97 protein-coding genes, 5 tRNA genes and 1 pseudogene (1 of these 103 running past the window's edge) are annotated in these 115,343 nt (G+C 61.4%); 28 read left to right on the top strand and 75 right to left on the bottom strand.

The window, feature by feature from the left end; genetic code table 11:
* The 8 genes from ACHMXK_RS21530 to ACHMXK_RS21495 form a co-directional block, all read right to left on the bottom strand.
* Positions 1–4,608 carry the 5' portion of an SdrD B-like domain-containing protein gene (locus ACHMXK_RS21530; protein WP_397442729.1) on the bottom strand. It extends 1,449 nt beyond the left edge of the window, so 4,608 of the gene's 6,057 nt are visible here — the first part of the coding sequence; its start codon is at positions 4,606–4,608; its stop codon lies beyond the left edge, outside the window.
* A 113-nt stretch (positions 4,609–4,721) separates the two neighbouring features.
* A complete protein-coding gene (locus tag ACHMXK_RS21525; protein WP_397442728.1) occupies positions 4,722–7,373 on the bottom strand; it encodes a beta strand repeat-containing protein in 2,652 nt (883 codons plus the stop codon).
* Positions 7,374–7,480: 107 nt separating this feature from the next.
* Complete coding sequence (locus ACHMXK_RS21520) at positions 7,481–7,987, bottom strand: hypothetical protein (RefSeq protein ID WP_397442727.1); 507 nt, start codon at positions 7,985–7,987, stop codon at positions 7,481–7,483.
* 821 nt (positions 7,988–8,808) lie between these two features.
* A complete protein-coding gene (gene gudD, locus ACHMXK_RS21515; protein ID WP_397442726.1) occupies positions 8,809–10,143 on the bottom strand; it encodes a glucarate dehydratase in 1,335 nt (444 codons plus the stop codon).
* A 10-nt stretch (positions 10,144–10,153) separates the two neighbouring features.
* Positions 10,154–11,116 (bottom strand): Bug family tripartite tricarboxylate transporter substrate binding protein, encoded by a 963-nt coding sequence (locus tag ACHMXK_RS21510; protein WP_397442725.1) that lies wholly within the window; start codon positions 11,114–11,116, stop codon positions 10,154–10,156.
* A 207-nt stretch (positions 11,117–11,323) separates the two neighbouring features.
* Positions 11,324–12,358 (bottom strand): LacI family DNA-binding transcriptional regulator, encoded by a 1,035-nt coding sequence (locus tag ACHMXK_RS21505; protein ID WP_397442724.1) that lies wholly within the window; start codon positions 12,356–12,358, stop codon positions 11,324–11,326.
* Positions 12,359–12,523: 165 nt separating this feature from the next.
* Positions 12,524–12,880, bottom strand: coding sequence for a VOC family protein (locus tag ACHMXK_RS21500; protein WP_397442721.1), 357 nt, complete (start codon positions 12,878–12,880; stop codon positions 12,524–12,526).
* A gap of 40 nt (positions 12,881–12,920) precedes the next feature.
* Positions 12,921–14,357, bottom strand: coding sequence for a PLP-dependent aminotransferase family protein (locus ACHMXK_RS21495; RefSeq protein ID WP_397442720.1), 1,437 nt, complete (start codon positions 14,355–14,357; stop codon positions 12,921–12,923).
* Positions 14,358–14,466: 109 nt separating this feature from the next.
* Here ACHMXK_RS21495 and ACHMXK_RS21490 point away from each other — a divergent pair, with 109 nt between their 5' ends.
* The 9 genes and pseudogenes from ACHMXK_RS21490 to ACHMXK_RS21450 all read left to right on the top strand — a co-directional run bounded on the left by ACHMXK_RS21490 (position 14,467) and on the right by ACHMXK_RS21450 (position 21,524).
* Entirely contained in the window at positions 14,467–15,078 is a 612-nt protein-coding gene (locus tag ACHMXK_RS21490) for a LysE family translocator (RefSeq protein WP_397442719.1), read from the top strand.
* A complete protein-coding gene (locus tag ACHMXK_RS21485; RefSeq protein ID WP_397442718.1) occupies positions 15,075–16,007 on the top strand; it encodes a DMT family transporter in 933 nt (310 codons plus the stop codon). Before ACHMXK_RS21490 ends, ACHMXK_RS21485 begins: the two co-directional genes overlap by 4 nt.
* Entirely contained in the window at positions 16,004–16,333 is a 330-nt protein-coding gene (locus tag ACHMXK_RS21480) for a DHCW motif cupin fold protein (protein ID WP_397442717.1), read from the top strand. Before ACHMXK_RS21485 ends, ACHMXK_RS21480 begins: the two co-directional genes overlap by 4 nt.
* A gap of 33 nt (positions 16,334–16,366) precedes the next feature.
* A pseudogene (locus ACHMXK_RS21475) lies at positions 16,367–17,591 on the top strand (PLP-dependent aminotransferase family protein).
* Complete coding sequence (locus tag ACHMXK_RS21470) at positions 17,592–18,212, top strand: glutathione S-transferase family protein (protein ID WP_397442716.1); 621 nt, start codon at positions 17,592–17,594, stop codon at positions 18,210–18,212.
* A gap of 38 nt (positions 18,213–18,250) precedes the next feature.
* Positions 18,251–19,186, top strand: coding sequence for a PhzF family phenazine biosynthesis protein (locus ACHMXK_RS21465; RefSeq protein WP_397442715.1), 936 nt, complete (start codon positions 18,251–18,253; stop codon positions 19,184–19,186).
* Positions 19,183–19,896, top strand: a complete 714-nt coding sequence (locus tag ACHMXK_RS21460; protein WP_397442714.1) for a VOC family protein — start codon at positions 19,183–19,185, stop codon at positions 19,894–19,896. Before ACHMXK_RS21465 ends, ACHMXK_RS21460 begins: the two co-directional genes overlap by 4 nt.
* On the top strand, positions 19,897–20,535 hold the full coding sequence (locus tag ACHMXK_RS21455) for a LysE family translocator (protein ID WP_397442713.1): 639 nt from the start codon (positions 19,897–19,899) through the stop codon (positions 20,533–20,535).
* On the top strand, positions 20,532–21,524 hold the full coding sequence (locus ACHMXK_RS21450) for a threonine dehydratase (protein ID WP_397442712.1): 993 nt from the start codon (positions 20,532–20,534) through the stop codon (positions 21,522–21,524). Before ACHMXK_RS21455 ends, ACHMXK_RS21450 begins: the two co-directional genes overlap by 4 nt.
* Here the strand turns inward: ACHMXK_RS21450 and ACHMXK_RS21445 are convergent.
* Complete coding sequence (locus ACHMXK_RS21445; RefSeq protein ID WP_397442710.1) at positions 21,521–22,450, bottom strand: LysR substrate-binding domain-containing protein; 930 nt, start codon at positions 22,448–22,450, stop codon at positions 21,521–21,523. The genes ACHMXK_RS21450 and ACHMXK_RS21445 overlap by 4 nt on opposite strands.
* A gap of 213 nt (positions 22,451–22,663) precedes the next feature.
* Here ACHMXK_RS21445 and ACHMXK_RS21440 point away from each other — a divergent pair, with 213 nt between their 5' ends.
* Together ACHMXK_RS21440 and ACHMXK_RS21435 are read left to right on the top strand one after the other, a co-directional pair.
* Positions 22,664–23,062 (top strand): Rid family detoxifying hydrolase, encoded by a 399-nt coding sequence (locus ACHMXK_RS21440; protein WP_397442709.1) that lies wholly within the window; start codon positions 22,664–22,666, stop codon positions 23,060–23,062.
* Between the two features lie 3 nt (positions 23,063–23,065).
* Entirely contained in the window at positions 23,066–24,133 is a 1,068-nt protein-coding gene (locus ACHMXK_RS21435; RefSeq protein ID WP_397442708.1) for a PLP-dependent cysteine synthase family protein, read from the top strand.
* A 47-nt stretch (positions 24,134–24,180) separates the two neighbouring features.
* Here ACHMXK_RS21435 and ACHMXK_RS21430 read toward each other — a convergent pair whose 3' ends face one another.
* The 3 genes from ACHMXK_RS21430 to ACHMXK_RS21420 are packed head-to-tail and all read right to left on the bottom strand — an operon-like array spanning position 24,181 to position 27,105.
* Positions 24,181–25,059, bottom strand: a complete 879-nt coding sequence (locus tag ACHMXK_RS21430; protein WP_397442707.1) for an NAD(P)-dependent oxidoreductase — start codon at positions 25,057–25,059, stop codon at positions 24,181–24,183.
* Between the two features lie 4 nt (positions 25,060–25,063).
* Positions 25,064–26,047, bottom strand: a complete 984-nt coding sequence (locus tag ACHMXK_RS21425; RefSeq protein WP_397442706.1) for a Bug family tripartite tricarboxylate transporter substrate binding protein — start codon at positions 26,045–26,047, stop codon at positions 25,064–25,066.
* Between the two features lie 47 nt (positions 26,048–26,094).
* Positions 26,095–27,105 (bottom strand): uroporphyrinogen decarboxylase family protein, encoded by a 1,011-nt coding sequence (locus ACHMXK_RS21420; protein WP_397442705.1) that lies wholly within the window; start codon positions 27,103–27,105, stop codon positions 26,095–26,097.
* 236 nt (positions 27,106–27,341) lie between these two features.
* Between ACHMXK_RS21420 and ACHMXK_RS21415 the strand changes: the two genes are divergently transcribed.
* On the top strand, positions 27,342–28,022 hold the full coding sequence (locus tag ACHMXK_RS21415; RefSeq protein WP_397442703.1) for a histidine phosphatase family protein: 681 nt from the start codon (positions 27,342–27,344) through the stop codon (positions 28,020–28,022).
* 3 nt (positions 28,023–28,025) lie between these two features.
* On the opposite strand, the gene cutA is transcribed toward ACHMXK_RS21415, so the two are convergent.
* From cutA to ACHMXK_RS21395, 4 genes are all read right to left on the bottom strand, one after another.
* The gene (gene cutA, locus ACHMXK_RS21410) at positions 28,026–28,370 is read right to left on the bottom strand and encodes a divalent-cation tolerance protein CutA (RefSeq protein ID WP_397442702.1); all 345 of its coding nucleotides are present in this window, start codon (positions 28,368–28,370) and stop codon (positions 28,026–28,028) included.
* A 23-nt stretch (positions 28,371–28,393) separates the two neighbouring features.
* Positions 28,394–29,737: a PQQ-dependent sugar dehydrogenase gene (locus ACHMXK_RS21405; RefSeq protein ID WP_397442701.1), complete on the bottom strand. Its 1,344-nt coding sequence runs from the start codon at positions 29,735–29,737 to the stop codon at positions 28,394–28,396.
* A 95-nt stretch (positions 29,738–29,832) separates the two neighbouring features.
* Positions 29,833–30,645 (bottom strand): creatininase family protein, encoded by an 813-nt coding sequence (locus tag ACHMXK_RS21400; protein WP_397442700.1) that lies wholly within the window; start codon positions 30,643–30,645, stop codon positions 29,833–29,835.
* Positions 30,646–31,147: 502 nt separating this feature from the next.
* On the bottom strand, positions 31,148–32,785 hold the full coding sequence (locus tag ACHMXK_RS21395) for a B12-binding domain-containing radical SAM protein (RefSeq protein WP_397442699.1): 1,638 nt from the start codon (positions 32,783–32,785) through the stop codon (positions 31,148–31,150).
* Positions 32,786–32,802: 17 nt separating this feature from the next.
* On the opposite strand from ACHMXK_RS21395, the gene ACHMXK_RS21390 reads away from it, so the two are divergent.
* From ACHMXK_RS21390 to ACHMXK_RS21365, 6 genes are all read left to right on the top strand, one after another.
* A complete protein-coding gene (locus ACHMXK_RS21390; RefSeq protein WP_397442697.1) occupies positions 32,803–33,567 on the top strand; it encodes an alanyl-tRNA editing protein in 765 nt (254 codons plus the stop codon).
* Positions 33,564–33,896, top strand: a complete 333-nt coding sequence (locus ACHMXK_RS21385; RefSeq protein WP_397442696.1) for a DUF167 domain-containing protein — start codon at positions 33,564–33,566, stop codon at positions 33,894–33,896. The genes ACHMXK_RS21390 and ACHMXK_RS21385 overlap by 4 nt, the downstream gene beginning before the upstream one ends.
* Before the next feature lie 89 nt (positions 33,897–33,985).
* Entirely contained in the window at positions 33,986–36,136 is a 2,151-nt protein-coding gene (locus tag ACHMXK_RS21380; RefSeq protein ID WP_397442695.1) for a protein-disulfide reductase DsbD family protein, read from the top strand.
* A gap of 24 nt (positions 36,137–36,160) precedes the next feature.
* Positions 36,161–36,802, top strand: a complete 642-nt coding sequence (locus ACHMXK_RS21375) for a thioredoxin family protein (RefSeq protein WP_397442694.1) — start codon at positions 36,161–36,163, stop codon at positions 36,800–36,802.
* Positions 36,799–37,257 (top strand): CoA-binding protein, encoded by a 459-nt coding sequence (locus tag ACHMXK_RS21370; RefSeq protein ID WP_397442693.1) that lies wholly within the window; start codon positions 36,799–36,801, stop codon positions 37,255–37,257. Before ACHMXK_RS21375 ends, ACHMXK_RS21370 begins: the two co-directional genes overlap by 4 nt.
* 38 nt (positions 37,258–37,295) lie before the next feature.
* Positions 37,296–38,042, top strand: a complete 747-nt coding sequence (locus ACHMXK_RS21365) for a hypothetical protein (protein ID WP_397442692.1) — start codon at positions 37,296–37,298, stop codon at positions 38,040–38,042.
* Positions 38,043–38,050: 8 nt separating this feature from the next.
* Here the strand turns inward: ACHMXK_RS21365 and ACHMXK_RS21360 are convergent, their stop codons facing one another.
* On the bottom strand, positions 38,051–38,416 hold the full coding sequence (locus ACHMXK_RS21360) for an aminoacyl-tRNA synthetase (protein WP_397442691.1): 366 nt from the start codon (positions 38,414–38,416) through the stop codon (positions 38,051–38,053).
* 115 nt (positions 38,417–38,531) lie between these two features.
* On the opposite strand from ACHMXK_RS21360, the gene hemE reads away from it, so the two are divergent.
* Together hemE and priA are read left to right on the top strand one after the other, a co-directional pair.
* Positions 38,532–39,632, top strand: coding sequence for a uroporphyrinogen decarboxylase (gene hemE, locus ACHMXK_RS21355; RefSeq protein WP_397442690.1), 1,101 nt, complete (start codon positions 38,532–38,534; stop codon positions 39,630–39,632).
* Positions 39,633–39,997: 365 nt separating this feature from the next.
* Complete coding sequence (gene priA / locus ACHMXK_RS21350; protein WP_397442689.1) at positions 39,998–42,154, top strand: primosomal protein N'; 2,157 nt, start codon at positions 39,998–40,000, stop codon at positions 42,152–42,154.
* 198 nt (positions 42,155–42,352) lie between these two features.
* Here priA and ACHMXK_RS21345 read toward each other — a convergent pair whose 3' ends face one another.
* Together ACHMXK_RS21345 and ACHMXK_RS21340 are read right to left on the bottom strand one after the other, a co-directional pair.
* Complete coding sequence (locus ACHMXK_RS21345) at positions 42,353–43,345, bottom strand: hypothetical protein (protein WP_397442688.1); 993 nt, start codon at positions 43,343–43,345, stop codon at positions 42,353–42,355.
* A 331-nt stretch (positions 43,346–43,676) separates the two neighbouring features.
* The gene (locus tag ACHMXK_RS21340) at positions 43,677–44,639 is read right to left on the bottom strand and encodes an AEC family transporter (protein ID WP_397442687.1); all 963 of its coding nucleotides are present in this window, start codon (positions 44,637–44,639) and stop codon (positions 43,677–43,679) included.
* Between the two features lie 128 nt (positions 44,640–44,767).
* Between ACHMXK_RS21340 and ACHMXK_RS21335 the strand changes: the two genes are divergently transcribed.
* The 3 genes from ACHMXK_RS21335 to ACHMXK_RS21325 are packed head-to-tail and all read left to right on the top strand — an operon-like array spanning position 44,768 to position 48,641.
* Positions 44,768–46,909 carry a UvrD-helicase domain-containing protein gene (locus ACHMXK_RS21335; protein WP_397442686.1) on the top strand — a complete coding sequence of 714 codons (2,142 nt, stop codon included), beginning with the start codon at positions 44,768–44,770 and terminating at the stop codon, positions 46,907–46,909.
* A 2-nt stretch (positions 46,910–46,911) separates the two neighbouring features.
* A complete protein-coding gene (locus ACHMXK_RS21330) occupies positions 46,912–47,445 on the top strand; it encodes a hypothetical protein (RefSeq protein WP_397442685.1) in 534 nt (177 codons plus the stop codon).
* Positions 47,446–47,462: 17 nt separating this feature from the next.
* The gene (locus tag ACHMXK_RS21325; protein WP_397442684.1) at positions 47,463–48,641 is read left to right on the top strand and encodes a phospholipase A; all 1,179 of its coding nucleotides are present in this window, start codon (positions 47,463–47,465) and stop codon (positions 48,639–48,641) included.
* Positions 48,642–48,768: 127 nt separating this feature from the next.
* On the opposite strand, the gene ACHMXK_RS21320 is transcribed toward ACHMXK_RS21325, so the two are convergent.
* From ACHMXK_RS21320 to tssB, 22 genes are all read right to left on the bottom strand, one after another.
* A complete protein-coding gene (locus tag ACHMXK_RS21320) occupies positions 48,769–50,667 on the bottom strand; it encodes a hypothetical protein (protein ID WP_397442683.1) in 1,899 nt (632 codons plus the stop codon).
* Positions 50,668–50,745: 78 nt separating this feature from the next.
* Positions 50,746–51,882, bottom strand: a complete 1,137-nt coding sequence (tssA, locus tag ACHMXK_RS21315) for a type VI secretion system protein TssA (protein WP_397442681.1) — start codon at positions 51,880–51,882, stop codon at positions 50,746–50,748.
* An 11-nt stretch (positions 51,883–51,893) separates the two neighbouring features.
* Positions 51,894–55,961: a type VI secretion system protein gene (locus tag ACHMXK_RS21310; protein WP_397442680.1), complete on the bottom strand. Its 4,068-nt coding sequence runs from the start codon at positions 55,959–55,961 to the stop codon at positions 51,894–51,896.
* Between the two features lie 34 nt (positions 55,962–55,995).
* Positions 55,996–56,754, bottom strand: a complete 759-nt coding sequence (locus ACHMXK_RS21305; protein ID WP_397442679.1) for a DotU family type IV/VI secretion system protein — start codon at positions 56,752–56,754, stop codon at positions 55,996–55,998.
* Positions 56,755–56,779: 25 nt separating this feature from the next.
* Complete coding sequence (gene tssK / locus ACHMXK_RS21300; protein WP_397442678.1) at positions 56,780–58,108, bottom strand: type VI secretion system baseplate subunit TssK; 1,329 nt, start codon at positions 58,106–58,108, stop codon at positions 56,780–56,782.
* Between the two features lie 83 nt (positions 58,109–58,191).
* A complete protein-coding gene (locus ACHMXK_RS21295; protein WP_397442677.1) occupies positions 58,192–58,680 on the bottom strand; it encodes a hypothetical protein in 489 nt (162 codons plus the stop codon).
* Positions 58,681–58,687: 7 nt separating this feature from the next.
* A complete protein-coding gene (locus tag ACHMXK_RS21290; RefSeq protein WP_397442676.1) occupies positions 58,688–60,169 on the bottom strand; it encodes a dicarboxylate/amino acid:cation symporter in 1,482 nt (493 codons plus the stop codon).
* Positions 60,157–60,873 carry an aspartate/glutamate racemase family protein gene (locus ACHMXK_RS21285; RefSeq protein WP_397442675.1) on the bottom strand — a complete coding sequence of 239 codons (717 nt, stop codon included), beginning with the start codon at positions 60,871–60,873 and terminating at the stop codon, positions 60,157–60,159. Before ACHMXK_RS21285 ends, ACHMXK_RS21290 begins: the two co-directional genes overlap by 13 nt.
* A gap of 10 nt (positions 60,874–60,883) precedes the next feature.
* Positions 60,884–62,161 (bottom strand): dicarboxylate/amino acid:cation symporter, encoded by a 1,278-nt coding sequence (locus tag ACHMXK_RS21280; RefSeq protein ID WP_397442674.1) that lies wholly within the window; start codon positions 62,159–62,161, stop codon positions 60,884–60,886.
* Positions 62,162–62,182: 21 nt separating this feature from the next.
* Entirely contained in the window at positions 62,183–63,130 is a 948-nt protein-coding gene (locus tag ACHMXK_RS21275) for an ABC transporter substrate-binding protein (protein ID WP_397442673.1), read from the bottom strand.
* A 14-nt stretch (positions 63,131–63,144) separates the two neighbouring features.
* Positions 63,145–63,372: a hypothetical protein gene (locus tag ACHMXK_RS21270; RefSeq protein ID WP_397442672.1), complete on the bottom strand. Its 228-nt coding sequence runs from the start codon at positions 63,370–63,372 to the stop codon at positions 63,145–63,147.
* A gap of 19 nt (positions 63,373–63,391) precedes the next feature.
* Positions 63,392–63,778, bottom strand: a complete 387-nt coding sequence (locus tag ACHMXK_RS21265; RefSeq protein WP_397442671.1) for a DUF4280 domain-containing protein — start codon at positions 63,776–63,778, stop codon at positions 63,392–63,394.
* A 2-nt stretch (positions 63,779–63,780) separates the two neighbouring features.
* Positions 63,781–64,077, bottom strand: a complete 297-nt coding sequence (locus ACHMXK_RS21260) for a toxin-antitoxin system YwqK family antitoxin (RefSeq protein ID WP_397442670.1) — start codon at positions 64,075–64,077, stop codon at positions 63,781–63,783.
* Between the two features lie 55 nt (positions 64,078–64,132).
* A complete protein-coding gene (locus ACHMXK_RS21255; protein ID WP_397442669.1) occupies positions 64,133–64,528 on the bottom strand; it encodes a toxin-antitoxin system YwqK family antitoxin in 396 nt (131 codons plus the stop codon).
* A 1-nt stretch (position 64,529) separates the two neighbouring features.
* The gene (locus tag ACHMXK_RS21250) at positions 64,530–66,521 is read right to left on the bottom strand and encodes a type VI secretion system Vgr family protein (protein ID WP_397442668.1); all 1,992 of its coding nucleotides are present in this window, start codon (positions 66,519–66,521) and stop codon (positions 64,530–64,532) included.
* Between the two features lie 6 nt (positions 66,522–66,527).
* Positions 66,528–69,266, bottom strand: coding sequence for a type VI secretion system ATPase TssH (tssH, locus tag ACHMXK_RS21245; RefSeq protein ID WP_397442667.1), 2,739 nt, complete (start codon positions 69,264–69,266; stop codon positions 66,528–66,530).
* Between the two features lie 17 nt (positions 69,267–69,283).
* Complete coding sequence (gene tssG / locus ACHMXK_RS21240) at positions 69,284–70,339, bottom strand: type VI secretion system baseplate subunit TssG (protein ID WP_397442666.1); 1,056 nt, start codon at positions 70,337–70,339, stop codon at positions 69,284–69,286.
* Positions 70,294–72,057, bottom strand: coding sequence for a type VI secretion system baseplate subunit TssF (gene tssF / locus ACHMXK_RS21235; RefSeq protein WP_397442665.1), 1,764 nt, complete (start codon positions 72,055–72,057; stop codon positions 70,294–70,296). The genes tssG and tssF overlap by 46 nt, the downstream gene beginning before the upstream one ends.
* A 2-nt stretch (positions 72,058–72,059) precedes the next feature.
* A complete protein-coding gene (gene tssE, locus ACHMXK_RS21230) occupies positions 72,060–72,521 on the bottom strand; it encodes a type VI secretion system baseplate subunit TssE (RefSeq protein WP_397442664.1) in 462 nt (153 codons plus the stop codon).
* Positions 72,522–72,575: 54 nt separating this feature from the next.
* Positions 72,576–73,064, bottom strand: coding sequence for an Hcp family type VI secretion system effector (locus tag ACHMXK_RS21225; RefSeq protein WP_397442663.1), 489 nt, complete (start codon positions 73,062–73,064; stop codon positions 72,576–72,578).
* A gap of 88 nt (positions 73,065–73,152) precedes the next feature.
* Positions 73,153–74,652, bottom strand: coding sequence for a type VI secretion system contractile sheath large subunit (gene tssC / locus ACHMXK_RS21220; RefSeq protein WP_397442662.1), 1,500 nt, complete (start codon positions 74,650–74,652; stop codon positions 73,153–73,155).
* Between the two features lie 57 nt (positions 74,653–74,709).
* Positions 74,710–75,249, bottom strand: a complete 540-nt coding sequence (gene tssB, locus ACHMXK_RS21215) for a type VI secretion system contractile sheath small subunit (protein WP_397442661.1) — start codon at positions 75,247–75,249, stop codon at positions 74,710–74,712.
* 451 nt (positions 75,250–75,700) lie between these two features.
* Here tssB and ACHMXK_RS21210 point away from each other — a divergent pair, with 451 nt between their 5' ends.
* The gene (locus ACHMXK_RS21210) at positions 75,701–75,988 is read left to right on the top strand and encodes a hypothetical protein (protein ID WP_397442660.1); all 288 of its coding nucleotides are present in this window, start codon (positions 75,701–75,703) and stop codon (positions 75,986–75,988) included.
* A gap of 94 nt (positions 75,989–76,082) precedes the next feature.
* Complete coding sequence (locus ACHMXK_RS21205) at positions 76,083–77,786, top strand: tetratricopeptide repeat protein (protein ID WP_397442659.1); 1,704 nt, start codon at positions 76,083–76,085, stop codon at positions 77,784–77,786.
* Positions 77,787–77,883: 97 nt separating this feature from the next.
* Here ACHMXK_RS21205 and ACHMXK_RS21200 read toward each other — a convergent pair whose 3' ends face one another.
* The 3 genes from ACHMXK_RS21200 to ACHMXK_RS21190 are packed head-to-tail and all read right to left on the bottom strand — an operon-like array spanning position 77,884 to position 81,046.
* The gene (locus tag ACHMXK_RS21200; protein WP_397442658.1) at positions 77,884–78,606 is read right to left on the bottom strand and encodes an aspartate/glutamate racemase family protein; all 723 of its coding nucleotides are present in this window, start codon (positions 78,604–78,606) and stop codon (positions 77,884–77,886) included.
* A complete protein-coding gene (locus tag ACHMXK_RS21195) occupies positions 78,599–80,059 on the bottom strand; it encodes an amidohydrolase family protein (protein ID WP_397442657.1) in 1,461 nt (486 codons plus the stop codon). Before ACHMXK_RS21195 ends, ACHMXK_RS21200 begins: the two co-directional genes overlap by 8 nt.
* The gene (locus tag ACHMXK_RS21190; protein WP_397442656.1) at positions 80,060–81,046 is read right to left on the bottom strand and encodes a Bug family tripartite tricarboxylate transporter substrate binding protein; all 987 of its coding nucleotides are present in this window, start codon (positions 81,044–81,046) and stop codon (positions 80,060–80,062) included.
* A gap of 119 nt (positions 81,047–81,165) precedes the next feature.
* On the opposite strand from ACHMXK_RS21190, the gene ACHMXK_RS21185 reads away from it, so the two are divergent.
* Together ACHMXK_RS21185 and ACHMXK_RS21180 are read left to right on the top strand one after the other, a co-directional pair.
* A complete protein-coding gene (locus tag ACHMXK_RS21185) occupies positions 81,166–82,134 on the top strand; it encodes a LysR family transcriptional regulator (RefSeq protein ID WP_397442655.1) in 969 nt (322 codons plus the stop codon).
* 195 nt (positions 82,135–82,329) lie between these two features.
* Entirely contained in the window at positions 82,330–83,265 is a 936-nt protein-coding gene (locus ACHMXK_RS21180; RefSeq protein WP_397442654.1) for an N-carbamoyl-D-amino-acid hydrolase, read from the top strand.
* 762 nt (positions 83,266–84,027) lie between these two features.
* Here the strand turns inward: ACHMXK_RS21180 and ACHMXK_RS21175 are convergent.
* From ACHMXK_RS21175 to trpE, 30 genes are all read right to left on the bottom strand, one after another.
* Positions 84,028–85,095, bottom strand: a complete 1,068-nt coding sequence (locus tag ACHMXK_RS21175; protein ID WP_397442653.1) for a hypothetical protein — start codon at positions 85,093–85,095, stop codon at positions 84,028–84,030.
* Positions 85,096–85,208: 113 nt separating this feature from the next.
* A tRNA-Phe gene (locus ACHMXK_RS21170) sits at positions 85,209–85,284 on the bottom strand.
* A gap of 21 nt (positions 85,285–85,305) precedes the next feature.
* A complete protein-coding gene (locus tag ACHMXK_RS21165; RefSeq protein ID WP_397442652.1) occupies positions 85,306–85,983 on the bottom strand; it encodes a response regulator in 678 nt (225 codons plus the stop codon).
* 70 nt (positions 85,984–86,053) lie between these two features.
* Positions 86,054–88,378, bottom strand: coding sequence for an ATP-binding protein (locus ACHMXK_RS21160; RefSeq protein WP_397442651.1), 2,325 nt, complete (start codon positions 88,376–88,378; stop codon positions 86,054–86,056).
* Positions 88,375–88,971 carry a DUF4390 domain-containing protein gene (locus ACHMXK_RS21155; RefSeq protein WP_397442744.1) on the bottom strand — a complete coding sequence of 199 codons (597 nt, stop codon included), beginning with the start codon at positions 88,969–88,971 and terminating at the stop codon, positions 88,375–88,377. Before ACHMXK_RS21155 ends, ACHMXK_RS21160 begins: the two co-directional genes overlap by 4 nt.
* Positions 88,972–89,014: 43 nt before the next feature.
* Positions 89,015–90,346, bottom strand: a complete 1,332-nt coding sequence (gene rsmB, locus ACHMXK_RS21150) for a 16S rRNA (cytosine(967)-C(5))-methyltransferase RsmB (protein ID WP_397442743.1) — start codon at positions 90,344–90,346, stop codon at positions 89,015–89,017.
* Positions 90,347–90,548: 202 nt separating this feature from the next.
* Positions 90,549–91,823, bottom strand: a complete 1,275-nt coding sequence (locus ACHMXK_RS21145) for an FCSD flavin-binding domain-containing protein (protein WP_397442650.1) — start codon at positions 91,821–91,823, stop codon at positions 90,549–90,551.
* Between the two features lie 14 nt (positions 91,824–91,837).
* Positions 91,838–92,170 carry a c-type cytochrome gene (locus ACHMXK_RS21140; RefSeq protein ID WP_397442649.1) on the bottom strand — a complete coding sequence of 111 codons (333 nt, stop codon included), beginning with the start codon at positions 92,168–92,170 and terminating at the stop codon, positions 91,838–91,840.
* 147 nt (positions 92,171–92,317) lie between these two features.
* Positions 92,318–93,319, bottom strand: coding sequence for a M48 family metalloprotease (locus ACHMXK_RS21135; protein ID WP_397442648.1), 1,002 nt, complete (start codon positions 93,317–93,319; stop codon positions 92,318–92,320).
* Positions 93,320–93,344: 25 nt separating this feature from the next.
* On the bottom strand, positions 93,345–93,938 hold the full coding sequence (locus ACHMXK_RS21130; protein ID WP_397442647.1) for a LemA family protein: 594 nt from the start codon (positions 93,936–93,938) through the stop codon (positions 93,345–93,347).
* A 204-nt stretch (positions 93,939–94,142) separates the two neighbouring features.
* The gene (gene rpoC, locus ACHMXK_RS21125; protein ID WP_397442646.1) at positions 94,143–98,354 is read right to left on the bottom strand and encodes a DNA-directed RNA polymerase subunit beta'; all 4,212 of its coding nucleotides are present in this window, start codon (positions 98,352–98,354) and stop codon (positions 94,143–94,145) included.
* A gap of 26 nt (positions 98,355–98,380) precedes the next feature.
* Positions 98,381–102,493 (bottom strand): DNA-directed RNA polymerase subunit beta, encoded by a 4,113-nt coding sequence (gene rpoB, locus ACHMXK_RS21120; RefSeq protein WP_397442645.1) that lies wholly within the window; start codon positions 102,491–102,493, stop codon positions 98,381–98,383.
* A gap of 178 nt (positions 102,494–102,671) precedes the next feature.
* Positions 102,672–102,824, bottom strand: a complete 153-nt coding sequence (locus tag ACHMXK_RS21115; protein WP_397442644.1) for a hypothetical protein — start codon at positions 102,822–102,824, stop codon at positions 102,672–102,674.
* Between the two features lie 5 nt (positions 102,825–102,829).
* Positions 102,830–103,204: a 50S ribosomal protein L7/L12 gene (gene rplL / locus ACHMXK_RS21110; protein WP_397442643.1), complete on the bottom strand. Its 375-nt coding sequence runs from the start codon at positions 103,202–103,204 to the stop codon at positions 102,830–102,832.
* Between the two features lie 29 nt (positions 103,205–103,233).
* Complete coding sequence (gene rplJ, locus ACHMXK_RS21105) at positions 103,234–103,767, bottom strand: 50S ribosomal protein L10 (protein WP_397442642.1); 534 nt, start codon at positions 103,765–103,767, stop codon at positions 103,234–103,236.
* Between the two features lie 258 nt (positions 103,768–104,025).
* On the bottom strand, positions 104,026–104,721 hold the full coding sequence (rplA, locus tag ACHMXK_RS21100; protein WP_397442640.1) for a 50S ribosomal protein L1: 696 nt from the start codon (positions 104,719–104,721) through the stop codon (positions 104,026–104,028).
* Positions 104,718–105,152, bottom strand: coding sequence for a 50S ribosomal protein L11 (gene rplK / locus ACHMXK_RS21095; protein ID WP_007871338.1), 435 nt, complete (start codon positions 105,150–105,152; stop codon positions 104,718–104,720). Before rplK ends, rplA begins: the two co-directional genes overlap by 4 nt.
* 132 nt (positions 105,153–105,284) lie before the next feature.
* On the bottom strand, positions 105,285–105,812 hold the full coding sequence (nusG, locus tag ACHMXK_RS21090) for a transcription termination/antitermination protein NusG (protein WP_397442742.1): 528 nt from the start codon (positions 105,810–105,812) through the stop codon (positions 105,285–105,287).
* Between the two features lie 68 nt (positions 105,813–105,880).
* Complete coding sequence (gene secE, locus ACHMXK_RS21085) at positions 105,881–106,264, bottom strand: preprotein translocase subunit SecE (RefSeq protein WP_397442639.1); 384 nt, start codon at positions 106,262–106,264, stop codon at positions 105,881–105,883.
* A 135-nt stretch (positions 106,265–106,399) separates the two neighbouring features.
* Positions 106,400–106,475, bottom strand: a tRNA-Trp gene (locus tag ACHMXK_RS21080).
* 19 nt (positions 106,476–106,494) lie between these two features.
* Positions 106,495–107,685: an elongation factor Tu gene (tuf, locus tag ACHMXK_RS21075; RefSeq protein ID WP_397437112.1), complete on the bottom strand. Its 1,191-nt coding sequence runs from the start codon at positions 107,683–107,685 to the stop codon at positions 106,495–106,497.
* A gap of 104 nt (positions 107,686–107,789) precedes the next feature.
* Positions 107,790–107,864, bottom strand: a tRNA-Thr gene (locus ACHMXK_RS21070).
* Positions 107,865–107,903: 39 nt separating this feature from the next.
* Positions 107,904–107,977, bottom strand: a tRNA-Gly gene (locus tag ACHMXK_RS21065).
* Positions 107,978–108,057: 80 nt separating this feature from the next.
* Positions 108,058–108,143 (bottom strand) — tRNA-Tyr (locus tag ACHMXK_RS21060).
* Between the two features lie 62 nt (positions 108,144–108,205).
* Positions 108,206–108,937 (bottom strand): uracil-DNA glycosylase, encoded by a 732-nt coding sequence (locus ACHMXK_RS21055; protein WP_397442741.1) that lies wholly within the window; start codon positions 108,935–108,937, stop codon positions 108,206–108,208.
* Between the two features lie 69 nt (positions 108,938–109,006).
* Positions 109,007–109,801 carry an indole-3-glycerol phosphate synthase TrpC gene (gene trpC, locus ACHMXK_RS21050; protein WP_397442638.1) on the bottom strand — a complete coding sequence of 265 codons (795 nt, stop codon included), beginning with the start codon at positions 109,799–109,801 and terminating at the stop codon, positions 109,007–109,009.
* A 6-nt stretch (positions 109,802–109,807) separates the two neighbouring features.
* Positions 109,808–110,851, bottom strand: a complete 1,044-nt coding sequence (gene trpD, locus ACHMXK_RS21045; protein WP_397442637.1) for an anthranilate phosphoribosyltransferase — start codon at positions 110,849–110,851, stop codon at positions 109,808–109,810.
* A gap of 21 nt (positions 110,852–110,872) precedes the next feature.
* Positions 110,873–111,529 carry a LysE family translocator gene (locus tag ACHMXK_RS21040; protein ID WP_397442636.1) on the bottom strand — a complete coding sequence of 219 codons (657 nt, stop codon included), beginning with the start codon at positions 111,527–111,529 and terminating at the stop codon, positions 110,873–110,875.
* Positions 111,529–112,110, bottom strand: coding sequence for an aminodeoxychorismate/anthranilate synthase component II (locus tag ACHMXK_RS21035; protein WP_397442635.1), 582 nt, complete (start codon positions 112,108–112,110; stop codon positions 111,529–111,531). Before ACHMXK_RS21035 ends, ACHMXK_RS21040 begins: the two co-directional genes overlap by 1 nt.
* A 3-nt stretch (positions 112,111–112,113) precedes the next feature.
* Positions 112,114–113,613, bottom strand: a complete 1,500-nt coding sequence (gene trpE, locus ACHMXK_RS21030) for an anthranilate synthase component I (RefSeq protein WP_397442634.1) — start codon at positions 113,611–113,613, stop codon at positions 112,114–112,116.
* A 362-nt stretch (positions 113,614–113,975) separates the two neighbouring features.
* Here trpE and ACHMXK_RS21025 point away from each other — a divergent pair, with 362 nt between their 5' ends.
* Complete coding sequence (locus tag ACHMXK_RS21025) at positions 113,976–114,563, top strand: chalcone isomerase family protein (RefSeq protein ID WP_397442633.1); 588 nt, start codon at positions 113,976–113,978, stop codon at positions 114,561–114,563.
* 7 nt (positions 114,564–114,570) lie between these two features.
* Here ACHMXK_RS21025 and gph read toward each other — a convergent pair whose 3' ends face one another.
* Positions 114,571–115,302, bottom strand: coding sequence for a phosphoglycolate phosphatase (gene gph, locus ACHMXK_RS21020; RefSeq protein ID WP_397442632.1), 732 nt, complete (start codon positions 115,300–115,302; stop codon positions 114,571–114,573).
* Positions 115,303–115,343: the final 41 nt, after the last annotated feature.

The following is a 115,343-nucleotide window of genomic DNA, read 5'->3' as shown; positions in this document are numbered from 1 at the left end:
CGACAGGCCGGCCGACTGCATGCTGTTGGGATTGACAAAGCCAGCGTTGGTATGAACACCCCAGACCCGGGCCTGCAGCGCCTTGTCTTCGTGGCGCAGTTCGGCGCGCTGGCCAGCGCCACTGCCCTGCAGGTCGGTGCTGCTGCGGGCCAGCTCGCCGGTCAACACGGTCTTCTCACCCAGGCGTGCCAGCACATTGACACCATTCAGGCTTTGCTGGTTGATAGGGTCGGTGTCGCGCATGGTGCTGGCGCCCAGCGTGATGCCTGGGGCGACCTGCACACGAACATCCGCACCGGCCACCTCATGCTTGGGGCCGCCCATATCCACGGAGTAGCTCACGCGCAAAAAGACGGGGTTGAGGTCGGCATCCACACTGGGCACCGGTGACTTGAGCAACAGTTGGCCGCTGTAAGCCTCGATCTCGTAATCGGTAAACGGTGTGAGCGGCGTGTCTTTCACAATGACCGAGGCCTGGTTGCGGCCACGGGTGATGACGTTGACCTGCTGGCTGTTGACAACGCCGTTCATGTTCAGCCGGAAGGGCCCTGAGGTCCCGTTGGCACGGAACTCCTGCACGACTTGTGTGGCGGACGTGCGGCTGGCAAAAGCTTCCGCGGTCAGCCCACCCTCCTGGTAGCGACCCTTCACGCCGTTGAGCGCGCGGGCATACTGGCTCAGCTGGCGTGCGGGGTTGTCGCTCTGGGTCGAGTAGTCGCCCAGCAAGGCGTAGCTGGTGCCGTTTTGCAGCATGACGTAGAGCCGGCCGGTCGACTGCGCGTCAAAGCCGCGTGCCGACGAATCGCCATACACCGGGTAGAACTGGTTGGGCTGGATGTCGCGAAAGAGCGCCGTGTCGGACGGTTTGTCGGAGTCGTAGGCCAGGGTCAGCAGCGAGGATCCGAGGACCTTGCCCTTCAGGAACAAAGCGGTTCGTGCACCCACATCACCTTTGCCGTTGGAAAAACTGCGCGAGGTGCTCTGGATCTGGCGCTCAAACACATCGCCGTTTTGCGACGGCTGCAGCGCAGAAGGATTGAGGCTGCGCAGGTTGATGACGCCTTCCACAATACCGGCGGCAATCATGGGCCGCAGGTTGGGCATGAACTCGATGCTGGCGGCGGACTTGATGGTGCCGCTGATGACGTTGAGCTCGGCCTTGCCGGGCTGAGCCGGCGGCAGCAGCAGAAAGCGCCCCTCCCCGCCTTCGACAAAAACCTGCGTTCCGGGCTGACGCGCATCCAGATCCGGGGTTTGCCACTGGCCCAGGCTGGCCTGCAGGCTGACCTGGGTGCGCGCAGTCACCGGCAGGCCTTGCGCATCGCGCAGGGAAATGGTGATGGGTACAGCGGTCGTACCGTCTGCGACCAGTTGCGGTGGCGCAGCGATGTCGATTTTTGCCAGCGCGCCAGGCACTCGCAGCGTGACTTGCGCTGTGCCACGGGCAATGCCAAAACTGTCGATCGCGCGCACGGAGAGCGTGTTGCGGCCGGCCTGGAGATCCACACCGATGTACTCCCAGGCCACAACCTTGTTTTTCTCCAGGCTGCTCTTCTTGCCCACCTGTGTTGCCGGCACGACCTTGCCATTCACCGTGAGTTCAAAGCTCGCGCCCAGCGGACCCTTGACGCGGACCCGGGTCTGGGCAGAAGGCAACCACTGCTCATCCACCAGGCCCACAAAGCCGGTTTCGGCCGTCAGGTCCGGCAGCAGGTCTTCAAGCGGCTGGGCCGCTTGCGCCGCTTCGCTATCAGCTGGTGGGACGGCTTGCGCCGGGGCAGGCGCGGGTTCGACGCCAACCGGCGTGTAAATCGGCTTGGGCAGCCCCCGGGCATTCGGGGCATAAGGCCCGCCGGTGTCACCGACTGCGCCCAGCGTGCCAGCGGGGTTGGCCGCCATGGCCCCTGGCAGCGGTGCAACGACATTGGAGCCGGCATTGTTTTGCAGTGCGCCGGGCAGTCCGAAGCCGCCGCTGGCGGGCAAGGTACGGCCGTCCACCGCGACCGCGCCGCGGTTGGCCTGCAACAAGGTGCCAGCGGCCTGCACAATTTCCGAGGGATTGCTAAGGGCCTTGCGACGCGCGGCGATCTGCTCGCGAATGCCTGGCGTGCATTCGGCGATGGCAAAGTCGGCCTTGTGCAACTCGCCGTTGGTCAGGTCGACAAAACGGCTGCCGCCGTCAAAGGCGTTGCGGTTATTCAACACCGCCAGCGTGGCGCCTGCGGGCAGGGTGATGTTGTCAATCTTGGCAACGTGGGTGCGCGGCTCCAGGCCGTAGAAGCTGTACTTACCTTCTTCGTCGGTCACCGCATAAGTACCGTCTTCCAGGTAAATACGCACGCCCGGAATACCCGGCTCGCCAGCGTCCTGCACACCATCGCGGCTGCAGTCGGCAAACACCTTGCCGATCACATAAGCCTTGTTGGAAAACACACCACCAACCACTTGCACACGAACGCTGGAACGGTTGGATCGCACGGCGCCGCTGGCGGCCTGGGCCGTGTTGATGCCATTGCCGCTCTGGCTACCCACACCGATGCGCACGCGGTAGGTCAAAGTGGGTTGCGCGCTGCCGGCAAGGGTGCCCACCGCGAACTGCAGGCTGGGACCCGCACCGCCAGCCGGGTCTGCCAGCGGCGCGCCGTTGAAACGTGCGCTGCCGCGCACATAGGCAAATCCGGCCGGCAAACTGTCGCTGACCACTGTGGCCGGCAGCGGCACCGCGGTGACGTTATTGAACTTGATCGCGTAGTCGACAAAATCACCGATCTCGGCAGTCTTCTTGTTGGCGGTTTTTTCGATGAACAGGCCACCCGTGCTACCCGGATCCATTGGGACATCGAAATGCACAGGCACACCGGCCACCAGAAAGTTGCCGCCGTATGAGCCCGGCGTATCGATCAGGCGCCCGGCCGGCTGCAGTGCCGCTGGCAGGGCCGATGGGAAGGTGTAACCCGCTGGCGGGGTAATCACCAGACGGTAGGTGCTGCTCAACACCAGCGGGAACTCATAACGGCCGCTGGCCGCCGTCACGATGACGCTGGGGGCCGGCGTCACGCCGTCCGCCTGGAGCACCACCGCCGGACCGCCGGGGCTGCCGCCATTGCCCGCACCGGTGACATCGATCAATTGCACGGTCGCACCGGCAATCGGCTGATTGGTGCTGGAGTTATAGACCGTGCCGGAAGGATCCACCAGCAGCATGGTGGTGGCAGAGACCGCCACGCCGCCGCAGCTGGTGATGGTGGCGGTCACGGTGTCGTTACGCAGCACTTCAAGAATACCGTCGCCCGCAGCCACGAGACGCACGGTCGCATCCGCCGTGGGAAGATGGGGCTGGATGCGAAAGACACCGGTGTTGGGTCCGGTCTCCACGGCGGTGAAGATTTCCGTATCCCCTGTCAGTTGGCTGACAACGGTGACCGACACCGTGCCGACCACGGCAGGATCGGCATTGCAAACGGCAGCATCCACCTGCACGAACAGCGGACTGCCGGGCGTGCTTTGGATGGCCTTGGTGGCATAACTGTTGCTGGTGTAAAAAAGAATGCTGGCGGCACGCGCCGGCAGTGGCAACACCACGGTGTTGCTGGCGGTGGTCAGCGGTGCGCCCGCATCGTTCCAGCCCGCATAAGAAGTCCCGCTCACGTTGCCGGCGGCATTCGAATTCACGTTGACGGTGAACTGGCCCTGGAACAGGCCGCCTTGCGGCAAATTGGCGATGCTCCAGGCCACGGCATCCACCACCGCGCCAGCCGGCACCACCGAAACGTAACTGTTGGCGGCGCTGCCCAGCAGATGGAACAGCGTCTGCGCGCCAGGGTTGGTGGCGGGCTGGGCGGACACAAAGGTGGTGTTCACAGGCACCGGGATGCGCAGGATGAAACGTGTCGCAGGCACGCCGTCGACCGTCAGACTGGTGGGGCTGGCCGCCATGTTGCCGTTGTTGATGGCCTTGGCCGTGAGGACCAGGTCGATACCCGGCGTCGCCGTCGGGGATGCCGCCGCCAGTGTCACCTGAACCGCCGCGCCGTTGGTGAGGTTGATCGTGTCGGTGTTGCTGGCCGTGGCGCCCTGCGTTTGGCTGACCGCTCTCAAGGCAATTTGCGCGACCTGGCCCGGCGTCGCACCGGCGGGAATCTGGCCGGTGACCAGCAGCCCCGCGTTGGCGCCGACGGCAAGCGACACCACGCCGCCGGCCGGAATCACGGACTCCCCGGCATCTACCTGGCCGTTGCCATTCGCATCCAGTACCACCTGCAGGTTGAAAGGAATGAAAGCGCTGCCGCCGGCCACATTGGCCGTGATCAGGTAGTTGGTCACCGCATTGCCGGTGTTGGCCAGGTTGTGATTGATGGTGAATGAAGAACCCGTGCCAATCAGCAGGTTCTGGCTGGCAGTCAGTGTGAGCGCCTCCAGGGGCAAAACCTTGGTGCTCACGACATTGGAGTTCAAGCGCACCGACAAGCCCGTCGCCGCGTCCACAAAGGTCGCCGACGCGCTGGCGCTGATCATCGTCCCCGCTGCGGGCGCGGCTGCCTGTGCTGCGGCCCAGAAGAGCAGCAACAGGCAGGAGATCAGCAGCTTGTTCAGCAGGCGGAAAAGCATGTGGGCGAATGGATGATTTGGTTTGCGGCAGGGCGAGGCTTTCCAAAGGGCACGCAGGTGCTCTTTGGAAAGCGGGGAAGCTTTCGCTTCCCGCGCCAGAGGTCAGGACGGAATTAGTTGTCGACCTTCACACCGAAAGTCACGACAGCCGACTGACCGGGGGTCAGGGTGCCGATGGTTGCCGTGACTGTGCCGGCAGCACCCACGGCCGGTCCGGTCACCGTACCCACCGTGCTGGCCGCCGCACTGCTCAGCGTCGTGTAGCTAGGCGTCGAATCAGAGATGACGACAGCCGTCGCGTTGGCCGAGCCCACATTGGTCACGGTGACCTGGTACAACACACACCGACCCGGCAGAGCACTCAGGTTGCCCTGCGCATAGGCTCCGGCGGGTGTGCCCGTGCAGGGGAAGGCATCCAATGCCTGCATCTTCGTCAGGGTCAGATTACCGGCGATCACCGTGGTGCTGTCAGTGGCGATTGCCACGGCAGGGACCGTCGTGCTGTAGCCGCCGGCGACGTTGCTCGTCGTCACCGTGATGGTCGTGGTATCCACCGCACCGGGCGTGGCGCCGCTCGGGGCAATCACCTTGTTGAACACGGTGATGGCTGCGCCGGGCGCCAGGCCGGTAGTCAGACCGGCCACAGCATTCAGGTTGCCGCTGATCAGCGGATCGGTCGCGTCGAGCACGCCGTTGTTGTTGGCGTCGTAGTACAGCGTGGAGGTCCAGCCGGCCTGGGCGTTGGTCGCGCTCAGCGCCATCGTGCTCAACGTGCCATTGCCTTCGAGCACGTTGCCGGTGTTGGTCAAGGTGTGGCTGTACACGTAGGAGCCGCCTGGGTAGGTCTGACCTGCGCCGTTGGGCGTGAGGGTGATCGAGCGCACCGCAACCACAGACACGGCATCATGCACCGTATCGGAAACTCCCGACGTCGGCGACAAGGTACGGAAGTACAAATCGGTGACCCCGGCCGAAGATCCCACCGGCACGCTGACCACCGCGCAAACAAAGACAGCGCCGTTGGCGGCCACGGTACCCGTGTTGGTGATGGTCGCCCCCATCGTCGAGCAGTTATTGGAACCACCGTCAGCACGGAAGTTCACGGTCCAACCGGCCGGCAGGGTCACGCTGGCGAAGGTGTTGACCGTGCTTGCGCCCAGGTTGTAGCTGTCCGGCGAAGGGCCGGTGTTGTTGGCCACGAGGGTGAAGACCGTCGAAGCACCCGGGTTGACCGCATTGGATTTCACAATGGCGGCTTCACCATTCGGGAAAATGCCCACGCCCGGAACACCAACACCAGTCACCGCATCATTGGTGAGATCGACCTTTGCGCCGGCGATGGCGGTCAATGTGTCGTTGGCGCTGGCTGACTTGGTCGGGTCGAACACCGACGTGGCAGTCTTGGCGACGATGAATGGCGCGGCGGTGTTCGTCGCGCTTGGCGGCAAGGTGGCTTTCAGGATCACGTTGTAGCTGGCGCCGGCGGCCAGAGGCCCCGTGTCAACCGTGCCGTCGGCGTTGGTATCCACCAGCGGCGTAGTTCCGTCGCTCTTGTACAACTGGAAGGTGGTGCCTGCGGGAAAATTGCCCGAGCTCAGCGTCATGTTGAAGGTGTCGCTGCCGTTACCGGTGTTGGTCACGGTGTTGGTAAAGCTGACCTGCGAACCAGGCGCGGCCGGGCCGGCCACTGTGTCGCCCGTGAGCGTCACCAAAGCCATCTGCTGCACCGTGAAAGGAACCGTGTTGGACGAACCTGTCACCGTAGCGGCGCCATTGTTGTATGACGTTGTGGCGGTGTTGTTCAGCGTGCCGGGCGCGGTGCCCGCGGCCACGGTCACACCGAAGCTGACGGTGCCCGACTGGCCGGCCGTCACCTGGTTGAGCGTCACAAGCAGGGTCTTGGTGGCCAGGGTATAGCCCGAGGTCAGCGTGTTGGGTGCTGTACCGCTGGAACCGCCGCCGTCGCTCAACGCCGTGGCGCCGGTGGCGCTCCAGCGTGCGGAGCCCGCGGTGTAGGTCAGGCCTGCGGGAAGAACGTCGGTGATGGCCACGGCGGTTGCCGTGCTGTTGCCGGTGTTGGTATAGGTCAAGGTGTAGGTGATGGCCGTGCCCGCAGGACCACTGGAAACGCTGGCTGATTTGCTCAGCGTCACGACCGCGTTGGAGGTCACCGTGGTGGTATCGGTGTTGCTTGCGCTCGCGCCGCCGGGGAACACACTCGTCGCCGTGACCGTCATGACTTCAGCCGAACCCGTCGTTGCCGCGGCGGGCACCGTGCCCTGCACGATGAACTTGAACACCGCGCCGGCGGCCAGTGGACCGCTGGACGTGAGGGCAGGACCCGTCGGCTGACCGCTGCCGTTGTCGGCAAAGATCTGCATATTGGTCATGGTGAAGCCGCCACTGGTGTGTACAACGCCCAGATTGAAGCTGTCGCTGCCGTTACCCGTGTTGGTCAGGGTGTGCGGATAAGACACCACGCTGCCGGGCGTCGCATTTTGTGCGCCATTGGCAACCAGCGTCAGGCTCGCGATCTGCTGCACCGTGGTCTGGACCACATTGGAGGTCACCGTGCGCGTGATACCCGAAGCATCCGAATACGTGGCCGAGGCCTGGTTGCTGATGGACGTGCCGGCCGGAGGCGGCGCCGCATGGGCGGCCATGCCTGCCATGAGCAACGCGAAGGCAACAAACAGTCCCACCATCCAGTGGGTAAAAAAGTGCGGCAGCCTTAACGGCGGCTGACTTGGGGGGTTGGCATACATGAGGCTTTTCTCCTGACTTCAAGACAACGATGGATCAACAAACAAGAAACGCGAAAATCGCAGGCCTGTGAAGGCCGGCGAAACTGCTCGGGGAACCGGGGCCGTGATCACGGCTTGGCGGCGGCGGTAGGCGCCGGGGGTGAATCGATGCGTACCCGCAGGCTCACCACCGTGGTGCCGCCGGCTGGCAAGGAGCCGATTTCCCAACGCAGCGCGCGGTAGTCGGCAAAAGGAACCACTTCCCGGCGTTCGCTGCCATTGGCCAACTTGACCGTGCGGGTCAGCGGCATGGGTGCAAAGGTGGTGCCGTCGGTCGAGGCTTGGGCAGTCGCAGGGCTGGCACTGCCGGCGATAAAGGTAGTACCCACAGGCACCGGCATGGTGGCCAGCAGCTTGCTGGCGGCGGCGCTGCCGGTGTTGCGGTAGGTGGTGCTGTATTGCAGAACATCGCCTGACTTGCCCTCGGAAGCCGGCTTCAAGACCGGCTTGCCGTCGACCATGTCCACCTGCTGGGCGACCATCTGGGAGGTCACGGTGGGGGTGGTTTGCGCCTGCGCGGCATGGCCAAACACCAGGCTCACCGCAAAAATACAAAAATTCAAAATCTGTTTCATGGCTGGTCCAATGGTTAAAAATCCGGGCTGGATTGCTTACAACTTCGTCGCCATCAAGCCCTTTTGATGACAAAACTGCTGCTATTTGTAAGTTTGTGTTATTTGACCAAAAAGACTTGGCAACGTGGCGCGGGAGGACGCCACAAGGCCTCAAAAAACGCCGTCTTCCGTGAAATAGCTCTCAAATGTTGAATAAGCAGCTACTTGAGATGACGCTTGATGACGCCAAAATTTGCTCATCCGCAACGAATTGGCGGACTTGGTGCAACAAGATTGAATGTATCTATTTGTAACCAAAATGAAACCCCGGGCCAAGGCATTCAAGCGCGTAACCGGCCAACACGGCGCACGCCTGACCGAACTCGGAGCCGTTTCAGGTTTGAAAGCTGCTTACCCAGCAGGCACAAGGCCGAGCCGCCGGACAGCGCCTGGGCAGCGACGTCTCCCGCCGAAAAATCAGCGGAACGGGACTGGGGGGTGTTTTTATGCCCGCGGCGCAGGGCTGGCGACGGACTGAGGCCTGGAAGACCCGGCGACCAGGCGTTCAGGTCGCGTCACCCGGCCTTCTTGCAAAGAAAGGGGCGCACCGGGTTGGGGTTGGGACTGGGCCCGGAGGCAGACGCCCATTGCCAGTCAAGCTGTCATGCCGGGCATGGCTGCGCCGGTCTTGATCTCGACACACCACATGTCTTGCGGAAACAAGCCCAAAGGCGACCGAACACGGCCGCCACGGCAAGGGATCTGCGGGTGGACACGCGTCAAGCTGTCACCCGTGGACAAGCAGGGCCCAGGGCGCGTTACACCCCTGGCCCGCCTGCCTGTCAGCGGTCGAAGGCCGGCCTTTTCGGATCAAACTTCCAGCCCGGAATCAGGCTTTGCATGGCCACCGCATCGTCGCGCGAACCCAGGCCGTGTTGTTTGTAGAGCTGGTGCGCTTTTTCGACCTCGACCATGTCCAGCTCGACACCGAGTCCGGGCTTTTTCGGCACCTGCACCAGGCCGCCTTCGATCTTCAGAGGCTCTTTGGTCAGGCGCTGGCCGTCCTGCCAGATCCAGTGGGTGTCGATGGCGGTCACGCGGCCAGGCGCGGCTGCACCGACCTGGGTGAACATGGCCAGCGACACGTCGAAGTGGTTGTTGGAATGCGAGCCCCAGGTCAGGCCCCAGTCGCGGCAGGTCTGCGCCACACGCACCGAGCCGGCCATGGTCCAGAAATGCGGATCGGCTAATGGAATATCCACCGACTGCAGCGACAACGCGTGGCTCAGCTGGCGCCAGTCGGTGGCAATCATGTTGGTGGCGGTGGGCAGACCGGTGGCACGGCGGAACTCGGCCATCACCTCGCGGCCCGAGAAACCTTCTTCGGCGCCGCACGGGTCTTCGGCATAAGCCACCACACCGCGCATGTCGCGCATCAGGCGGATCGCATCCTTGAGCAGCCAGCCGCCGTTCGGGTCCAGCGTGACGCGGGCCTCGGGAAACCGTTCATGCAGCGCGCGCATGGCGTCGACTTCTTCCTCGCCGCGCAAGACGCCGCCCTTGAGTTTGAAGTCGTTAAAGCCGTAACGTTCGTGCGCGGCTTCGGCCAGGCGCACGATGGCCTCGGGTGTCATGGCTTTTTCGTGGCGCAGGCGCGACCAGGCGTCCTTGGCTTCCGGCTCGCTCGCATAAGGCAAGTTTGTTTTGGATTTGTCGCCAACAAAAAACAAATAGCCCAACATCTCCACCGCATCGCGCTGCTGGCCTTCACCCAGCAAGGCCGCGACCGGCACTTCCAGGTGCTGGCCCAGCAAATCCAGAAAGGCCGACTCGATGGCCGTCACGGCATGGATGGTGGTGCGCAAATCAAAAGTCTGCAGGCCGCGGCCGCCGGCATCGCGGTCGGCAAACTGGCGCTGCACCTGTTGCAAGACCTGCTGGTGCGCGCCTATGGGCTGGCCGACCACGAGGTCGCGGGCATCTTCCAGGGTCTGGCGGATTTTTTCGCCGCCCGGCACCTCACCCACGCCGGTGCGCCCGGCGTTGTCGGTGAGGATCAAGAGGTTGCGCGTGAAAAACGGGCCGTGTGCACCGCTGAGGTTTAACAACATGCCGTCGCGGCCGGCGACGGGGATCACACGCAAGGCGGTGATACGGGGAGTGGTGTTCATGGGCATGTCGGCTCGCTCAATCAATGGTGATTTTTCCAGTCTCGATCACCTTCTTCCAGCGCGCAAATTCGTGCTGCTGGAAGGTGGCGAACTGCTCCGGCGTGTTGGCGACCACTTCAAAACCAACCGAGACAAACTGCTGCTTGATCTGCGGGTCATTCAGTGCGGCGACGATGGCAGCGTGGGCCTTGGCGCGCACGTCGGCCGGCAGGCCTTTGGGCGCCACCACGGCTTGCCAGGAATACACCACCAGGTCTTTCATGCCGGCCTCGCCCAGCGTGGGCACGTCCGGCAGCAGCGCCGAGCGTTTGCCGGAGGTGATGGCCAGCGCCGTCAGCTTGCCGGACTTGATGTGTTGCAACACGGCATTGATGTTCTGGAACGAGGCATCGACCTGGCCGCCCAGCAAGTCGGTGATCGCCGGCGCGCCGCCCTTGTAGGGCACATGGGTGCCGCTGGTGCCGGTCTGCTGCCAGAACAGCTCGGCCGTGAGGTGGTCGCTGGAGCCATTGCCCGACGAGGCAAACGACATCTTGCCGGGATTGATCTTTTGGTAGGCCACCAGGGCGCCCACGGTTTTGTAAGGCGACTTGGCCGGCACGACCAGCACATTGGGCGCTTGCACGGCCACGGTGATGGTGTCGAAATCTTTCAGCGTGTCGTAAGGCATGTTGCGGATCAGGTGCGGTGCAATCACCAGCGGGCCCAGCGAGGTCACCAGGAAGTTGTAGCCATCGGGTGCCGAACGTTTGACCTGCGTCGCGCCAATCGTGCCGGTGGCACCGGCCTTGTTTTCCACCACAAAAGGCTGGCCCAGCTTTTCGGTCAGCTTGGGGGCGATGGCGCGGGCCACGGTGTCGGTGGAGCCGCCGGGCGGGAAAGGCACAACCAGGGTCACGGATTTGGCCGGCCAGGCCTGGGCGTGCACGGCGGCACTGAAGGCCAGGCCAATCGCGAGTGCGGTCAACAGTTTTTTCATGGGGAAGTCTCCTGGGGTGATAAATGGCGCTTGTGGGGCGCCGGATTTTCAAAACTGGGGAGCAGCGGCCGGACGCGAAGCCCAACTGCGGCAAGCGCACCGGCTGATTCCTGACGCGGAAAAGCCAAGGTAGTGCGACCACATACAGGCAAATGGTAGCGCTACCTTTTTAAAAGTCAAGACGGGAAACTCCGGAATCTGAGGTCTTCAGGTGCTGTCGCGGCTGACGATGGAAAAGCCCACATCCACCACCCGCGTCGCCACCTGTCGGCCTTCGGCTCTGTCCACGATAAATTGCGCGGCCTGCCGGCCAATCGCCATGCCGTCGATACGCACGGTGGTCAGGGCCGGCTGCAGGTCGGCGGCAAACTCGAGGTCGCCAAAACCCACCACAGCCAGTTGTTGGGGCACCTTGACCCCACGCAACTGCGCTTCGGTCATGACACCCAAGGCCAGCAGGTCGGAGCTGCAAAACACCGCGTCCAGGCCCGGCGAAGTTTGCAACAACTCCGCTAGCGCACTGCGCCCGTGCTTCAACGTCGTAGGCGCCGGCACAATCACCACGGCCACCTCGCCCAGACCGGCGGCATGCGCCGCGGCCTGGAAAGCCTGCTGACGCCGCTTGGCACGTTCGTCGTCACCGGCGATCACGGCCAGGCGGCGCCGGCCCCGGGCGTACAAAAAATCCACCACCGCGCGGCCCACGTCCACATGCGAAAACCCCACCAGCATGTCTATGGGGGTGGGTGTCAGGTCCCAGGTTTCGACCACCGGGATGCCGGCGGCCAGCAGGCGTTTGCGCCCCTCGGGTGAATGCATGATGCCGGTCAGCACAATGCCGTCCGGCCGGCGGCTGATGATGGCGTCCAGCAAGGCGTCTTCGCGCGAATCGGCATAACCGCTCTGGCCCAACATCAACTGGTAACCCTGAGCCGCCAGGGCCTCGTTGAGCGAACGCACGGTTTCCATGAACACCGGCCCCGAGATGGTGGGCACCAGCGCGGCCACCAGGCGGCTGCGCGCCGAGGCCAGACCGCCGGCCATGCGATTCGGCACATAACCCGTGCGGGCGACCGCATCGTTGACTTTGTCGAGCAAGGCCTTGGAGACCTGGCCGGGCGTGTTCAGCGCGCGCGAAGCCGTGATGGGCGCGACCCCCGCCAGCCTGGCCACGTCATGCAGGGTGACCGCGCCGCTGCCCCGGCGGCTGCGCCGCGCCGGCGTGTTGTCTTCGTCGTTCATCGCCGGATTCTAGGTGTGTGGCGCCCCGTATTGGTATGGCCGAGGCACAGGCCAGATCGGATGTTCACGCGAGTTACTCCTGATTTAATAGCTGCTTGCGCCCATCCCCAAAGGGCTAGCGACCAAAAAGACCAAAGTTTTGGAGCAACCAGCCAGCGCAGGCGTTCAATCTGCCGACCAGACCGCCAGCTCATAACCGTCCGGGTCCCTGAAGTGAAAACGCCGCCCACCGGGAAAGGCAAAGACCGGCAGGACAATGTCAGCCCCGGCCAACTCCAGCCGCTGCTGGGTTGCGACCAGATCGTCGGCATACAGAATGACCAGCGGGCCGCCCGCTGGCCTGACGGCTGCCGTCGTGGTGAAGCCCCCGGCCAGACGGCCGTCGCTGAACTCGCTGTAGGCCGGGCCGTAATCGGTGAAGGTCCAGCCAAACACCTGGCCGTAAAACGTTTTGGAACGGGCGATGTCCGCGACGTTGAATTCGATGTTGTCGATCCGGTGGTTCCGGCTTGTGTCCGTCATGGCAAAACCTTGTATGCGGTGATGGTGTCGTTGCAGATTTTCACTTCATGCCATCCCGAAGGCGGGCAAAGACTTTCCAGAAGGCCGCGTCCTGCGTGGTCGCAAAGTTGATACGCATCAGGGTGCTGGGCTGGCGCGCCGCGTGAAACAGCGCGCCGGGCGCGAGCAGATACCCTTCGTCCAGCATGCGCTGCGCCAGCGCATCGGTGTCCACGCCGGTCTCGACCCAGCCGAACAGCCCTGCCGGTTCGGCCGCAAAACTGCAGCCATGCGCCAGCGCCAGCTTGACGCTGCGGGCGCGGGCAATGTCCAGCCGGGTACGTATGCGTTCGGCATGGCGGCGCAACTGGCCCTGGTCTATGCACCAGGCCAGGGCTTTTTCCAGCAGGGCCGGGGTGGTCAGGGTGGCCAGCAACTTGGTGTCCAGCAGGCGTTCAACCAGCTCGGGCGGCGCCGCCAGGTAACCGACACGCCAGCCCGGCGCCAGGATCTTGGCAAAGCCGCTGACGTACACGGTGCGCTGCAGGCCGTCGAGCGCACACAGACGCGTCGCATGTTCGGGCGCCAGGTGGCTGTAGGTGTCGTCTTCAACGATGTGGAAGTTGTGTGTATTCGCGAGCTGCAAGACGCGATGCGCGCTGCCGGGCGTGAGGCAATACCCGGTCGGGTTGTGGAACACGCTGACGCTGACAAACAGCTTGGGCGCATGCACCTCGCAATAACGCGCCATCACGGCCAGGTCCGGCCCGTCGGCCCGGCGCGGTACCGGCAGGATACGCATGCCCATGGCCGCCAGCCGCGCAAACTCTATGGCCCAGCCGGGCTCCTCGACCATCACGTAGTCACCGGCACGCAGCAGGGTGCGGCTGACAATATCCAAGGCATGGGTCGCGCCCACGGTGGTGATGATTTGTTCGGGCGCGGCCGGGATGTTGAGGCTGGCGAGTTTTTTTGACAAGGCCTGGCGCAGGCCGCTGTCGCCGGCCGGCTCGCCGTAGTTCAGCGAAAATTCCTGCAACGCACGGGCGCTGGTGACGCGGCGCACGGCCGCGGGCATGAAGCTGGTCTCCAGCCAGTCCATGGGGAACACGCCCATGCCGGGCTGCGCCTTGTCGCTGCTGCCGTGAAACATGCCGCGTATCAGCGCGGTGGCATTGACCGGGTTGTGCTGCGGCTGGAAACCCGTGGACGGCTTCGCCGTCGCTACCAAATTCATAGCTGATTGCGCCCGTGTATCGGTGGCCACAGCCACTTCCCGCACATAAAATCCGCGGTTTTTGCGGGCTTCCACCAGCCCCTGGGCCAGCAGCCTGTCGTAAGCGGCCACCACGGTGGAGGCGCTCACGCCCTGCTGCTGCGCACATTGCCGCACCGAAGGCAGGCGTGAACCCGAGGCCAGCAGGCGGTTGCGGATACGTTCGGCAAAACGCCCGGCGAGTTGTTCGGTCAGGGACTGGGAGGCAGCTTTCAACAACATGGCGAGGCCTTCGGTACGGGCTGTGTTGCCAAGACAAACAGTACAGTTTGAAATTTTGTCTGCATAACTGTATTGGTAGTGTGCTGGTTTCAACTATAGAGTCAATGCCATGAATTGGCAAGAGTTCACCGCTTTACTGGTGCTGGCCACGGCGATGAGTTTTTCGCCCGGCCCCAACACCGCCCTCTCGACCGCCCTGGCGGCGAATCACGGCCTGCGTCGCGCCCTGCCTTTTGTCTGTGCCGTCCCGGTCGGCTGGGGCGTGTTGCTCAGCCTGTGTGCGGCGGGCCTGGGCGCCCTGCTGCTGGCCGTGCCGCTGCTGAGCTGGGCCATCAAGCTGGTGGGCGTGGCCTATTTGCTGTGGCTGGCCTCCAAAATTGTCCGTTCGCACCAACTCAGCCAGGCCGATGCGGCGCGCCTGAACGTGGGCTTCTGGCAAGGCGCGGCGCTGCAGTTTGTCAACATCAAGGCCTGGATGCTGGCACTGGCGATTGTCAGCGGCTGGATTGCCGGGCGCGAGGAAGCGGCCTTGCGTTTTGCCGTGGTGTTGCCCGTCATGCTGGCTTATGCCTTTGTCAGCAACCTCACGTATGCGTTGGCCGGCTCGCTGCTGCGGGAGTGGTTGTCCGGTCCGCTGGGCAGTGGCCGGCGCCTGGTGTGGTTCAACCGCGGCATGGCATGCGTGCTGGTGCTCACGGCGATCTGGATGCTTTTTATATGAGCCCCGCCCCATACACCGCGCAAATCAACAAGGGCCTGTGGCTGGGCCTGTTGGGCATAGCTATTTTTTCGCTCACCCTGCCGATGACGCGCCTGGCCGTCGGCACCGCCGAGGCGCCGCAAATGTCTGGCCTCTTCATCGCCATGGGGCGGGCCGTGGTGGCGGCCGCGCTGTCGGCCGTGTTCTTGCTGAGCACCCGTGCGCCCCTGCCCCGGCGCCAGGACTGGTGGCCGCTGGCCATCACGGCGGGCGGTGTGGTGTTCGGCTTTCCGCTGCTGACCTCCATCGCCATGCGTTATGTCGAAGCCGTGCATGCCAGCGTGATTCTCGGCGTGTTACCACTGGCCACCGCCGCCGTGGGCGCGCTGTTGCACCGCCAGCGCCCGTCGGCCGGCTTCTGGGGCTGCGCTGTTCTGGGCAGTGTGCTGGTGGTGGTCTTTGCCATGCTGCGCTCTGGCAATGGCGCGGGTGGTTTGTCGATTCATTGGGCCGATCTGCTGCTGCTTGCGGCCTGCCTGTGTGCGGCCGTCGGGTACGGCTATGGCGCGCGGCTGTCGCAGCACATGCGGGCCGAACATGTGATTTGCTGGGCGCTGCTGCTGTCACTGCCGCTCAGCCTGCCGCTGACGGTTTTCAGCTGGCCGCAGGTGCCGCTCAAGGCCAGCGCCTGGTGGGGCTTCTCCTATGTGGCGGTGTTTTCGATGTGGCTAGGCTTTTTTGCCTGGTACCGCGGCCTGGCCCTGGGCGGCACGGTGCGTGTCAGCCAGGTGCAACTGGTGCAACCGTTTTTGTCCATGCTGTTTGCCCTGCCCTTGCTCGGCGAGCGCCTGGATGCCGTGACCCTGGGTTTTGCCCTGGCCGTGATCGCCACCGTGTTTATGGGCAAGAAAATGCCTGTCTACACCGCCACTTTGCAGAAAGCCACATGAACATCAGCCACATCCCCTTCGGCACCACCGACTGGTCCACGATGGAGCGCACCGAACATTCGGCGCTCGCCGGCCAGGCCTTCTGGCGCACACAGCAGTTTGGCGACATCCGGGTTCGCATGGTCGAATACAGCACGGGTTATGTCTCCGACCACTGGTGCAGCAAGGGGCACATCCTCCTGTGTCTGGAAGGCGAATTACACACCGAGCTGGAAGACGGCCGCAGCTTCACACTGACACCCGGCATGAGTTACCAGGTCGCCGACCAGGCCGAAGCCCATCGCTCAACCGCGCCCAAAGGTGCGAAACTGTTCATTGTGGATTGACAGACATACAGACAAACGACGAGAAAGAAAAACATGGAAAAAGCCAACACGCCCTGGACCCTGGCCGCGCGCGCAGAAAAAATGAACCCTTCGGTGATCCGCGAGATCCTGAAGGTCACCGAAAAACCCGGCATCATCAGTTTTGCTGGCGGCCTGCCCTCGCCCAAAACCTTTCCGGTCAGCGCTTTTCGCGAGGCCTGTGACAAGGTGTTGCGCGAAGACGGCCATGCCGCGTTGCAATACGCAGCCAGCGAAGGTTATGCGCCGCTGCGCGAGATGGTGGCGGCCATGCTGCCGTGGGAGGTCGATCCGGCCCAGGTGCTGATCACCACCGGTTCGCAACAAGGCCTGGATCTGATCGCCAAAATCCTGATCGACGCGGGCAGCCGGGTGCTGGTGGAAACACCGACCTACCTGGGCGCGCTGCAGGCCTTCACGCCCATGGAGCCCGACATCGTGAGTGTGGCCAGCAACGAACAAGGTGTGGACCTGACCGATCTGGCCAAAAAAGCCGCCGGCGCGCGTTTCTTTTATGTGCTGCCCAACTTCCAGAACCCCACCGGCCGCACCATGAGCGAGCAGCACCGCGCCGCGCTGAGCGAGCAAGCCGCCCGCCTGGGCCTGCCCCTGGTTGAAGACAACCCCTACGGCGACCTGTGGTTTGACGAAGCGCCGCCACTGCCGCTGACGGCGCGCAACCCGGAAGGCTGCGTCTACCTGGGCTCGTTTTCCAAGGTGCTCGCGCCGGGTCTGCGACTGGGCTTCATGGTCGCGCCCAAGTCGCTTTACCCCAAGCTGCTGCAGGCCAAACAGGCGGCCGACCTGCACAGCCCGGGCTTTAACCAGCGCATGGTGGCCGATGTGATGAAGGGCGGCTTCCTGGACCGCCATGTGCCGACCATACGCGCACTCTACAAGTCACAACGCGACACCATGCTGGCCGCCATGCAACGCGAAATGCCAGAAGGCGTGAGCTGGAACACCCCCCGCCGGCGGCATGTTTTTATGGGCCCGTTTGCCGGCCGGCATGAGCGCGGTGGACCTGCTGCCCAAAGCCGTCGACAAAAACGTGGCTTTTGTGCCCGGCGCCGCCTTTTACGCCGAGCAGGCCGACGAACGCACCTTGCGCCTGTCCTTTGTCACGGCCAGCAGCGAACAGATCAACCTGGGCATCGCGGCCCTGGCCGCGGCGATCCGCGAAAACCGCCCCGTACAGGCCGGCGCAGCACGCGCCGCAGAAAGTGTGGGGGCCAAATAAATGCTCAAGATCTGGGGGCGCATGAGCTCCATCAATGTCAAGAAAGTGGTGTGGACGGCGCAGGAACTGGGGCTGGACTTTCAGCGCACCGAGGCCGGCGGCCTGTTTGGCGTCGTCAAGACGCCCGACTACATGCGGCTCAACCCGAACTCGCTGGTGCCCGTGATTGAAGACGAGGGTTATGTGTTGTGGGAGTCGAATGTCATCGTGCGTTACCTGTGCGCCAAACATTCGTTCGGCCAGATGTACCCCACCGAGTTGCGTGAACGTTTTGACGCCGAGCGCTGGATGGACTGGCAACAAACCAGCTTGAACCCGGCCAGCCGCCCCAGCTTCTGGCAACTGATACGCACCCCGGCCGAACAACGCAATCCCGCGTTGATCGCCGAGTCGAATGCGGCGGTCGAGTCACTGATGAGCACATTGGAGAGCCATCTGGCGCAGCGCGCTTTCATGGCCGGCGAGCATTTCACCATGGCCGACATTCCCATCGCCTGCGAGGTGCACCGCTGGTTCGGCCTGCCGCAGCCGCGCCAGAGCCGGCCGGCCATCGAGCGCTGGTACGCCAACATCTGCGCACGGCAAGCCAGCAAAGGTGTGCTGGACCTGGCGCTAAGCTGATCTTTTTAACAAGCGCATTAACCAGCGAATCGCACGCCATGCCAACCCGCCCCTTCAAACAAGTCGACGTGTTCACCGACCAGCCCTATTTCGGCAACCCGCTGGCCGTGGTGCTGGACGGCAGCGGCCTGGACGACGCGGCCATGCAGCGTTTTGCGCAGTGGACCAACCTGTCGGAAACCACCTTTGTGTTACCGCCTACCGCCCCGTCGGCCGACTACCAGGTGCGTATCTTCACGCCGGGTGGTGAGTTGCCTTTTGCCGGCCACCCGACCCTGGGCAGTTGCCACGCCTGGCTGCAGGCCGGCGGCCAGCCCAAGAGCAAGGATCACATCGTGCAGCAATGCCAGGTCGGCCTGGTGGCGATACGGCGCGAAGGCAAACGCCTGGCGTTTGCCGCGCCGCCGCTCAAACGATCCGCGCCCAGCCCGGTGGTCCTGGCGCAGGTCGCCGCCGCCCTGGGGCTGAAGGCGCAACACATCGTGGCGGCCCAGTTGCTGGACAACGGCCCGGTCTGGCTGGGTTTGCTGCTGGATGGTGCCGACACCGTGCTGCAACTCGAGCCGGATCACCTGGCGCTCAAAAAACTTGGCCTAAAAGTGGGCGTAGCCGGTACCCACACTGCGCAAGAAGCTCCTGTTTTGATAGCGCGCGCGAATCGCGAAGCGCGGGCCTTTGGCAGCCGTGCACCCGCGGCGCCAGCGGACACAGCAACGGCCGACTTTGAGGTGCGGGCTTTTGCCGCACCCATAGGTATCCAGGAAGACCCGGTCACCGGCAGCCTGAACGCCAGCCTGGCGCAATGGCTGATGGCCGAAGGCCATGCGCCCGAACGTTATGTGGCGGCGCAAGGCACCTGCCTGGGCCGCGCCGGCCGCGTCTCCCTGACGCGCGAAACCTCGGCCGACGGCAGCACCCAGCTCTGGGTGGGCGGCGAATCGGTCACCTGCATAGACGGCAACGTCGAGTTATGAACACGGCCCAGGTCGATCACCTGGTGGTCGTGGCGCACAGCCTGGCCCAAGGGCTGCAATGGTGCGAAGCCACCCTGGGCATCACGCCGGGGCCGGGCGGCGAACACCCGTTGATGGGCACACACAACCGCCTGTTCAGCGTGGCCGGCCAGTCGCACAAACGCACCTATTTTGAAATCATTGCGCTCCAGCCCGGCATCATCCCGACGCGTGCGCCCGGCACCCAGCGCTGGTTCGACATGGATGACAAGCTGCTGCAAGCCGCCGTGGCCAAGAACGGGCCGCAACTGGTGCATTTTGTCGCCAGCGTCACCGGCGTAGTGACGGCCGTGAAGGCCCTCGCGGCACTCGGCCTGGATCGGGGCCAAGTGGTCGAGGCTTCACGCCAGACGGCGCAGGCGCTGCTGAAATGGCGCATCACCGTGCGTGACGACGGCCAGCGGCTTTTTTATGGCGGCCTGCCGACCTTGATTCAATGGGGCGACCCCAGCGAAGACCCGGCGCAGGCCGCCCATCCGCTGGACGCGATGCCGCCTTCAGGTGTCACGCTGGAAGCACTGCAGGTCAACCACCCGCGCCCCGAAAAACTGCTGGCCGGCTACGCCGCCATCGGGCTGACGAATGTGGCCGTCACCTCAGGTGCGCCCAACCTGATTGCGACGCTGCAGACGCCGCGCGGCCGCGTGATACTTGAATCCAAAGGAATCTAGATGCTCACCGCGCCCGAACTCGCCTGGTTTGCACTGGTGGCACTGGCCCTGGTGCTCACACCCGGGCCCAACATGATTTATTGCATCTCGCGCACCTTGTGCCAGGGCCGCGGCGCGGGCCTGATCTCGCTGGGTGGTGTGGCCGTGGGTTTTCTTGTGCATCTGCTGGCCGCTTCTTTTGGCCTGACGGCGCTGCTGCTGGCCGTGCCCATGGCCTTCACCGCGATCAAGGTGCTGGGCGCGGCCTACCTCTTGTGGATGGCCTGGCAGGCCGTGCGGCCCGGTGGGCTCTCGCCGTTTGAAACCCGCAACTTGCCACACGACCCGTTGCGCACCTTGTTCCTGATGGGTTTCATGACCAACCTGCTCAACCCCAAGGTGGCGATGTTTTATTTATCCTTTTTCCCGCAGTTTCTGCACCCCGAGCGCGGCAACCTGCTGCTGCAAAGCCTGACCTTGGGCGCGGTGCAGATCAGCGTGAGCCTGGCCATCAACACCTTGATCATCTTTTTTGCCGCTGGCCTGGCGCTGTTCCTGAACCGCAACATCGCCTGGATGCGGGTGCAACGTTATGTCATGGGCACCGTGTTAGGCCTGCTGGCGCTCCGCCTGCTGACCGAGAAGCGGGTGGCCGCATGAGCGCCGTTTTGCGCAGCGAAGCCGATCGCGGCTTGCCCGGGCTGCAGGACATCGAAGCCGCAGCGCGTGTGGTTTACCGCGAGTTCCAGGCCACGCCGCAATACCACTGGGGCTTGTCCAGCCAGCGCCTGGGCACAGACTGCTGGATCAAACATGAGAACCACACGCCGGTCGGCGCCTTCAAGATACGCGGCGGACTGACTTATTTCGACGCGCTGAAACACGCCGGGGACTTGCCGCAAGAGGTCATCAGCGCCACCCGCGGCAACCACGGCCAGAGCATAGGCTGGGCCGCACGTGCCCACGGTGTGGCCTGCACCATCGTCGTTCCGCAGGGCAATTCGCTGGAGAAAAATGCGGCCATGCGGGCTCTCGGCGTGACCCTGATCGAACACGGTCAGGACTTCCAGGAAAGCCGCGAGTTCGCCATACGCCTGGCCGCCGAACGCGGCGCCCACGTGGTGCCGAGTTTTCATGCCGACCTGCTCAGCGGTGTCGCCACCTACTGGTGGGAATTCATGCGGGCGGTGCCGCAGCTCGACGTGGTTTATGTGCCCATAGGCCAGGGCTCGGGCGCTTGCGCAGCGATTGCCGCCAAATTCGCGTTAGGCCGCAGCTTGCGCATCGTCGGTGTGGTGAGTGCCCACGCCACCACCTATGCCGATTCGCTGGCCGCAGGCCGCGTGGTCGAAGCGCCGGTAACCACGCAACTGGCCGATGGCATGGCCTGCCGCATCGCCGATGCTTCGGCCCTGGACATCCTGCTGCCACACATCGACCACATCGTGCAAGTCAGCGACGACGAAGTCGCCCAGGCCATGCGTGACCTGTATGCCGACACCCACAACGTGGCCGAAGGTGCGGGCGCGGCCAGCTTTGCCGCGGCCATGCGGGAACGCGCCCAGCTCAAGGGTCAGGTCGTGGGCACCACCCTGTGCGGCGGCAATGTGGATGCGCCCGTTTTTTCCAGGGTGTTAGGCGCGACCTAGGCCCGCCAGCCTGGCGCTTCATCGCGGGCTTCGGATTCGCTGCCGTCTTTACACAACAAACGCCAGAGATCTCTTGCATAAGCCGATAGCCGCGTCTCGTCCCGGCGGACACACACCCGCAGCAGCCGCGTCGCCCACGGTTCCTGCAAGGACAGGACCTGCAGCCCCTCAGCCTTCAGGTTGTTGATCACCGAGCGGGGGACGATGCCTATGCCCGCGCCGGATTTCACCAGGGACGCGACCGCCGGGAACCCGGCCACCTGAATGCGTACATCCATGGGCTGCCCCAGCGTGATCGCTTTCGACATGATGAAGGTGTGAATGGCGCTGCCGCTGCCCATGGAGACAAAGGGATGGTCCAGGCATTCACGCAATGAGACCGCGCCCTGGCTGCCGATGTTCAAGGAGACCGGTGCCAGCACCACCAGTTCGTCCTCGCGGTATGGCCGGAACAGCAGCTCCGGGTGATCATCGTCCCAGGTCACGACACCCAGATCCGCGCGGCCTTCGACCACGGCAGTCACGATGTCATGGCTCAGCCGCTCTTCGAGAGAAACACGTACGCTGGGATGGGAGCGAAGAAACAGCTCAAGATCGTCAGGCAAAAAAGACGCGATGGCACTGCTGTTGGCAAATAAGGTGACGTGCGCCCGCACCCCGTCGGCATAAGGCACGAGGTCTGCGTGCATCTGCTCCAGTTCGGCAAAACAACGGCGGCAATGCTCCAGCATCACCTGCCCGGCCCGCGTCAGCGAGACCCCCCGCGCATTGCGCGTGAAGAGTTGTGTCCCCAGGCTCTCCTCCAGGTGTTTGATACGCAAGCTGGCCGACGATGGCGCCAAAAAACAGGCGGCCGCACCGCGCGAGACATTACCGGCATCGGCGATCGCCACCAACAACTTGAGGTCAATCAGGTCGTAGCGCATGCGTTCGTGCTCCACAAAGAGAGGCTTTGATAAAACTCGTTTGCCGGCTCTCCCGGGCTATGGAAAACTCTAGGCATCGCGATTCGCTGAAGGCATCATCGGTACAAGACCATGAGGTTTTTCGCCAAAGCTGAGCAGTGACTCGCGCCCTCGCCCCCTTGGCACAGTACGGGGAGTTCGACTTAACACGGTTTCAAATCACTCAAAGGCAACATGTCTCTCCATCCGATCATCACGCAGGAAGCGCCAGCCGCCATCGGCAGCTATTCGCAGGCCATTCAGGCCGGCAACACGGTTTATCTCTCGGGCCAGATTCCACTGGATCCAAAAACGATGGCGCTGGCCCAGGGCATTGAGGCGCAGATCGCCTGCGTCTTCAATAATTTGAGTGCTGTTGCACACGCTGCCGGGGCGTCACTGGCCCACATCGCCAAGCTGACAGTCTACCTGACCGACCTCGCGCACGCGCCCGCGCTCAACACCTACATGGCCTCACATTTCAGCCATCCCTACCCGGCGCGGGCGGTGGTTGGCGTGGCCACCTTGCCGCGCCAGGCACTGATCGAAATCGATGCCATCGCGCTCGTCCCCTCAACATCCCAAGGAACCTAAACAATGTCACGCACCTGGGTACGCCATGCCATCGAACGGCTGAATCGAGACTTCCAGCGCTCGTCCGATACACATCTGATCCTGGTGGAAACACCTGCCTTGCCAGACATCCGGATTTACCTGAAAGACGAATCCACACACCCGACCGGCAGCCTCAAGCACCGTCTGGCCAGATCCCTCTTTCTGTATGGCCTTTGCAACGGCTGGATCACCGAGGGGACCACCATCATCGAGGCATCGTCCGGCAGTACCGCGGTTTCCGAGGCTTATTTTGCGCGGATGCTGGGCCTTCCTTTTATCGCCGTCATGCCGCGCAGCACCTCACCGGCAAAAGTGGCACAAATTGAATTTTTCGGCGGCTCTTGCCAATTCACGGACACGGCCGCGGGCATGTATGTGGAGGCCGAGCGGCTGGCGCAAGAACGCAAGGGGCACTTCATGGATCAGTTCACCTACGCCGAGCGGGCAACCGACTGGCGAGGCAACAACAACATTGCCGAGACGATTTTCCAGCAGATGAAAGGCGAGCCCTACGCGGTGCCACGCTGGCTGGTTGTGGGCGCGGGCACGGGCGGCACCTCAGCCACGATAGGCCGCTACATTCGTTACGAAGGCTACGCCACCGAGCTGTGTGTGGTGGACCCGGAACATTCCGTCTTTTGCGACTACCACAGGGACCGCGATGCCGACACGGTGAGCGAGCGCGGCTCCGACGTCGAAGGCATAGGCAGGCCACGCGTCGAACCATCCTTCATTCCAGACGTGGTCGACCTCATGCTGCGCGTTCCCAACGCGGCCTCCTACGCCGCCATGCGCTTCCTGGAGCGACTGGTGGGACGCAAATACGGTGGCTCGACGGGCACCAACTTCTACGGTGCCCTGCAACTGGCCTGTGAAATGCACATGCGGGGCGAGGCTGGTGCCATCGTCACGCTGGCCTGTGATGCCGGCGACCGCTATCTGGATACTTATTACAGCGATGCCTGGCTAGCGGCCAACGACTACAACATCCAGCCCTACACCCAACGCGTGGAGGATGCCTACCGCACGGGAATCTGGCCCGCGGCATAAGACTGCCACCGGTCTGGCTCAAGCCAGGCCGGTGGCCAAGCCTTACCTCAGGCGCTCAGGAACTGAACGCCCCGCTCGGGACCAAAACGTATACACGCCTCGTCCACCAGACTCAGGAGCAAGCTCAGAAACGCCGTGCTTGGCGCGCCGGCAGGTGATTCGTCACGAGCCAGCAAGAGGTCCTTGCGCAGCAGGCCCAGGGTAAAGGTCTCCGGCCCCTCCAAGGACAACATCCGCCCCAGGTAGGCATGGAACAATGCGCCCGAGGCGGTGCCCGTTCCCAAGGCCTCTTGAAGAATGTCAGCGCTGCATCCCGCGGCGCGCGCCATAGCCGCACCGTTCGCCAGGCCAAGCAGCGCGCCCGCCATCATCGTCTGGTTGATGAGTTTCATGCGATAACCCGCGCCGGCCTCACCACAATACACAAGCCGCTGGCTTAGCGTGGCCAGGACAGGCCGGCAGCGGGCCAGCACCTCGCTGGAGCCGCCAACGAACAACGTGAGCGTGCCTTGCTGCGCTCCGGCAACACCACCGGTCACAGGCGCATCCAGCACATCCACCGCCGACTGGCTGGCCCATTGTGCGAGCTGGATCGCCATCGACGGGCTTGCCGTGCTCATGTCGACAAAGGCGGTGCCTGGGCGGGCGGCAGGCATCATCTGTTCGTACAAGGCCAGCACGTCGTCGGGGCCCGTCAACATGCTCACGACCAGGCCACAGCGCCTGGCCAGCGCGACTGGCGATTCCGCCCAGCCAGCACCGGCAGCCAGCAGCGACGCGGCCGCTTCCGGCCGACGTGCCCAGACAGAAACCCGATGGCCCGCCGCCAGCAGGCGGTGGGCCATCGGGCTACCCATGCGCCCCAGTCCGATCCAGCCGATCTCTTGTTGCGCCAGGCTTCGCTTCGTTAGGTAGGGGTCTGTCATCACGTCAATCACTCTGGATTTTGGCCTCGCTGACGATGCGACCCCACTTGGTGGTTTCGGCGCTCAGATGGTCGGCCAGCAACTGCCGTGAACCGCCCATGGGCACGGCACCGAGATCAGCAAGTCGTTTCTTGAACTCGGGCATCGCCAGCACGGCGTTGACCTCGGTGTTGAGGCGATCAAGGATGGCTGGCGGGGTGTTCTTGGGCGCCAGCAACGCGAACCAGGTCGACGACAACAGTTTGGGGTAGCCCAATTCGGCCAAGGTCGGCACATCCGGCAACGCGGGCGAGCGGGATGCCGACATCACGGCGAGCGCCCGGACATTCCCGCCTTTGACCTGGCCCACAATGCCGGGCACCAGCTGAAACATCATCTGGATGTCATTCGCAATGAGGTTGGTGGTCGCCAGGCCAGGCGCGTTGTAAGGCACATGCACCAGCCTGGATCCGGTCTCACGCATGAACAGTTCGCCAGCCAGGTGCATCGAGCTGCCGTTGCCGGTGGAGCCGAAGTTCAACTGACCCGGTCGCGTTTTGGCATAGGCGATCAGCGCGGCCACATCCTTCACGGGCAAGGCGTTGTTGACGACGATGATGTTGGGCACGTCAGCGACCAGGGCGATCGGTTCGAAGTCGCGACGCGGGTCGAAAGGCAGATGGCGGTAGAGGCTGGGGTTGACCGCCAGCGTTCCGGCCCAGGAGAACAGCAGCCGGTAGCCGTCGGGTGTGGCACCTGCGGCAGCCACCGCACCAATGTTGCCATTCGCACCACCCCGGTTGTCAATCACCACCGGCATCTTCAGGCGGGTCGTCAACTGTTCCGCCAGCAGGCGTGCAATGGTGTCGCCCGTCCCGCCGCCGCCGGGCGCCGGAACAATGATCTGCATGGTCTTCCCGGCGGCAGGCCACGATTCGGCAAGCGCTGGCGAGAACAAGCCCACCGCCGCAGCGGCTCCTAACACGGTGTTCAAAAAAAGTCGGCGCATGGAGATTCCTTGAGAGTTAAGAAAGTTAGATGCAAGGCGAAAATGGATCAAGCGTAACTGAGTTGCCGGTGCGGCAGGCGCACGGCATTGACGACCGCCTGGATGCTCCGGTCCTGGATGGCGACCGGCAGGACGCAGCCGGGTCCAATCATGAGCCTGCGCCCTTCGTTGTGGGAGAGCGCCTCATGAATTTCACGCTCGATGTCTTCCGGCCAGCCGTGGAGCAGTGTCCCGTGTTCGTTCAGACCTCCGACCAGCAGCCGCGAAAATTTTGCACCCGCCTCGCTGAGCGAAGGTTTGGTCAGCCGGTCATGCCAGTTGAACATCTCGACCGGGTAGTCCACCAGCAGGTCGAACATGATGTCGTCGCCGTGGGCGTGCAGCATGTTGAGGCGCGATCGGCCGCGCAGCGCATTCAACACTTCGAGGTCGTATTTTTTTCCGAAACACGCGTACTCCTGCGCATTCAGGATGCGATTGGAGGCGAGCTGCGTCGCAAAAAAAACGCCATCCGCGCCGGCCTCCAGGGCGTTAAGCGCGAACTCAATCGTCACGTCGGTGATCACCCGCAGGGCCTGATGCAATGCGTCCGGCGAGCAGCGAAGATCGGCCAGCATCCTGTCGGTGGACAACTTGCGTGCGGTGGTCAAGGGGCTGAATACCGTTTGCAACAGCGGCGCAGCACCGCGCAGCGCCTTGGCGGTCGCCGCCAGCGCCCGGTTCTGCTGCCCGTAAGACCCCGCAAGCACGTCCAGGGGACGGATGCGTGCCCAATCCTCGGTCCTAAGCACAGCCGGCCTGATCACTTCACGCGCCCCGTTGGCGGCACCCCGGTAACCGGTCGTCGCCCCCCAGTCTTCCACGCCATAGGTGCCGGACGGCATGAACTTCACCAGATCGAAGTCCCATTTTTTCTGCCAGTCCACCGTGTGCGCCACCAACTTCTCCAGGCAAAGATCGTCGTCGGGAAAGTGCCGCCACAGGGCAACGGGCGCATGGTCGGTGGTTTCGCCGGCGATCGCGGCTTCAATTCTCTGCCAGTGGTTCAGGGCTTTCATAACGGTTCTCTTGCCAAATGGTTGATGTGAAAGCAGTCTCCCACCAGCCCGAACAAGAGACAAACGAGTTCTTCCGAAGGCTGCTTTTGCACTACGCAAAGACACATCACACCCCGCCGATCGAAGGCATGCGAGCTACGCAGAAATTCCGGACAGATGTCGCCAAAGTGCTAGTGCAGACATAAAACGTCCCCGGGGTGACTGGATGCCTGCCGGCTTGTCGCCACAATTTGGGCATGGGAACCCTTTACCTCGTGCGCCATGGCCAGGCCTCGTTTGGCGCCGACGACTACGACGTGCTCAGTGAGCTGGGTTACCGGCAAAGCGTGCGCCTGGGGGAATATTTCAAATACAAGGGCCTGGTTTTTGACGCGGTTTTCACCGGCACCTTGCAGCGCCAGATCAACACCCTGGCCGGAATACGTGAAGGCATGGGTGAGGCCATGGACGCTGGCTTGCAGGCCCAAGCCAGGGCTGGCTTGAACGAATATGACAGCCACGCCGTGATAGGCGCCATCCATCCGCACAAGCTGGAAAAGCCAACCTCCCCCGAGATGTACCGCAGCCACTTCCGCCTGTTGCGCGACGGTCTGGCGCAATGGATGTCGGGTGTGGTCAGCCCCCATGGCATGCCCAGCTACACCGAGTTTGTGGCGGGCATCAGCGCGGTGCTGGACGATATCAAAACGAATCACACCGGCAATGTCTTGCTGGTCTCCAGCGGCGGGCCGATCTCGACCGCCGTGGGCCATGTGCTGGGCACCTCGCCGGAAGCCACGATTGAGTTGAACCTGCGCATACGCAACAGCTCGGTGACCGAATTTGCCTTCACACCCAAGCGGCACATGCTGGTGACCTACAACACCTTGCCCCATCTGGACGCGCCGGAACATACGAGCTGGATCACGTATTCCTGAGCCCTAAACCGCATCGCCCCGCGTCCCCGCGCGCAACCACTGCAAGTAGTCCGCCGAGCCGGCCGTGACCGGCAACTGCAGCAGCTCGGGTATGTCGTAAGGGTGGTGGGCCCGGATAAAGGTTTCCAGCGCCGGGTACAAGGCCGCACGTGTTTTGATCAGCAGCAGGTATTCCGCCTCGCGCCGGCTTTCCCCTTGCCAGACATAAAAACTCCTGATCGGCAAGACCTGCACACAGGCGGCCAACTGCGCCTCGACCAGTTCTTGCGCCAGCGCTTCGGCAGCGGCTTCATTGTCCAGGCTGGTCATCACCACGCAGCAGGGATCAGGCGCTTCCATAGTTTCCATAAGGTGACCGCCAACGCCCCGGGTTACCGCGCGCTGGCGCTGACCCGCCAGATCACGTTGCCCACATCATCGGCCACCAGCAAGGCCCCGCGTTTATCCATGGCCACACCGACGGGCCGGCCATAGGCCTTGCCATCCGGGCTGAGAAAACCCGTCAGCACATCCACCGGCTGACCCGAGGGTTTGTTGCCCGCGAAGGGCACAAACACCACCTTGTAGCCGCTGAACGGTTTGCGATTCCAGGAGCCGTGTTCGCCGACAAACACACCGCTGGCCAGTGACGCAGGCAAGGCCTGGCCTTCCGAAAAAACCATGCCCAGCGGCGCCACATGCGAACCCAGCGCGTAGTCGGGCGGCACCGCCTTGGCCACCAGCTCCGGCCGCTGCGGCTGCACGCGGGCATCGACGTTTTGCCCGTAGTAGCTGTAGGGCCAGCCGTAAAAAGCGCCGTCCTTCACCGAGGTCAGGTAGTCGGGCACGAGGTCGCTGCCGATTTCGTCGCGCTCGTTGACCACCGTCCAGAGCGTACCATCGGCGCTCCAGCCCAGGCCATTGGGGTTGCGCAGGCCAGAGGCGAACACGCGGCGTGTCCCGGCTTTGGGATCGACCTCGAGAATGGCCGCGCGATCCACCTCGGCGTCCATGCCGTTTTCACCCACATTGCTGTTGGAGCCCACCGTGACATAAAGCTTGCTGCCGTCACGGCTGGCCATCACGTTTTTGGTCCAGTGGTGGTTGATGCCTGACGGCAAATCCACCACCTTGACCGGCGTGGCGCTGATGGCGGTCTGACCATCTTCGTAAGGCACTTTGACCAGGGCGTCGGCATTGGCAATAAACAGCTCCTTGCCGACCAAGGCCATGCCAAAAGGTGAATTCAAACCCTGCAAAAACACCGTGCGGGTTTCGGCCTGGCCATCACCATCCACATCGCGGAGCAAGGTGATGCGGTTGGCGCTGGGCACACCGGCCCCGGCCCGTTTCATCACCACGCCCATCACCCAGCCCCGAAAACTGAACCCTGTTTCCGGCTTGGGCGGCTTGTTGCTCTCGGCCACCAGCACGTCGCCGTTGGGCAAGACATAAACCCAGCGCGGGTGATCCAGGCCGGCGGCCAATGCCGTGACGCGCAGGCCCGCCATAGGCTGCGGCATCACGCCCTGGGGCCAGCCGGTGGCCGGGGCAATGTGAACCGTCGGAAACAGGGTTTTGTTCGGCGGGGGCAGCGTCGGGTTGGCACCCACATCGGCCGAGGGCGGCAACTTGGAGGTGTCGCCACAAGCGCTCAGCCCCGCCGCCAGCAGCCCAGCCAGGATGGCTGCGCCCAAAAGAGAGGGACTGGAGCGACGGGTGCTGGAAATGCGCATGATGAGCCCTTTGTCACGACGTGCCGACAAGGCCGCCTTCCGCATCACTGTGACACAGGCCGGGGCCATCTGGTGTCAGCCAAGAGCTTGTCAGTTCAGGCCAGCGGGTCCAGCCGGCCGATTTCCTGCAACAGGGTCGCCAGTGCCAAGCCGCTGGCCTGCAGCACGGCCAGTCCTTTGTCGGCCGTGGCCGCCGCCGCATTGCCGGCCGCACCCTCGGGGTTGAGGTCTTGCGCCGCCCAGGCCAGTTTGGCGCTGCTGCCATTGCCGAGAATCGCGTAGTGCTGCGCGCGGTCCTGGCTGCTCGAATGAAAATCCTGCGCCAGCGTCATATCCACTTTTTCCGGGTGCAGTACCAGCATCATCGAGGTTTCAACATCGCCGCCATGCACCCCAAAACGCTCTTCACCGGCGCCAAACAACTGTTTCACGGGTGCCGGCAAGGGCAGGCTGAAGGTGTTGACCATCAACACCGTCATGCCAAAACGCGCACGTAATTCGCGGCCCACAATGTCCAGCGTGGAGACATTGCCACCATGCGCATTGAGCAGCACCAGTTTTTTAATGCCGGTGCGCGCCACACATTCACCGATATCCACCCAGCTTTGAATCAAGGTGGCCGCGCCTAGTGTCAGGGTGCCGGCAAAAGCTACATGTTCAATGCTGCGACCCACGGTTTGTGTCGGCAAAAACAGCACCGGCGCGCCATCCAGATGCGGCAGGCAATACGCAATCACCCCGTTGACTAAATCGGTGTCCACACTGAGCGGCAGATGCGGGCCATGCTGCTCGATCGCAGCGACCGGCAACACGGCGATGGTGGCCGAGGCATTGAGGCGGGCAAAGTCCGGGCTTTTGAGGTCGGCCCAGAAGTGCGGGAAAGCGAAGGGTTGAGGCGCGGGGTTCATGGGTGTATTTTGGGGCCATTCTGTGGCGTCGGGTTGCAGACGTGGTTTGCTGATTCTTTAAGGCATCACGCTGCGTCGGTGGCTTGCTTAAGACAGTAGGTCGGACTCCCCACTCCCACCCCTAACCCCTCCCTCGCCCCGCTGGGCGATGGAGGGGGACTTCATTTGGTCTTGTGTGCTGCAAGCGCGTGCATGAATGACGGTCTCTTTGTCTCCCCGCATTCGTTCCCGATCCTGCTCCTCACCCCCCTTCTGTATGCGCCGAGGAGCGCAGGACCAGTCGGATCAGGGCGAGCGATTGTCTGAGCCGCAGGCGAGTTCGAGCTCGACCCCGATTGGACCGAGCACCGCAGGTTGCCCGTAGCGAAGCGCAGGGACGCAGACAGTGGGGTCGCCTTTTCTTTGCTTACTTTCTTTTGGCGAAGCAAAAGAAAGTGAGTTGCCGCCGGGCAACCCCGGCCAGCAGGCAAACCACAAACAACCGAATCAAAGACAACCCGAACTAAGCCGCTGCCGCCGCCTTCTGAATCTCCCCCCGCAAACTCTGCTGCTGACTCAGATGCCGCCCTTGCCGCTCCGCCCGGTGTTTCTCCACACCCAGCGATGGTGTTTTTTGCAAGCCCGCCAGCACAGCAGCCAAACACGCAGGCCGCCCACGCGCGCCACTGGCCTGGTAATCCGCCAGCAAAGCCGCACACACGTCCGGCGCCGCCAGCGCACGTATTTGTGTCAGGTGCTCAAACAACAAATCCACCAATTTTTCATACGCAAACTCATGCGTCTTGCCGGTCGTCTGCCAGAGCCAGTCGCTGAAATTCAAACAATGTTGAAAGGCCGACCCCGGTTCCAGCAACAGCTTCAGGCCCAAGGCAAAACGTCCCGAGTTGGCGACCATTTCCCAATAACGTGCAAAACGTTTGACACGTTGCATGGTCAAAAAATCCACCGTGGAATTTTGCAAAATCGTGTACGGCGTTTGCGGGTCGTAAAGCATTGCAAAATCCGCCGTGTGCCGGGTGATGGGTGTGCCGCGCAAACGTTTCAACACACCAAACTGGATTTCATGCGGCGCCAGTTCATACAGACGGTCAAACCCTTCGGCAAAACTGGCCAACGTTTCGCCGGGCAGGCCAAAAATCAGGTCGGCATGTACATGGGCCTGGCTTTGCCCGACCAGCCAGCGCAGGTTGTCGGCGGTTTTGCTGTTGTCCTGTTTGCGCGAGATGCGTTGCTGCACCTCGGGGTTAAAGCTCTGGATGCCCACCTCAAACTGCAACGCACCCGCCGGAAACTGCGCGATCAACTCTTTCAGGCGGTCCGGCAGGCTGTCGGGCACCACTTCAAAATGCACAAACACATCGGGCGTCTCCTGCAGGCGGTCCAGGAAGAACTGCAGGATACGCACCGAGTTGTCGATTTTCAGATTGAAGGTGCGGTCCACAAACTTGAAGTTGCGCGCACCGCGGCGGTACAGCGCCTCCATCTCCGCCATGAACACATCCAGATCAAAAGCCCAGGCGGTCTTGTCGAGTGAACTCAGGCAGAACTCGCATTTGAAAGGGCAGCCGCGCGAGGCCTCCACATACAGCAGGCGCTGGGCCAGATCGTCGGCCGTGTAGTCCTGGTAAGGCAGGGCCAGTTCACTCAGCGCGGGCTGTTCGCCGGTGATCACTTTCATCAAGGGTCGGGGGCCGTCGAGCAAAGCCCGGCACAACTTGGGGAAACTCACGTCGCCCCAGCCGGTGACCACATGGTCAGCCAGGCGGCAAATTTCCTGCTGCTCGACCTCGTGGCTGACCTCGGGGCCGCCCAGCACAATCCTGATGTCAGGCCGCAGCGTTTTCAGCAGGCGCACCACCTGTGTGGTCTCGACCACGTTCCAGATATAAATGCCCAGGCCAATCACCTCGGGTTCCAGCGCCAGCAAGTCTTCCACGATGCGCGTTGCCGGCTGGCCGATGACAAATTCGCGCAACTGCGTTTGCGCCCGCAGGCCGGCCCCGCCATGTACATCAAGGTTGGCCAGCAGGCAACGCAGGCCCAAAGACGCATGGATGTATTTGGCGTTCAGCGTGGCCAGCACCACACGCGACTGGGGGCTGGACTGAAGGGAAGTCGACAAGGACGCAAGGCGGTTCATGCCGGTATTATCAAACCATGACCCAAACCCTGTTCAGAGACGACGCCTACCTGACCGAATGCAGCGCCACCGTGACCGCGGTGACCGAACAGGGCCTGGTGCTGGACCGCACGGTGTTTTACCCGCTGGGCGGCGGCCAGGCTGGCGACACCGGTGTGTTGCTGCTGGCCGATGGCCGGGAGATCCCCATCACCGATACCCGCAAAGGCAAGGACGATACCGGCCAGTTCACGGACGCCATTTGCCATCTGCCGACCTTGCAAGACCCGGCCGCCTCGGTGCTGGAGGTCTTGCAACGCGCTGGCGTGAAGCCGGGCGACGTCGTCACGGCCCGCATTGACTGGGCGCGCCGGCACCGGCTGATGCGTTTTCACACCGCCACCCATTTGTTATGCCACCTGGTGCCGCAACTGGTCAACGGCTGCTCGGTCACACCCGATTACGCGCGGCTGGACTTCAATATGACGGAGCCACTGGACAAAGAGATGCTGACGGCAGCCCTCGCCCGCCTGGTCGCGGCGGCGCACCCCGTCAGCGTGGGCAGCATCAGCGACGCCGAGCTGGATGCGAATCCGGCGCTGGTCAAAAGCATGAGTGTGCAACCGCCGCGCGGCAGCGGCCAGGTGCGCACCATACGCATTGGTACAACAGACATGATCGACTTCCAGCCCTGCGGCGGTACCCATGTGGCCAACACGGCGGAAATTGGCGCCATCCTGGTCACCAAGATAGAGAAAAAGAGCGCGACCACGCGCCGCGTGGTGCTGGCTTTTGGCCCATGAGCCGGCCGCGCAACATCACCGGCGACTCTTTTTTTACCTGGGACGGTGACACCCTGGTCGTCAACATCCTGGGCAAACCCAGTGCCGGACGGGATGCGATTGGCAAACCCAAGGGCACACAACTCAAGGTCAGCGTGACCGCCGCCCCCGCGGCCGGCAAGGCGACCGACCACATGGTGCGCTTCCTGGCGCCGCTGTTTGGCGTGGCGGTGGCCGACATCACGGTGGTGTTTGGCCAGGAAAATATCAACAAGCAGTTGCGCATCAAGGCGCCGAAAAAACTGCCGCCTGTATTTACCCCCCAGCCCCAGCCACCGCACGGCGACTAGGTTTTTAGTGCTGCCGCACAATGCGGCATACGCTCCCCTACGCTGGCGCCGCAGGAACTAACCCCGGGGTCGCCGCTCACACCATGATCATGTTTTTTCAACGCTTCGCCTCCGCTCTTGTTTTTATAGCTACTTGCGCCCTGTCCACGGGGGCTACAGCCCAAAATAGCTTCTTAAGTAAAACCACCGTCAGCGCGGTGGTGGTGACCGACCAGGTGAAAGCCGAGTTGCTGGCCTGGGCGCCGGATGGCGTGGAGGCCGGCAAACCGGTCTGGCTCGGGCTGCAACTGACACACAGCCCCGAGTGGCACACCTACTGGAAAAACTCCGGCGACTCCGGCCTGCCGACCCTGCTGGAATGGACACTGCCGGATGGCGTGACCGCTGGCGAGATTGCCTGGCCCACCCCGAAAAAAATCCCCGTCGGCACGCTGGCCAACTACGGTTACGAAAACACCGTGCTGCTGCCGGTGCCGCTGACGGTGGCCCCCGACTTCAAGGCCAGCCAGCTCGACATCCGGCTGAAGGCCGCCTGGCTGGTCTGCAAAAAAGAATGTATCCCGCAGGAAGGCGAGTTTTCCCTGCAAATCCCGGTCAAAAGCTCCACCGGCATGAGCAGCAGTATTTTTGCCGCGGCTTTTGCCGCCAGCCCCAAAACACTGGCGGGCACGGGCAGCCGGATTGAGCTGGGCGCCCAGGCCATCCAGGTGTCGCTGAGCGGTTTGCCCGCGGCGCTGCAGGGCAAAACCCTGGCGTTTTTCCCTGAAACCGGCGGCGTGATCGAACCGGCCGCGCCCTGGCAACAAGCCTGGCAAGGGGCGGTCTGGACCGCGCAAGTGCCGTTCTCCAGCCAGCGCAGCGAAAGCCCGGCCCTGATGCCGGTGGTGGTGGCTTTCCAGGACGCTGCTTACCGGATTGAAGCACCGGTCAAAGGCGAGTGGCCGGCCCTGGCCGCCGTCGCCACCATGTCGCCAGCGTTGGAAGCCGCACTCAAGGCGAATGCCGCATTGGGCGGCGCCCCCGGCAGCAGCAACACGCCGCCCCTGAGCCTGACCTTGGCCCTCTTAGGCGCCTTGCTGGGCGGCCTGATCCTGAACCTGATGCCTTGTGTGTTTCCGGTGCTGGCGATCAAGGTCGTGGGTTTTGTGCAGATGAAAGACCAGGCCACCCGGGTCAGCACCGGCCTGGCTTACACCGCCGGCGTGGTGCTGTCGTTCCTGGCGCTGGGCGCCCTGCTGCTGGGCCTGCGCGCCGCGGGTGAACAACTGGGCTGGGGCTTTCAATTGCAAAGCCCGGCCGTGGTGGCCGCGCTGGCCGTGTTGTTCACCGTGATGGGTTTGAACCTGGCCGGTTTGTTTGAATTCGGCGCCCTGCTGCCCAGCCGCGTGGCCAACATCCAGGCCAAAAATCCCACCATCAACGCCTTTCTTTCGGGCGTGCTGGCCACCGCGATTGCCTCGCCCTGCACCGCGCCTTTCATGGGGGCCTCGCTGGGTTATGCCCTGGGTCTGCCGGCCTGGCAGGCGCTGGCCGTGTTTGGCGCCATCGGTGTTGGCATGGCCCTGCCTTACCTGGCGGCCAGCGCCGTGCCGGCGGTGGCGCGCCTGCTGCCGCGTCCCGGCCCGTGGATGCTGACCTTCAAACAACTGATGGCATTTCCGATGTTTGCCACCGTGGCCTGGCTGGTCTGGGTGTTGGGCCAGCAAAGCGGCATCGATGGCGCCGGCGCCCTGCTGGGTTTGCTGGTGCTGCTGGCGCTGGTCTTGTGGTCGCTCACGCTCAAGGGCCGGACCCGGACCCTGGTCGCTACATTTTCGATAGCTGCTTGCGCAATAGGAGTGTGGGCTGGCGGCCAAAACATCATCAAGCCTTTGGAAACAACTTCGGTTGCCGCCGCCTCGGACCGCTGGCAGGCCTGGGCGCCTGGCCGGGTCGACCAGCTCACGGCCCAGGGCCAAAGTGTGTTTGTCGATTTCACCGCCGCCTGGTGCGTGACCTGCCAGTACAACAAAAAAACCACCCTGGCCCACAGCGCGGTGCTGGCCGATATCGATGCCAAAAAGGTGGCGCTGCTGCGCGCCGACTGGACACGCCGCGACCCGGCGGTGACAGCGGCGCTGAGCCAGCTGGGCCGCAGCGGCGTGCCGGTGTATGTGATTTACAAAGCCGGCCGTGCGCCTGTGGTCTTGTCGGAAATTTTGTCTGTTGAGGATGTTCGGGCCGAGTTGGCCAAGCTGTAATCCCCCTGCCCAGGAGTTCACGCCATGTTGAAGCGCTCCATCCATCGCCGCCTGTTCTCCAGCGCCCTGGTGCTCGCCCCCTGGGCGCTGTCGCTGACACTGCCGGCCCATGCCGCCAGTGCTACTGTCGGGCAGGCCGCACCGGATTTTTCAGCGACGGACACCTCGGGCCAGCCCCACAAGCTCAGTGACTTCAAAGGCAAGCTGGTGGTGCTGGAGTGGACCAACCCGGGCTGCCCCTTTGTGCGCAAACATTACAGCGGCAACCTGCAAGGCCTGCAAAAAGAGTTCACCGCCAAAGGCGTGGTCTGGCTGGCCATCAACTCGACCGAAAACGAAAGCAGCGACTACCTCGCGCCCGCCAAACTCGCCGGCTGGATGGCAGACAAACAGGCCGCGCCCACGGCCACCCTGATGGACGTGTCGGGCGACATCGGCCAGTTGTATGGTGCCAAGACCACGCCGCACATGTACATCATCAGCCCGCAAGGCCAGCTGATTTACGCCGGCGGCATTGACAACATTCCCTCGGCCCGCGTGGCCGACATCCAGAACGCGACCAACTATGTGCGCCAGGGCCTGAACGAAGCGTTGGGCGGCAAGGCCCTCAGCGTGGCCACCAGCCGGGCGTATGGCTGCTCGGTGAAATACAAGGACAAAGCATGAACAGCCCACTGCCCCCCGCCCAGCGTCTGCCGCACATCCTGACGCATTGCCGCACGATTGCGGTGGTGGGCCTGTCGCCCCAGCCGCACCGCAGCAGTTTTGATGTGGCGCGTTACATGCAGGCCCAGGGTTACCGCATCATTCCGGTGAACCCGAATGCCATTACTGTGCTGGGCGAAAAAGCCTATGCCAGCTTGAGCGAGGCCGCACAACACGAAAAAATCGACCTGGTGAACTGCTTTCGCCGCAGCGAAGACATCCCGCCCGTGGTGGATGAAGCCATTGCCATAGGCGCGCAAGCGGTCTGGATGCAGCTCGGCATCAGCCATCCGGCCGCTGCGGCCAAGGCCGAAGCCGCCGGCCTGCTGGTGGTGCAGGACCATTGCCTCAAGATCGATCACCGCGTGTTGCTGTCCAGCGGTTTGCTAAGCAGTCCACCCATACGCGTGACCTGAGCATTGGCGGCCGGGCGTTGGTCCCGGATAATGAGCGCATGCCCCTGCCCCGTCGGCCTTTGCTGTCGTCCCCTGCCTGCTGGCTGCTCCTCGCGTTGAGCGGCTGTTCCAGCATGGCGCCGGCGCCTGTGCACAAGGGCGAAACCCAGGTCGCGCCCCTGACCACGCGTGAACTGGTGCAGTCGGATGTGAACCGCATGGCCACGCTGGGCATGCGCGACAACCTGGACAGCTTGTACCGGCTGCTCGACAAGTTGTACCGGCGCAACCCGGCCGAGTGGCGCAAAACCACCGCGGTGAGTCGCGAGGCGGCGATCCAGCAGGTGCGCGACGCCATAGACCAGCGCACGCCCTGGCCCGAGCTGAAAGGCCAGCGCGACATTGCCGCCTTGTCGCTGGCCCTGTCGCCCGACTTCAAGGGTGACCGGGTCGCCGCCTTTATCTACGCCAGCGCCGACATGTTGATCGTGGCCCATGACAACCGGACCAGCTTCCACCTGATCGACAGGCTGGACGCGCAACATGTCTACAACGCCGCGCGCAACATCGAGTCGGCCGTCTGGTTGCTGGCAAGCCGGCGCACCCCGGCCGGCCAGCCGCTGCTGCTGGCCGATGAAATTTCCGCGCAGGAGCGCAACCTGAGTTTCGAGCGCGAGTTCGGCAAGGTCATAGGCCGGCTCGATTTGTTGTCCGAGGTGTTGACCGAAAAATACCGCCGGGCGGTGATCAGTTATGTGCAAAACCTGGCCGGCGCCTCGTTCCTGCAGTTTCTGCCGGTGCGCTGAGCAGCGGCTCAGGCGGCCTGCCGGGCCTGGCCATGCTCCAACTGAATAATCAATTCCTTGACGATGCCGTACATCACCGCGCGGTCCCGCGTCGGATGGTCGGCAAACTGCACCACGGTGCTGCCTATGCTGGCAAAACTGGGCTCGCCGGCCAGCCCCGGCGCCTGGCCAAAAGACACCGAGAGGCCGTAATGGGTCATCAGCGGCCCGCAGGCCTGCCAGTCACGCGTCCACTGCGGCAAGGCCTGGGCGTTGTCCCACAAGGTGCCCGCGCTTTCATAACATTCTTCAATATGCTGGTGGCCCAGCAACTGCGCCAGATGCCGCTCTTTGGCGATACAACTGCGAAAGTACTCCTGGTCGTTCATACGCATGGCGGTGCCCCTTGGTCGAGTCCAGCAAAACCCAGCCCCATGGTAAATCCGAATCAAGCCGGTGGGTAGCGCCAGCAGGATTCCTCCCCGGCGCCCGCTCTGAGACAATCGAGCCATGTTTGCTCCCCTCCAAAACGACACCTTTTTGCGCGCCTGCCTACGTCAGGCCACCGATTACACCCCTGTCTGGCTGATGCGCCAGGCCGGGCGTTACCTGCCCGAGTACCGCGCCAGCCGCGCCAAGGCCGGCAGTTTCATGGGCCTGGCGACCTCGCCGGACTACGCCACCGAAGTGACCTTGCAGCCGCTAGAGCGTTACCCGCTGGACGCCGCGATCCTGTTTTCCGACATCCTGACCGTGCCCGACGCCATGGGCCTGGGCCTGAGTTTTGCGCTTGGTGAAGGCCCGCGTTTTGCCACGCCGGTACGCGACGAAGCCGCCGTGGCCAAACTCGAAGTGCCGGACATGGACAAGCTGCGTTATGTGTTTGACGCCGTCACCTCCATCCGCAAAGCCCTCAATGGCCGGGTGCCGCTGATCGGTTTTTCGGGCAGCCCCTGGACCCTGGCTTGTTACATGGTGGAAGGCGCGGGTTCGGACGACTACCGCCTAGTCAAAACCATGTTGTACCAGCGCCCCGACCTGATGCACAAAATGCTGGCCATCAACGCCGATGCGGTCGCCACCTACCTGAACGCCCAGATCGAGGCCGGCGCCCAGGCCGTGATGATTTTTGACAGCTGGGGCGGCGTGCTGGCCGACGCGGCTTTCCAGACCTTCAGCCTGGCGTATACCCAGCGCGTGTTGCAGCAGCTCAAGCGCAGCCACAACGGCGTGATCATTCCGCGCTTGGTGTTCACCAAAGGCGGCGGCCTCTGGCTGGAAAAAATGGCCCAGCTGGACTGCGAAGTCTTGGGCCTGGACTGGACCGTGAACCTGGGCCAGGCCCGGGAGCGGGTCGGCGGCCGCATGGCACTGCAGGGCAACCTGGACCCGAATGTGCTGTTTGCCAAGCCGGACCAGATCGAGACCGAAGTAAGCCGCGTGCTGGACAGTTTTGGCCAGCCCCACATGGACGCAGCCAGCACCGGACCCACCCATATCTTCAACCTGGGCCATGGCATCAGCCAGCACACGCCGCCAGAAAGTGTGGAGGTGCTGGTGCGCGCCGTGCATGCCTATTCCCGCCAGATGCGGACGGGAACGCCGCATTAACACAGCGGCATGGGCTGCCATTAGCACAAACCCCGACTCGGCCCGGGGACTTATTCACAAAATTCTTGCTGCGGTGCCGCAATCAATGATTCACAGGCAAGATAGCGCTATCAAAGCCATAGCGCCTCTAAGTGCTTGATTCATATAGGATTTTCAAACTGCTTTTTTAGCGGGCAATTTAAGCAAAGCCTTGATCCATAAGGCCCCGGCGCGGTCCCGGAGCAACCTATCAACAAAGTTATCCACAGAAATCTTGGATTAGTTCAAAGCGTTTTTAAATCAAGCACTTACGGCGATTTCCCAAAATGATTCTGAAGACTCACCCCTAACAAGCCCCTGTGCTTGACCGATTGCCCCACCCCCACATGACTTATTGGCTCAGCATTGTTGTCGCGACCCCGGCCCACAGCCGGGTGGCGGGGGCCTTGACTTATGCCAGCGAGTGGCCACTTCCGCCGGGAAGCCTGGTGCGGGTGCCGCTGGGCAAACGTGAGATCCTGGGCGTGGTCTGGGCGGCCCTGCCGGACAGCGGCGACCTGCCGACTGCCCAGGCCAAAGCCGTGCTGGGCGCATTGGACGGTTTGGCGCCGTTGTCGGCCACTTGGCGCCGGCTGGTCGGGTTTACCGCCAGTTATTACCAGCGCTCCATCGGCGAGGTGGCGCTGGCCGCGTTACCGCCGCAATTACGCGAATTGAGCAGCGTGCAACTCACGCGCCGGCTCAAGCGGCCACGGGCAGCCGTTGAGGATGCGCTAGATGCTACCAATCTGATAGCGCTTAGCGCAGAGCAGGAAAGGGCCATTGCCGAATTTGATGCCGATACCCGGCCGGCGCTGCTGTTTGGCGCCACCGGCAGCGGGAAAACCGAGGTTTACCTGCGCGCCGCCGCCCGAGTGCTGGCCGACGACCCCAGCGCCCAGGTGCTGGTCATGGTGCCCGAGATCAACCTGACGCCGCAGCTGCAAAGCCGGTTTGAAGAACGTTTTGCCCACCTCGGCAAAGCCCAGGTGGTGGCGCTGCACAGCGGCCTGACGCCGGCGCAACGCCTCAAAAGCTGGCTGGCGGCCCACGCCGGCCAGGCCCGGCTGGTGCTGGGGACGCGTATGGCGATTTTTGCCTCGCTGCCGAATTTGCGCCTGATCGTTGTCGACGAAGAACACGACCCCAGCTACAAGCAGCAGGAAGGCGCACGGTATTCGGCGCGTGACTTGGCGGTTTACCGCGCGATGCTGGAGAGTTCGCCGGACAAGAACGCTGGAGATACCCCTGCGAGCGAAGAAAAACCGGTGGCCAAAACCTGTCGTGTGCTGCTAGGTTCGGCCACGCCATCGCTGGAAAGCTGGCAGGCCACGGAGACCGGGCGTTACCAGCGCCTGACCATGAACGACCGTATAGGCGGTGCGGCCCAACACGGCCAGTTACCCACGGTGCGGCTGGTCGACATGAACCACCAGCCCAAACACTGCACCATCGCGCCGCCCTTGCTGGAGGCAATCGCCCAGCGTATCGCGCGTGGTGAGCAGTCGCTGATTTTCCTGAACCGCCGGGGTTACGCGCCGGTGCTGGCCTGCCATGACTGCGGCTGGAAAAGTGAATGCCCGCACTGCAGTGCCTTCCGGGTCTTCCACAAAATCGACCGCACCCTGCGTTGCCACCACTGCGGTTTTACCGAAAGGGTGCCGCGCGCCTGCCCGTCCTGCGGCAACATCGACATCGCGCCGCTGGGCAAAGGCACGGAGCGGCTGGAGGAACACATCGCCGAACTGCTGGCCGGCGGCGATCACCCCGTGACGCGGCCAGACGGCAGCCCGCTGCGTATCGCCCGCATCGACGCCGACACCACACGGCTCAAGGGCGCGCTGGAGTCCCAGCTTGCGAGCGTGCATGCCGGCGAAGTCGATGTGTTGGTCGGCACGCAGATGATTGCCAAGGGCCATGACTTTCGCCACATCACCCTGGTCGCCGCCATCAACCCCGACGGTGCCCTGTTCTCCAGCGACTTCCGGGCACCGGAGCGCCTGTTCGGCCTGCTCATGCAAGCCGCTGGTCGCGCCGGGCGTGACGCCGAACGCGGCGCCGCCAGCGAAATGTGGGTGCAGACCTTCCATCCCGAGCACCCGCTGTTTGGCGCCCTGAAAAAACACGATTACCCGGCCTTTGCGGCGCAGGAACTGAAAGAACGCGAAGCCGCCGGCATGTCGCCCTTCGGCTTTTCCGCCCTGGTACGCGCCGAAGCCCGCACACAGGACGTGGCGCAAGGCTTTTTGAACGCCGCCGCCGAAGCCGCGCAGTTGCAGGCGCTGCCGCAACATGACCAGGTCACACCTTACCCGGCCGTGCCCATGACCATACAGCGCGTGGCCAATGTCGAACGCGCCCAGATGCTGGTGGAAAGTAGCTCGCGCGCCGCGTTGCAGCGTTTTCTGGCGGCCTGGCAACCGGTGCTGCACGAAACGCGGCAACAAGCCGAATTCAAAAGCCTGATCCGCTGGGCGATTGATGTGGATCCGTTGGCGATTTGAGCGGTGGGTAGGCCATTTTTGAGAGCCAGTTGATGACCTGTGCCGGCGCACGAACATCCACAATCCAGGCCTGCTTCAGACTGACACTGGTCATTCGATCTTCTAGATAGCAGTCGTTCAATGCCTAGGTTAATCGGCGGCAATGTGAAGCATTGACGTCCGCGTTGAATCGTCAGTTAGACCCGGGCAGTGACTCGCTTAAATGACGAGCGGTTTTGTTTGCCATGGCTTTACTTGGTCACTCATTCTTCCGCAAAACAAGTCGTTTCGGATGTCGTTGGATATGTTGAATGCCGGGACGTAAAAGGAACTGGGATCAGGATTTACTAGCGAAATATCAAAGTGCTGAGTGAAAAGCCCAGCCAAAGAACTGTTTCCCTCGGTCAAGGGGAAGGGGCTGTGTCGTGCGCAAAACATTGCAACAACTGCGGCGATAGCGTGCAAGCAGTTTTCCAATGTCGCATCTGCAAAGTGCTGCTCTCTGTCATGCTTTGTTTTGTTGTATGCGTTGTACCAAGGCAATGATTGGGTTGGGTTGGACGCGTTCCATCGAGAAAATGGCGCTACCGAATACGAATTGCTGATTAGCTTGCAGCTGACTGAAAATTCCGACAGACGCAGCGGCGCCAGCAGCTTCACGTAATCATTGGTAGTGAATGTGCGGCCTACAGGTACGGCGTTAGCCAGCCGCATGTATTGAGCCCAAAGATTCTCTGCCTCCGTGCACGCAAGAATATGAAGCTCTCTGCATTTGTGCCCATAGGCTTGCAGACCTGTTCTGGATGGTTCGATATAAAGCAGGATTTCATCCAGCTTTTCAATGAGTATTCTCAGCGCTTGCTCTGCAGTGCGTTGAATATAGTCGTCTGTTTCAAGTGCTTGATGTATTTCTTTCTTGAAATACAAACCATGTCTCCAAACGCCAGCGACAACCTCTCCTGGGTCAAGCAGCATCGGCTCGCTGCTGGTAGCGCCAAAGACTCTCTGAGTCCAATCATCTAATGTTTGGCTTCCGGCTGGTTCGCTAGCTGTCAGGCCAGTAGATAGCACCCAAAGGCCTTCAGCTCTACCGTAGATATGGAAAAAGCGCCCGTTCGATTCATATGCGTATCCTCGTTGTTGATCAATGTGCACTGTGTTTACCCAGCCAGGAATGTGGGTGAGCGTGTTGGCGTAAGTAATGGCAGACATTTGTTATTCGCATTTGAAGAGGGTCTAACGTAACGCATATCGCAGGGTACTGCGATATGACGTGGCGACTCCAGCTAAAAAATTGGTATGTCGGCTTGTCTCATTTGGATCGTTTGCTCCATTAAAAATAGCGCGAAACCCGGTAGCTCGTAGAAAATGGCTCGTTCCACATATGAATTATTCTTGCCCAAACGTTGTGGTTTTAGCATTTCCCATTTGAGGAAACTGCCGAAAACTCACTCTCACTCACTGCGGTACGGACACTATTGCTAGATGAGCAACTCATCGGCGCCTAACGTACACCGCCCACGCCAGCAAGAGATCCAAGCCCTCAAGTCAGCCAGGCCACCGCCGCCGAGAAGCTGAAAAACGCCAGCACCGTTGACAACAAAATAATGCGCGCGATGCGGCCGTTGTTGGCGCCGAACTTCTCGGCCAGCAGCGAGGCATTGCTGGCGCTGGGCAAGGCCGCCACCAGCACAATCACCGTCAGCGCAAAGGGCTGCAGCGGCACACCCAGGGCGATGGCGCCCAGGCCGACAAGCCCCACCAGCAGCGGGTGTACCACCAGCTTGATCAGGGCCACGGGCACGTAGTCCTTGAAGGGGATCACTTCCACGCTATTCATTTGTGAGCGCGCCAAGACCGCGCCTATGGTGAACAGCGCCACCGGCGCAGCGGCATCGGCCAGCAGGCCCAGTGTCTGCAACACCGGCGCCGGCAGCTTTACCTGCAGACCGGACGACAGCGCGCCCAGCACAATCGACCAGGGCATGGGGTTGAGGGCGACACCACGCAACGCCTTGCGCGCCGCCACGCCGGCGCCGTGGCTGTCTGCCGAATCCAGGCGCGACAAGGCGATACACAGCGAGCTGGTCACCAGCAAATCGACCACGATGGTGACAATCGCCGGCCCGGCGGCCTGCGCGCCCAGCAAGGCCACCAGCAGAGGCACGCCCATAAAACCGGTGTTGGGGAACGCCGCCACCAGTGCGCCGAAAGACGCGTCGTTCCAGCCTATGCGGCCTGGCGGCCGGTTGCGCGTGACGGCCACCGTGAAGGCCACGATCAGCAGCGCGCACAGCAGGTAAACACCGAGCACGCCGAGGTCCAGCAATTGCGCCACCGGCGTGCTGGCGCCAAAGCGGTACAACATGCAGGGCAGCGCGAAATACAGCACAAAGCTGTTCAGGCCGGGAATCGCCGGCTGCGGCAACAGGCCGCGCCGCGTCGCCAGGTAACCGCAGAGCACCAGCGCAAAAAAGGGAAAGGTGACGAGAAGAATGCCTAACACAAAGCTTATTGTCGCAGCAGCTCTTGGCACGGCGCTGACTGGCTATGATGGCCGCTAGCCCGATTTTTTCCCGGGGGCCTTGTGCCCCCTCCTGCCGACTTCACGTTTTTTCCACGCCTCCCGCCTGCATGTCTTTTTCTCCCGCCTCCCCTGCCGCTCACGGACTCAACCTCGCCCAACAAGAAGCTGTCAATTACATGCACGGCCCCTGTCTGGTGCTGGCCGGTGCCGGCTCGGGCAAAACGCGGGTGATCACCCACAAAATTGGCCGGCTGCTGCAGGCCGGGCTGCCGGCGGCGAACATTGCCGCCATCACCTTTACCAACAAGGCGGCCGCCGAAATGCGCGAGCGCGCCAAAAGCCTGATTGGCAAGGCCGCCAAGGGGCTGGTGATCTGCACCTTCCATGCGCTGGGTGTGCGCATGTTGCGCGAAGACGGCGCGGTGCTGGGCCTGAAACCGCAGTTCTCCATCCTGGACAGCGACGACGTCACGAGTATTTTGAAAGACGCCGGCGGCAGCGTGGACGCAGCCACCGCGCGGCAGTGGCAATGGACCATCAGCGCCTGGAAAAGCCAGGGCCTGAACGCGGCCCAGGCCGAGGGTGTGGCCAACGGCGATGAAGAACGCCTCATCGCCCGCGTCATGGCGCGTTATGAAGAGCGCCTGGCGGCTTACCAGAGTGTGGACTTTGACGACCTGATCGGCATGCCGCTCAAGCTGCTGAAAGAACATGAGGCCGTGCGCAACAAATGGCAGCAAACCATGGGCCATGTGCTGGTCGATGAATACCAGGACACCAACGCCACGCAATACGAGGTGCTGAAGCTGCTGGTCGGTGAACGCGGACGGTTTACCGCCGTGGGTGACGACGACCAGTCGATTTACGGCTGGCGCGGCGCGACGCTGGACAACCTGAAAAAGCTGCCGGTCGACTACCCGACCCTGCGCGTGATCAAGCTGGAGCAGAACTACCGCTCCACCAGCGCCATCCTGCGCGCCGCCAACAACGTGATTGCGCCCAACCCCAAGTTGTTTCCGAAAACGCTGTTCAGCGAACTCGGCGAAGGCGAACCGGTGCGTGTGGTCGACTGCGACAGCGAAGAACATGAGGCCGAACGGGTGGTGGCGCGTATCCAGAGCCTGCGTGCCGGTGCCGAGTTGCAGCCCGCAGGCGCGCAATACAAGGAGTGGAAAGACTTTTGCGTCTTGTACCGCGCCAACCACATGGCCAAGCCGTTTGAAAAAGCCTTTCGCAAGGCGCAGATCCCCTACAAGGTCTCGGGCGGCCAAAGTTTTTTTGACCGCGCCGAAATCAAGGACTTGTGCAGCTGGATGGTCTTGATGATCAACAACGACAACAACGCGGCTTTCATCCGCTCGATCAAGACCCCCAAACGCGGCATTGGCCACACCACCCTGGGTGCCCTGAGCACCTTTGCCGACCAATACAAGCTCAGCATGTTCGAGGCGCTGTTCAGCCACTCGTTGAGCGCGGCGCTACCGGCCAAAGCGGTCGCCTCGCTGCATGAGTTTGGGCGTTACATCAACGACCTGGAATACCGCGCCAAACGCACGGTGGGCGCCGAAGACGCGCGCAGCTTCCTGAACGACTGGCTCAAGGAAATCGACTACGAAAAACACCTGTACGACGGCGAAGACAGCGAAAAAGTCGCCGCCGCGCGCTGGAACAATGTGATGGATTTTTGCGACTGGATGGCGCAGCGCTGCGGCGGACAGATTGACGACGCGGCTGGCGCCACCACCGCACGCGAAACCAAAACCATGCTGGAGGTGGTGCAGACGATTGCGCTGCTGTCGACCATCAGCGAACGCGAAGGCGACCAGAACGTGGTGACCTTGTCCACCCTGCACGCCTCCAAGGGCCTGGAATGGCCCCACGTGGTGCTGGCCGGCTGCAACGAAGGTCTGCTGCCCTTCAAGATGGAGGAAGACAAGGACGGCAGCAACACAGAAGACCTGGCGCTGCGCCTGCAGGAAGAACGTCGCCTGATGTATGTGGGCATCACCCGCGCCCAGCGCACCCTGGCGGTCAACTGGCTGCGCCGGCGCAAGAAAAACCGCGAGACGGTGGCCGGCATCCCCAGTCGTTTTATTGCGGAGATGGGCCTGGACAAAACCACGGTCAAGGAAGACCCGCGCGAAAAAATCAAGGCACTGCGCGCCGAATTTGCCAAACGTGCGGCCGACAGCGCCGCCGCCAACAGCCTGGCCGAGGCCGCCAGAGACGCCAGCCAGGCGGGAACCTAGTCATGACCTCATCCATCAGCACCCGGATCGCTCTTTTTTTTATAGCTGCTTGCGCCTTGTCCACCTGGGCTACAGCCCAAAACAACCCAAAGAAATCGACGCCAGCAGGCACCAACAACGTAGCCTGCCCCTCGGCCGCGCAGCTCAAACCGGTGCAGCTGTATGGCGCGTGGCGCGTGCACTTCAGCCAGCCGCCGGCCGGCCTGCCCGCCGATGCCACAATGCAGCTGGAGCGGCATGCCGAGTTCAGCGAGAGTCTGGCCGGCTCCGTCAGCCGTGAGCTGGGGGCCGCCGCCGGTAACCGCGCGGTGGCCGGCCATGCGCCCAGAGCCCAGTTGGCCGGCGATCTGGAGGACGGGTTTTTGACACTGGACGAATCCTCCAACGGCATCAGCATCACAGGCACCTGGAACGGTGAAATGGTAGAGGGATCATGCGGAAAAAAATTCAAGGGAACCTGGAAAGACACCAGCAGCAGCGCCCCGCCCGACGCGGCGGACGTGCCGTTCACCCTGGAAAGAAACCCGGGCTGGTGAACCTGGCCGCGCCCGCTGTGCACAAACTTTCCGCGCTGCTGGGCTTGAGCTTGCTGGCCGCCGGCCTGGCCCAGGCACAAACCGCAAGCAGCACATCGCCATCGGAGCACAGCCCCCCGGGCTGGCAGGCCTGCCAGGCCATGGGGTCCGATGCCACAGCGCAACTGGCCTGCTTTAAAAACTGGGCCGCGTCGCAAGCGCCGACCTCGTCAACGTCAACGGCCGCCTCCGCTTCGCAGCAACCCGACACAGCCACCGCCTTACCGGCCGTGCCGGTCGTTGAGGTCATTCAGGCCCAGGCGCCGGACGGCAAAAAGATAGGCTGCCGGGACACCCACTACAGCGAACTCTCACGCTTCTGGGAGCTGCAAAAAGGCAGCGACTGCGATACCTTTGCCCTGCGCGGCTACCGCCCCACCACCATGATGTGGATAGGCTCGACCAGCGTCAACAACCAGCCGTCCACCCCGTCGCCCGGCCACACCGTGAGTACGCCCTTCAACTACGAGCGCAATGAGACGCGGATACAGCTCTCGGTGCGCACCAAGGTGGCCAAGGGCTTGTTGACCTCGGCCGTCGACAACGAGGCCGAGAATGACTCCTTGTGGGTCGGTTACACGCAACAGAGTTATTGGCAGCTCTTCAACGGCGAGATCTCGCGGCCCTTTCGCACCACCGACCATGAGCCCGAGGTGATCTACATCTACCCGCACATGATAGATTTGCCGGGTGGCTGGAAATACCGCCTGAGCGGTCTGGCCCTGAACCACCAGTCCAACGGCCAGAGCCTGCCGCAGTCGCGCAGCTGGAACCGGGTCTACCTGATGGGTGCGGCCGAAAAAGACCTGGGCGGCGACGCCCGTCTGACCTTGCAGGGTCGCATCTGGCACCGCCTGCGTGAATCCTCGCAGAACGACGACAACCCGGGCATCACCGATTACATAGGTCGCGCCGAACTGGTTGGCGCGTGGCAGATCAACAAGATACACAGCCTGGGCATGACCGTGCGTCATTCGCTACGCTCCGAGGCGCGCGGCTCGGTCAAGCTGGAGTGGATGAAGGCCTCCACCTCCATTGCCAACAGCGCCGCCCTGCGTTACCACGTGCAGCTGTTCAACGGCTACGGCGACAGCCTGGTGGATTACAACCGCCGGCGCACCGTGCTGGGCATAGGCCTGAGCCTGGTGGACTGGTAACCCCGCGGCTGGCGCAACAGGCGTTCACGCCCTAACGCTCTGTTTTTGATAGCTGCTTGCGCTCACCACTAAAGGGCTGGGACTCTATTTCTCTTAAGGAAATCAGGCCGCAGCCCGCTCCGAGCACTCAGGTCGCGATGGCCGACACAACACCGTTAAACACGGAACCCACCGTTTTTTTGGTCGACTCTGCGTGGTGGTTTTTCGCATGGTCCAGCAGGCCCTGGATGTATTTTTTGTCCGAGCCCACGATGGGATTGGCGTTGAATTCGAAGCCCGAATCCCCGAGGTATTTTTTTCCATAACGTTTGAGGCGGGTGAAATACTGGGTGCCGCTGTCAAACTCTTTCTGCCCGATTTCCCCGATATCCGTGAACATGTTCTGCAGTTGCCACTGGCTGCCGCAAATGCCGGTGTTCAGCGTCAACATGGCGATGATGGGGCTGGCATTGCAGCCGCTCTGGTAGAACTTCTTGAAGGCGTCCAGGTCGTGGATCAGGCTGGTCTTGCTCTTGGCCGCGTTCTGGGTGTCGACCACCCGATGCCCGGAGTCATCCTTCTTGGTCAGCTTTCGCGCCAGCATGTATTGAACCCGCGCCTGCAGCAAAAACAGCTTGATGCTGGCTTGTTCGATCAGGCGCATCACAAACTTGATCACCCACTCCACCGCGGTGGCAATGGCGCTCACCAGGCTTTGCGCGCCGGGCACCGTGGCCGCCAGCGCCATTTGCACCGCCCCCTTGACCATGGTCCAGAGTCCGGAAGCGATGTCCATGGTCATGCAGCGTTCGATGCGGCTGGCCAGCAGGGCCGGGTGGCCTTCGGTGATGCGGATTTTTCGCCGCTCCAGCCAGCCCCCGACCTTCATCTTGATGGCCTTGAAGGATTGCGCCAGGCCGGTCAGCAGGTCCAGGCCGGCGCTGACAAAAGGCACGGCGGCGGCCGCGCATTTTTTCACGGTGAACATCACCAGGCCCTTGATCAGGCCGGCCCCGGCGGTAAAAGGAAACTCGCTGTCCTGCAGCAATTTATCCTTCAGCCAGTCGACAAAACTGCTCACCAGCGACACCAGCACATCAATCACCTTGCGCATCAGGTCGTAGAAAAACGCGCCCACCACCACGGCGCCGCTGACGGGTGCAAACGCAATCGCGGCCACCTTGTTCCGCCCCATCGCGGCCAGCGCCCGTTTGGTCAGCGGAAAGCCGCCATCACTTTGTGCGGACGTCGGAGTGGCGCTCAGGGGCCGCGGCGTGAGTTGCAGATAATTCATGTTGGCGACCGCGTGCGGCAACCCTTTGCCATTTCGCGTGTCCTGAAACGGCGCCGGCCCCAACACCGGCTTGCCGCCAATAAACCCCAACTGCCCGGGGCCCATCACCACCCCGCGCCGCCGTGCTGGCACCGGCGGCGCGCCCGGTGCCATGATGGCTTCGCCGGCTTTTCCGATGATGGGCAAGCCGACTTTGGAGGCGTAACCGAAGGCATCAGAAACGCTGACTTCTTCCTTCCCCACCTTGAAGGCCACCTTGTCCACCTTGTCCACGTCTTTCAGCTTGTCGTAGTTGGTGCCCAAGCCGCTGGCCAGGGCCCCGCCGACCGCGCCCACCCCTTCCAGCGTGATGCCCATGTAATCCATGTTGATGTCGATGTTGCCCAGCAGGTAAAGCACGCCATAACGGGAGTGCACATTGTCTTCCGCGATGCGGTTGCGACCTCTTTCCGTGATGGGGTCGGGCTTGTGCACCTGGCCGTAGATGAACTCCAGCAGGCCATTGCTGACCTTGTTTCTCTCGCTCTTTTTCCAGGACCCGCCATGCTCGCTGACATACTGCTGGAGCTTGTCCTGAAGCTCCTTGCGGTACATCTCCTCGATTCTTTCGTTCGGCTGGCGGCGGCTGTTGTACCAGCGCGTATAGGCCGCGTCGAGTTCCAGGGTCGTGTCACCGCGGCTGCTCAAGCGCAGCGAGGTCCGCTCCTTCCATTCGGCAGGGGTCACGATTGCAGGGACTTTTTTGGTGGCCATGGGAACTCCGGATCAGGTGAGTTGAAAATTCAGCGAAAACGACGTCGGCAGCGTGGACGACCGATGCGCCGGCGCAGTTTATTCGCGCGTTTCCTTGATGCCTAGTAGGGAAAAGTACCGGGCGATATCGCCCTCTTCGCGCACCACTTCCTGCATCAGGTCGGCCAGCGACATGCGGCCCCAGGTGACCGCACGCTGGACCAGATAGGGTGTCGGGCTGTGCGGCTCGGTTTTCTGCAGGTAGGCCGCCACGACTTCCAGCATGCGGTAAGCATCCTCGCGGCTCGCAATGGGACCGGAACGGGGCGCTAGCGCGCCAGCGGCAGCCTCTGGGGTCGGGGTCTGGGCATCCATGGGTTCATCCTCTGGCATTGGAAATGGAATTTCGGCGGCGGGCAGGCTGGTGGCCGGGTCTTGCGCGGGTTGCGGGTCGCGTCCGTCGATCAGGCTGACAACGGCTCGTTCAATGCGCCGCAACATTTCGCCGACCCGCGCCACGCTGGGCGCATTGACACGCATTTTGTCGTCGAGCAAGCGGGCCAGCCCATCCCATTTCGCGGCCGCATGCTGCAATTGCTCTTTCATGGCAACCAGGGCCAACAGGTTTTTACCGTTGGCGCTGCTGGTCAGGTCCTCGCGTGTCAGGGCATTGCCACCGGCAGGGCTGTCCGGTTTTTTGGCCTCGCCCTTCTGGTGATCGGCGATCAGCGCCTGGTCCCAGTCGGCCAGGCTGGCCGCCGAAGGCACACGATCCGGCACATGCAGCAACACCAGGTGCAGTTTCAAAGCCAGCGGCAGGTTTTCATTCATCCAGATGAAAGGCGCGGCGCGCGCATCATCGTCACCGTCTTCGATTTCCGGGTGTGCCGTGTCCCAGAAGTTTTCAACCAGGCCGATCAGCACATCCGCCGCGGCGTTGAAACCTTCGACCTGGTGCTGCCGGGTCCAGGACTCGCACAGCCAGGCCGCAACCTGGATGTCCTTGGAGCGGCTGCCCAGCAACTCGACACTCTTGGCAGAGACCGCCCGCCAGTCGGCCTTTTTGAGGGGACGCTCCCACTCGCCCATAGGCACACTGGCATCGTCTTCTTCCCGGGCTTGCCGGATGCCTAGGTACAACGGGTCATAACGCAGCGACGGCCCGGCCGGCGCCGCGCCGGGAATGGGCGTCAGCAAGGCGTGGATGTCGGGCGAAAAACTTGCGGATTCGTTCATGGTCATCACCCTTATTGCCCGCTGAATTCAGGTGCCCGGGTCGGGAAGGCCACAGGCCAGAACACCGGTGTACGTTTGCCCACCGGCGACAGGGCCACACGCATATACACCCGCGCACGGACTTCCTGCGGAGATGCCTTGGGGCTGTCCGGATTAACACTCAGCGGAAACTCCAGGCGCAGCAACTGGGCGCGGCCGTCGGCGCGACCGGCCGCATCCGGTTCGCGCTGGCGCTGGATCATGCGCACCAGCGACCAGGCATCGGTGAAGCGGTAAGACACGGTTTTGCCGTCGGCGTACATATGCGGCTGTTGCGGGTCGATGTTCGCGTTCACCGGCGAGTCCTTGGCCAGGCGCAAGGTCAGCGTGATCGGCGTGCCGGGCTCCCAGCGCAGCGGCCGCGGCGGGTCACGCAGCTTGAGGGTTTGTGAACCCACCTCCAGGGTCCAGTCAATCACCTTGTTGCCTTCGATTTCCGCCGACTGGTTGGTCCGGAACTCCACGGCCATGTCATAACCTGCCACGCTGCCCTCTTCCACCGGATACAGCGGCGCCATGAAAGCCCTGACGCGGTCAAATTGCTCGGCAAAACGGCGGGCCGCTTGCCCCCCCTGAACGTTGCGACTGCCGACGGCGCCGTCCTTCAGGGTGCGCGACAGACGCTCGGAGTTTTTGAGGACTTGGCCCACATCCTCGAAGTCGGCCTCTGGCGCATCCTTGGCACCCGGCACGGCAAAGGGCTGGCGGCCCGCCAACAAGCGGTTGAAATGGCCGGAGAAGCTGGCCCACAACTCCTGTTGCTCGCCCACACGCAACTCACCGCAACGCCTGAGCAAGGCGTTGTAAACCTGTGCATGGCGCTCGGCAAAATAGTCGGCCGGTCGCCCGCCCGGGGCTTTACCGGCCAATTTTTCGGAACAGTTCGCACGGTCGATGTCGGCGCCCACGGTCACCAGAAACTGCTCATAACCAATCAGGCTGCCGTTCGGGTTTTTCAGGCGGTAACGTTCCAGTTCGCGGTTGATCGCCTGCCAGCGCCGCGCCAGTTGGGCGTCGGCTGCGGCGCCATCCAGCGAGGCCAGGTAAATTTCCGACTGCCGGCCCAGGGTTTCGGCGCGGCTGAATTGCAGGGCCAGGTACTGCTGCATGCCTGCCGCATCCGGCACGCCAAAGGCATGCAACAAAGGCCCCCTATCACCCAGCCAGTAGCCAAAATCCCGACCGCGAATCGCGTAGAGCTCGGACTGGTTCAGGCTGTCGTCCACTTGCCGAAGCCGGGAAATCGCATCTTGCGAAATCAGGCTGCGCAGGTTGTCCGCCTTGCCTTTGGCGCCCAGTTCGGTCAGCAGCCCCTGCACCTTGATCAGGCGGCCGCGTGAGGCGTCAAAGGCCATCGCGTCCGCCACCGCGCCGGGATCGGTCTTGCCGCTGATCGACAAGGCTTCCAGGGCATGGTCGCTGGTCAAACGGGCAAACTGGGCATTGACAAAGGCCGCCACGCTGGGCCGCGTCGCGGGTGGAAACTTGGCCAGGCTGTCGCCCATGAAACGTTTGTGCGCCTCGCTCAAGGCGAGTGCCTGGTCCAGCTTGGTGGTGTCCCACACCAGAATGCTTTGCGCCACGATTTCCGGCACCTCGCGGTCGCTGGGCGGCACCATGAAGGACTGCGCCAACAAGCCGGTGAGCGCATCCCGCAAGGCCAGCCTGTCGGCGGACAAGACAAAACGTGCATCCTTCTCCTGCCAGACGATGCCGGACTGCCCCTCTACCCCGAAGCGGGTATAAAACTCGGCGTGGAATTTCTGAAACTCGGTCAGGGCATGCTGACGCGCCTGCTCGGCGGCCTCCGGCCCGAGCAGCCGCCTGGACTGGGTGATACGCATCAGCGCCGCGTCGTAGGCCGGACCCAGGTTCAGGCTGGACTGGCGCATCCAGCCCCCTTTGCCGGCGGCCAGCAGGTTTTCCTGCTCCTTGATCGCGCCCAGAATATCCTTGTGACCGCTGACGGTCTGGCTAAAGCTGGTGCTACGTGCGTCGGGGGAAAACAGCCGTGCGCTCTGCGCCGTCAGTTGGCGTTCGGACACCAGCAGGTCGTTGTCCGTGAACAAACGCTGATCCAGTGCGGCCACGCCTTTGGCCATAGCGCAGCGCACCGCCTGCTGGATGTGCATCACGCTGATGGCCGCCGGGGAAATACTGCCCGGGGCATCGCTGCCCCGGAAGAAGCGGATGCTCTGCGACATATTGCCCGGCAGCTCCGCACCCAGGGTGTACTTGACCAGCAAGCGAAGGTCGTTGGCTTCGTTCTGATTCGGCTTTTGCAGGCGAACCATGGACACAATGGCCTGGTCCAGGCGCTCCACCGCCGATAAATACTGCAAGGTGGCGGCGAACTCCGGCAAATCCTCCACCGCCAGACTGGCCTTGCGCGGTGCACCGGTGATGGCCAGGAAGCCGGCCGGTGCCGCGCATTCGCCGCCAATGATCAACTCGCCGGTACTGCTGTCCTGGGCCACGCCGGTCATGTCGGCTGCGCGCGCATACAACTCGCGCCTCAGGGTGCTGATGGCGATCTCGCCGAACTCGCGCTCGATGCGCTCGGCCACGCGAACGTCCAGCGTGTCAAAAATATCCCAGGACCCGGGCATGAAAAAGGTCCAGGCCTTCTCGGTCCCCAACTTCTCAATGGCGGCCAGCAAGGACAAGGTTTTCGCCCGGTACCAGTCCGAGGGGACGGCCTCGCCCCGTTCAATGGCGCGGGAGCGGTAACCGGCATCGGTCTCGATCTGCGTCAGGGCCCTGGCCAGTTCGGGGTTGCGTTTGCTCAACTGCACCGTGGCCACCAGCAAACCCACGCTCCAGCCGCCCAGAACCACCACCGCGCCCCAGCGCGCGGCGCGGCTGAGCGCGGGACGGCTCAGTTGCTGGCGCGATGGCCGGGCAACGCCATATTCCATGAAGATTTTTTTCTCGAAAAGATCTCTCAGGAAAGCCGGTTCGCGCCCCAGTTGCGACACCAGATCGGCCTGGGCTTCCTTGCTGTCGCCGTCCAGCGCCAGCGCGGCATCGATGGCGCCGGCTTTTTGCGCCGACTCGCTGCTGTCACCGGTCAGGTAAATGCCGCGAAAGAAAAACGGCTCGTGGTAAGCGCTGGGCCGCATCAGCTCATCCACATAGACCTGCAACTGTGCCCGGATCGCATCAATACGCGAGGGCAGCAGGAAAAACTTGTCCGTCTCGGCACTGACGGAATCCAGGGCAAACAGCTCGGCCGAGGTGTCGGACACGGTGCGTACCACGCTGTCCAATGCCTCGCTGACCCAGCTGTCCTGGTAGGTGGTGGACAAGTCGTAGGGCGAGGACCAGCCCAGGATGCCGGCCCGCATGGGTTCGGGCAAGGCCCGGGCAAAGGGCGAAAACCCTTCAATCTGGTCGCACCCCGAAACCACCACGTAGACGGCAAACCGCATGGCAAAACGGTTTTGCGCCAGCCAGAGCCGGCGATGTGCCAGCCGCGCCAGTTTGTTCAATTCCAGCAGCGCGTCCGGGTTGCTGTCCAGCAGCAAGGCCGCCGGCACGGTGATCACCACCGAGTCAAAAGGCCGCTGGGGGCGGTATTTGCGGCACAACCCGAGAAACTCGTCCCACGGTTTCTCGGTGGCGTCTTCATCGTCCGGCGAGCCCAGGTAGGAGCCCTGCATGTCAATGACAATGCCTTTGTCAAAGAAGTGCCAGGAGATGCCCTGGGTGGTGGCGGCAGAAGCGGCTTCGGAACTGAGCGCACTGGCAACGCCGGACTGTTCGATGGGCAGTTGCCGTTTGTCGTTGCCCTCGTTGAGCACCAGCACCCAGGGAATGCTGTAACGCTCGCTCCTGGAGGCAATATTGCCCTCGATCAGTTCGACCGCCTGGCGAAAGGAATTGCGCAGCGAGTCAAACCGCAGCCTGACAATTTTGGGGTCGCTGCCCGGCTTGGCGGCGGAACGGCGCATCGCGAAGTACAGCACCAGGCCTAACACCACCAGCACCAGCACAATCAAAATACCTAGCGACGCCAGGAACAGGTTATCTCTCAGCATCGCTGGCCTTTCGAGCTGGGGCTATGAAACGTCTTCATTTGGAAGCTTCTCCGCCAGCGGCATGTTCGCCCTGCAACACCTGGCGCACCGGCCACGACTGCCAGAGCCAGAGGATTTCCGACACGGCCAGCAAGCCCACCACACTCAGCAGGAACACCACGGTCCACCGGCTCAACGCCTTCATCTTGCGCGGCGCGATATGCGACAAGGTGCTGCCATAAGCGCGCTCTGACAACACCCGGTCCCGGCCAGCCAGATCGGGACGGCGCTGGTAAACAAACTGAAACAGCTCTTCGCGGTAGCCGGCAAAACGGTCGGTTTCGCCCGCCCCCCGGTACTTGCCCTGAAACCCCAACGCCAGCGCGGAGAGATACAGGCTCGCAATCGGGCGCAGTGAAGGCTCGCGGTTGGACAACAGTTGTTCTATCCGTTCAAACACCTGCTCGCCGGCCACACTGGTCCGGAACAACGCGGCCTCCAGCAAATGGGTGGTCCAGCTGTCGCGGCCTATCCATTGGGTGTTGAGCAAGACTTCATCGGCCAGCGCGGCTTTCAGGTAACGGGCATCGGCAATACTCTCGAGCTCAAACCGGTTGCCTTCGCGCTTGGATTCCAGCGTTTGCAACTCGATCAGGCTCTCCAGGTGTTTGCTGACATGTTGCGCGGCCAGATCCGGATCTGTTTCGCGCATCTCGATCGCACGTACCTGGGCCTTGGAGACTTCGTCAAAGAAAGAGCGAAACTGCTTGATCAGGTGATCGTCTTCCAGCTTGTCTCGGGTTTGGCGTGCCATCGTTTATTGCCTCCTGTTGTGAACGTCAGCCTTTGACAAAAAGAACCATTTCCTGCGGACGCTGCGCAGACGCACTTTCTGTGGAGTTGCTGACAATCAGGGGTTCATTCGCCAGCGTCAGCGCAGCGCTGGTCTGGATGGAAAACAGGGTGTAACCCGAGCTGGCCCGCACCCCCAACTCCTGCGCCACCTCGATGGGCGAACGCACAGCCCCCAGCACACGCCGCTCTCTCAGGGAGGCATAGGCAGACTGCGAGCCAACGATGGCGCCGTTCATCCAGGCGATCAGGTCTTTTTCAGGCTGGCCGCGCAAACCCACGACCAGTTGTTTGTCCACCCACTCGGGCAACAAGCTGATTTCGAAGGCGCCGTGGCGGTATTCAAACTTGTGCTCGCGGTATTCCTGGCTGATCTCCAGCAAAGAATCCTGCAGGGCGTCCAGCACCGGGTTCAGCACCAGCAAGGGATCGGCATGGTCGTACGCGGGGGGAACTGGCGGCAGGGCGCCGGGTTTGAGCATGCTCAGCGGGCCCAGCAAAGCACACAACGCCAGATACAGCGCATAAGGATGCAAGCTGGGCGTGCGCAACACGGCTTCGATTTGCGGCAGGCCGGTCATCAGGTTGCGCAGCCGCTCTCTTTGCTCCAGGTAGGCCAGCCGGTCTTCGGTTTTGGAGGACGGCACGGCCGTCTGTTTGGCCACAAACGCCGCCTTGCCGCGCAACTGGCCGACGAAGGCCGACACCCGGTCCCACAACGCACCTTCTTTCGGCATCTCCAGGAGCGGCGGCAGCGCATCGCCCATCTTGATCAGCTCGTTGTCCTTGTACACGGTGCCCAGGCGCAAACTGGTGTACAGACCCGAAGGCACGGGGCCGGCCACCAGCGACAGATTGGGCAACAGCCGGGGAACATCCGCCGGCATCGCCTCGGACACCTCATCATCCACCGGGCTGCTGGCCACGGAACGAAAGCGGGCCGGCGAACCCTTGTCGCGCATGCTTTTGGTCACCGGCAAGATCAGGTAAACGTTCAAAGGCCCGTGGCCCAACTCTTCGGCGAACGGGGCCAGGCTGAGCTCCAGCGTGCCGTGCAGGGCGTTGTCAGAAACATAACTGACGGACGTGCCGTCCGGCATGATGGCTTCGAGTTGCAGCACCCGCACAATGCCTGCCGGCAACAGGCCGGTATCAATTTTCAGGCGACGAACACCCCAGGCAAACGGGGCGGCCAGCAAGGTATGCCAGGCCACCAGGGAATCCAGCCTGGACGATGTTTGCTGGAAATGCTGGGGCGACAACAACATGCCTTCATGCCACTGGATACGCTCCTCGACCGGGAAGGACTTAAACATGAATACACCTCCTGAGGCCCGGGCATCGAAACACGTCGGCAGGACGGGGGGCATGAAATATGGATGCATCAAGTCTCCGCGGATTATTGGGTCTTCTGGGCTGAAACGGAAAACGAACGTGCGCCCAGCTGCACTAGGATGTCGCCCTGCATCTGGTCAACACGCACGCGATGCTCGCCGGGGGTCAGGTAGTCGGCAAAAAGGATCACGCCCACCAGACGCGAGGCACCAAAGGTGCTGGCGGGAAGTTTGAGTGTTTGGCCGGGAGCAATTTCCATGCTCTGGTAACTCAACCCTTCCGGAAAGGTCTTGCCCAGGTCTGCGCGGGAAGAGAACCACTTGGACGCCGACAGCGCCGAGGCCATGCCCAGCGTGGCATCGTCACGCAGCAGCACCACATCCAGTGCCACCGGGGTGTTCAGGTTGGCGCCATCGGCCGCGATGACTGTCATGCCATTCCAGTCCAGGCGATTGCCTTTGGCCATGAAAAAGTTGGCGACACTGCCCATGCTGCTGCAGGCCGACAAGCCCCCCAGCATCAGTCCTACTGCACAAATTTTTAGAAATTTCATCATCTTGTTAAACCGAACGAGCCCCAGCGGCGACCCGAGTACCCACCACATCGGGCCGGGAAAATCCAGCATCGGTGTTTCTCATGCCCACACCGATGCCCGCAATCGTAATCAATACCGCCACCAGCAGGACGCAAGCCAATGCCATGGCCACACTTGCCTTTGAAAAGACAAACCGAACCGGCGCCAGCGTCCGCATGTCCGAGGACGCCACGTTTTCAACCCGCTCCGACGGAAGCCCCTTGGATACCAGCACGATCAGGACGCAGGCAAACAGCAAGGACAGCAGATTGCGTGGCCCTTCACAAATCAGGTCGATCGCCAGAAAAAGTGCCAACGCCGCCTCCAGCGGCAGGTTGAGCATGGACAGCACGATACCTGCAAAACCTACGGCGGCAAAGCTGTTGTGGCCGGCCGAAGCAAATGCCGCCAGCGACGCGCCCAGGCAGATCAGGAAAAACTCCTGCTCTCCGATCGCTTGCCCATAAATATTGGCAACAAAAACAGCCAGCAAAGCGAAATAAAGTGCGGCACCGGAACGCATGAACACGGATGAAATGGGGATGACCAGCTCAACAATGCCCCGGCTGAATCCCAGCCTGGAACTCATGGCCTCGATCGTGTCAGGGATGGTTGCCGTGGAACTCGCCGATGTCAGGCTGATCAGCGCAGGTGTTTTCAGCGCGGAAAGCACCACACTTGGCGATAGGCCGGACTTCTTCCAGATCAACGCGGTTGCCAGCACCACCAGAACGGTGGTAAATGCAAAAAATGAAGCCAGAAAACTACCCATGGCGTGCAAGGTATGGGCATCCGTCTTGGCCGCGAAATAGGCCGCCATCCCAAAGGCCATCACCGGGATAAAAACATTGACATGTGAAATGATCAATTCGAGCGCCCGGTACACGGCCTCAAAGATCCCCATCAAGGCATTGCCTTGGGTTCTGAGCAGCGCTGCGAAAGCCAGCCCAAAAAATATGGCACACATCAGAATTCCCAGTGACTGCCCTTCGGCCAGCACACGGAAAAAATTATTCGGCACCACACCCGCCCACGGGCTGGCCACGTCTGCAACCGGAAGCGCCGCCCCGTACAAAAAGATTTCAGCATTGGCGGCATCACCGCCGGCGTTTTGTACCAGCTCCCCGAGGTACTCACGGCTGCTAACGCTCAGGTTCTGGCCGGGTCCGGCCAACACACCAAACACCGTGCCCAGAACGGCGCACAGGACCACCAGCCCGATGGCCAACGCCACAATCATCACAACCCGCTTTCCAGGCTGCGGCAGCAGCAAGGTCTGGCGCAGACCAAAAAAAGTCGCCACCACCAGCAGCGGAAGTGCGGCCATGTTCACCAGGGCCAGATAAATTTGCCCCAAGAGAAAAGCATGGTCGCCCACCGACGGGGCGAACAAACCCACCAGTCCGCCGCCCATCACACACAGAAGGAGCGCCAGGGGGTTGTTGGACAAACGCTTCAGGAATCCCATCCCGGCCTGTTCCATCCTCGGGCGAGGGCAAAAGCGACACTGGCTCTGGCCAGCTCCAGCGAACTGTCAACCAGCGTCAGACCAAAGACATCTGCCGATCGGCTGGCGATGGGAATCTCGGTGCAACCCATGATAAGCGTGGTCGCGCCCTGCCGGACCGCATCCTGGCACGCCTGCGAGAGCTGTTGCGCGCCGGCCTCCAGGTTCCCGGCCTTGACTTCGCGAATGCAACTGTCCACCTGCTTTTGTGCGCCCTCGCTGTCCGGGAGGATGAAGTTCATGCCGCGCGCCAGCAGCTCACGCTGGTAAAAGCCGGAAGCCAGGGCCCCGCGGGTGGCAAAAATCGCCACACGCGAGCCTGCGGCAGCATCGATCGCCTCAACGCAGGTCTTGGCAATATGCAACAAGGGAGCTTTGCTGCTGCGACTCATTTCATCGAACCAGTGGTGCGAAGAGTTGCAGGGGATGGCAATGACGCCCACTGCGGCCTGATTGAGCATGTCTATACCTGCCAGCAATTGTGGCAGCGGGTCCCGGCCCCGGCCCAGGATGGCGCTGGAGCGATCGTGGATATGCGGCAAGCTGGCCACAATCACCGGCAGATGATCCTGATCACGCGAGGCAGGGGTGAGCTTGACCAGCTTGTCCAGAAAGTCGACAGTGGCCGACGGCCCCATTCCTCCAAACACGCCAATGCGGGACATGGTGAATTCCTTAAATCTTTAAGGGCCGCGGACAAATCAGGGACACCGCCGCGTTATTGCCAATCACCAGCACCAGGGTCCTCAGCATGTCGCAAATCGGATCCACCGCGAGGAAGAGAATAAACGCCGCTTCAAAAGGAAGCCCCAGGTAGCTGCAGGTCAAACCGACCAGCGACACCGTCAGCAGGCCGGTCATGCCGGCGGAGGCAAATCCGGCAAGGATGGAGGCCGACAGCACCACAGCCAACTCGGCCGGCCCCAGCACCTTGCCATACAGCTGCGCAATAAATACGGTGGCAGCCACGTAATAAATCACCGGCCCGATGCGCAACAGCGAGACACTCAAGGGCACCATCAACTCGACGCGCGAACGGGCAAAGCCCAGGCGATCAGCCAGGCTTTCGATCATGACGGGCATGCAGGTTGCGCTGCTGCGTGTGGCCAGGGCCAGGGCAAAAGGACCTCTCAGCGCGTTCAGGGTCTGGCCCAAGGAGGCATTTGAGCGCTTCCAGAGAATGAGGGTCGCGATCACCAGTGCCAGCAGGGAGGCAACAAAAAAGGCCAGTACAAATTGCGCCATGGCCTGCAAGGGGCCAATGCCGGTTTTCGCCATTTGCGCCGCGCTCATGCAAAAGAGGATGATGGGCAGCGGATAATTCAACCAGCGCATCAAGGTCTGGCATGAGTGGTAAATGGTTTCCAGCGACTGTGTGAGTCCATCCGATACCCGTGACGGCACCTGGCTCACGGCAAAACCGAACAACAGCGAGAACACCAGGGCCTTCAGGGTATCGCCGCTGGCCAGCGCTGCAAAAATATTGGAAGGCACCAGGCTGACCAACACCTCCGTGAAACTCACAGACTTGACGGGTGCATCGACGCCCTGAAGACTCATGACCGTATCGCTGGAGTTCAGGTCGTTGCCAACAATCTTGCCAAAAGTCTGCATGGTTTCCGTCGAGAGGTTTTCCCCCGGCTTCATCACCAGCAGGGTCAGGGCCCCCAGCAAGGCGACCACCACCGAAAAGGCGATGAACACCACCGCGACACGTGCCATCAGGCCACCCGCGCCGCCTTCACGAAAAAGGCGCTGCAAACTGAAGATGACCGCCGACACCATGAACGGCAAGGCAATCATCTTGAGCAAGTCCACATAGACATCCCCGACGAAACCCAGCTTGAGCCCCACGGCGGGCATATACATCCCCAGCGCGAAACCGGCGGCCAAGCTGGCAACCACCACCCAGGGATTGAGCACCCAGGCATAAAGTTTTTGTAGATTGATCATCACGACGCCTTGGTTAATCGGTTAGCGGTCAAGCGCTTTCAGCACTTTGTCAATGGTCATTTTTTCAGTGCCCTCGGACAAAAACTGGTTCACATAAGCCAGCAGCGTCGGGTCCTGAATACCGACCGCAATCCCCAAGGTGTCCTCCAAGTCCTTGAAGGTCACGGTCCGCAAGGTCAGCGATGCCGTCGGGTCGCTTTTCAAAATGCGCTTGATCTCAAACTCATCCCGGTAGGCGGCCATGACCTGGCCTTTTTCAAGTGCCTTGAGGACATCGCCCCAGCTTGGAAACTCACGCAACTCGGACAGCGGGAAGTTCTTGCTCGCGTAGTCTGAAAATGAAGACTTCGCGATGACGCCTATAGAACCTTTGAAATCGCGGATCACGACAGGCAGCGGCCGATCACGCGCCAGCTCGGCAAACTTCACCCGGTTCAGGATGAAGGCGTGGTTCAGCCGCAGGTAAGGGTCCGTGAAACTGATCATCTGCGCGCGTGCCAGCGTTCTCGACAACTTGCTGATGCCCAGGTCCGCCTCCTGTCGGGCAACAACATCGACCACCTCATTGAAAGTCCGGGCGCTGCGATCGAACCGGACGTTGACCTTCAGTTCCTTGGCGATCGCCTTGGCCAAATCAACCTCCAGGCCGACCAGCTCGCCCTTCCTCATATAGAAAAAGGGCGGTGTGTCGACACCCAGCATGGCGACCACCAGTTCGCCGCGGTTCACGATACGGGCAATGCCGGGCGCCAACTGGCGGCCATCCGCCACCTTGATCAAGGCCGAAGCCGGCACCACCGACGCACTCACCTCGGCCAGCGCGAGCGCCGCCGCAGAAGGCGCTGGTGCCGGCGTCCCGGCGGCGAGTGTCAGCCCGGCAGAACCGCTCAGGCCAAGGACGAGAAAAGCCACTTTCAACCAGCCATGTCGCGGGCCGTGGAAATGTTGTCCGGGTTGTTTGAATAACATCTTCAAATCCTGATTTATGGTTTTGCAGCGGCAGGCGCAGAAGGCAGCTCGCTGGCCGTTGCGAGGGGCGTCACAGGGGCAGGGACAGCAGGTATCACCATTGCGGGCATGGCCCCCTCGACAGGCAAAGCAACTCTTTTGCCGATCTCCACACCGAGCAAAAACAGAAGCACGCACAGCAAAAGCAGGCACAGCCCCGCAATCGTCATCATCCGGGTGGTCAGCGATAAAGTGTATTGCATTTGTTACTTATATTCACGACTAAGAGACCATGGCGGTGAACTGCCCAGGCACCAGAATCTGGATCACACCACCCCATTGGCACATCAACTTGGAGGAGTTTTGCAAGCTCGGCATGCCCCCCACCAAGACCGTCGGAGAACCTGGCATCCAGGGGGCGGCGGTCATGGGAAGACAAGGCATGGGCGTCAACACACCCAAAGCGGCCGCCGTTGCAGCGGCGACCATCGGATTGGACGCACAGTTGCACATGCCAAACGGCAACACATTGACGAAAGGCACGTGGTCCATGATGTTGGCCGCCGGCCCGCCGGTTAACAAACGATTGGCCGGAAGCACCGTCAGCACGCTGGGCGCCGCACCAAAGCTGCACTGGAGAGTTGCGCCAACGGCGACTTGCATGCCCATGGTCAGCCTTTCACCAGTTTTTCGAGACGTTTCATCAGGCTGGTTTTTGCCTCGTCGTCACGCAACTCGACACCCTTGCTGTCGAAACGCTGGGGCTTGCCAACCGGTTTGCCCGCACGGTACAACAACACCTCCATGACCTGCCCGTCCGGCCAATACCGCGTCAGCGATCCTTCAAGCAGGTTCTTCCTGTAGCTGGCCTTCTGAACAAGCGCGCCCTCGCGGTCATAGTCCATGGCTTCACCCTCCAGCAATCCTTGACGGTACTGCGAGCGGCGAACCACAGCGCCTTCACTCATGAACAAAGCCTCGCCCTCGAGCTGCCCCTTGTAAAAACTTTGCTTCGTGGTGAGGTCACCCGACTCCGCATAAGACGTTGTTTCGCCATGCAGCGCACCCGCCGAGAAACGCTGCTCGGACAACAAGCGCCCCCCCCACATACACACGGGTCACGCCCTGCTGCACACCGCGGTGGTAAGCAGCTTCCTGCACCGGCTCACCGTTCTCGTCAAAAAGCTTCAGGACACCATGCAGGACACCGGCTTCGTACGGCGCCATGGCAAGGAGTTTCCCGTCCGAACCAAAAGAACTCATCTCGCCATGCAGGACACCGTCCATGAAGCCGGCCCGGCTCACCAAGCCGCCCGTTTCATTGAACTGCTCGTGTTCAACAAACCCAGCTTGGGCATCACCCACAGGCAGATCCGCCCTGGCGGCGGGGGATGGTGAAGAGGTATGCGGTGCAGCCATGTCAGTTGATCTTTACCAGGCCGCCCTTGAGCGTCAACATACCGCCCCCATCCACCGTTTGCATGGCAGATGCCTTGTTTGTCACCATGGCGCCTTCATTGTCCAGTGTGGTGCCGGCCTTGTTTTTCAAGCCCGTGCCGGCCTGGTTCGTCAGGTCCAGACCGGCCTTGTTGGTCAGGGAGGTGCCGGCCTCATTGGTGAGGGCCGTGCCGGCCTTGCTGGTGAGCGCAGTCCCGGCCTCGATCTTGAAGGTCGTCCCCGACTTGATGCTGATGGATCCGGTCACGTCAATCACCAGATTGCCGGTCACCTTCAATTCGTAGTTGCCCGTGACGGCCTGCTTGAAATCGGCCTTGTTGGTGTGTGTTTCATTGCCGGTCACGGTCAGTACCCGCGTGCCCTTGACACTGTGCGTCTCCTTGCCGGTTTGGACATCAACGGTGCGGTCGCCCTTTTCAAGCGTGTGTGTCTCGGAGCCCTTGAACAAGGTGGTGCTCAGGTCGTTTTCGATCTCGACCTTCATGTCCTTCTGCGCATGGAAATAAAACTCTTCGGCGTCTTTCTTGTCTTCCATCCGCATCTCATTGCCCGCAGTGCCCTGCTTGGACGAACGCGACTTGATCGTGCTCTGGGTCTGCATGCCTGGTAGCGTCACGGGCGTGGTGTTCTCACCGTTGTAGACACAACCCGTGACCATGGGTCTGTCGGGATCGCCGTCGACATAACTGATAACAACCTCTTGACCAATGCGGGGCAGGAACAGACTGCCCCAAGCCAGGCCAGCCCAGGACTGCGACACACGAACCCAGCAGGAGCTGTTTTCATCCTTGACGCCGACCCGGTCCCAGTGAAACTGAACCTTGATGCGCCCGTGTTTGTCGGTCCAGATCTCCTCGCCGCTGGGCCCCACCACCAGCGCGGTCTGGCTGCCCGATACCCGAGGCAGAGGCGATACCCGTGGTGGTCGAAAAGGCACTGTGGCCGGAAAGGCCTCAAATCCGTTGCTGTACTGGTCATTGCTGGCAGCGTGGGTCACCACACGCAAGACCAGCGCCGTATTCAGGGCCGATCGGCTGTGACCGGACAAGGTGAATTTTTTACCCGCTGACAGGGGGTAGCAATAACTCGTGCCGCGGCATACGGCACCATCGACCTGACTGGCCTCGGAACGAACCTTGGCCCGCTGCGTGCCGTCGGCAAGCACGCCGTGTTTGCCGGGGTATTCAAACTGCTTGCCTTTGCCGCTGGCGCCCAAGGACTCCGTCAACAAGGCCGTGCTGGGCGTCAAATAGTTGTAGTCGCTGTATTCAAACTTCTGAGTGACCAGTCGGCTTTCATATTCCAGCTGGTTGACCACGTCGATCTCGCGCCGCCCGCCGGGGTCGGGAAAATAACGCAAGGCGGCGGCGCCTGCGCAGTCGGTGTGCACCGACGTACTGTCGCCCAGCACCATGGTATGGCCACCATCGGCGAAGGTGAAGAAGTAAAAAATGCCCTCTTCTTCCATCAGACGGGAAATAAATTCCAAGGCCGTCTCGTCATACTGAACACAGTATTCGCGGCTGCCATAAGTTCCGGTCAGCTGCGCATCAAACGTGACGCCAAACTGGCCCAACACCGCTTTGACGATGTCGGCCGCCGTCTTGTTCTGGTAAATCACGCGGTCCCGGCTGAGGGTCAGCAGCCACAAGCTGGGCACCAGCTCCGCGGAGTAGGAAGAAAAGGCCGTGTCACCGCCCGCATGCATAAAGCGCGACACGATGCCGTTGAAAAAGCGTACAGGGCCGGCGGGCAAGGCGAACTTGACCGTCACCGATGCCCCAATGATCAACGCCGGGTCCAGCCCGGTGTTCGACGAACGCATGGCCAGCGAAAATTTGAAGGGTTGTGAAATCGCCTCCACACCTTGAAAGGCGTCCAGCAACAACGCGTCCGCACCGAACGGCGTGTTCACCGCCAATGTCGAATTCGTTTGTTTGTAACCTGTCCGCATCTTTGCTTACGCCTGCTTGGGGGGGCCGAATGTGAAGGAAAAATCATCGCGCCCATCCACGCCCATGTGCACTTCGCCGAAGGCATCGGACATAGAAATTCGCTCCAGCACCTGGCGCGACAATTCCGGCAGCACGGCATGTGACAGGATGTGGTCCACATTGCGCGCACCGCTGTCGACTTCGGTGCATCGGGCCGTGATGGTTTGTGCCACGGCATCGTCCCAACTGAACAACGCTTTGTGGTTGCGCGCAAAACGCTGCGCCAGTTTCCCCAGCTTCAAGGTCACGATGGAACGGATTTGCTCGTCCCCCAACGGGTAATAAGGCACGATGGCCAAGCGCCCCAGGAAGGCGGGCGAAAACTGTTTCGTCAACACCGGGCGCAGCCGCTCGACAAGTTCTTCCGGATCGGGCCGGCGTCCACCCTCACAGGCATCGGTGATGACATCCTGAGCCGCATTGGAGGTCAGCAAAATCAGGGTGTTCTTGAAGTCGATCTGCACCCCTTCGCCGTCTTCCATCACCCCCTTGTCAAACACCTGGAAAAACAGCTCCAGCACGTCCGGGTGGGCTTTTTCCATTTCATCAAGCAAGACCACGCTGTAAGGCCGGCGTCTGACCGCCTCCGTCAGCACCCCGCCGCGGCCATAACCCACATAACCCGGTGGCGCACCCTTGAGGCTGGACACCGTGTGCGCCTCCTGAAATTCGGACATGTTGACGGTGACCATGTTGCGGTCCCCGCCGTAAATCATGTCGGCCAGCGCAAAAGCGGTCTCCGTCTTGCCAACGCCACTGGGCCCGACCAGCAGAAACACACCCACCGGCTTCCCCGGGTCATCAAGATCGGCGCGCGAAGTTCTGACGCGCCGAGCAATGGCGTCCAGTGCCTGATCCTGCCCCACCACCCGTTCGGACAGTTTTTCCTTGAGATTGAGGACGGTGTGCAACTCATCCGCCAACATCTTGCCAACCGGAATGCCTGTCCAGCCCGAAATCACCGACGCCACCACACCCGAATCCACACACACCGGGATCATGGGCTCGTCACTCTGAATTGCATCCAGGCCTTTTTCGAGCCGGTTCAACGAAGCCGCCATGTCTTCGTTGTCTTCGTTTTCCAGACGGATGCCATCGTCACCCAGTCCATCCGCAATCCGCTTGCGCAACGCCACGATTTCGGCGACGGCGTTTTTTTCCTCGTCCAGCTTTTCAGTCAGCCGGCGTTGGCGTTGTTTGTGCTTTTCCAGCTCCAGCGCCAGGACCTGGATGGCATGGGCATGGTCGCGCCCGGTCGCAGACTCATGCCTGAAGATACGGAGCTGGCTTTCCGCATTGGCGATTTCACGTGTCACCGCTTCGATTTCAGGCGGAACCCCGTTTTGCCCAATGGCCACGCGCGCGCAGGCCGTGTCCAGCACACTGATGGCCTTGTCGGGAAGCTGGCGTCCGGAAATATAACGGTGCGACAACTTGACGGCATCCCTGACCGCGTCGTCGATGATCTCCACACCATGGTGTTTTTCCAGGGTCTGAACCATGCCGCGCAACATGTCGATGGCCACCTCCTCGGAGGGCTCATCGACCTTGACCACCTGGAATCGCCGCGCCAGGGCCGGGTCTCGTTCAACATATTTTTTGTACTCGGCCCAGGTGGTGGCGGCAATGGTTCGCAACTCGCCGCGCGCCAGCGCCGGCTTGAGCAGATTGGCGGCATCGCCCTGGCCTTCTGCGCCACCGGCGCCTATCAGCTGGTGCGCCTCATCGATGAACAGAACAATCGGTACCAAAGACGCCTTGACCTCGGCAATCACGGATTTCAGACGGTTCTCGAACTCGCCCTTGACACCGGCTCCGGCTTGCAACAAAGCCAGATCGAGCGAGCGCACAGACACCTTTTGCAAGGCGGGGGGAACATCGCCCAACACCACGCGTTGTGCAAAACCCTCGACCACCGCGGTTTTGCCAACCCCGGCCTCACCGGTCAGGATGGGATTGTTTTGCCGCCGCCTGAGCAGCACATCGATGATCTGCCGGATCTCCGCGTCGCGTCCGCGAATCGGATCGATCTTTCCCTGCCGGGCTTGCTCCGTCACGTCTACCGTGTACAAATCCAGCGAAGGGTGGGCCGAGGCTCCCCGACGCATGCTCGGCATTTGCAACGAAGAGGCGTCCGCACTACCAGTGGCCGCTGATGATGGCCCGGAGGCCGAGGCCTGTGGCGGCGTGCTCGCCGGTTTGACCGGGGTACGCAGGGCACCACCTGCATCTTCCGCCGAGTTGGCCAGCACATCGGCCAGGTTCTTGCGCAAACTGTCGCGTGGTATTTGCAGCAGGCCAGGCGCCGACTCGATCAGGGCGCCGCGCAGGCTGTCCACCTCAAGCAAGGCCAGTATCAAGGTGCCGGACCGGACTTGCTGCTCGCCTAACAGCATGGAGCTCAGCAGCCAGGCCTCCTGGAACAAGGGCGCCAGATGTGGCGACAGCGCAGGTGTGCGCCCATTGCCTCGCTTGAACCGGTCCATGGCCTCCTGCAACTGCGCGAGGATGACATCCATCTTGATGTCGTACTCCGGGAATATCAGGCAGACGTCGGGGGCTTCCGTTTCTATCAGCTTGAACAACAGGTGTTCGACATCCACGTTGTAATGGGTTTGCTGGACACACAGTTCCGCAGCTTTTTCCAGCGCCCGTTTGCATTCCGGGTTGAGCTTGCCCAGCAGTGTGCGAATGTCAATTTCCATCTTGTTTGCCGTTTCGTTCAGACCGCGCCAGGGACGGCCTCGTCCTGGAGTTTGAATCTTGCCGGGGCAAAGGTCCCGGAATAAGGCGTGCGGCCGACCAACCAGGAAGTCCAGCCCAGCCGCAGCGGCTCTTTCTGTCCCAGGATACTTGGCTTGAGTTCTCGGCCATCGACCTGAAGCACCATCTCTACGCCCACGTCTTGCTGAAGATAGCGGCGAACCATCCACTTCATCAGTTCGTGTTCTTCCCCCCCTTTGAGCAAGCGCCGCAAACGCTTCAGGGTCAGACCCGACAACTCGATGGAGATGCCGGCACTCTGATCCCACACCCGCTGGCCCAACACGGCCGAGCGCCCCAAACGCGGCGCACGATGGGATGCGCGGGTGGTGAGCCTGGCAATATCGCGTGGCTCCAGGTTCCGCCAGCCGCCACAAAACTGCGTACCCCTGGCCGTCACCCCCAAGCGGTCCGACAACATGGCCAGCAGCCCTGTCATGGACCGGGGTGCACCCCCCATCAGCCCGGCATGCCGAATCCAGGTGGCTTCACCCAAGGGCGCACGGACACCGGCTTTCAGGCCGAGGGCGCTGAGGGAGTCCAGGCAGGCCGCCAGCGAGGAAGACTGGGGCGAAAGCCAGTTCAAACCCATGTGGTGTTTTTTACGGCTTCGGTACAGGAACGCCAGAAAGCGGTGATTGAAGATATCCAGGAAATCAGCCGTGGCATGGTCGCGGGCGGCCGAGCGCTCCAGCACCATTTCGGTAAACGGCAAAGGCAGCGGTCCCTGGGCACCGGCCAGCGACATCACAGCGCTGGTCAATCTGTAGGCTTCGCCGTCCTGCGGACCGACGCTGACCTTGCTGACATCGCTGGGCTGGAAGCCGAGCGACACCACCGAACTCAGGCGAACCGATTCCGTTTGGCCGTCGCCGCTGCCCACGGGCGCCAAGTGTGGCGACGCCCGCTCCAGCAGGCTGATGGCCTGAAAAAGATTAAAGCCTTGCGGCCGGTCAACCAGCCTTTCGACTAGAGCACCAGCTGGCGGCCGCTCATCGGTTCCCATTGTTTCCATACTTCATCGCCGCGGCGTACCCCTAACTGAACAAATGAATTAACGGAGGTGTACATGGCAAAAAATCGGGCCAGCACCGCAGACATCAACAACTGCGAACCGCCGACAAAAGCCTCCTCATCAAACTCGAGCGTGACTTCGGTGCCCCGGCAATAACCCCGCCAGGCGTCATGCCCGACCCGGCCGGTCACGCTGCGCGCCTGCAAGCCCTGGATGCCCCGGATCTGCTCATGGTCACGCGTGCTGTCCGACGCAAACAGGGTCAACATTTCGCGCAACTGGTCTTTGCCAGTGGAGCCATCCACCAGCGATTGGTGATTGAGCGTCAACAGGGACACCAGACGCCACAAGGTCTCGCTGCCCAACGGCGGGTTGCGCTGAGACGTGGGCTCGTAGAGGCAACGCACGCTGGCTGTTTTCGAGATGCCTTCAGCCACCATGCGGGCGCCTATCGGCACTTGCTCCGCCAGCCGCCGGTTGGTACACAACAGGTTGGCAAAAACCACGGGTTCGGACGGCGTCTTCAAGGTGTTGGCCTGATCCACAAAGGACAAAAACACATCGGTGCCGGAAATATCCTTGCGCAGGCTGTGTTCGCGACGCGACGACCAGAAGCTGGTCTGCGCATCCGCCCGGATATGGCCGAGGGCAGAAAAACTGGGCACCAGTACCGGCCGCTCCGCATTGGGGTCAGAGGCGGTCACGGAAACAATGGAATGCACCTCGGTCGTTGATTCGCGTTGGCGGTCGGCCACCAGCAGATACTCGTAGTGCCTGTGATCCACCAGGATGGGCTCGCTGGTTTTTGGGAACAGATTCACGATGGGTGTACACCCGAGCCGGAAGTTGTCGGCCGAGATGTTGCCCAGGCCACGCACCGGCTGACCCAGGGCCAGGGTTAACTCAAACCGCGTGCATTTGCCCACACGGTCCCGCAGATTGCACAGATCAAAAAAGTGAAACTTCCGCGGAAAGGAAAAATACTCCTGCATCAAGCCATAAGCCGGCTGTGCATTGGGCGGCTGGGGAAGAACATTTTCTCCCTCCGAATAACCCACTTCGCGCCAGGAGCCTTCGGGCAAGGTTTGCGAAAAGCCATTTTCTGGCGTGATGCTGGTGCTCACCACGTCAGCCACCAAAAATTCGTACAGGGGCATGGTGGTCATCCAGTCTCCCTGCAAATGGATGCGCAGGCTGTCCATCTCCAGTTCCGAAAAATCGGTCTCGGGGCTGCACTCAAAAGTCAATCGCAACGTGGAGCCGCCTTCTAGCATCGCTTTGCTGATCGTCACCGGCCAAAGCACGGTGGCCCAGGCGGTGCGAAAACGGCACTGCTGGCCACTAGACGCGCTGGCATACAAAGCGGTGTGCTGGGGAATCTTGAACCCGGCCGTCACCTTGCCCTGGCTGGGGTCCAGGCGAAATTCGGCCACCGTCATCGACGGCACAGGCTGAATCAGCGAGGGGCACAAGTTATCAAGCAGCGCCGCCGCCACCTGCGGAAACTCCCGGTCCAGGTCCTGGTGCACCCGGGCTGCCAGGAAAGCCACGGACTCGATCAAACGTTCGGTGTGCGGGTCCAGTGACTCCGTGCCATGCAAGGCCAGCATGGACGCCACTTTGGGATAACGCTTGGCAAAGTTGGAACCCTGGTCACGCAGGTAGACAAGTTCGCGCTTGTAGTACTGCAGCAAGTCGTTGTGCAAAATTTCGGCCATGCTCAAGCCGCCTTCGCGCGGCTACCCTGCCGCGGATCAAGCTGGAGTTCAAAATTCAACTGACGCAATTTCAAACCTATGGTGACGGTCCCGCCTATCACCAGGGCCGCCGCGCCCCCCGCGCTGGGCGCGGGAAAGGCCTTGACGGTCACGTCTTTCAAGCGGGGTTCGTAGTGATTGACGGCTTGTTTGATCGTTGACTGCAACAGATCAAGATCCGGGTGGGACTTGGGAGACAGCGCTGAAATATCCGGAATGCCGTAATCCAGGGTGGTGCCCGTGCTGGCAGCAAATTCCGAGGGGCTCAAACGCGAGCGGGTGTTCATGAGGCGGGACAACTCCCGCCCTATGGACAGCTCCAGCTGCTCGGGGGTCAACAATTGCTGGCGCTGGCCCTCCGAACCGTGCAACGACGACAGGCGATCAAACAGGGGGACGGGTGAGCCTCGGACGAGTTCCGACATGATGGCGTGCGCCCCCTAAGCAAACGGCTGACATCGGTGAACGTACACCGTGCGTCAGGCAGGTGCGAGGGCTTTGCCCTCTTTCAGATCCCAGCCAAACGGCGCAACACCCTTCTGGGTGGAATCCGGGTTTTGCTGCGTCATCTGCGAGGTGATGGTCGTGAAGTTGATGCTGAAGCTTTCCTGAGGCAAGTCACCACCGCCAGAGCCCGAGGTGCTGATGCCAGAGATCATGGCATCACCCAGAACGTACTTGATGGTCGACATGACCTTGGCGCCTTCAATCCGGGTGATAGACACGGTGGCCGTACCCAGTTTCAGATTGCCGGCGCACGCCTGATACAGACCTGGCGAGGACGAATCCAGGGTCTTGGTGAAGTTCATTTCCGAAAACTGGGGGCCGTCGGAGGTACGTTCGGTATTGCCGGGCCGCGATGTCAGGGACTGACTCAACCCATGGCTGAAAGAGTCCAGGATGATTTGATCTTTGTACGGATCTTCCGTGCAATTGCCTTTAATCGAATCAATTTTGAGATAAATCATGAATCACTCCGTAAATAATCAACTGTGTGATGAGGGCCCGGACACACTGGCCGAGCCCTTTTTCTAGGCTAGTAAAAATTCCGCGGCATCAAGCTGCAGCAGCAGGCAACTCGGCCACCAGGCGAATGGATGCTGTCAGCTCTTCCATCTGGAAGTGCGGCTTCAGGAAACAAGTCGCCTGGTAGGCGCCGGGCTTGCCCGCGACATCCGTCACATCAATACGCGCAGCACCCAGCGGGAAACGGGCTTTCATTTCCTGGGGAGCGGAATCGTTCAGCAACACGTAGTCTGCAATCCAGTTGTTGAGGAAGGTTTCGACCTGGCCGCGTGACTGGAAACTGCCGATCTTGTCGCGCATGATGACCTTGATGTAATGCGCAAAACGGGAAGCCGCCAGAACATAAGGCAGACGTGCCGACAACTGGGCGTTGGCATTGGCCGCATCCTTGTTGTAGAGCTTGGGCTTGTTGACGGTCTGGCCACCAAAGAAGGACGCAAAGTCCGACCCCTTGGAGTTGACGATGGCGATGAAGCCCAGGTCGTTCAGCTCTTTCTCACGGCGGTCCGTGATCAGCACTTCCGTCGGGCATTTCAGCGCAACATCACCTTCATCGGTCTTGAATGCATGCGCCGTCATGCCGGTGACCTTGCCGCCGCCTTCCACGCCGCGTATCGCCGTGGACCAGCCGTATTTGGCATAAGCATCGGTGATGCGCAGGCCCAACTGGTAGGCCGAGTTGGCCCACAGGTATTTGGAGTGGTCCTTGCCATCCACGTCTTCTTCAAAGTTGAAGTTGTCCACGGGAATGGTTTTGGCGCCGTAGGGCAGACGCGCGGCGTAACTGGGCAGAACCAGCGAGACATAACGCGAGTCTTCCGACTCGCGGAAACCGCGCCAGGTGGCCAGCTCGGCACTTTCAAAAATTTTGGACATGTCGCGCGGAACACCCAGCTCCGTGAACGACTTCATGTCAAACAGGGCCGGTGCGGCGGCAGCGATAAACGGCGCGTGTGCGGCGGCGGCCACTTTGGACATACGCTCCAGCAAGGCCATGTCCTGCGGATGACGGCCAAAAGTGTAGTCGCCGATCAGCACGGAATAAGGGTGGCCGCCGAAGGTGCCGTACTCTTCTTCGTACACCTTTTTGAACAACACACTCATGTCGTGGTCGACAGCGGACTCGAGGTCCTTGAGCAGTTCTTTCTTGGTGACGTTGAGCAAACGCAACTTGAGTCGGCTGCTGGTTTCGGTGCCGAAGACCATGTCATGCAGACCGCGCCAGGACGCTTCCAGCGCCTGAAACGCAGCGTCATGCATGATTTCGTTGAGCTGGTCGGACAGGAGTTTGTCGATCTCGGCGACACGCTCGTTGATCATCGCGACCACACCCTTGTCCGGGCTGGCCTTCATGCCTTCGTCCAGAATTTGCGACGCAAACTGACCAATCAGTTTCTTGGCGTAGGTTCCTTGCGATGGCTCAACAGCCATATTGCCTTCAACAATGATGCGGTCCAGAAGACCCAATTCACTGACTTCGCTGGTGGAAGCGCCTGCTGCGCCGCCCGCTTCTGATTTCTTTGTAGCCATATCAATCACCGTTCCAAAATGTGAGGACTGCGCCTAGGCACAGACCGGGAGGGTTGCTTACGCTGCCGGGGTTTCGGCGGCCGGAGCGTCTGCCGCGGCTTGCGCGCCCGCATTGGCTTCGGTTTGAAGGGTTTTCAGCTCTTCGGTGCTTTGCACGATGTTCTCGAGCAGGGAGTCGAGTTCGTCGTTGCCGTCCAGCTTGGCCAGCAAGTCGCGCAGTTGCTGGCGCGCTTCCAGCAGCTTGGCCAGACGGGGCACCTGTTTGACGATGGCTTCGGGATGAAAGTCGTCGAACTCCTTGAAGTTCAACTCGACCTTGATGTTGCCTTCACCCTTCATGGCGTCGGGCACCGAGAGGTCCAGGCGCGGGGAAATTTTCCCCATGATTTCGTTGAAGTTGTCGCGGTCGATTTCGACCAGGCGACGGTCCTTCAGCTTGGGCAGCGGCGTTGCCGGCTGGCCGGACAGGTCGGCCAGCAGGCCCACCACCATCGGCAGTTCTTTCTTCTCGACCGCGTCGCCGATTTCAACGTCGTATGTGATTTGAACGCGTGGTGGCCGGTTGCGGCCCACCCACTTTTGCAAGCTGTCAGACATAAATTCCCCTTGAAAAAAAGGTTGATAACAATGCTGCAAGAGTCGCGAACAAAGTGGCGAAAAAGCCAAACACAACTTTTACATTTAGCCGTTTTTACAGCACATGACAAGTCGAAACAATAAGTATTTTCGACTGCCGTTGCGAATTTTGCACACTGAAATGAATCGTTGATGACACCGATTTCCAACGAATCAACCGAATATTGTCTGTAGCAAAAAGTTATTTGTGTAGCCTTCCCGGGATTAAGTTACAGAATTAACCAGCCTGTTTTTCGCTGCTGCAGGCAAGGTCAAACGATAAAACCTGTGCCAGAGTTGGGAGCGCAACAAGGCCCGCAAAAGTCCATCCACAAACACCGCACCAAACCAGTGCGGCGGCTAATATGAACAAGCCAAGAGTCGGGCCGCATGGTCCTGGCAGACAGCACACCAGCCTGAAAAGAGAACATTCATGGACAAACTAGACAGCCTGCATTCGGACATAGCCAGCCTGCGCATGGTGGTGGCAATTGACTCGGCCATGCTGTTGTCGGTGATGCGGCGCATGACCGCCGACCAGTTGGCCCTGGCCTCGAAAGACTTTCTCGACGTCTGTGAAGGCTTGAGCATCAAGGCCTTGTTCTCGGAAATGGACGACCACGCGATTCAGTCGGCACAAAAACGCCGCGACTGGTGGATTGGCTTGGTGGCGGAAGTGGTGGCCAACCAAGCCATGCCGCACCCGCAAGCCCCGAGCTGACCTTGTTGCGAAGCACCGATGCGGTCGGAGACCCGGCATAATTTCCGGCCAGTGCCGTCCCTGGCCCAGCCCTTCAGGAAAGAAACGTTCCAGCATGAACCAGATTGAGGCGGAAGCAGCATTCAAGCAGGCGATTGATTTTCAACAACAAGGCCAGCTTGAAAAAGCCCAGGACCTGTACGAACAAATCCTGGTGGTGCACCGCAATCACCATCACGCGCTGCACCTGCTGGGCGTGATCGTCAGCCAGAAGGGCAACCAGTTTTATGCCAGGCGGCTGATCGAGTCCAGCCTGACACTGGCCCCGGGTGACCCCGACGCGCTGGCCAACCTGGGCCAGGTGTTTTTTTACCTGGGCCTGTATGACCAAGCGCTGGCGCGTTGCGACCAGTCCATCGCCCTGCAAGCGAGCAATGCGCGCTGCCATTTGACACGCGGCAAGGCCCTGCGTTTTCTCGCGCGTTATGAGGAGGCCGTGCCCAGTTTTGACCAGGCGCTGCGCCTGCAGCCCTCCATGGCCGAAGCTTTTATCCACCGCGGTTTTTGCCTGCACAACCTCCAGCGCCTGGAAGAGGCGCTGGCCGACTACAGCGAGGCCTTGCGCCTGCGGTCGGACAACCCGGAGGTGCTGAACAACCGCGGCCACGCGCTGTTTGCCCTGGAGCGGCAAGCAGAAGCCGTCGAAAGCATAGAACGCGCCTTGCAGTTGTCGCCGGACTTTCCCGAAGCGTATTACCACCGCGGCCTGACGTTTCAACATGAAAAACGGCTGGACGAAGCGCTGGCCTGCTACGGCCGCGCGGTGCAGCTCAAGCCCGACTACGAACAGGCGCTGGTGCGGCTGGCTTTTGTCATGCACAAGCTGAAAAAACCGCCGCAAGACTGCATTGCCATCCTGGACCGCGCCTTGCGCGTCACACCTGATGCCGCGGCCACGCTGGCCACACGCGCCGGCCTGCTGGCGGGCCTGAAAATTCTGGACCAGGCCCTGCAGGACTACGACCGATCCATCGCGCTGGCGCCGGACATTGCCAAGACCCACGCCGACCGCGGCGAAACCTTGTTGATGCTCAAACGCCCTGAGGATGCGGCCCAGGCTTTTCGCCAAGCACTGGCGCTGGGCGGCGACCCCGCCGAACTGAGTTATGCGCTGGCCTCACTGGGCGCGGATGCCACGCCGGCCACGGCGCCGGCGCCTTATGTCGTCAGCCTGTTCGACTGGTATGCCGACCACTTTGACAACCACCTGCAGGGACGGCTGAAGTACCAGACACCGGCGCTGATTTGCGAGCAAATTTTCAAGCTCACGCCACCTTCAAATCTCGAGGTGCTGGACCTGGGTTGCGGCACCGGCCTGTGCGGTCCGCTGCTCAAACCCTTGGCGCGGACCCTGACCGGTGTGGACCTGTCGCCCAACATGCTGGAGATGGCGCGCAAGCGTGACCTCTACGACGAACTGGTCTGCAGCGACCTGACCGCATTTCTGGCGCTGCACCAGGCTCGCTTTGACCTCGTGATCGCCACCGACGTGTTTATTTATGTGGGCGCGCTCGAAGCGGTGTTCCAGTCAACACGTGCCGCCGTGCAGTCAGGCAGCCTGTTTGCGTTTTCTTTCGAGACCAGCGAAACGCAGGACCTGGTGTTGCGCCCTACCCGCCGTTATGCGCATTCGGTGGCCTACATCCAGCGCCTGGCCGCGACACATGGTTTCACCGTGCTCAGCCTGACACCCAGCGTGATCCGCGAAGAAGGCGGCCAGGACCTGGACGGCTTTCTGGCGGTGTTGCGCGCCAGCTAGCCGGCACGCAAGCCTTCGCAGCAAATCTTAAGAAAAATAGGCCCTCAGCCCAGTCAACACGGGCGCAATCAGCTATTTTTTTTATAGCGAATGCCGCCTAGCGCTGTGGCGCACCGAAACGCTCAATCGCCGCCCTGGCCAAGGCATCGATCGAATCGGTCAGCACCGTGCCCAGCGCGGCGCGTTGTGCATGCGGCACGGCCAGGGGTAACTCGGTGCAGCCCAGCACCACGGCGTCGGCGCCACGCGCGACCAGCCGGCGTATACAGGCCGCCGCAGGTGCAAATGCCTCATCGGGGCGGTTGCCTTTGACGGCTGCAATGGCATCCACACACAGCTGAAGTTCCTCCTCGTCCGGCACGATCACGCTATGACCGCGTTGCGCCAGCGGTCCCTGGTACAAGCCGAGCTTGAGCGTGGCAGGTGTGCCCATGAGGCCGATACGCGCCTTGGCCACGCCCAGCCGGGCCAGATCCTCACACACCGCATCAACGATGTGCAGCAACGGCACCCTGGCCTGCTGCACCATCTGCTCGTACCAAAGGTGGGCGGTGTTGCAGGGAATGGCAATCAGCCGCGCGCCCGCGCCTTCGAGTCGGCGTATGCCTGCCATCATGGCGGCCAGCGGGTCTTCCCCCTGGCCCAGGCGTGCCGAGGAACGGTCGGGCACACGCGGGTCGTTGCACAAGAGGACAGGGATATGTTCCTGGTCGCACGCGGCCGGCGTCAGCGCCACCAGCCGAGTGGCAAAAGTGCTGCCGGCCAGCGGGCCCATGCCGCCCAGAATGCCCAGCAGGTCGGCACTGGGTGGCTTATGCATGGCGCGGGGCCCGTGACAGGACTTCACCGGGCAAGGCGCCGGTGGCGCATTGGCCGTCCCAGACCCGTTGGCCGTTGACCCAGACGCCGCTGATACCTTCGCTGGCTTGCACCGGCTGCTCGAAAGTGGCGCGGTCGGTCACACGCGCTGGGTCCAACACCACCACGTCGGCGCGGTAACCCACACGTAACAGGCCACGGTCCGCCAGGCCGTAGTGGCGCGCCGCCAGCCCGGTCATCTTGTGAATCGCGGTCTCTATCGGCAACACGCCACGCTCGCGCACCAGGGTGCGCAACACATTGGTGAAAGTGCCCCACTGGCGCGGATGCGGGTGCTGGTCAAAGGGCAGACCATCGGAGCCCACCATGGCCAGCGGGTGGCGCATGATGCGCTCCACATCGGCTTCGTCCATGAGGAAATAAATCGCCCCGGCCGGCGCCAGGCGCTCCAGCGTTTGTTCGTCGTCCAGGCCCAGTTCGGCCTGGATGTCGGCGAAGTCGCGGCCCTGGGCCGCCGGCATGGCGCTGGACCAGGTGATCAGGGTGCGCCGTGCAATGCGCACGCGGTCCAGCCGCAACATGGTCGAGGTCGCCGGATAAGGGTGGCAGTCCAGGCACACCGGCTGCAGGCGCGCCGCCTGGTCGATCAGCGCCAGGGTTTCCTGCGAGCGGCCATGGTTGTTGCCGCCCGCCAGCTTGTGGTGCGAGAACACCACCAGGCAGTCAAGCGCCCGGCCAATCTGCAAGGCTTCTTCCATGGCCGGCACGATGTGGTCGGCCTCGTCGCGCAAATGGGTGGCGTACAGGCCGCCGTGGCTGCGTAGCGGCAAGCCCACTTCGATGATTTCTTCGGTAGGCGCGTGTGCGGCCGGCGGGTAAAACGTGCCGGTGGACATGCCAAAGGCGCCGGCCTCCAGCGCCTCGGTCAACAAGGCCTGCATCTGCACCATCTCGGGCGCGGTCGCGGCGCGGTCGGTGTCGTCCATCACGGCCACACGCAAGGTGGTGTGGCCAACCAGCGGCACCACGTTGACGGCCGCCGGCGCCGCGCGCAGCGCATCTATCCAGGACTGAAAAGTGGCAAAACGAAACAGCCGGGCCGGGCCCAGCAAGTCCAGCGGCTGCGGCACCTCGCTGCGCACCAGCGGCGCCAGGCTGATGCCGCAGTTGCCGGTCACCACCGTGGTGATGCCTTGCGAGACCTTGGGTGTCATGTCCCGGTGCACCAGCAGGTAACCGTCGTCGTGGGTGTGCGAGTCAATAAAGCCGGGCGCCACGATGCAGTCGCTGACATCAAGCACCGGCACATCGGCCGGCATGTCGCGCCTGTCGCCGATCGCGGCGATAACTTCACCGTCGATCAGCAGGTCGGCGCGCAGCGGCGCGGCGCCGCTGCCGTCCACCAGCAGGCCGCCGGCCAGAATCAGCCGGGTGGCAGGTGTGGTGGACCGCATTCAGTCGAGCTTCTCGATCTTGGCGCTCTCGACCACCTCGGTCCAGCGCGCGGTTTCGCGGTCAATCATCTGCTTGAACTGGGCCGGTGTGCCGCCGGCGGGCACGGCACCCAGGCGGGCCAGGCCCTCACGCACTTGCGGCGTTTTCAGCGCGGCCTGGATCGCGGTATTCAGCTTGTCGATGATGGGCTGTGGCACTTTTTTCGAGGCCACAATACCGCCCCAGCTCACGGTTTCATAACCCTTAAGGCCGGCTTCGTCCAGCGTCGGCACGGCCGGCAGCAACGGCAGGCGTTTCAGGCTGGTCACACCCAGCGCGCGCACCTTGCCGGCAGCAGCCAGTGGCACGACTTCGGACGAGTTCGCAAACAGGTAGTCGGTGCGGCCGCCCAGCAAGTCCTGCAACGCAGCCGGCCCGCCGTTGTAAGGCACGTACAAGACATCGATCTTGGCCATGCTGCGGAACAACTCGCCGCTCATGTGGCCGGTGGTCCCGATGCCGGGCGCACCAAAGGACAACTTGCCCGGGTTCTTGCGGGCCGCGTCAATCACGGCGCCCGCGCTTTGGTAAGGCGAGTCGGCGCGCACAATCATCACGTTGTACAGATCAAAGGCATGGGCCACGGGCACCAGGTCGCGGTCCACGTCGTAAGGCAGCTTCTTGAACAACGAGCGGTTGACGGCCAGCGTGTTCACATTGCCGTAACCGATGGTGTAGCCGTCGGCCGGTTTGCCGATGATGTTGAGAATGCCGATGTTGCCGGCCGCACCCGGCTTGTTATCTATCACCACGGGCGTGTTCAGGATTTTCGCCAGCTCGTTGGTGATGACACGCGACAACACGTCGGGCGAACCACCGGCGGCCGAGGGCACCACGAAGGTGATGGGCTTTTCGGGATAATCAGCCAGGGCCGCGGGTGCGACCGCCATCATCGAAAGGCCGGCGGTCAAAGAGGCCAGCCAGGGGGTGAGCGTGAAGTGGCGCATGGGGTGGTGTATCGGTTGGTTGAAGATGCCACTCAGAATACCGGCAGACGCGAAAATCTCCTCATTCATTAATGTCCACAGCCAATAAGCGGCTGTTATGGTTTAAGGCAAGAGATCAGGTGGAAAACGACCCAATCAGCATGGACACCGACGGCGGCAACGAGCCGAGCCGCCCGCTCAACCTGCGCCAGATCGAAGTATTTCGCGCCATCATGATCGCCGGCTCGGTCAGTGCCGCCGGGCGGATGTTGCATGTCTCACAACCAGCGATCAGCCGCGTGTTGTCGCTGACAGAGAGCCGCCTGGGCTTTCAGCTGTTCGAGCGCCAGCGCACCCGCTTGGTGCCCACGCCCGAAGCGCGCCGCCTGTTCGGCGAGGTCGAAGGCCTGTACCACGGCATCCAGCGCATCAACGACCTGGCCAGCAACCTGGCGCGCTCCGGTGCGGGCCGGCTGCGTATCGCCACCAGCGCGAGTTTTGGCGAGCGGCTGATCCCGATGGCGCTGGAGCGTTTTTGCAAACGCAACCCCGGCGTACATGTGGCCTGCCGCAACGTGACTTATGACGAACTCGCCGCGCGTTTTCTCACGGGTGACGCGGACATTGCCATTTCCCTGTTGGCGCCAGACCACGCCAACCTGCAGGCCACGGCGCTGGGACAGGACGAGCTGGTCTGCCTGGTGCCCGGCAAACACCCTCTCGCCAAGCAGGACGCCGTGCGCGCCGAGGACCTGCGCGCGGTACGCTGGATCGGTTACCCGCCCGCTGCACCGCTGGGGCGCTTGTTGAGCACGCTGCTCGGCCCCGAGGTGGCCGCCTCGGCGCAGATCGAAGTGCATTCGCCTATCACCGCCATCGCCTTTGCGCAGCAGGGCCTGGGCGCCGCGCTGGTGGTCGGCTGGAGCCTGCCGCTGGTGCTGCCGCCCGGCATGGTGGTGTTACCCGTGATCGCCTCCACGCCGGTGAACATCTGGGCCGTGCATTCCCGCCTGGAACCGCTGCCGGTGCTCGCGCAACGTTTTCTCACGGCGGTGAGCCATGTGCTGAAAGCCGACAAACAACCATCACATTTCGGCAGCGCACCATAACGGTGAGCTATTGCCGGCTGGCTGCCTGAGCGCCATGGCCTGGCCGCCAACCCGCATGTGGCGGGGCTTTGCGGGCAGTATCGGATTTGCAATGCGATGTCTGGCTATGTGTGACTTGACCACGCCGGGCATTTACGCCAACCGGCCGGCACGGCATCATCGGCGAGGTCTTCAACCTCTATCTGTGAGCAAACCATGAGTAAGAACAAGATCGGCCTGGCCGTTGCGCAAATGGGGCCGGTGCACCTGGCGGACAGCCGCACTGCCGTTGTCCAACGCCTGCTGGAGATGATGCGCGAGGCCAAGGCGCGGCAGGCCGACCTGGTGGTTTTCCCCGAGCTGGCGCTGACCACGTTTTTTCCGCGCTACTGGATGAGCCAGGAAGAAGCGGAGACGCGTTTTTTTGAAGCGCAAATGCCCAATGCCGACGTGCAGCCGCTGTTCGACGAAGCCCGCAAGCTGGGCATAGGTTTTTACCTGGGCTATGCCGAGCTGACGCCCGAAGGCCGGCCTTACAACACCGCCATCCTGGTCGACAAGTCCGCCAACATCGTCGGCAAATACCGCAAGGTGCACCTGCCTGGCCATGTTGATCACAAGCCCGACGCACCGTTCCAGCACCTGGAGAAAAAATTCTTCGATGTCGGCGACAAAGCCTGGGGCGTGTGGGACACGCTGGGCGCCAAGATCGGCATGGCCTTGTGCAACGACCGCCGCTGGCCCGAAACCTGGCGCGTGATGTCGCTGCAAAGCGCCGAGATCGTGGTGCTGGGCTACAACACACCGTCGCAAAACATCCACTGGGACGAACCGGTGCACCTGCGCATGCACCACCACCTGATCACGCTGCAGGCCAGCGCCTACCAGAACTGTGTGTGGGCCGCCGCTGCCGCCAAGTGTGGCCGGGAAGACGGCTTTCACATGATAGGCGGCTCGGTCATCGTGTCGCCCACCGGCGAGATTGCAGCCCAGGCCAGCACCGAAGAAGACGAAGTGATTACTGTCCAGGCCGACCTCGACCTGGCCAAGGCCTTCCGCCAGAACGTCTTCGATTTCGCCCGCCATCGCCGGCCCGAGTATTACCAACTGATCGTGGACCGCGTGGGACCGGGCGAGCCGCTGACGTCCTAAACCCCAGCCGGCACGGATCGCGCCTTCGCAACGAAGGCGGCGATTTGCCTGCCGCCGCCGACGGTGCGGCTCAGCTATTAGCTATATTTTTAATAGCTGCTTGCGCCCGTTCCTCTTGGGCCACAGGCTCTTTTTCTTATAAGTTTGCCTCTGGCGGCACAAGCAGCTCGCCTGATCTCGTATTTGCAGCGTCAAATTGGCCCGCAGCCCAATCGCTCAAAGCGCAAGCAGCTCTGTTATTTATAGCGCGCGATTTTCTCCACCACCATGCAAAACGCCCCAGAACCCGAAAGGGCACTGGGGCACATGTTATTTGGTGGCTAGATGTAGCGAGTAGACGAGCAAAGTGAAGCAACAACAACAAACCCGCAGAAGCGGGTTTTACTTATCTATGCGCCATTATTTCCCGAAGCCTATCTGGCAGCTCTTTTTCACTTGACGGCTCGGGGTGATGCGCTTGCGTAGACTGATGGTTCCTAAACATACTTGCTCGCGAACCCTTCAAACCAACAAAGCTAGTGCTCAGAACTTAACGGCCAATCACTGACTCAGTTCGCGTTGCACTCACGCTTTGACGAGATGCGGACACTAGCGAAGGTGGATTTTCAGTTTCGGAACATTCGGGCCAAGACGGCTACCGACACAGGCGGTTTGAGGCACTACCAACCCTTCTAGGTCACAAAAACTCTGAGATGACCGAGCACTACGTTAAGGCGCGGATGGGGAAGCGCGTCAAAACTCTCCTGTGAGATTGCATGCTAATTATTTAATCGCTTTAACCAACTTGGCTATTTGGTCAATGCCGTCGAAGGTTGCTGGAATTTTTTCATCACTAGAAACAATGCCGGAAAAAATTACGTTTTCAAATTTTTTAAGTGAATCCGGATTTTCCTTATTGATGATCGACGAATAGCTCGCGTAGCTCTGAATAAATTGACAAAGCGTTTTACGAAGTTCCAGTTGCAACAACTGAGACTTTGCTCCTTCAGAACTACGCAATGCAATCCTGAAAAAATAAAGCAGCAGAACGGTTAACGATAGAACCGGGATCGCACTGACTATCAGTTGCCATTTCAAATCCTGCAACCGATCCATGTTCAAGTAAATCACCAGCATTTCTATGAGCAACGGAACAACAGCCAGAGCCCCAAATAGTGATGTCCACTGTCTTAGGTTCCGCACTTCAGCGGCCTTCACTTTGGAAAGATCGTCAAACCCACTGTAAAGCCCTACAAAATTAAAAGCTGTTTCATATTTTGTCAGTGCGTCAGCCAAAGCGCTGGCCTTATCTTCTTCTTCAGAGAGTCTTTTTGACCAGTCGCTAAACTTGGCGTCAATGTCTTTCGCAAACCCTTCGATATTTCGAAGATTGCTGAGTGCTGTTGTCCCTAACAGCTTTTTCATTACCGCAATAGGCATATCCTGCTTTGCCCATGTGAGAACAGTCTGCAGCTGTGATGGAAAATCGTTAAACGAGTCTGCTACGAAATTCTTAAACCCACTCAATTCCATTGAGAGATCGCCTTTGACCGAGAGGTCAAACTCAATCACCAGTCGATATGCAAATTGAAATAGTTCGTCGACTAATTTCGCGTCTAGAGGCCTATCGGACGCTTCGGCAATTCTCGAAGAGATTTGGGAGCCAATCCACTCGATCGTTACCTGGCAGTTTTCATCAAATTCGTCCGCGTTCGCCAAAATAATTTCAAAAGTCTTTGAAACCCATTTGGCTCGGGATAGAACTGCTTGGTCAGCTTGTGCAAAATCATCGAGCCGTCGACTGGCACCTGATAACGCCCTTTTCATGTTGGCAAAAAACGACGCCGCCATTTGCTATTCCCCTAGTTTGCAATTGACGTATCGTATCCAACGAATTGTAGAAATCAGTCGTCAGATGCAGAAACGCCCCAGGACCCGAAAAGGGTGCTGGGGCGCATGCAATATGGTGGCCTGGGGCGGAATCGAACCACCGACACAAGGATTTTCAATCCTCTGCTCTACCGACTGAGCTACCGGGCCTAAGCCTCAGATTATATATCATCAGGCAGCGCGCTTTCCCCGGGTCAGATCCACTCCAAGTTGTTTTAGCTTGCGATACAGGTGGGTGCGCTCCAGGCCGGTCTTCTCTGCGACGCGGGTCATGGAGCCGCCTTCCTTGGCCAGATGAAATTCGAAATAGGCTTTTTCAAACTCATCACGCGCGTCACGCAAGGGCTTTTCGAGCAGGAAACTTTGGGTGGCTTGTGGGCCCAGCTCCACGGCGACGGCAACGATGCCACCGGTCATGGCGGCGTCGACGCTCAGGTCCACCGCATGCAACAGGGTGGTGGGCGCGACCAGCGGTTTGCGGCCCACGGATTTCACCAGGCCTTGTTCCACCGCCTTGAGCAGCTTTTGCAGGGTGATGGGTTTTTCCAGGAAGGCCATCGCACCAATCTTGGTGGCTTCGACCGCGGTGTCTATGGTGGCATGGCCACTCATCATGATCACCGGCATGCTCAGCAGGCCGCTGGACGACCACTCCTTGAGCAAGGTGACGCCGTCGGTGTCGGGCATCCAGATATCCAGCAGCACCAGGTCGGGCCGGGACCGGTTGCGTGCGGCGCGCGCCTGGGCGGCGTTTTCTGCGAGTTCGACCTGATGACCTTCGTCATTGAGAATTTCCGAGAGCAGATCGCGTATGCCCAGCTCGTCGTCAACTACCAGAATATTTGCCATGATTGAATCACTATCCCTAACCAGCAGTTATCGATCTTGCGGGGCGCTTGCCTCCAGCCCGCAAGTGTTGTTAAGTCACAACCGCGAATGATAGCGATACTTGAGACCCTTGCACGACGCCATCCAGCACGCGATTTGAAATATCGATGCGTGCGCCGTGTTCGTCGGCAATTTTTTTGACCACCGCCAGCCCCAAACCCGTGCCTTTGACCTTGGTGGTGACATAGGGCTCGAAGGCGCGTTTGAGGATGTGTTCGGGGAAGCCCAGGCCGTTATCGCTGACGGTTAGGCGTACACGGCGCGAGCTGGGAGAGTATTCGGTCTTGAGCGTGACCAGGGCCTGATGGCCGGGCGGCAGGCTCTCTTGCGCGTCCTGGGCATTTTGCAACAAGTTGTGAATGACCTGCCGAATCTGTTGCGTATCTGCCTTGATCGCGGGGCAATCGGGGTCCAGCTCGGTCACCACCGGCACCACGGCGTTCTCGCTGGCATACAACTGAATCACGTCATTGACCAGTGCGTTGAGGTCCAAGGGTTTGAGTTCGGCCGCCGGCAGGCGCGCATAGTCGCGGAACTCATTGACCAGGCGCTTCATGGCATCGACCTGGTCGACGATGGTCTTGACGGACTTGGTGAGCAGGGCCTGCTCGGGTTCGGCCACCTTGCCGGTGAGTTTCATCTCCAGGCGTTCGGCCGACAGCTGGATGGGGGTCAGCGGATTTTTGATCTCATGCGCCAGACGGCGCGCCACTTCGCCCCAAGCCTGGGCGCGCTGGGCCGACACCATCTCGGACACATCGTCAAACACCAGCAGGCATTCGTTGCCGGGCAATTTGGCGCCGCGTGCAATCAGCGTGATGGCGTTGTCGGGCGTGCCGGGTTGGGCCGCATTGAGCTCGAAGGACTGTTGCCAATGTTCGATGCCATGCAACTGGTTACCGCCAAAGTAGGCGTCGAATTGCGCCTGCACCCCTTGTGCAAAGGTTTCCAGACCAGGAACCTCGGTCAGCGGCCGTCCAAGGTAAGCCGCCAGCGGCGCACGCAGGATACGCGTGGCACCGGGGTTGCTGGTCTGGATACGGCCGTCCAGGTCCAGCACCATGACGCCAGCGGTCAGGTTGTCCAGAATGGTCTGCAGGTTGGCGCGGGCGGCATCCACCTGGTCCATGCTTTTTTGCACGGCGCCGCGCGCGTCGGCCAGTTGCTGGGTCATGTCGGCAAAGGAGCGGGTCAGTCCGCCCAGCTCGTCCTTGCCCTGCAAGGCGGCCTTGGGCGTGAGGTCGCCCTGGGCCACCTGCCGCACGCCTTCGGCCAGCAACAACAAAGGCCGGGCCAACTGGTTGCCCAGCAGGACCGCCAGCAAGACCGCACCAAACACCGCGAGGAACAAACTGAGCGTGAGTGTGCCTATGTACATCTTGCGCAGGCCACCGCGGGCCAAGGCGCGCTCCTGGTATTCGCGGTTGGCCTCCTGTACGGCAATCGCATTGGCCACCAGGCTGGCCGGCAACAACTCGGTCACCTGCAGGAAACGGCTCTCGCCAAACAGGCCAACGCCGGGGCTGCTGACCAGCGCCAGGGCTTTGATGCGCGGAGCCGTGTTGATGTTGGTCGACGGGGAACTGGCGCCGCTGCCCGCTGCCGCGGCTGGCGCGCCCGGGTCCACGCTAGCGGCCTCGGCGCCCGGCACACCGATTTCGTCCAGCCCTTCGATTTGTGTCGCCACACGCTGGGCGCGGGCGTTGCGCAGCAATTGCCCCGGCGGCCGCTCCAGCTTGATGGCATAACGCGAACTGCCGGCGCTCGCAATCATCTGCCCGGAGGCGGTCCACAACACCACGTCGCTGACACCCAGCTGTTCACGCAGACGATCCAGCGCCAGGCCGGCCATGGCATCGGGGGTCTGCGACAACTGCCCTGCGGCGACCCGGGTTTTGTTGGCCAGCTCAGAGGCCAGCGTGTCCAGCGTGACACGGCCCAGGTTCAGGCCCGCGTCCAGCGCGCCCTCGACTTTCACGTCAAACCAGCTTTCAATCGAGCGCGAGACAAACTGGTAAGACACCACATAAATCATCATGCCGGGCAACAAGCCGACCAGTGCAAAAATGGCTGCCAGCTTGACCAGCAGGCGGCTGCCGAATTTGCCCTTGCGCAAGCGCAGGATCAGGCGCAGTCCAATCCAGCCGATGACCAGCAGCAGCATGACCGCCACCGCCACGTTCAGCGCAAACAGGCGCACGTAGTTGCGTTCGTAGAGTTCGCGGTTGCCCGTGGCCTGGGTCAGCAAAAACAGCAGCACCAGGCCCAAGGCGGCGATCACCCCCACCCCGATGCCCACGGTCCAGCGAAAGGCCCGGCTGCTTTTCAGGACGTCGCTCTGGCCAGGCAGGCTCACTTCACCGCCTCTTGGACCACGTCCCGAACCGGATCCTTATGGGCGTCGCGAATCGGTTCGGCCACCAGGGGGCGGTTGGTTTCGACGGCGATGGTCCAGTCTTTCTGCCCCGCCACACCAATCTGGAAGGGGCGCGGCAACTGCGACAAGTCCAGCCGGAAACGGAAGTCGACGTTGTGCCGGGAATCGGGCTCGATGTCCGCGGCGTCGGCCACGCGCCAGCGCGAGATACGCTGGATCGCGGCCAGGGCCTCGGGCAGGCCGTCGTAAGTCTGGCTGATGGAGGCGCGCAGGCCGGTGACACTGATGGCGCCGGACATCACATTCAGGCGCCAGCGCCGGGTCAGGGGCTGATACGCCAGGCGCATGGTGCGTGTGGCGCTGGTGACACGTTTGTCATACCAGTACCAGCGGTCGCGGTAGATGTCGGCTTCGGCGACAAAAAACATCGGGATGCCCTTGAGCAGCGCGTCTTCGACCACAGGCGGCAAATCGAACTGGACGGTGGCGGACAGGTAGACCGAGTCGTCAGAACGCTCCATTTTCAGCAGCGTCACCTCGGTCGCCAGCACGGAGGGACCGGCCAACGCCATCAAGGCCAAGCAACAAAACGTCAGTACCCGCCGCAACATCCGCTCAAGCGTTGCGTTTTTCAAAAAGCGCGTAATAGAAGCCGTCGTTCTCACTGTTCAAATTGTCCGGGAAGTCAGTCGCGGGGACGCCACTTTGGGGCAGTAAATGACCGGGTGATGCCCCTAAATGGGCGTCTTTGTGGCGCGTAACAAACGTTTGGGCCTGCTGCTCGCCTTCGGCCCGGAAAACCGAGCAGGTGCAGTACAGCAAGCGACCACCCGGTTTGAGCAGCGGCCACAAGGCGTCAAACAGCCGCCCCTGCAGTGCCGCCAGCTGCGCGATGTCGGTGGGACGGCGCAACCAGCGCACGTCCGGGTGGCGGCGCACGATGCCCGAAGCGGTGCATGGCGCGTCCAGCAGGATGCCGTCGTACAGCCGGCCATCCCACCAGCCGTCGGGATGGGCCGCATCACCGACACGGATGTCGGCCCGCAGGCCCAGGCGCTGCAGGTTCTGGCCAATCCGTTCACAGCGGCGCGCGTCGATGTCCAGCGCCGTGACCTCGGCGTCGGCCAGTTCCAGCAAGTGGGCGGTTTTGCCGCCGGGCGCGGCGCAGGCATCGAGAAGCCGCAGCCCGCCCTCCCCGGCCGCCACCAGCCCGTCCAGCAACAGCGGCGCCGCCAGTTGCGCCGCCGCGTCCTGCACCGAAAAAAGTCCCTCGGCAAAACCCGGCAAGGAAGGCACAGCCTGGGCGTTGGCCAGGATCACGCCGTGTTTGCCCACCGGAGACGCTACGATATTTATAGCTTCTAGCGCCCGCAGGTACTTGGCTTGCGTCGTTTTTCGTTCATTTACCCGGAGAATCAGCGGCGCCCGGGCATTGTTGGCCTGCAAGATGGCTTGCCAGTGCGCGGGATGGTCTTTGCGCACCCGGTCTATCCACCACTGCGGGTGGTTCCAGACGGCCTGCGGACTTTTTTCGGTAGCCGCCACCAAGGCGTCGCGTTCACGCAGAAAGCGGCGCAGGCAACCGTTGATGAAACTGGCCTGATGCCGTGTGTCTTCGCTGCGTTTGGCGGCTTCCACGGCCTGGTCGACCAGGGTGTGTGCGGTGTAAGGCGCTTCGTTCTCATTCCAGGCCAGGGCCAGGGCCACACACAACAAGGCATCGGCCTCGGGCGGCGGTGGCCGCTTGGCCAGTTGCTGGCGCAAGGCCTCGGCACGCCCCAGTTGCCGCAAGGCGTGAAAGCCCAGGGCCTGCACACCGGGGCGAAGTGTGGCGTCAATATCTTCCAGCGCCGCCGTCATGGAGCGGCCGGCACGAATGGCCAGGAGTAAAAAAGCCGCCCCCTGGAGCTGGCGCCACAGGGGGACTTGGGTGGAGTTGTCTTGCATAGGGCTCATATTACCGCCCGAAACGGACGGCCACCCCGTATTAGACCAGCCGCAAGGCCGCACCATCAGGTGCGGCCATTCCGAATTGCAAGCACGGGCCGCGGAACCGGCTTCGCCGGGCCGCAGGCGCAGCGGCCCCCACTGGGGGCAGGGAGCTACACGCAGTGAGCGACCGTGGGGGTCAACACCACTCCCGTGGGGGCTAAATCAGCGTATCAGCCCAGATCTGCTGTGCCCAGTTCAGCGCGTAAACACCTTCCAGCTCGGTTGGTCCAGGACTGACACCACCAGACCCGGCCACGGCCTTGAAGGTTTTTTCAGCTGCGACATATTCGTGCACGCTGGCCACGTGGATGACGTTTTTGTTGTCGACAAAGCTGTAGCAGGTGTTGGCCAGCATGGGCGTCGGGTTCACCTCCCAGCCGGACAACTGCGCCACGATGGCGGCGGCGGCCACCTTGCCGTGGTTGTTGGCCATGTGGCCGCTTTTGGGCATGGCCGGGGCGATCTGGATCGAGTCGCCGAGCACAAACACGTCCTTGGCGACCGTGGACTCAAAGGTCTGGTAGTTGACGCCACACCAGCGGTTGTTGGCCATGTTGTTCAGGCCGGTCTGCACCGCAATGCCGCCGGCACGCATGGCGGGCAAGACGTTCAGCACATGGGCTTTCACGTCGTCCTGCACGTCGAACTTGATGAGACCGGCTTTGGCGTCCACACCAATGGCCTTGTGCTGGCCGCGGTACTCGACCATGCCTTTGTATTGTTCGGCCCAGACTTTTTTGAACAGCGGACCCTTGGAGGTCACGTCCGGATTGGCGTCCAGGATCAAGACCTTGCTGCGTGGCTTGAAGGCCTTGAAATAACCGGCCACCACCGAGGCGCGTTCATACGGGCCGGGCGGGCAGCGGTAAGGCGCTTCGGGAATCGTGATGGCAAACACACCGCCGTCGGGCATGGCTTCGAGCTGTTTGCGCAGCGCCACGGTTTCCGGGCCGGCTTTCCAGGCCTGCAGGATCTGGCCCGCGGCTTGTGCTTCTTTCAGGCCTTCGATGCTGCTGTACATCAGGTCTATGCCCGGCGAGACCACCAGCTTGTCGTAAGCAATGGTCGCGCCGCCCTCGAGCGTGACGGTTTTTTTGCTTGTATCGATGGCGCTGGCCATGTCGCGAATCACCGTCACGCCATGGTTTTTATTGAGCCCCGCGTAAGGCGTGGTGATGTCGGCGAGCTGCTTGCCGCCACTGAGCACCAGGTTGGAGATGGGGCAGGAAACAAACGCGGCTTGCGGCTCTATCAGCACCACATCAATGCTGTAGTCCGACAGCAGTCGCACATATTTGGCCGCCGTGGCGCCGCCGTAACCACCGCCTATGACCACCACTTTGGCCTTGGACGGAACGGCGGTGCTAGCGCAGGCACCCAGACCCAGCAGGCTGAGTGCGGCAGAAGACTGGAGGAAGGAACGTCGTTGCATGATGGTTTTTCCTCTTATTTCTTTTGTGCGGCAAAGTAGCTGGCGAGTGTGGCGATCTGCGCATCGCTATAGCCTTTGCTGATCTGGTGCATCACCGTGGCCGGCCGCGCGCCGGACTTGAAGGCATTGAGCTGGGCCACGAAGTAAGTTTTATCCATCCCGGCCAGCGATGCCACGCTGCCACCCTGGATGGCTTTGCCATCGGTGCCGTGACAGTTGGCGCAAGTGGCGGCCAGGCTGCGGGTATACAAGGCGTTCTGGGCCGTTGCGTTCTGGGCCTGGCTCAAGGTGGGCGCCAGCAGCGCGCACAAGGCCAGCGCCGTGGTGATGGCATGTGTGGTCTTCACAACTTCTCCTCTTGGTTTTTACAAATGACAAGTCAGTCAATTTAACGTGCCACCGGGGGTGGCCTATAGGGAGTATCCAGTACTTTGGCGCCGCGCCAGCGGGCGGCGTTCGAACCATTCGTGATGTACTTATGGTCGCGCGTCTGCCTACAACATCGCGCCGGGACGCGTCAGCGCAGACTCGTCATCGTCAGGTCTCAGTGACGGCATAGAGCGGCCATAGATGCGGCGTATCCGTTCGGCCAGTGGTGGATGAGAGTCCATCCAGTGTGCCCGGGCCTGCGGCCCAACCAGCAGCATGTGTTGCACCGACGGATGAAAACTCGGGCTGGCGCCTGTGCCTTGTTCTCTGGCCACCTTGCGCAACACGCCACCCAGGCCATCCCGGCTACGGGTGTACTGGACCGCACGGGCGTCGGCCAGAAATTCACGCTGGCGCGATACCGCCGCCTTGAGCGCCCGGCCGGCCAGCCAGCCGAGAAAACCCGCGGCCATGATCGCCAGGCCGGGCACGGCCAGCACAGAACGCCTGTCGTTCTCATCGCGTTCGCACATGCCGGCACCGAGGTTGAAAATCATCTCCAGCCCGAACACCATGCCGGCCAGCCGCATGTTGAGCCGGGTATCCCCTTCGCGGATATGGCTCAGTTCGTGGGCGACCAGGCCTTGCAACTCATCGCGCGTCAGCTGGTCCAGCGCGCCGCGCGTGACCGCAATCACCGCGTCGTCTTCGTCCCAGCCGGCGGCAAACGCATTGATGCGCTCCACCCGATTCAGCACCATGACCTGGGGCGTGGTCATGCTGGCGGCAATCGCCAGTTCACTGGCGATGTTGCAAAGTTTTTGCTCGTCCAGCCGGCTGGAGGGCCAGGCCTCGCGGGCGCCCACACGCCGAGCCAGTTTTTCGCCGCCGCCTTCCAGGCTCGATGTCTCCAGCCACCAGCCGCCCAGCACAAAGACCAGCGTCATGACGGTATTGACGGTGAAAAAGTAAGCCGGGTAACCGGGGATTCCGGGTGTGAACAGGTGCCAGGTCAAGGCCAGCGCGGCATTGATGGCCAGCACCAGCGCAAGCACCGCCAGGGCAAACAGCAGCAACAACTGCCGGGTCTGGGCGCGGGCTTCGTCCTGTTGCTTGAAAAATCGCACGGCAGCGGAGACTGAAAGTTATCGGCTAGATCTGGATGCGCACAGCCTGGCGCTCCTCGGCGCTTTGTGTCGCCTGCAACATGGCCGAAGGTGCAAAACCAAACACACGGGCGATCAGCAACGCGGGAAACTGGGCCTGTGCGTTGTTGTAGTCGAGCACCGAGTCGTTGTAGGCCTGGCGCGCAAACGCCACCTTGTTTTCGGTGCTGGTCAGCTCTTCGCTGAGTTCGCGAATGGTGTCGTCGGCCTTGAGTTCGGGGTAAGCCTCGGCCACGGCAAACAAGCGGGCCAGGCTGCCGTCCAGCGCCTGTTCGGCAACGGCCAGCGCCATCACTTCAGGCGCATGCGTGGGCCGGTTGCGCGCGGCGTCGCTGGCCACACGCGCCTGGTTGCGTGCGCTGATCACGGCCTCCAGCGTGTCGCGTTCGTGTTGCAGGTATTTTTTGGCGGCCTCGACCAGATTCGGGATCAGGTCGTAACGGCGCTTGAGCTGCACATCAATCTGGCCGAAGGCGTTGGCGATGATGTTTTTCAGGCGCACCAGCCGGTTGTAGGCGCCCACGGCCCAGAACAGCAGCAGCGCACACACAACAACAAGCACCAGGGACTGGGTAGACATGGGATCTTCTTTCCATTGGCCGCGAAACGGCTGCGACCGGCACCGCGACTTTAGCCGACAAAACCAGGGCCTGTACAGACTGTCGGCACATGCGCAGGCCCCACGTGATACACATGAATTATTGAATTCACAATAAAAAACGCCTCACACCCTTGATACAAGGGCGTGAGGCGCTACGCTTTTTATAGCGATCTGGCGCAGCGATTATTCGCTGGCAGCACCTTCGCTGGTCTGCTCAGGCAGGGCTTCCAGTTCCGCCGCTTCCGCTTCGGCAATGGCACGGCGCTCGGCGTCGTCCATCTGGTCCTTGGCTTTGCGGGCTTCGTGGTAAGCCATACCGGTACCGGCAGGAATCAGACGACCGACGATCACGTTTTCTTTCAGACCGCGCAGCTCGTCGCGCTTGCCCATGATGGCAGCCTCGGTGAGCACGCGGGTGGTTTCCTGGAAGGAAGCCGCGGAAATAAACGAATCGGTCGACAGCGATGCCTTGGTGATACCCAGCAACAGGTTGCTGAAAGTAGCCGGGATCTTGTTTTCGGCACGGAGTGCATCGTTGGCGTCCAGCATGACCGAACGCTCGACCTGCTCGCCGGCGATGTAGCTCGAATCACCCACGTTTTCGACAACCACACGGCGCAGCATCTGACGAACAATCACTTCGATGTGTTTGTCGTTGATCTTCACGCCTTGCAGACGGTAAACGTCCTGCACTTCGTCGACGATGTAACGAGCCAGCTCTTCCATGCCCAGCAAACGCAGGATGTCTTGTGGGTCGGCCGGGCCGTCCACAATCGACTCGCCCTTGTTCACAACCTGGCCTTCGTGCACGAGAATATTCTTCTCTTTCGGCACGAGGTCTTCCCAGACCTTGCCTTCAGGGTCGGTGATCTGCAAACGAACCTTGCCTTTGGTCTCTTTACCAAAGGACACGGTACCGGTCATCTCGGCCAAAGTGCCCTTGTCTTTCGGCGTACGGGCTTCGAACAACTCGGCCACACGCGGCAGACCGCCGGTAATGTCACGGGTCTTCTGGCCTTCAACCGGAATACGCGCCAGCACTTCGCCAGGGCCCACGTCCTGGCCGTCACGCACCTGGACCAACGCACCCACCTGGAAGCCAATCGTCACCGAGTGATCGGTGCCGGGGATCTTGACTTCGTTGCCGGTGGCGTCGATCAGCTTGACCTGGGGACGAACCACCTTGGTCACACCGCGACGCTTGGGATCGATCACCACCATGGTGGACAGACCGGTCACCTCGTCGAGCTGCTTGGCCACGGTCACGCCTTCTTCGAGGTTTTCGAAGAGCACCTTACCGGCGAACTCGGTAATGATGGGGCGGGTCAGCGGGTCCCAGTTGGCCAGGATCAGACCAGCCTTGATTTGCTGGTCGGCCTTGACCGACAGGATGGCGCCGTAAGGCACTTTGTGACGCTCGCGCTCGCGGCCATGTTCATCATGAATGATGATCTCGCCGGAACGGGCAATCACAACCAGCTCGCCCTTGCTGTTGGTCACATAACGCATGGGCGCATTGAAGCCGATCACGCCATTGGACTTGGCTTCGACGCTGGAGGCAATCGCGGCACGGGATGCGGCACCACCGATGTGGAAAGTCCGCATGGTCAGCTGCGTGCCTGGCTCACCGATGGATTGGGCGGCAATGATACCGACCGCTTCACCGATGTTGATCAGGCCACCGCGACCCAAGTCACGGCCATAACACTTGGCGCACAGGCCGAAGCGGGTTTCGCAGGTCAGTGCGGTACGCACTTTGACTTCGTCCACGCCAGCCACTTCGAGCTCGTCGATCAGGTCTTCGTCCAGCATGACGCCGGCCTTGGCCAGCACCGCGCGGTTCTCGGGGTGCAGCACATCTTCAACCGCGGTACGGCCGAGGACACGGTCGCGCAGCGATTCAATGACTTCACCACCTTCAACAATGGCGCGCATCACCGAGCCGTCTTGCGTGCCGCAATCGTCCTGGGTCACCACCAGATCCTGCACCACATCGCACAAACGGCGTGTCAGGTAACCGGAGTTGGCGGTTTTCAGCGCCGTGTCGGCCAGACCTTTACGGGCACCGTGGGTGGAGATGAAGTACTCCAGCACGTTCAGGCCTTCGCGGAAGTTGGCGGTGATCGGCGTTTCGATGATGGAGCCGTCTGGCTTGGCCATCAAACCACGCATACCGGCCACCTGGCGAATCTGGGCTGCGGAACCGCGGGCACCGGAGTCGGCCATCATGTAGATGGAGTTGAAGGAATCCTGCTCGACTTCCTTGCCGTGGCGGTCGATGACCTTCTCTTTCGAGAGCTGGGCCATCATGGCCTTGGAGACCTCGTCGCCCGACTTGCCCCAGATGTCCACCACCTTGTTGTAGCGCTCACCGGCCGTCACCAGACCGGAGACATATTGCTGCTCGATCTCTTTGACTTCCTTCTGGGCGCGGGCAATGATCCCGAGCTTCTCCTTGGGCACCAACATGTCGTCGATACAGATGGAGATACCGGCTTTGGTCGCCAGGCGGAAACCCGACTGCAGCAACTTGTCGGCAAACACCACGGTCTCTTTCAAACCGCACTTGCGGAAAGACACGTTGATCAGCTTGGAGATTTCCTTTTTCTTCAACGCCTTGTTGATGTTGGAGAAAGGCAGGCCCTTGGGCAGGATTTCGGAGAGCAGTGCACGGCCGCCCGTGGTTTCCCACAGTTTGGTCGAGGGCACGAACTCGTTCGTTTCCTTGTCCTTGGTCCACTCGGTCAGGCGCACGCTGATGCGGGCGTTCAGGTCGAGCTCACCCGCGTCAAACGCACGGCGGACTTCGCCGGTGTCCGAGAACACCAGGCCTTCGCCCTTGCCGTTGGTACGGTCGCGGGTCGTGTAGTACAGGCCCAGCACAACGTCCTGCGAAGGAACAATGGCGGGCTCGCCGCTGGCAGGGAACAAAATGTTGTTCGAAGCCAGCATCAGGGTGCGGGCTTCCATTTGCGCCTCGACCGACAAGGGCACGTGAACAGCCATCTGGTCACCGTCAAAGTCGGCGTTGAAGGCCGAACAAACGAGTGGGTGCAACTGGATGGCCTTGCCTTCGATCAGGATGGGCTCAAATGCCTGGATACCGAGACGGTGCAGCGTAGGCGCACGGTTCAGCATCACGGGGTGTTCCTTGATGACCTCTTCCAGGATGTCCCACACGACGGGTGTGCCGGATTCGACTTCCTTCTTGGCCGCCTTGATCGTCGTCGCGATGCCCATGGCTTCGAGGCGCGAGAAGATGAAAGGCTTGAACAGTTCCAGCGCCATCAGCTTGGGCAAACCGCACTGGTGCAGCTTGAGCGTCGGACCCACGGTAATCACGGAACGACCGGAGTAGTCGACGCGTTTGCCCAGCAAGTTCTGACGGAAACGACCGGACTTGCCCTTGATCATGTCTGCCAGCGATTTCAGCGCGCGCTTGTTGGCGCCCGTCATGGCTTTGCCACGGCGGCCGTTGTCGAGCAGCGAGTCGACGGCTTCCTGCAGCATGCGCTTTTCATTGCGGGCAATGATTTCAGGCGCTTTCAGCTCCAGCAAACGGCGCAGACGGCTGTTGCGGTTGATGACGCGGCGATACAGGTCGTTCAGGTCGGAGGTCGCAAAACGACCGCCGTCCAGCGGCACCAGCGGACGCAGGTCCGGCGGCAACACAGGCAACACGTCCAGCACCATCCACTCGGGCTTGATGCCGGATTTCTTGAACGCTTCCATCAATTTCAAACGCTTGGCGTTTTTCTTGATCTTGATTTCGGAACCGGTCAGATCATTGCGCAGCTTGTCGATCTCGATGTCGAGATCCAGGCCTTCGAGCAAGTCCTTGATACCTTCGGCGCCCATCTTGGCGACGTATTCGTCGCCGTATTCCTTGCGCTTGGCGTCGTAGTCGTCTTCCGACATGATGCTGAATTTCTTCAGCGGGGTCATGCCGGGATCGGTCACCACGTAGGCTTCAAAGTACAACACGCGTTCGATGTCGCGCAAGGTCATGTCGAGGACCAGGCCCAGACGCGACGGCAGCGACTTCAGGAACCAGATGTGCGCGCAGGGAGCGGCCAGGTCGATGTGACCCATGCGTTCGCGGCGAACCTTGGTCTGCGTGACTTCAACGCCGCACTTCTCGCAGATGACACCGCGGTGCTTGAGGCGTTTGTACTTGCCGCACAGGCATTCGTAGTCCTTGATGGGGCCAAAAATCTTGGCACAAAAAAGACCGTCGCGCTCTGGCTTGAAGGTACGGTAGTTGATGGTTTCAGGCTTTTTGACTTCGCCGAAAGACCACGAACGGATCTTCTCGGGCGAGGCCATACCGATCTTGATGGCATCGAAATGCTCATCCGGCGTGAATTGCTTGAACAGGTCGAGTAATGATTTCATGAGTTAAATCCTTTTCTTTCCTGCGATTAGCTACGGTCGAGTTCGATGTCGATGCCGAGCGAACGAATTTCCTTGACCAGCACGTTGAACGACTCGGGCATGCCGGCCGTGATGGCGTGTTCGCCCTTGACGATGCTCTCGTACACCTTGGTGCGGCCGACCACGTCGTCGGACTTGACGGTGAGCATTTCCTGCAAGGTGTAAGCCGCGCCGTAAGCTTCCAGCGCCCAGACCTCCATCTCGCCGAAACGCTGTCCGCCGAACTGCGCCTTGCCGCCCAGAGGCTGCTGGGTAACCAGCGAGTAAGGACCGGTCGAACGGGCATGCATCTTGTCGTCCACCAGGTGGTGAAGTTTCAGGAAGTGCATGTAACCCACGGTGGTGGTGCGTTCAAACGCATCACCGGTGCGGCCGTCGTACAACTGCGCCTGGGTGCGAGTGGCGGTCAGGCCCTTGGCCTTGGCCAGATCATCCGGGTACGCCAGTTGCAGCATGCCCATGATCTCGGCTTCGGATGCGCCGTCAAACACTGGTGTTGCAAAAGGCACACCGGTCTTCAGGTTTTGCGCCATTTCCAGGATGTCGGTATCCGACAACTTAGCCAGGTCCTCCACACGACCGGACTTGTTGTAGATCGTTTCCATGAACTTGCGCAGCTCGGCCACCTTGGCTTCGGCTTGCAACATGTCGCCAATGCGATGGCCCAGACCTTTGGCGGCCCAGCCCAAATGCACTTCAAGCACCTGACCCACGTTCATACGGGAAGGCACGCCCAGCGGGTTCAGCACGATGTCGCATGGCGTACCGTCGGCCATGTGCGGCATGTCTTCGACCGGAACGATCTTGGACACCACGCCCTTGTTGCCGTGACGGCCGGCCATTTTGTCGCCGGGTTGCAGGCGGCGTTTGACGGCCAGGTAAACCTTGACCATCTTCAGCACGCCGGCTGGCAGCTCGTCGCCCTGCGTGAGCTTCTTGCGCTTCTCTTCGAAAGCCAAGTCGAAGCTGTGGCGCGTCTGCTCCATCGAGTTCTTGATGCTTTCGAGCTGTGTCGCCACTTCGTCATCCGCAGGACGGATGTCGAACCAGTGGTACTTCTCGACATCGGCCAGATAGGCCTTGTCGATCTTGGTGCCCTTGGCCAGCTTTTTCGGACCGCCGTTGGCGATCTTGCCGTTGAGCAGCTTTTCGATACGGTCAAACGCATCGGCTTCCACAATCCGCAGCTGGTCGTTCAGATCCAGACGGAAACGCTTGAGCTCGTCGTCAATGATCTGCTGGGCGCGCTTGTCGCGCACGATGCCTTCGCGGGTGAAGACCTGCACGTCGATCACCGTGCCTTGCGAGCCCTGGCTCACGCGCAACGAGGTGTCTTTCACATCGCTGGCTTTTTCGCCGAAGATGGCGCGCAGCAGTTTTTCTTCCGGCGTCAGCGTGGTCTCGCCTTTTGGCGTGACCTTGCCGACCAGCGTGTCGCCCGGCTGGACTTCAGCACCGACATAAATAATGCCGGACTCGTCCAGACGGTTGAGCTGTTGCTCGGACAGGTTGGGGATATCGCGGGTGATCTCTTCCGAGCCCAGCTTGGTATCACGCGCCATCACCACGAGTTCTTCGATGTGAATCGAGGTGTAGCGGTCTTCGGCCACCACGCGCTCGGAAATCAGGATCGAATCCTCGAAGTTGTAGCCGTTCCAGGGCATGAAACCGATCAGCATGTTCTGACCAATGGCGATTTCACCCAGGTCGGTCGATGCGCCGTCGGCAATCACGTCGCCCTTGGCCAGCTTGTCGCCGATACGGACGATGGGGCGCTGATGAATGTTGGTGTTCTGGTTGGAACGCTGGTACTTGATCAGGTTGTAGATGTCCACGCCAACTTCGCCGGCGAGGGCTTCTGCATCATTCACACGCACCACGATGCGGGTTGCATCGACATAGTCCACCACGCCGCCACGGTTGGCGGTCACCACGGTGCCGGAGTCGACCGCAGCAACGCGCTCGATACCGGTACCGACCAGCGGCTTTTCAGGACGCAGCACAGGCACGGCCTGACGCGACATGTTGGCGCCCATCAGCGCGCGGTTGGCGTCATCGTGCTCCAGGAAAGGCACCAGCGACGCAGCCACGGAAACGATCTGCGCAGGCGACACGTCCATGTACTGGATGCGTTCAGCACTCACCAGCACGGACTCGCCGTTTTCACGGGCAGACACCAGGTCACCCGTCAGCGTGCCGGCATCGTCCAGCGCCGCATTGGCCTGGGCGATCACGTATTTGCCTTCTTCGATGGCCGACAAGTAGTCGATCTGGTCGGTGATCTTGGCGTCCACCACACGGCGATACGGTGTTTCAATGAAACCGTATTCGTTGAGGCGGGCGTACAAGGCCAGCGAGTTGATCAGACCGATGTTCGGGCCTTCAGGCGTTTCAATCGGGCAGACGCGACCGTAATGGGTCACGTGCACGTCACGTACTTCAAAACCTGCACGTTCGCGGGTCAAACCACCGGGGCCAAGGGCCGAAACACGGCGCTTGTGGGTGATCTCGGCCAGCGGATTGGTCTGGTCCATGAACTGCGACAGCTGCGAGGCGCCGAAGAATTCTTTCAACGCAGCCGAAATCGGCTTGCTGTTGATCAGGTCATGCGGCATCAGCGGCTCTTGCTCGGCCTGACCCAGACGCTCTTTCACGGCCTTTTCGATACGTGCCAGACCGGTGCGGTACTGGTTCTCGGCGAGTTCGCCGACACAACGCACGCGGCGGTTGCCGAGGTGGTCGATGTCATCGACTTCGCCATTGCCGTTACGCAGGTCGACCAGGATTTTGACAACCGCGAGGATGTCCTCGTTGGTCATGACCATGGGACCGGTGGATGAGTCGCGGCCCACACGGGCATTGAACTTCATGCGGCCAACCTTGGACAGATCGTAGGTATCCGGGTTGTAGAACAGGCGCTGGAACAAGGCCTGGACGGCGTCTTCCGTAGGCGGCTCGCCGGGACGCATCATGCGGTAGATCGCCACACGTGCGGCAAACTCGTCCGCCGTTTCGTCGGAACGCAGGGTCTGCGAAATGTAGGAACCCTGGTCGAGTTCGTTGGTGTACAGAACTTGCAGGTCCTGCACGCCGGCGACGCGCAGCTTTTTCAGCAACAGCTCGCTCAACTCGTCATTGGCCTTGGCGATGATTTCGCCGGTATCGGCATCCACGATGTTCTTGGCGACCACGCGGCCGATCAGGAAATCTTCAGGCACGCTGATCGTGGAGGTGCCGCTCTGCTCGAGTTCACGGGTGTGGCGCACGGTGATACGTTTGTCTTTCGCGACCACGACCTTGCCGTTTTTGTCGGTGATGTCGAAACGGGCGACTTCGCCGCGCATACGCTCGGCGACGAATTCCATTTGCGCGCCACTGTCCATCAGGCGGAAGTTGTCGAACACAAAGAAGTTCGCGAGGATGGACTCGGGGTTCAGGCCAATGGCCTTGAGCAAAATCGTGACCGGCATCTTGCGGCGGCGGTCAACACGGAAATACAACACGTCTTTCGGATCGAATTCGAAATCGAGCCAGGAGCCGCGGTAAGGGATGATACGTGCCGAAAACAGCAGCTTGCCCGAGCTGTGGGTCTTGCCCTTGTCGTGTTCAAAAAACACGCCGGGGGAACGGTGCAACTGGGACACAATCACGCGCTCTGTGCCGTTGATCACGAACGAGCCCTTGTCAGTCATGAGCGGAACTTCGCCCATGTAGACTTCCTGCTCTTTCACTTCCTTGACGACCTTGGACTGTGAAGTCGAGGATTCGCGGTCATAAATGATCAGTTGAACCTTGGCGCGCACGGCCGAGGCGAAAGTCAGGCCACGGGTCTGGCATTCACGCACATCAAACGCAGGCTTGGCCAGGTTGTACTCGATGAACTTCATCTCGACAAAACCGTTGTGCGAGACGATGGGGAAGGCGTTTTCAAACGCAGCCTGCAGGCCTTCAACGGTACGCTTTTGTGGCGCACGGTCGGCTTGCAGGAACGCCGTGTAGGCGTCTTTCTGCATCTGCAACAGGTAAGGAACATTCAGCACGCTTTCGCGGCTGCCGAAACTTTTGCGAATTCGCTTGCGTTCGGTATAGGAATAGGCCATGAGTTCTCCGCTTTAATGGGACACAAACAAGTATGCAAACTGGTTTGCTAAGCTCTGGCGACTGTCTTGAATGAATACACCACGTAATCAAACAGACTTGGTGGTTGGCCACTACCAACCATGGCGGACGGCAACGCATTGCACGTTGCCCGAACCAAGGCGCTTCCTGCAGTCGGGGTCAGGAAGCACTGGCAAGGAGATTTTCTTCAAATCTGCTTGCCAGTATTTCCAACGAGGTTAAAAAACCGCGTGTATGCGGCGTTTTTAACGGTATGCCTTGAAGCACGAAAGGCTGGAAGCCGAGATCGGTCTTCCAGCCTTTGTAGAACACAAGGATTACTTGAGTTCGACTTTCGCGCCTGCGTCTTCGAGCTTCTTCTTGGCTGCTTCTGCGTCGGCCTTAGGAGCGGCTTCCTTGACAGCCTTTGGTGCGCCGTCAACCAGGTCCTTGGCTTCTTTGAGGCCCAGACCGGTGATTTCGCGCACGGCCTTGATGACGGACACCTTGTTGGCGCCGGCTTCCAGCAACATCACGGTGAAGTCTGTCTTCTCTTCAGCAGCAGCAGCAGCGCCGCCGCCAGCAGCAGCAGGAGCAGCCATGGCTGCAGCGCTTACGCCAAATTTCTCTTCGATGGCTTTCACCAGGTCGTTGAGTTCGAGGACCGTCATGCTATCCAGCGCGGTCAAAAATGCGTCTTTATCGAATGCCATTTTGATTTCCTAAAAAAGTTGGGGTCTAGTTAAGCCGCTACGGCTTCGGGTGCTGCTTCTGCTGCAGGGGCGTCGCCGCCACCTTTTTTCGCCGCCAGCGCGCCCAGCACAACGGCCGTACGCGACATGGGCGACATCAGCAAGCCACACACCTGGGCCAGCAACACTTCCTTGGAAGGGATGTTGGCCAGTTGCTTCACGCTGTTCACGTCCAGGACTTTTCCTGCCATTGCGCCTGCGCGAATCACCAACTTGTCGTTGGTTTTCGCGAAGTCGGCTACCACCTTGGCGGCAGCAACAGCATCGACGGAAAAGCCGTAGATCAGCGGACCGGTCATCTGGTCGGACAGGACGTCAAACGCGCTGCCTGCCACGGCACGGCGAGCCAGGGTGTTTTTCAACACACTCAGGTTCACGCCTTTGTCGCGGGCTTGGCTGCGAAGCTTGGTCATGTCAGCGACCGTGATGCCACGGTATTCCGCTATCACGAGCGTTTGAGCTTTAGCGGCGAGGCCTGTCACATCATCAATGACGGCTTGTTTCTCACTGCGGTTGAGACTCAAGGTCTACTCCTTAATGTTGTGTCTTGCAAACTGCGCTTTCACGCGGCCTGCGCAACACGCCTATATTCAGCGACCAACTGTTTCAGATTCTTTGCAAAACCATCTGCAGCGGGACCGCCATCTGCGTTGGCTGTCTTTCGATTAAGCGGCTGGTTTTTCAACCTGCCGCGCCAACGGTCCTGGATAGCCTGCCGGAATCAAAAACTCCGGCAGCCCACCACATTGAACAGCCCTTGCGGGCCGCTCAAATTTTCGCGATTACGCCGCGATGGTTTGCGTGTCGACGCGAACGCCCACACCCATCGTGGACGAAACGGCCACTTTACGCAAATACACACCTTTGCTCGACGCAGGCTTGGCCTTGGTCAAAGCGTCGATCAATGCAGCCAGGTTGCCCTTGAGCTTGTCATTGTCGAAAGAACGACGACCAATGGTGCCATGCACAATACCGGCTTTGTCGACGCGGAACTGGACTTGACCGGCTTTGGCGTTTTTAACTGCCGTTGCCACATCAGGCGTGACCGTGCCAACCTTGGGGTTGGGCATCAAACCACGTGGGCCGAGGATCTGGCCCAGGGTACCGACGATACGCATGGCATCCGGCGATGCGATCACGACGTCGAAGTCCATCTTGCCAGCCTTGATGTCGGCAGCCAGATCGTCCATACCGACGATGTCAGCACCGGCGGCCTTGGCTTCTTCGGCCTTGGCGCCTTGCGCAAACACGGCGACACGTTTGGTTTTACCGGTACCGTTGGGCAGCACGACGGCGCCACGAACGACCTGGTCGGATTTCTTGGCATCGATGCCGAGCTGCACAGCCACGTCGATGGACTCATCAAACTTGGCAACAGCGAATTCCTTGACCAGACCCAGGGCGTCAGCCACTGCGTACAGTTTATTGGTGTCGATCTTGTCGCCAATGGTTTTCTGGCGTTTGGTCAACTTGCTCATACAACACCCTCCACCGACACGCCCATGGAGCGGGCCGTACCGGCAATCGTGCGAACTGCAGCGTCGAGGTCTGCAGCCGTCATGTCTTTCATTTTGGTCTTGGCGATTTCTTCCAGCTGTGCGCGGGAAATCTTGCCAACCTTCACCGTGTGCGGCGTGGACGAACCCTTGTCGAGCTTGATGGCCTTTTTGATCAGGACGCCTGCAGGAGGTGTCTTGATCACAAAGGTGAAACTCTTGTCGGCAAATGCCGTGATCACCACAGGCAGTGGCAGACCTGGCTCAACACCCTGGGTCTGCGCATTGAATGCCTTGCAGAACTCCATGATGTTCAGGCCACGCTGACCGAGCGCAGGGCCGATCGGGGGGGATGGGTTGGCCTTACCAGCTGGCACTTGCAGCTTGATGAAGCCGACGATTTTTTTCGCCATACTTTTCTCCTTGCGGGTGATAACGCCAGCACCGTGTCACGAATGACGGGCCCTGGCTCCCCGGGGGTTACACAACTCTGGATTCAAGCGGTTTGCACCGCCTTCCGCGCCGAGTCGCAAAGCGCGGATAAATCAGGTTTTTTCGATCTGGCTGAATTCCAGCTCGACGGGTGTGGCACGACCAAAAATCGTGACCGACACACGCACTTTGTTCTTTTCGTAGTTGACTTCTTCGACGGTGCCGTTGAAGTCGGTGAATGGGCCATCCTTGACGCGGACATATTCGCCCGTTTCAAACTCGACCTTGTGCCGCGGCTTCTCGGTGCCAACCTGCATCTGGCTCACGATTTTCTGCACATCTTCTTCAGAAATCGGAGCCGGACGGTTTTTGGCACCACCGACAAAACCAGTCACCTTGTTGGTGTGTTTCACCAGGTGCCAAGTCTCGTCGTCCATGACCATCTCAACCAGTACGTAACCCGGGAAGAAACGGCGCTCCGTCGTTTTCTTCTGGCCGTTCTTGATTTCGACGACCTCTTCGGTAGGCACCAGAAAACGGCCGAATTTGGCCTGCATGCCAGCGCGGTTGATGCGCTCGACAATATTGCGCTCAACGGCTTTTTCCATGCCCGAATAGGCATGCACCACGTACCACTGCATGCCGGGCGTCGGCTGCAGGGATGCGCCAGCTGCCACTTCGCTGATCACGTCACCGTTTATATCGCTCATTATTTCTTCCACCCCAGTATCAGGTCGTAAAACACCCACTCAAGCGTTTTGTCGGTGAGCCACAAAAAGAGCGCCATCACCACAACAAAGGCAAAAACGTAGGCCGTCATCTGCATGGCTTCCTTGCGGGCAGGCCACACCACTTTTCTGACCTCACGCCAGGAATCGCGACCAAAGGCCACAAATTGCTTGCCAGGCTCGGAGGTCATGAAGACGACCACGGCGGCCACCAGACCAACGATCAAACCGCCCCACTGGGCAATTTGCCCCTGCTTGCCCAGCAGGTAGAAGCCCGCGAGCGAGCCCACGACCAAGGCCACGGCGAGGGCCAACTTGGCCTTGTCAGCGGTGGTGCTGACGGTTTCGACTTGAGAAGTGGCCATGATTGCCTGATTTCCTGTTCTTCATCACATGTCTTCTCAGACACTTAAGCCCACCTGGGGTCTTTTGGACTCCCGGCGGGCTTGCATAGTTCTATTTCACACCACGCTCGGCTTCAGGCCATGCTGAAAGCCGGGTGGCAGGGGCGGAAGGAATCGAACCATCAACCTTCGGTTTTGGAGACCGACGCTCTGCCAATTGAGCTACGCCCCTACAGCAAACCTTTTAATACTTACGCAATGATCTTGGCAACAACACCAGCGCCGACGGTCTTGCCGCCTTCACGGATGGCGAAACGCAGACCTTCTTCCATGGCGATCGGGTTGATCAGCTTGACGGTGATCGACACGTTGTCGCCTGGCATGACCATCTCTTTGCCTTCTGGCAACTCGATCGCACCGGTCACGTCCGTGGTACGGAAGTAGAACTGGGGACGGTAGTTGTTGAAGAAAGGCGTGTGACGGCCGCCCTCATCCTTGGACAAGACATAGATCTCGCCAGTGAAGTGGGTGTGTGGCTTGATCGAACCTGGCTTGCACAACACTTGGCCGCGCTGCACGTCTTCACGCTTGGTGCCGCGCAGCAAGATACCGACGTTGTCGCCGGCCTGACCCTGGTCCAGCAGCTTGCGGAACATTTCCACGCCGGTGCAGATGGTTTTTTGCGTATCGGCAATACCGACGATCTCGAGTTCTTCGCCGACCTTGATGATGCCGCGCTCGACACGACCGGTCACCACGGTGCCGCGGCCGGAGATGGAGAACACGTCTTCCACAGGCATCAGGAAAGCACCGTCCACGGCGCGTTCTGGCAGGGGAATGTAGCTGTCCAGTGCGTCGGCCAGCTTCATGATGGCTTCTTCGCCCAGGGGACCCTTGTCGCCTTCCATGGCGAGCTTGGCGCTGCCGTGGATGATGGGGGTGGCGTCGCCAGGGAAATCGTATTTGTCGAGCAGCTCGCGCACTTCCATTTCAACGAGTTCGAGCAGTTCGGCGTCGTCCACCATGTCGCACTTGTTCAGGAACACGATGATGTAAGGAACACCCACCTGACGGGCCAGCAGGATGTGCTCGCGGGTCTGGGGCATGGGGCCGTCAGCGGCCGAGCAAACCAGGATCGCGCCGTCCATCTGGGCAGCGCCGGTGATCATGTTTTTCACATAATCGGCGTGGCCTGGGCAGTCAACGTGAGCGTAGTGGCGGTTCGCCGTTTCGTATTCGACGTGGGCGGTATTGATGGTGATACCGCGGGCTTTTTCTTCCGGTGCCGCATCGATCTGGTCGTAGCCTTTGGCTTCCCCGCCGAACTTCAGTGCCAGCACGGTCGTGATCGCTGCCGTCAGGGTTGTCTTGCCGTGGTCAACGTGACCAATCGTGCCGACGTTGACGTGCGGCTTGGTCCGCTCAAATTTGCCTTTTGCCATTTTTCGACTCCAAATACCTTAAGGGTTTACTTACGAAATTTGTTTACAAACCACTCACACCAACCAGCCAGCAGAAGCAAGCGCGGAGCTTGCCTCTGCTGAAATGGTGCCCATTCCGGGAATCGGACCCGGGACCTCTCCCTTACCAAGGGAGTGCTCTGCCACTGAGCCAAATGGGCCAAATTCAAACTATCGCCAAAAAACCAGCTTAACTGCCATGGAGCGGGAGACGGGAATCGAACCCGCGTCATTAGCTTGGAAGGCTAGGGTTCTACCATTGAACTACTCCCGCATCGACCGCTTCAAACTCAAGCGACCCCGAAAAACGGCATTCCAACTACCCAGACACACGCCTGCAAAATCAATTATCACTGGTGGAGAGGGCTGGATTCGAACCAGCGTACTCGTTAGAGGGCAGATTTACAGTCTGCTGCCATTAACCACTCGGCCACCTCTCCTTCGGCGAACCTCAGATTATGCCATGGAATTTTGACAAAAGACAATTCGCGATCACAAGTGACTACCACTGAATCACGGAAAAGCCTTTTTCCCGCAAAAAGTCGTTGGCGGCGCTGAAATGCCCGCAGCCAAGAAACGGTTTGGGTGGACGCAAAGCCGACAAAGGCGAAGGGTGATTGGCGGTCAACACCCGGTGGCGGCCATCGATCAACACCTGTTTGGCCTGGGCGTGGGCACCCCATAACAAAAACACCACCGGCTCAGGTTTGGCCGACACCGCGCTGATCAACTGGTCCGTCAGCAGCTCCCAACCTTGCTTGGCATGGCTGGCGGGTTGCCCGTCCTCCACGGTCAGGCCGGTATTGAGTAACAACACGCCCTGGCGCGCCCAACGCTCCAGCTTGCCGCTGATGTGCACCTCGGCATGGATCTGCGGATCGCGCGCCAGCTCCTTGAAGATATTGCGCAGGCTGGGCGGCGGTTTGACCCCCTCGGCCACCGAAAAAGCCAGGCCATGCGCCTGGCCGGGGCCGTGGTACGGGTCCTGGCCCAAAATCACGACCTTGACCTCGGCCAATGGCGTCAACTCCAGCGCGCGAAAAGGCTGCGGCGGGTAAATCGTGGCGCCGGCGGCCAGGCGCTGGCTGACAAAAGCGCCCAGTTGCCGGCCCGTGGCGCTGGCCAGGAACTGGGCGACCAAGGCCGACCAATCGGCGGCCACCGGCCAGTCGGTCGGATTCCAGCCCTGCAGCTGCGGCGCAGACCCAGCCCCTGTCAAATCGGGTTTCGACATGTTCTCAAAGGCCAAATCGGCCTGCAGCCCTTGTGGTACGGACATAGACAGCTATCGAATAAATAGCAATTAACAGTCCGGGAACAGGCCGGCCAGCGCCACGCCCGGGTCCTCGGCCCGCATGAAGGCCTCGCCCACCAGAAAGGCGTTGACCTTGGCTGCACGCAGGCGCGCCACGTCGGCCGGCGTCGAAATACCGGACTCGGTGACCAGCAGGCGCTCGGCCGGCACGTCTTTCAACAGATTCAAGGTGTTGTCCAGCGAGACCTCGAAGGTCTGCAGGTTGCGGTTGTTGATGCCCAACAGCGGTGTTTTCAGCTTGAGGGCGCGCTCCAGTTCGACGCGGTCATGCACTTCCACCAGCACCGCCATGTCCAGCGACAAAGCCAGCGCTTCGAAGGCCTTCAGTTGCGCGTCGTCCAGGCAGGCGGCGATCAGCAAAATGCAGTCGGCGCCCATGACACGTGATTCGTAGACCTGGTAGGGATCAACGATGAAATCCTTGCGCAACACCGGCAGGCTGCAGGAGGCCCGGGCTTGTTTCAGGTAGTCGATGCTGCCGCGGAAGAAATCCTTGTCAGTCAGCACCGACAAACAGGCGGCGCCATGTTCGGCATAACTTTGGGCGATGTCCGCGGGCACAAAGTCGGCCCGCAATACCCCTTTCGAGGGGCTGGCTTTTTTGATCTCGGCGATCACGGCTGGTTTGCCGGCGGCGATTTTGCTGCGCAGGGCGCCGACAAAATCACGCGTGTTGAGGCGTGATTCGGCATCTTCACGCATCAGGGCCAGCGGTTTGCGCTTGATCGCCGCGGCGACCTCTTCGTGCTTGACCGCCACAATTTTGTTCAGGATATCGGACATGGTGTTTCAGGCTGCCAGTGAGGTGGAGGTGGTCACAAGCTGTTCCAGCTTGTTTTTCGCGGCGCCGGAGTCGATGGCCTTGCGGGCCAGTTCAATGCCGGCCTTCATGCTATCGGCCACATTCGCCGCATACAGCGCGGCGCCGGCATTGAGCAACACGATGTCGCGGGCGGCACCGGGCTCCTTGTCCAGCACGCCTTTGAGCATCTGCATCGATTGCTCGGGTGTTTCCACACGCAGCGCGCGGTTGCTGGCCATGGCCAGGCCGAAGTCTTCGGGATGGATTTCGTACTCGGTGATTTCCCCGTTTTTCAGCTCGCCAACCACGGTGGCCGCGCCCAGTGACACTTCGTCCATGCCGTCTTTGCCGTACACCACCAGCGCATGTTCGGTGCCCAGGCGCTGCAAGGCGCGGATCTGGATGCCGACCAGGTCGGGGTGAAACACACCCATCAGGATGTTGGGCGCGTCGGCCGGGTTGGTCAGGGGCCCGAGGATGTTGAAAATGGTGCGCACGCCCAGTTCCTTGCGCACCGGCGCGACGTTTTTCATCGCCGGGTGGTGGTTGGGCGCAAACATGAAACCGATGCCAACCTGCGCGATACATTGGGCAATCGCTTCCGGCGACAGGTTGATGTTGATGCCCAAGGCCTCCATCACGTCGGCGCTGCCGGACTTGCTGCTGACGCTGCGCCCGCCGTGTTTGCTGACCTTGGCGCCGGCCGCGGCCGCGACAAACATGGCGCAGGTCGAGATGTTGAAGGTGTGCGAGCCGTCGCCGCCGGTGCCGACAATGTCGACCAGGTGGGTTTTGTCGGCCACATGCACCTTGGTCGAAAACTCGCGCATGACCTGGGCCGCGGCGGTGATTTCACCAATGGTTTCCTTCTTGACGCGCAGGCCGGTGATCAGCGCCGCCATCATGACGGGCGACAGGTCGCCGCTCATGATCAGACGTACGATCTTGAGCATCTCGTCGTGGAAAATCTCGCGGTGTTCGATGGTGCGCTGCAGCGCTTCCTGGGGGGTGATTTTGTTGCTCAAAGGCATGATGTGCTCTCGTCCCTTGTATCAATGAGAAGGATTGTCGGACAAGGCCAGCTTCAAGCCAAATCCTATAAACATGGCGCCGGCGACACGGTCCAGCCAGTGCAGGCGCTGCTGCAAGGCGTCCAGACGTTGGCCCAGCCAGGCGGACGTCAAGGCCCAGCCGAGGTTGACAGCCAGCCCGTTCAGGTTGAACACCAGCCCCAGCAGCAAAAACACCAACGCCTTGTTCTCCACGCCGGGGGCGATGAACTGCGGCACAAAGGCCAGGAAAAACAGCGCCACCTTGGGGTTCAGCACATTGGTCCAGAAACCCTGAAAAAATATGCGTTTTAGGCCTGTAGCCCCGGTGGGATGGGCGTAAGCAGCTCCTGAATCAATAGCGAAACCGGAGACCTTGCTGCTCAGCAGGCGAATCCCCACGTACAGCAGGTAGGCCGCGCCCAGCCACTTGAGCAGGGTGAAGGCAGTGCTGGACGCCGCCATCAGCGCGCTGAGGCCCAGCGCCGCCGCCGCGATGTGCACAAAACAGCCGGCCGTGATGCCCAGGGCCGCCACCATGCCGGCGCGTGCGCCGCGGCGCAGGGCATGCGTCACGATGTAAAGCACGTCCGGGCCGGGGGTCAGGTTCAGCAACAGCCCGGCGACGATAAACAGCGCCAGGTTGTCCACGCCAACCATCAGCGCTGCTCCAGGAAGTTTTTCAGCATGGCATGGCCGTGTTCGGTCAATATCGATTCGGGGTGAAACTGCACACCCTGGATCGCCAGCTCCTTGTGGCGCACACCCATGATCTCCCCATCGTCGGTCCAGGCGGTCACCGCCAGCACTTCCGGGCAGGTCGATTTTTCAATCGCCAGCGAGTGGTAACGGTTAACGGTGAACTGCGCCGGCAAGTCGGCAAACACGCCTTCCTGCGTGGTGCTGATCACGCTGGTTTTGCCATGCATGAGTTGCTGCGCGCGCACGATCTTGCCGCCAAAAGCCGCCCCGACTGACTGGTGGCCCAGACAGACACCCAGAATCGGCAACTTGCCGGCAAAGTGCTGGATCGCCGCCACCGAAATGCCGGCTTCGGCCGGCGAGCAGGGGCCGGGGGAAATCACCAGCCGGTCCGGCGCACGCGCCGTTATACCTTCCAGCGTGATTTCGTCGTTGCGAAAAACTTCGACCTCGGCGCCCAGCTCGCCCAAATACTGGACGATGTTATAGGTGAAGGAGTCGTAGTTGTCGACCATCAGGAGTTTGATTTTGCGGCTCATGATTTACTCCAGACCTTCTTCAACCAGTTCGCTGGCGCGTAACAGCGCGCGTGCCTTGGCTTCGGTTTCTTTCCATTCCAGCTCGGGCACCGAATCGGCGACCACGCCGGCCGCCGCCTGCACATACAAAGTCTGGTCCTTGATGATGCCGGTACGGATCGCGATCGCCACATCCATGTCGCCGGCATAACTCAGGTAACCACAAGCGCCGCCATAGAGGCCGCGTTTGGTCGGCTCGAGCTGGTCGATCAGTTCCATCGCATGCACCTTGGGTGCGCCGGTCAGGGTGCCGGCCGGGAAAGTGGCTTTGAGCACGTCCATGCTGGTCATGTTGTCCAGCAACACACCTTCGACATTGCTGACGATGTGCATCACATGGCTGTATCGCTCAACCGCAAAAGCCTCGGTCACCTTGACCGTGCCGGTCTTGGCGATACGGCCGATGTCGTTGCGTGCCAGGTCGATCAGCATCACGTGTTCGGCGCGTTCTTTCGGGTCATTGATCAGTTCCTGCTCAACCGCCTGGTCGGCCTCGGGCGAGGAAGCGCGGGGCCGTGTGCCGGCGAGTGGCCGAATCGTGATTTTCTGACCCTGTTCCACCTGCTCCTGGCGCACCAGGATTTCAGGCGAGGCGCCCACCACATGGAAGTCTCCAAAGTGGTAGTAATACATGTAGGGGCTGGGGTTGAGCGAACGCAGCGCGCGGTACAGGCTCAGCGGCGACTCGGTATACCGCTTCTTGATGCGCTGGCCGACCTGCACCTGCATGAAGTCACCGGCCTCGATGAGTTTTTTGGCACGCTCCACGGCGGCGATGTAGTCGGCCTTGGCAAAGTCGCGCTCGGCCGGGTAACCCTGGGACGGTTTGACCACCGGGGCGCTGACCGAATATTTCAGCTGCTCCTTGAGCTGGCGCAGGCGTTTTTTGGCGTTGGCATACGCCTCGCTCTGGCCCGGATCGGCATACACAATCAAATACAGCTTGCCCGAAAGGTTGTCAATCACCGCCAGCTCTTCACACTGCAGCAACAGAATGTCGGGGCAGCCCAGGGTATCGGGCGGACACGAGGCCGCTAACTTTTTCTCGATGTAACGCACCGTGTCGTAACCGAAATACCCGGCCAGGCCGCCGCAAAAACGCGGCAGACCGGGCCGCAGCGCGACCTTGAAACGTTTCTGGTAGTCGCTGATGAAATCCAGCGGGTTGGCCCTGGAGGTTTCAATCACCTGCCCGTCTCTCACCACCTCGGTCAGGACATCGGCGCCAAAACCACTGGCACGCACCAGGGTGCGAGCCGGCAGGCCGATAAAGCTGTAGCGGCCAAAACGTTCGCCGCCAACCACCGACTCCAGCAAAAAGCTGAATTTGCCGCCGTCTTTGGAATGCGCGAGTTTGAGGTATAGCGAGAGCGGGGTTTCGAGGTCGGCAAACGCCTCCACCATCAAGGGGATGCGGTTGTAACCCTGCTGCGCAAGGCTTTTGAATTCAAGTTCTGTGATCACGGCTGGGTTCCTTCACCGGTGGACCCACGCGCCTGGCGTGGCCACCCATCATTCAAGAGGCCCCGGGACGGGGCTGGGATGCCCTTGCCATCGGCAAGAGCGCATCAAACACACATGGCGGTCGAGGCGAACAGCCCCCCGCATGCAACAGCTGCGGTCAGGCCCGCCAGGGCCAGGCTCCCCGGTCGCTGCTACCTGTTTGAATGATGCGGTGAATGAACATAGGAAGCCAAAGTGTAGCAAAGACCCGGGCCGGTGGCGACGCCGGCCGCCCATGCTCGCAAACCCTGTTGTCCCGGCCCCGACTCGCTTACAAAATGGCACACACAAGCGAACGGTCGTTCTATTTTCTGGAGACACGCATGAAATTGGTCAAACAATGGGCGCTGGGACTGGTGCTCGGAATGATGGCACTCGGGGCGGCAGCCGCGACCGTCGACGTGGGTGGCGTCAAGATGGAGGACGCCACCGATGTGCGTGGCGCCAAACTGGTGCTCAACGGCGCCGGGATTCGCTACAAAGCCGTGTTCAAGGTTTATGCCGCCGGTTTGTACCTGGGCAAAAAATCCGCCACCCCGGAAGAAGTGCTGGCCACCCCCGGCGTCAAACGCATGCAGATCACCATGTTGCGCGACATCGATTCCAACGAGTTAGGCAAACTGTTCACACGTGGCGTGCAGGACAACGCGCCCAAAACCGAGATGTCCAAGCTGGTGCCCGGCCTGATCAAGATGGGCCAGCTTTTTGCGGACCAGAAAAAACTGCTGGCCGGCGACGTGTTCACCATCGACTGGGTTCCCGGCACCGGCGCGGTGATTTCCGTCAAGGGCGTGCCCCAGGGCGAGCCCTACAAGGAGCAGGAATTTTTCAACGCGCTGATGCGTATCTGGCTGGGTCCCGAGCCAGCCGACTGGAAACTCAAGGACGCCCTGCTCGGCAAAGGCCTCTGAGCGCTGCTTAGGCTCGTGCGGCGGCCGGCCAGCGCAAGTCGGCCAGTGAATCGACAAAGCCGTCGGCGTCCACCGCCCGCACCGGCTCGCCATGGTTGTAGCCATAGGTCACCAGCACCACCGGGCACGCCGCGGCACGGGCCGCGCGCGCATCGTTGCTGGAGTCGCCAATCATCAGGGTGCGCGCGGGCCGGCTGCCCAGTGCTTCACAGGTTTTGAGCAGCGGCAGCGGATCGGGCTTTTTGCGCTCGAAGGCATCGCCGCCAAACACTTGGCTGAAAAAACCGTCCAGCCCCTTGGCTTTGAGCAGTGGCAACGCAAACGCCGTCGGTTTGTTGGTCAGGCAGGCCAGCTTCAGGCCTTGGGCTTTCAACTGCCGCAACCCTTCCAGCACGCCGGGATAGACCTTCGCATGCTGGCCGTTGATCGCCAGGTAGTGGCGCTGGTAGCTGGCCCAGCCGGAGGGGAACAGGCGCGCCACATCCGCTTCCAAATCAATAGCTGCCTGCGCCCGCTCCGCCTGGGCTAGAGGCCTGTTTAATACATAAGCCAGCACAGACTGGATCAAATGCTCCGAACCTTTGCCCACCAGTGGCTCCACCACCGCCCGGTCCACCGGGGGCAGGGACAGATCGGCCAACATCCCGTTCAGGGCGACCACAAAGTCACCCAAGGTATCCACCATGGTGCCGTCCAGGTCGACGATCGCCGCGTCCAACAAGTTGTGGTTCAAGGTCATGGAATTAAACGTAGCCAATGGCGTCCTCAAAGAAAGTGGAA

It is taken from the genome of Polaromonas sp. UC242_47 (assembly GCF_044452385.1).
In the GTDB taxonomy this organism is placed as follows: domain Bacteria; phylum Pseudomonadota; class Gammaproteobacteria; order Burkholderiales; family Burkholderiaceae_C; genus Polaromonas.
The sequence above is the reverse complement of the archived record's forward strand: the minus strand, read 5'-3'. Positions and strand labels throughout refer to the sequence as shown.

What these genes read in the sequence shown, in the direction of transcription:
- ACHMXK_RS21525 (WP_397442728.1), bottom strand. Translation starts at nt 7,373, where the DNA reads ATGTATGCCAACCCCCCAAGTCAGCCGCCGTTAAGGCTGCCGCACTTT.
- ACHMXK_RS21520 (WP_397442727.1), bottom strand. Translation starts at nt 7,987, where the DNA reads ATGAAACAGATTTTGAATTTTTGTATTTTTGCGGTGAGCCTGGTGTTT.
- gudD (WP_397442726.1), bottom strand. Translation starts at nt 10,143, where the DNA reads ATGCCCATGAACACCACTCCCCGTATCACCGCCTTGCGTGTGATCCCC.
- ACHMXK_RS21510 (WP_397442725.1), bottom strand. Translation starts at nt 11,116, where the DNA reads ATGAAAAAACTGTTGACCGCACTCGCGATTGGCCTGGCCTTCAGTGCC.
- ACHMXK_RS21505 (WP_397442724.1), bottom strand. Translation starts at nt 12,358, where the DNA reads ATGAACGACGAAGACAACACGCCGGCGCGGCGCAGCCGCCGGGGCAGC.
- ACHMXK_RS21500 (WP_397442721.1), bottom strand. Translation starts at nt 12,880, where the DNA reads ATGACGGACACAAGCCGGAACCACCGGATCGACAACATCGAATTCAAC.
- ACHMXK_RS21495 (WP_397442720.1), bottom strand. Translation starts at nt 14,357, where the DNA reads ATGTTGTTGAAAGCTGCCTCCCAGTCCCTGACCGAACAACTCGCCGGG.
- ACHMXK_RS21490 (WP_397442719.1), top strand. Translation starts at nt 14,467, where the DNA reads ATGAATTGGCAAGAGTTCACCGCTTTACTGGTGCTGGCCACGGCGATG.
- ACHMXK_RS21485 (WP_397442718.1), top strand. Translation starts at nt 15,075, where the DNA reads ATGAGCCCCGCCCCATACACCGCGCAAATCAACAAGGGCCTGTGGCTG.
- ACHMXK_RS21480 (WP_397442717.1), top strand. Translation starts at nt 16,004, where the DNA reads ATGAACATCAGCCACATCCCCTTCGGCACCACCGACTGGTCCACGATG.
- ACHMXK_RS21470 (WP_397442716.1), top strand. Translation starts at nt 17,592, where the DNA reads ATGCTCAAGATCTGGGGGCGCATGAGCTCCATCAATGTCAAGAAAGTG.
- ACHMXK_RS21465 (WP_397442715.1), top strand. Translation starts at nt 18,251, where the DNA reads ATGCCAACCCGCCCCTTCAAACAAGTCGACGTGTTCACCGACCAGCCC.
- ACHMXK_RS21460 (WP_397442714.1), top strand. Translation starts at nt 19,183, where the DNA reads ATGAACACGGCCCAGGTCGATCACCTGGTGGTCGTGGCGCACAGCCTG.
- ACHMXK_RS21455 (WP_397442713.1), top strand. Translation starts at nt 19,897, where the DNA reads ATGCTCACCGCGCCCGAACTCGCCTGGTTTGCACTGGTGGCACTGGCC.
- ACHMXK_RS21450 (WP_397442712.1), top strand. Translation starts at nt 20,532, where the DNA reads ATGAGCGCCGTTTTGCGCAGCGAAGCCGATCGCGGCTTGCCCGGGCTG.
- ACHMXK_RS21445 (WP_397442710.1), bottom strand. Translation starts at nt 22,450, where the DNA reads ATGCGCTACGACCTGATTGACCTCAAGTTGTTGGTGGCGATCGCCGAT.
- ACHMXK_RS21440 (WP_397442709.1), top strand. Translation starts at nt 22,664, where the DNA reads ATGTCTCTCCATCCGATCATCACGCAGGAAGCGCCAGCCGCCATCGGC.
- ACHMXK_RS21435 (WP_397442708.1), top strand. Translation starts at nt 23,066, where the DNA reads ATGTCACGCACCTGGGTACGCCATGCCATCGAACGGCTGAATCGAGAC.
- ACHMXK_RS21430 (WP_397442707.1), bottom strand. Translation starts at nt 25,059, where the DNA reads ATGACAGACCCCTACCTAACGAAGCGAAGCCTGGCGCAACAAGAGATC.
- ACHMXK_RS21425 (WP_397442706.1), bottom strand. Translation starts at nt 26,047, where the DNA reads ATGCGCCGACTTTTTTTGAACACCGTGTTAGGAGCCGCTGCGGCGGTG.
- ACHMXK_RS21420 (WP_397442705.1), bottom strand. Translation starts at nt 27,105, where the DNA reads ATGAAAGCCCTGAACCACTGGCAGAGAATTGAAGCCGCGATCGCCGGC.
- ACHMXK_RS21415 (WP_397442703.1), top strand. Translation starts at nt 27,342, where the DNA reads ATGGGAACCCTTTACCTCGTGCGCCATGGCCAGGCCTCGTTTGGCGCC.
- cutA (WP_397442702.1), bottom strand. Translation starts at nt 28,370, where the DNA reads ATGGAAACTATGGAAGCGCCTGATCCCTGCTGCGTGGTGATGACCAGC.
- ACHMXK_RS21405 (WP_397442701.1), bottom strand. Translation starts at nt 29,737, where the DNA reads ATGCGCATTTCCAGCACCCGTCGCTCCAGTCCCTCTCTTTTGGGCGCA.
- ACHMXK_RS21400 (WP_397442700.1), bottom strand. Translation starts at nt 30,645, where the DNA reads ATGAACCCCGCGCCTCAACCCTTCGCTTTCCCGCACTTCTGGGCCGAC.
- ACHMXK_RS21395 (WP_397442699.1), bottom strand. Translation starts at nt 32,785, where the DNA reads ATGAACCGCCTTGCGTCCTTGTCGACTTCCCTTCAGTCCAGCCCCCAG.
- ACHMXK_RS21390 (WP_397442697.1), top strand. Translation starts at nt 32,803, where the DNA reads ATGACCCAAACCCTGTTCAGAGACGACGCCTACCTGACCGAATGCAGC.
- ACHMXK_RS21385 (WP_397442696.1), top strand. Translation starts at nt 33,564, where the DNA reads ATGAGCCGGCCGCGCAACATCACCGGCGACTCTTTTTTTACCTGGGAC.
- ACHMXK_RS21380 (WP_397442695.1), top strand. Translation starts at nt 33,986, where the DNA reads ATGTTTTTTCAACGCTTCGCCTCCGCTCTTGTTTTTATAGCTACTTGC.
- ACHMXK_RS21375 (WP_397442694.1), top strand. Translation starts at nt 36,161, where the DNA reads ATGTTGAAGCGCTCCATCCATCGCCGCCTGTTCTCCAGCGCCCTGGTG.
- ACHMXK_RS21370 (WP_397442693.1), top strand. Translation starts at nt 36,799, where the DNA reads ATGAACAGCCCACTGCCCCCCGCCCAGCGTCTGCCGCACATCCTGACG.
- ACHMXK_RS21365 (WP_397442692.1), top strand. Translation starts at nt 37,296, where the DNA reads ATGCCCCTGCCCCGTCGGCCTTTGCTGTCGTCCCCTGCCTGCTGGCTG.
- ACHMXK_RS21360 (WP_397442691.1), bottom strand. Translation starts at nt 38,416, where the DNA reads ATGCGTATGAACGACCAGGAGTACTTTCGCAGTTGTATCGCCAAAGAG.
- hemE (WP_397442690.1), top strand. Translation starts at nt 38,532, where the DNA reads ATGTTTGCTCCCCTCCAAAACGACACCTTTTTGCGCGCCTGCCTACGT.
- priA (WP_397442689.1), top strand. Translation starts at nt 39,998, where the DNA reads ATGACTTATTGGCTCAGCATTGTTGTCGCGACCCCGGCCCACAGCCGG.
- ACHMXK_RS21345 (WP_397442688.1), bottom strand. Translation starts at nt 43,345, where the DNA reads ATGTCTGCCATTACTTACGCCAACACGCTCACCCACATTCCTGGCTGG.
- ACHMXK_RS21335 (WP_397442686.1), top strand. Translation starts at nt 44,768, where the DNA reads ATGTCTTTTTCTCCCGCCTCCCCTGCCGCTCACGGACTCAACCTCGCC.
- ACHMXK_RS21330 (WP_397442685.1), top strand. Translation starts at nt 46,912, where the DNA reads ATGACCTCATCCATCAGCACCCGGATCGCTCTTTTTTTTATAGCTGCT.
- ACHMXK_RS21320 (WP_397442683.1), bottom strand. Translation starts at nt 50,667, where the DNA reads ATGGCCACCAAAAAAGTCCCTGCAATCGTGACCCCTGCCGAATGGAAG.
- tssA (WP_397442681.1), bottom strand. Translation starts at nt 51,882, where the DNA reads ATGAACGAATCCGCAAGTTTTTCGCCCGACATCCACGCCTTGCTGACG.
- ACHMXK_RS21310 (WP_397442680.1), bottom strand. Translation starts at nt 55,961, where the DNA reads ATGCTGAGAGATAACCTGTTCCTGGCGTCGCTAGGTATTTTGATTGTG.
- ACHMXK_RS21305 (WP_397442679.1), bottom strand. Translation starts at nt 56,754, where the DNA reads ATGGCACGCCAAACCCGAGACAAGCTGGAAGACGATCACCTGATCAAG.
- tssK (WP_397442678.1), bottom strand. Translation starts at nt 58,108, where the DNA reads ATGTTTAAGTCCTTCCCGGTCGAGGAGCGTATCCAGTGGCATGAAGGC.
- ACHMXK_RS21295 (WP_397442677.1), bottom strand. Translation starts at nt 58,680, where the DNA reads ATGAAATTTCTAAAAATTTGTGCAGTAGGACTGATGCTGGGGGGCTTG.
- ACHMXK_RS21290 (WP_397442676.1), bottom strand. Translation starts at nt 60,169, where the DNA reads ATGGGATTCCTGAAGCGTTTGTCCAACAACCCCCTGGCGCTCCTTCTG.
- ACHMXK_RS21285 (WP_397442675.1), bottom strand. Translation starts at nt 60,873, where the DNA reads ATGTCCCGCATTGGCGTGTTTGGAGGAATGGGGCCGTCGGCCACTGTC.
- ACHMXK_RS21280 (WP_397442674.1), bottom strand. Translation starts at nt 62,161, where the DNA reads ATGATCAATCTACAAAAACTTTATGCCTGGGTGCTCAATCCCTGGGTG.
- ACHMXK_RS21275 (WP_397442673.1), bottom strand. Translation starts at nt 63,130, where the DNA reads ATGTTATTCAAACAACCCGGACAACATTTCCACGGCCCGCGACATGGC.
- ACHMXK_RS21270 (WP_397442672.1), bottom strand. Translation starts at nt 63,372, where the DNA reads ATGCAATACACTTTATCGCTGACCACCCGGATGATGACGATTGCGGGG.
- ACHMXK_RS21265 (WP_397442671.1), bottom strand. Translation starts at nt 63,778, where the DNA reads ATGGGCATGCAAGTCGCCGTTGGCGCAACTCTCCAGTGCAGCTTTGGT.
- ACHMXK_RS21260 (WP_397442670.1), bottom strand. Translation starts at nt 64,077, where the DNA reads ATGAGTGAAGGCGCTGTGGTTCGCCGCTCGCAGTACCGTCAAGGATTG.
- ACHMXK_RS21255 (WP_397442669.1), bottom strand. Translation starts at nt 64,528, where the DNA reads ATGGCTGCACCGCATACCTCTTCACCATCCCCCGCCGCCAGGGCGGAT.
- ACHMXK_RS21250 (WP_397442668.1), bottom strand. Translation starts at nt 66,521, where the DNA reads ATGCGGACAGGTTACAAACAAACGAATTCGACATTGGCGGTGAACACG.
- tssH (WP_397442667.1), bottom strand. Translation starts at nt 69,266, where the DNA reads ATGGAAATTGACATTCGCACACTGCTGGGCAAGCTCAACCCGGAATGC.
- tssG (WP_397442666.1), bottom strand. Translation starts at nt 70,339, where the DNA reads ATGGAAACAATGGGAACCGATGAGCGGCCGCCAGCTGGTGCTCTAGTC.
- tssF (WP_397442665.1), bottom strand. Translation starts at nt 72,057, where the DNA reads ATGGCCGAAATTTTGCACAACGACTTGCTGCAGTACTACAAGCGCGAA.
- tssE (WP_397442664.1), bottom strand. Translation starts at nt 72,521, where the DNA reads ATGTCGGAACTCGTCCGAGGCTCACCCGTCCCCCTGTTTGATCGCCTG.
- ACHMXK_RS21225 (WP_397442663.1), bottom strand. Translation starts at nt 73,064, where the DNA reads ATGATTTATCTCAAAATTGATTCGATTAAAGGCAATTGCACGGAAGAT.
- tssC (WP_397442662.1), bottom strand. Translation starts at nt 74,652, where the DNA reads ATGGCTACAAAGAAATCAGAAGCGGGCGGCGCAGCAGGCGCTTCCACC.
- tssB (WP_397442661.1), bottom strand. Translation starts at nt 75,249, where the DNA reads ATGTCTGACAGCTTGCAAAAGTGGGTGGGCCGCAACCGGCCACCACGC.
- ACHMXK_RS21210 (WP_397442660.1), top strand. Translation starts at nt 75,701, where the DNA reads ATGGACAAACTAGACAGCCTGCATTCGGACATAGCCAGCCTGCGCATG.
- ACHMXK_RS21205 (WP_397442659.1), top strand. Translation starts at nt 76,083, where the DNA reads ATGAACCAGATTGAGGCGGAAGCAGCATTCAAGCAGGCGATTGATTTT.
- ACHMXK_RS21200 (WP_397442658.1), bottom strand. Translation starts at nt 78,606, where the DNA reads ATGCATAAGCCACCCAGTGCCGACCTGCTGGGCATTCTGGGCGGCATG.
- ACHMXK_RS21195 (WP_397442657.1), bottom strand. Translation starts at nt 80,059, where the DNA reads ATGCGGTCCACCACACCTGCCACCCGGCTGATTCTGGCCGGCGGCCTG.
- ACHMXK_RS21190 (WP_397442656.1), bottom strand. Translation starts at nt 81,046, where the DNA reads ATGCGCCACTTCACGCTCACCCCCTGGCTGGCCTCTTTGACCGCCGGC.
- ACHMXK_RS21180 (WP_397442654.1), top strand. Translation starts at nt 82,330, where the DNA reads ATGAGTAAGAACAAGATCGGCCTGGCCGTTGCGCAAATGGGGCCGGTG.
- ACHMXK_RS21175 (WP_397442653.1), bottom strand. Translation starts at nt 85,095, where the DNA reads ATGGCGGCGTCGTTTTTTGCCAACATGAAAAGGGCGTTATCAGGTGCC.
- ACHMXK_RS21165 (WP_397442652.1), bottom strand. Translation starts at nt 85,983, where the DNA reads ATGGCAAATATTCTGGTAGTTGACGACGAGCTGGGCATACGCGATCTG.
- ACHMXK_RS21155 (WP_397442744.1), bottom strand. Translation starts at nt 88,971, where the DNA reads ATGGCGTTGGCCGGTCCCTCCGTGCTGGCGACCGAGGTGACGCTGCTG.
- rsmB (WP_397442743.1), bottom strand. Translation starts at nt 90,346, where the DNA reads ATGCAAGACAACTCCACCCAAGTCCCCCTGTGGCGCCAGCTCCAGGGG.
- ACHMXK_RS21145 (WP_397442650.1), bottom strand. Translation starts at nt 91,823, where the DNA reads ATGCAACGACGTTCCTTCCTCCAGTCTTCTGCCGCACTCAGCCTGCTG.
- ACHMXK_RS21130 (WP_397442647.1), bottom strand. Translation starts at nt 93,938, where the DNA reads ATGTCTACCCAGTCCCTGGTGCTTGTTGTTGTGTGTGCGCTGCTGCTG.
- rpoC (WP_397442646.1), bottom strand. Translation starts at nt 98,354, where the DNA reads ATGAAATCATTACTCGACCTGTTCAAGCAATTCACGCCGGATGAGCAT.
- rpoB (WP_397442645.1), bottom strand. Translation starts at nt 102,493, where the DNA reads ATGGCCTATTCCTATACCGAACGCAAGCGAATTCGCAAAAGTTTCGGC.
- rplL (WP_397442643.1), bottom strand. Translation starts at nt 103,204, where the DNA reads ATGGCATTCGATAAAGACGCATTTTTGACCGCGCTGGATAGCATGACG.
- rplA (WP_397442640.1), bottom strand. Translation starts at nt 104,721, where the DNA reads ATGAGCAAGTTGACCAAACGCCAGAAAACCATTGGCGACAAGATCGAC.
- rplK (WP_007871338.1), bottom strand. Translation starts at nt 105,152, where the DNA reads ATGGCGAAAAAAATCGTCGGCTTCATCAAGCTGCAAGTGCCAGCTGGT.
- nusG (WP_397442742.1), bottom strand. Translation starts at nt 105,812, where the DNA reads ATGCAGTGGTACGTGGTGCATGCCTATTCGGGCATGGAAAAAGCCGTT.
- secE (WP_397442639.1), bottom strand. Translation starts at nt 106,264, where the DNA reads ATGGCCACTTCTCAAGTCGAAACCGTCAGCACCACCGCTGACAAGGCC.
- tuf (WP_397437112.1), bottom strand. Translation starts at nt 107,685, where the DNA reads ATGGCAAAAGGCAAATTTGAGCGGACCAAGCCGCACGTCAACGTCGGC.
- ACHMXK_RS21055 (WP_397442741.1), bottom strand. Translation starts at nt 108,937, where the DNA reads ATGTCGAAACCCGATTTGACAGGGGCTGGGTCTGCGCCGCAGCTGCAG.
- trpC (WP_397442638.1), bottom strand. Translation starts at nt 109,801, where the DNA reads ATGTCCGATATCCTGAACAAAATTGTGGCGGTCAAGCACGAAGAGGTC.
- trpD (WP_397442637.1), bottom strand. Translation starts at nt 110,851, where the DNA reads ATGCCTTTGAGCAACAAAATCACCCCCCAGGAAGCGCTGCAGCGCACC.
- ACHMXK_RS21040 (WP_397442636.1), bottom strand. Translation starts at nt 111,529, where the DNA reads ATGGTTGGCGTGGACAACCTGGCGCTGTTTATCGTCGCCGGGCTGTTG.
- ACHMXK_RS21035 (WP_397442635.1), bottom strand. Translation starts at nt 112,110, where the DNA reads ATGAGCCGCAAAATCAAACTCCTGATGGTCGACAACTACGACTCCTTC.
- ACHMXK_RS21025 (WP_397442633.1), top strand. Translation starts at nt 113,976, where the DNA reads ATGAAATTGGTCAAACAATGGGCGCTGGGACTGGTGCTCGGAATGATG.
- gph (WP_397442632.1), bottom strand. Translation starts at nt 115,302, where the DNA reads ATGACCTTGAACCACAACTTGTTGGACGCGGCGATCGTCGACCTGGAC.